At 71.9% G+C, this 115343-nt stretch carries 94 protein-coding genes and 2 pseudogenes (2 of these 96 cut by a window edge); 56 read left to right on the top strand and 40 right to left on the bottom strand.

Translation table 11 applies throughout. The features are described 5' to 3' along the window. The 10 genes from OG897_RS18295 to OG897_RS18250 all read right to left on the bottom strand — a co-directional run. Positions 1-1549 carry the 5' portion of a hypothetical protein gene (locus tag OG897_RS18295; protein WP_266658130.1) on the bottom strand. The gene continues 248 nt to the left of window position 1, outside the view, so only the first 1549 of its 1797 coding nucleotides appear in the window; the start codon lies at positions 1547-1549; the stop codon falls past the left edge of the window. A gap of 118 nt (positions 1550-1667) precedes the next feature. Next, positions 1668-2927: a kynureninase gene (kynU, locus tag OG897_RS18290; protein ID WP_266658128.1), complete on the bottom strand. Its 1260-nt coding sequence runs from the start codon at positions 2925-2927 to the stop codon at positions 1668-1670. Then, the gene (gene dmpG, locus OG897_RS18285) at positions 2927-3955 is read right to left on the bottom strand and encodes a 4-hydroxy-2-oxovalerate aldolase (RefSeq protein ID WP_266658126.1); all 1029 of its coding nucleotides are present in this window, start codon (positions 3953-3955) and stop codon (positions 2927-2929) included. Before dmpG ends, kynU begins: the two co-directional genes overlap by 1 nt. Continuing rightward, positions 3952-4884: an acetaldehyde dehydrogenase (acetylating) gene (locus tag OG897_RS18280; protein ID WP_266658124.1), complete on the bottom strand. Its 933-nt coding sequence runs from the start codon at positions 4882-4884 to the stop codon at positions 3952-3954. Before OG897_RS18280 ends, dmpG begins: the two co-directional genes overlap by 4 nt. Next, positions 4881-5945 (bottom strand): amidohydrolase family protein, encoded by a 1065-nt coding sequence (locus tag OG897_RS18275; protein ID WP_266658123.1) that lies wholly within the window; start codon positions 5943-5945, stop codon positions 4881-4883. The genes OG897_RS18280 and OG897_RS18275 overlap by 4 nt, the downstream gene beginning before the upstream one ends. Further along, positions 5942-6601, bottom strand: coding sequence for a 3-hydroxyanthranilate 3,4-dioxygenase (locus OG897_RS18270; protein ID WP_266658121.1), 660 nt, complete (start codon positions 6599-6601; stop codon positions 5942-5944). Before OG897_RS18270 ends, OG897_RS18275 begins: the two co-directional genes overlap by 4 nt. Beyond that, on the bottom strand, positions 6598-7050 hold the full coding sequence (locus OG897_RS18265; protein ID WP_266658119.1) for a RidA family protein: 453 nt from the start codon (positions 7048-7050) through the stop codon (positions 6598-6600). Before OG897_RS18265 ends, OG897_RS18270 begins: the two co-directional genes overlap by 4 nt. Then, entirely contained in the window at positions 7047-7820 is a 774-nt protein-coding gene (locus OG897_RS18260) for a 2-keto-4-pentenoate hydratase (protein WP_266658117.1), read from the bottom strand. Before OG897_RS18260 ends, OG897_RS18265 begins: the two co-directional genes overlap by 4 nt. Next, positions 7817-8662 carry a 2-keto-4-pentenoate hydratase gene (locus OG897_RS18255; protein WP_266658115.1) on the bottom strand — a complete coding sequence of 282 codons (846 nt, stop codon included), beginning with the start codon at positions 8660-8662 and terminating at the stop codon, positions 7817-7819. Before OG897_RS18255 ends, OG897_RS18260 begins: the two co-directional genes overlap by 4 nt. Beyond that, positions 8659-10128 carry a 2-hydroxymuconic semialdehyde dehydrogenase gene (locus OG897_RS18250; RefSeq protein ID WP_266658113.1) on the bottom strand — a complete coding sequence of 490 codons (1470 nt, stop codon included), beginning with the start codon at positions 10126-10128 and terminating at the stop codon, positions 8659-8661. The genes OG897_RS18255 and OG897_RS18250 overlap by 4 nt, the downstream gene beginning before the upstream one ends. 159 nt (positions 10129-10287) lie before the next feature. On the opposite strand from OG897_RS18250, the gene OG897_RS18245 reads away from it, so the two are divergent. Then, positions 10288-11220 (top strand): LysR substrate-binding domain-containing protein, encoded by a 933-nt coding sequence (locus OG897_RS18245; RefSeq protein ID WP_266658111.1) that lies wholly within the window; start codon positions 10288-10290, stop codon positions 11218-11220. 304 nt (positions 11221-11524) lie between these two features. Here OG897_RS18245 and OG897_RS18240 read toward each other — a convergent pair whose 3' ends face one another. Beyond that, a complete protein-coding gene (locus OG897_RS18240) occupies positions 11525-12514 on the bottom strand; it encodes a helix-turn-helix domain-containing protein (RefSeq protein ID WP_266658109.1) in 990 nt (329 codons plus the stop codon). A gap of 157 nt (positions 12515-12671) precedes the next feature. Between OG897_RS18240 and OG897_RS18235 the strand changes: the two genes are divergently transcribed. From OG897_RS18235 to OG897_RS18220, 4 genes are all read left to right on the top strand, one after another. Then, a complete protein-coding gene (locus OG897_RS18235) occupies positions 12672-16472 on the top strand; it encodes a S8 family serine peptidase (RefSeq protein WP_266658107.1) in 3801 nt (1266 codons plus the stop codon). A 1120-nt stretch (positions 16473-17592) separates the two neighbouring features. Next, entirely contained in the window at positions 17593-19194 is a 1602-nt protein-coding gene (locus tag OG897_RS18230; RefSeq protein WP_266660273.1) for a protein phosphatase 2C domain-containing protein, read from the top strand. Positions 19195-19269: 75 nt separating this feature from the next. Continuing rightward, positions 19270-21012, top strand: coding sequence for a pyruvate dehydrogenase (locus OG897_RS18225; RefSeq protein ID WP_266658105.1), 1743 nt, complete (start codon positions 19270-19272; stop codon positions 21010-21012). Positions 21013-21399: 387 nt separating this feature from the next. Next, entirely contained in the window at positions 21400-21786 is a 387-nt protein-coding gene (locus tag OG897_RS18220) for an ATP-binding protein (protein ID WP_266660271.1), read from the top strand. Positions 21787-21873: 87 nt separating this feature from the next. On the opposite strand, the gene OG897_RS18215 is transcribed toward OG897_RS18220, so the two are convergent. Both OG897_RS18215 and OG897_RS18210 read right to left on the bottom strand, forming a co-directional pair. Beyond that, positions 21874-22938 (bottom strand): DUF2637 domain-containing protein, encoded by a 1065-nt coding sequence (locus OG897_RS18215; protein ID WP_266658103.1) that lies wholly within the window; start codon positions 22936-22938, stop codon positions 21874-21876. A 243-nt stretch (positions 22939-23181) separates the two neighbouring features. Further along, entirely contained in the window at positions 23182-24057 is an 876-nt protein-coding gene (locus tag OG897_RS18210; protein WP_266660269.1) for a (2Fe-2S)-binding protein, read from the bottom strand. Between the two features lie 108 nt (positions 24058-24165). Between OG897_RS18210 and OG897_RS18205 the strand changes: the two genes are divergently transcribed. After that, positions 24166-24843: a GntR family transcriptional regulator gene (locus tag OG897_RS18205; protein WP_266658101.1), complete on the top strand. Its 678-nt coding sequence runs from the start codon at positions 24166-24168 to the stop codon at positions 24841-24843. 36 nt (positions 24844-24879) lie between these two features. Here the strand turns inward: OG897_RS18205 and OG897_RS18200 are convergent, their stop codons facing one another. Beyond that, positions 24880-25698, bottom strand: a complete 819-nt coding sequence (locus tag OG897_RS18200) for a hypothetical protein (protein ID WP_266660267.1) — start codon at positions 25696-25698, stop codon at positions 24880-24882. 207 nt (positions 25699-25905) lie between these two features. Next, a complete protein-coding gene (locus OG897_RS18195; protein WP_266658099.1) occupies positions 25906-27621 on the bottom strand; it encodes a PucR family transcriptional regulator in 1716 nt (571 codons plus the stop codon). Positions 27622-27930: 309 nt separating this feature from the next. On the opposite strand from OG897_RS18195, the gene OG897_RS18190 reads away from it, so the two are divergent. The 7 genes from OG897_RS18190 to OG897_RS18160 all read left to right on the top strand — a co-directional run bounded on the left by OG897_RS18190 (position 27931) and on the right by OG897_RS18160 (position 37605). Continuing rightward, on the top strand, positions 27931-28821 hold the full coding sequence (locus OG897_RS18190) for a xanthine dehydrogenase family protein subunit M (RefSeq protein WP_266658097.1): 891 nt from the start codon (positions 27931-27933) through the stop codon (positions 28819-28821). A gap of 2 nt (positions 28822-28823) precedes the next feature. Continuing rightward, the gene (locus tag OG897_RS18185) at positions 28824-29435 is read left to right on the top strand and encodes a (2Fe-2S)-binding protein (protein WP_266658095.1); all 612 of its coding nucleotides are present in this window, start codon (positions 28824-28826) and stop codon (positions 29433-29435) included. Positions 29436-29439: 4 nt separating this feature from the next. Then, the gene (locus OG897_RS18180; RefSeq protein ID WP_266658093.1) at positions 29440-31830 is read left to right on the top strand and encodes a xanthine dehydrogenase family protein molybdopterin-binding subunit; all 2391 of its coding nucleotides are present in this window, start codon (positions 29440-29442) and stop codon (positions 31828-31830) included. A 283-nt stretch (positions 31831-32113) separates the two neighbouring features. Further along, positions 32114-33571 (top strand): NCS2 family permease, encoded by a 1458-nt coding sequence (locus OG897_RS18175; RefSeq protein WP_266658091.1) that lies wholly within the window; start codon positions 32114-32116, stop codon positions 33569-33571. A gap of 76 nt (positions 33572-33647) precedes the next feature. Beyond that, a complete protein-coding gene (locus OG897_RS18170) occupies positions 33648-34787 on the top strand; it encodes an XdhC family protein (protein WP_266658089.1) in 1140 nt (379 codons plus the stop codon). Between the two features lie 388 nt (positions 34788-35175). Continuing rightward, on the top strand, positions 35176-36564 hold the full coding sequence (locus tag OG897_RS18165) for a glycoside hydrolase family 6 protein (RefSeq protein WP_266658087.1): 1389 nt from the start codon (positions 35176-35178) through the stop codon (positions 36562-36564). A 30-nt stretch (positions 36565-36594) separates the two neighbouring features. Beyond that, positions 36595-37605 (top strand): YihY/virulence factor BrkB family protein, encoded by a 1011-nt coding sequence (locus OG897_RS18160; protein WP_266658085.1) that lies wholly within the window; start codon positions 36595-36597, stop codon positions 37603-37605. 13 nt (positions 37606-37618) lie between these two features. Here the strand turns inward: OG897_RS18160 and OG897_RS18155 are convergent, their stop codons facing one another. Together OG897_RS18155 and OG897_RS18150 are read right to left on the bottom strand one after the other, a co-directional pair. Continuing rightward, a complete protein-coding gene (locus tag OG897_RS18155; protein ID WP_266658083.1) occupies positions 37619-40204 on the bottom strand; it encodes a SpoIIE family protein phosphatase in 2586 nt (861 codons plus the stop codon). Next, entirely contained in the window at positions 40201-44562 is a 4362-nt protein-coding gene (locus OG897_RS18150) for a HAMP domain-containing protein (RefSeq protein WP_266658081.1), read from the bottom strand. Before OG897_RS18150 ends, OG897_RS18155 begins: the two co-directional genes overlap by 4 nt. Positions 44563-44854: 292 nt before the next feature. On the opposite strand from OG897_RS18150, the gene OG897_RS18145 reads away from it, so the two are divergent. From OG897_RS18145 to OG897_RS18025, 25 genes are all read left to right on the top strand, one after another. Then, positions 44855-45409 carry a DUF6328 family protein gene (locus tag OG897_RS18145; protein WP_266658079.1) on the top strand — a complete coding sequence of 185 codons (555 nt, stop codon included), beginning with the start codon at positions 44855-44857 and terminating at the stop codon, positions 45407-45409. A gap of 255 nt (positions 45410-45664) precedes the next feature. Continuing rightward, the gene (locus OG897_RS18140; protein ID WP_266658077.1) at positions 45665-46690 is read left to right on the top strand and encodes a L,D-transpeptidase; all 1026 of its coding nucleotides are present in this window, start codon (positions 45665-45667) and stop codon (positions 46688-46690) included. Between the two features lie 46 nt (positions 46691-46736). Then, positions 46737-47336, top strand: a complete 600-nt coding sequence (locus OG897_RS18135; RefSeq protein ID WP_266658075.1) for an MBL fold metallo-hydrolase — start codon at positions 46737-46739, stop codon at positions 47334-47336. 258 nt (positions 47337-47594) lie between these two features. Beyond that, the gene (locus OG897_RS18130; protein WP_266658073.1) at positions 47595-48257 is read left to right on the top strand and encodes a hydrolase; all 663 of its coding nucleotides are present in this window, start codon (positions 47595-47597) and stop codon (positions 48255-48257) included. A 5-nt stretch (positions 48258-48262) separates the two neighbouring features. Next, on the top strand, positions 48263-48769 hold the full coding sequence (locus tag OG897_RS18125; protein ID WP_266658071.1) for a DoxX family membrane protein: 507 nt from the start codon (positions 48263-48265) through the stop codon (positions 48767-48769). Positions 48770-48862: 93 nt separating this feature from the next. Further along, complete coding sequence (locus OG897_RS18120) at positions 48863-49441, top strand: Dps family protein (RefSeq protein ID WP_266658069.1); 579 nt, start codon at positions 48863-48865, stop codon at positions 49439-49441. A 61-nt stretch (positions 49442-49502) separates the two neighbouring features. Next, a complete protein-coding gene (locus OG897_RS18115) occupies positions 49503-50456 on the top strand; it encodes an alpha/beta hydrolase (RefSeq protein WP_266658067.1) in 954 nt (317 codons plus the stop codon). A 26-nt stretch (positions 50457-50482) separates the two neighbouring features. Further along, positions 50483-52357: an amidohydrolase gene (locus OG897_RS18110; protein ID WP_266660265.1), complete on the top strand. Its 1875-nt coding sequence runs from the start codon at positions 50483-50485 to the stop codon at positions 52355-52357. A 16-nt stretch (positions 52358-52373) separates the two neighbouring features. After that, complete coding sequence (locus tag OG897_RS18105) at positions 52374-53111, top strand: GPR1/FUN34/YaaH family transporter (protein ID WP_266658065.1); 738 nt, start codon at positions 52374-52376, stop codon at positions 53109-53111. A 46-nt stretch (positions 53112-53157) separates the two neighbouring features. Next, positions 53158-53472: a GNAT family N-acetyltransferase gene (locus OG897_RS18100; protein ID WP_266658063.1), complete on the top strand. Its 315-nt coding sequence runs from the start codon at positions 53158-53160 to the stop codon at positions 53470-53472. Between the two features lie 49 nt (positions 53473-53521). Then, entirely contained in the window at positions 53522-54247 is a 726-nt protein-coding gene (locus OG897_RS18095) for an alpha/beta fold hydrolase (protein WP_266658061.1), read from the top strand. Between the two features lie 103 nt (positions 54248-54350). After that, positions 54351-55682, top strand: a complete 1332-nt coding sequence (locus tag OG897_RS18090; RefSeq protein ID WP_266658059.1) for an ABC transporter substrate-binding protein — start codon at positions 54351-54353, stop codon at positions 55680-55682. Then, a complete protein-coding gene (locus tag OG897_RS18085) occupies positions 55682-56647 on the top strand; it encodes a carbohydrate ABC transporter permease (RefSeq protein ID WP_266658057.1) in 966 nt (321 codons plus the stop codon). The genes OG897_RS18090 and OG897_RS18085 overlap by 1 nt, the downstream gene beginning before the upstream one ends. Then, positions 56644-57531 carry a carbohydrate ABC transporter permease gene (locus OG897_RS18080; RefSeq protein ID WP_266658055.1) on the top strand — a complete coding sequence of 296 codons (888 nt, stop codon included), beginning with the start codon at positions 56644-56646 and terminating at the stop codon, positions 57529-57531. The genes OG897_RS18085 and OG897_RS18080 overlap by 4 nt, the downstream gene beginning before the upstream one ends. A 26-nt stretch (positions 57532-57557) precedes the next feature. Further along, positions 57558-60305, top strand: a complete 2748-nt coding sequence (locus OG897_RS18075; protein ID WP_266658053.1) for an AAA family ATPase — start codon at positions 57558-57560, stop codon at positions 60303-60305. 134 nt (positions 60306-60439) lie between these two features. Continuing rightward, positions 60440-61276, top strand: coding sequence for an alpha/beta fold hydrolase (locus tag OG897_RS18070; RefSeq protein WP_266658051.1), 837 nt, complete (start codon positions 60440-60442; stop codon positions 61274-61276). Between the two features lie 141 nt (positions 61277-61417). Next, complete coding sequence (locus tag OG897_RS18065; protein ID WP_266658049.1) at positions 61418-62503, top strand: LLM class flavin-dependent oxidoreductase; 1086 nt, start codon at positions 61418-61420, stop codon at positions 62501-62503. Next, positions 62500-63135, top strand: coding sequence for an FMN reductase (locus tag OG897_RS18060; protein ID WP_266658047.1), 636 nt, complete (start codon positions 62500-62502; stop codon positions 63133-63135). The genes OG897_RS18065 and OG897_RS18060 overlap by 4 nt, the downstream gene beginning before the upstream one ends. A gap of 98 nt (positions 63136-63233) precedes the next feature. Beyond that, positions 63234-66062: a LuxR family transcriptional regulator gene (locus tag OG897_RS18055; protein ID WP_266658045.1), complete on the top strand. Its 2829-nt coding sequence runs from the start codon at positions 63234-63236 to the stop codon at positions 66060-66062. Positions 66063-66199: 137 nt separating this feature from the next. Further along, positions 66200-67447, top strand: coding sequence for a CdaR family transcriptional regulator (locus OG897_RS18050; RefSeq protein WP_266658043.1), 1248 nt, complete (start codon positions 66200-66202; stop codon positions 67445-67447). Between the two features lie 139 nt (positions 67448-67586). Continuing rightward, a complete protein-coding gene (locus OG897_RS18045) occupies positions 67587-68438 on the top strand; it encodes an alpha/beta fold hydrolase (RefSeq protein WP_266658041.1) in 852 nt (283 codons plus the stop codon). A gap of 42 nt (positions 68439-68480) precedes the next feature. Then, positions 68481-69392: a helix-turn-helix domain-containing protein gene (locus OG897_RS18040; RefSeq protein ID WP_266658039.1), complete on the top strand. Its 912-nt coding sequence runs from the start codon at positions 68481-68483 to the stop codon at positions 69390-69392. A gap of 62 nt (positions 69393-69454) precedes the next feature. Beyond that, positions 69455-70189: an alpha/beta fold hydrolase gene (locus OG897_RS18035; protein ID WP_266658037.1), complete on the top strand. Its 735-nt coding sequence runs from the start codon at positions 69455-69457 to the stop codon at positions 70187-70189. Between the two features lie 489 nt (positions 70190-70678). Next, positions 70679-71263, top strand: a complete 585-nt coding sequence (locus OG897_RS18030) for a helix-turn-helix domain-containing protein (protein ID WP_266658035.1) — start codon at positions 70679-70681, stop codon at positions 71261-71263. 127 nt (positions 71264-71390) lie between these two features. After that, a complete protein-coding gene (locus OG897_RS18025) occupies positions 71391-71684 on the top strand; it encodes a hypothetical protein (RefSeq protein WP_266658033.1) in 294 nt (97 codons plus the stop codon). Between the two features lie 129 nt (positions 71685-71813). Here the strand turns inward: OG897_RS18025 and OG897_RS18020 are convergent, their stop codons facing one another. Continuing rightward, the gene (locus tag OG897_RS18020; RefSeq protein ID WP_266658031.1) at positions 71814-72941 is read right to left on the bottom strand and encodes a magnesium and cobalt transport protein CorA; all 1128 of its coding nucleotides are present in this window, start codon (positions 72939-72941) and stop codon (positions 71814-71816) included. A gap of 193 nt (positions 72942-73134) precedes the next feature. Between OG897_RS18020 and OG897_RS18015 the strand changes: the two genes are divergently transcribed. Next, positions 73135-74307, top strand: a complete 1173-nt coding sequence (locus OG897_RS18015; protein ID WP_266658029.1) for a winged helix DNA-binding domain-containing protein — start codon at positions 73135-73137, stop codon at positions 74305-74307. 48 nt (positions 74308-74355) lie between these two features. Here the strand turns inward: OG897_RS18015 and lysA are convergent, their stop codons facing one another. Beyond that, positions 74356-75708, bottom strand: coding sequence for a diaminopimelate decarboxylase (gene lysA, locus OG897_RS18010; RefSeq protein ID WP_266658027.1), 1353 nt, complete (start codon positions 75706-75708; stop codon positions 74356-74358). After that, complete coding sequence (locus OG897_RS18005; RefSeq protein WP_266658025.1) at positions 75698-76084, bottom strand: SAV_915 family protein; 387 nt, start codon at positions 76082-76084, stop codon at positions 75698-75700. The genes lysA and OG897_RS18005 overlap by 11 nt, the downstream gene beginning before the upstream one ends. A gap of 262 nt (positions 76085-76346) precedes the next feature. Between OG897_RS18005 and OG897_RS18000 the strand changes: the two genes are divergently transcribed. Beyond that, positions 76347-76811, top strand: coding sequence for an HIT family protein (locus tag OG897_RS18000; protein ID WP_266658023.1), 465 nt, complete (start codon positions 76347-76349; stop codon positions 76809-76811). Here the strand turns inward: OG897_RS18000 and OG897_RS17995 are convergent. Next, positions 76811-76978, bottom strand: a pseudogene (locus tag OG897_RS17995) (response regulator transcription factor); the annotation flags it as partial. The gene OG897_RS18000 and the pseudogene OG897_RS17995 sit on opposite strands and share 1 nt — an antisense overlap. Positions 76979-76991: 13 nt before the next feature. Next, positions 76992-77210: a hypothetical protein gene (locus tag OG897_RS17990; protein WP_266658021.1), complete on the bottom strand. Its 219-nt coding sequence runs from the start codon at positions 77208-77210 to the stop codon at positions 76992-76994. Positions 77211-77302: 92 nt separating this feature from the next. Between OG897_RS17990 and OG897_RS17985 the strand changes: the two genes are divergently transcribed. The 3 genes and pseudogenes from OG897_RS17985 to OG897_RS17975 form a co-directional block, all read left to right on the top strand. Further along, positions 77303-78844 (top strand): AMP-binding protein, encoded by a 1542-nt coding sequence (locus tag OG897_RS17985; RefSeq protein ID WP_266658019.1) that lies wholly within the window; start codon positions 77303-77305, stop codon positions 78842-78844. 1 nt (position 78845) lies between these two features. After that, on the top strand, positions 78846-80456 hold the full coding sequence (locus tag OG897_RS17980) for an AMP-binding protein (RefSeq protein WP_266658017.1): 1611 nt from the start codon (positions 78846-78848) through the stop codon (positions 80454-80456). Positions 80457-81195: 739 nt separating this feature from the next. Then, a pseudogene (locus OG897_RS17975) lies at positions 81196-81363 on the top strand (alpha/beta hydrolase); the annotation flags it as partial. Positions 81364-81365: 2 nt separating this feature from the next. On the opposite strand, the gene OG897_RS17970 reads toward OG897_RS17975, so the two are convergent. Together OG897_RS17970 and OG897_RS17965 are read right to left on the bottom strand one after the other, a co-directional pair. Next, positions 81366-82007: a GNAT family N-acetyltransferase gene (locus OG897_RS17970; protein WP_266658015.1), complete on the bottom strand. Its 642-nt coding sequence runs from the start codon at positions 82005-82007 to the stop codon at positions 81366-81368. Positions 82008-82079: 72 nt separating this feature from the next. After that, on the bottom strand, positions 82080-82931 hold the full coding sequence (locus OG897_RS17965; protein WP_266658013.1) for a hypothetical protein: 852 nt from the start codon (positions 82929-82931) through the stop codon (positions 82080-82082). A 350-nt stretch (positions 82932-83281) separates the two neighbouring features. Between OG897_RS17965 and gcl the strand changes: the two genes are divergently transcribed. The 3 genes from gcl (at position 83282) to OG897_RS17950 (ending at position 87591) form a co-directional block, all read left to right on the top strand. Then, entirely contained in the window at positions 83282-85066 is a 1785-nt protein-coding gene (gene gcl, locus OG897_RS17960; protein WP_266658011.1) for a glyoxylate carboligase, read from the top strand. A gap of 217 nt (positions 85067-85283) precedes the next feature. Continuing rightward, positions 85284-86312 (top strand): alpha/beta hydrolase, encoded by a 1029-nt coding sequence (locus OG897_RS17955; protein ID WP_266658009.1) that lies wholly within the window; start codon positions 85284-85286, stop codon positions 86310-86312. A 106-nt stretch (positions 86313-86418) separates the two neighbouring features. Further along, a complete protein-coding gene (locus OG897_RS17950) occupies positions 86419-87591 on the top strand; it encodes an acyltransferase (RefSeq protein ID WP_266660263.1) in 1173 nt (390 codons plus the stop codon). A gap of 355 nt (positions 87592-87946) precedes the next feature. Here OG897_RS17950 and OG897_RS17945 read toward each other — a convergent pair whose 3' ends face one another. The 3 genes from OG897_RS17945 to OG897_RS17935 form a co-directional block, all read right to left on the bottom strand. After that, entirely contained in the window at positions 87947-89407 is a 1461-nt protein-coding gene (locus tag OG897_RS17945) for a catalase (RefSeq protein ID WP_266658007.1), read from the bottom strand. A 236-nt stretch (positions 89408-89643) separates the two neighbouring features. Then, positions 89644-90558 carry a 2-hydroxy-3-oxopropionate reductase gene (locus OG897_RS17940; RefSeq protein ID WP_266658005.1) on the bottom strand — a complete coding sequence of 305 codons (915 nt, stop codon included), beginning with the start codon at positions 90556-90558 and terminating at the stop codon, positions 89644-89646. 81 nt (positions 90559-90639) lie between these two features. After that, positions 90640-91497 (bottom strand): TIM barrel protein, encoded by an 858-nt coding sequence (locus OG897_RS17935; protein WP_266658003.1) that lies wholly within the window; start codon positions 91495-91497, stop codon positions 90640-90642. A gap of 125 nt (positions 91498-91622) precedes the next feature. Here OG897_RS17935 and OG897_RS17930 point away from each other — a divergent pair, with 125 nt between their 5' ends. The 8 genes from OG897_RS17930 to OG897_RS17895 all read left to right on the top strand — a co-directional run bounded on the left by OG897_RS17930 (position 91623) and on the right by OG897_RS17895 (position 99159). Beyond that, positions 91623-91874, top strand: coding sequence for a hypothetical protein (locus tag OG897_RS17930; protein ID WP_266658001.1), 252 nt, complete (start codon positions 91623-91625; stop codon positions 91872-91874). After that, the gene (locus tag OG897_RS17925) at positions 91871-92248 is read left to right on the top strand and encodes a helix-turn-helix domain-containing protein (protein ID WP_266657999.1); all 378 of its coding nucleotides are present in this window, start codon (positions 91871-91873) and stop codon (positions 92246-92248) included. The genes OG897_RS17930 and OG897_RS17925 overlap by 4 nt, the downstream gene beginning before the upstream one ends. Before the next feature lie 177 nt (positions 92249-92425). Further along, entirely contained in the window at positions 92426-92953 is a 528-nt protein-coding gene (gene uraD / locus OG897_RS17920) for a 2-oxo-4-hydroxy-4-carboxy-5-ureidoimidazoline decarboxylase (RefSeq protein WP_266657997.1), read from the top strand. A 1-nt stretch (position 92954) separates the two neighbouring features. Further along, positions 92955-93353: a hydroxyisourate hydrolase gene (gene uraH, locus OG897_RS17915; RefSeq protein WP_266657995.1), complete on the top strand. Its 399-nt coding sequence runs from the start codon at positions 92955-92957 to the stop codon at positions 93351-93353. A 5-nt stretch (positions 93354-93358) separates the two neighbouring features. After that, entirely contained in the window at positions 93359-94282 is a 924-nt protein-coding gene (gene pucL, locus OG897_RS17910; protein ID WP_266657993.1) for a factor-independent urate hydroxylase, read from the top strand. A gap of 104 nt (positions 94283-94386) precedes the next feature. Then, positions 94387-95901 (top strand): nucleobase:cation symporter-2 family protein, encoded by a 1515-nt coding sequence (locus tag OG897_RS17905; protein ID WP_266657991.1) that lies wholly within the window; start codon positions 94387-94389, stop codon positions 95899-95901. A 45-nt stretch (positions 95902-95946) separates the two neighbouring features. After that, positions 95947-97374, top strand: a complete 1428-nt coding sequence (locus tag OG897_RS17900) for an 8-oxoguanine deaminase (RefSeq protein ID WP_266657989.1) — start codon at positions 95947-95949, stop codon at positions 97372-97374. A gap of 423 nt (positions 97375-97797) precedes the next feature. Then, positions 97798-99159 (top strand): nucleobase:cation symporter-2 family protein, encoded by a 1362-nt coding sequence (locus tag OG897_RS17895; RefSeq protein ID WP_266660261.1) that lies wholly within the window; start codon positions 97798-97800, stop codon positions 99157-99159. A 105-nt stretch (positions 99160-99264) separates the two neighbouring features. Here OG897_RS17895 and OG897_RS17890 read toward each other — a convergent pair whose 3' ends face one another. Further along, positions 99265-100098, bottom strand: coding sequence for a chitosanase (locus OG897_RS17890; protein ID WP_266657987.1), 834 nt, complete (start codon positions 100096-100098; stop codon positions 99265-99267). A gap of 80 nt (positions 100099-100178) precedes the next feature. Beyond that, on the bottom strand, positions 100179-101132 hold the full coding sequence (locus tag OG897_RS17885; protein ID WP_266657985.1) for a chitosanase: 954 nt from the start codon (positions 101130-101132) through the stop codon (positions 100179-100181). 43 nt (positions 101133-101175) lie between these two features. Here OG897_RS17885 and OG897_RS17880 point away from each other — a divergent pair, with 43 nt between their 5' ends. Further along, the gene (locus tag OG897_RS17880; protein WP_266657983.1) at positions 101176-101856 is read left to right on the top strand and encodes an alpha/beta fold hydrolase; all 681 of its coding nucleotides are present in this window, start codon (positions 101176-101178) and stop codon (positions 101854-101856) included. A gap of 93 nt (positions 101857-101949) precedes the next feature. Here the strand turns inward: OG897_RS17880 and OG897_RS17875 are convergent, their stop codons facing one another. Together OG897_RS17875 and OG897_RS17870 are read right to left on the bottom strand one after the other, a co-directional pair. Then, positions 101950-102150, bottom strand: a complete 201-nt coding sequence (locus tag OG897_RS17875) for a DUF5708 family protein (RefSeq protein ID WP_266657981.1) — start codon at positions 102148-102150, stop codon at positions 101950-101952. A 149-nt stretch (positions 102151-102299) separates the two neighbouring features. Beyond that, complete coding sequence (locus OG897_RS17870) at positions 102300-102638, bottom strand: hypothetical protein (protein ID WP_266657979.1); 339 nt, start codon at positions 102636-102638, stop codon at positions 102300-102302. Positions 102639-102687: 49 nt separating this feature from the next. On the opposite strand from OG897_RS17870, the gene OG897_RS17865 reads away from it, so the two are divergent. After that, a complete protein-coding gene (locus OG897_RS17865) occupies positions 102688-103698 on the top strand; it encodes a fibronectin type III domain-containing protein (RefSeq protein ID WP_266657977.1) in 1011 nt (336 codons plus the stop codon). Between the two features lie 181 nt (positions 103699-103879). Here the strand turns inward: OG897_RS17865 and OG897_RS17860 are convergent, their stop codons facing one another. The 9 genes from OG897_RS17860 to OG897_RS17820 all read right to left on the bottom strand — a co-directional run. After that, positions 103880-104428, bottom strand: coding sequence for a hypothetical protein (locus OG897_RS17860; RefSeq protein WP_266657975.1), 549 nt, complete (start codon positions 104426-104428; stop codon positions 103880-103882). A gap of 63 nt (positions 104429-104491) precedes the next feature. Further along, the gene (locus OG897_RS17855) at positions 104492-105679 is read right to left on the bottom strand and encodes an FAD-dependent monooxygenase (RefSeq protein WP_266657973.1); all 1188 of its coding nucleotides are present in this window, start codon (positions 105677-105679) and stop codon (positions 104492-104494) included. 52 nt (positions 105680-105731) lie between these two features. Continuing rightward, complete coding sequence (locus tag OG897_RS17850; RefSeq protein ID WP_266657971.1) at positions 105732-105932, bottom strand: Trm112 family protein; 201 nt, start codon at positions 105930-105932, stop codon at positions 105732-105734. Further along, positions 105919-106836, bottom strand: a complete 918-nt coding sequence (locus OG897_RS17845; RefSeq protein WP_266660259.1) for a DMT family transporter — start codon at positions 106834-106836, stop codon at positions 105919-105921. The genes OG897_RS17850 and OG897_RS17845 overlap by 14 nt, the downstream gene beginning before the upstream one ends. Before the next feature lie 8 nt (positions 106837-106844). Then, entirely contained in the window at positions 106845-107651 is an 807-nt protein-coding gene (locus tag OG897_RS17840) for a class I SAM-dependent methyltransferase (protein WP_266657969.1), read from the bottom strand. After that, positions 107648-109000 (bottom strand): condensation protein, encoded by a 1353-nt coding sequence (locus OG897_RS17835; RefSeq protein WP_266657968.1) that lies wholly within the window; start codon positions 108998-109000, stop codon positions 107648-107650. Before OG897_RS17835 ends, OG897_RS17840 begins: the two co-directional genes overlap by 4 nt. A gap of 311 nt (positions 109001-109311) precedes the next feature. After that, entirely contained in the window at positions 109312-113517 is a 4206-nt protein-coding gene (locus tag OG897_RS17830; RefSeq protein ID WP_266657966.1) for an alpha-(1->3)-arabinofuranosyltransferase family protein, read from the bottom strand. Beyond that, a complete protein-coding gene (locus OG897_RS17825; protein ID WP_266657964.1) occupies positions 113514-114392 on the bottom strand; it encodes a class I SAM-dependent methyltransferase in 879 nt (292 codons plus the stop codon). Before OG897_RS17825 ends, OG897_RS17830 begins: the two co-directional genes overlap by 4 nt. Next, positions 114389-115343, bottom strand: partial view of a glycosyltransferase family 4 protein gene (locus OG897_RS17820; protein WP_266657962.1) — the 3' portion only. The gene runs 323 nt beyond the window's last position; the window shows 955 of its 1278 coding nt (coding positions 324-1278); its start codon lies beyond the right edge, outside the window; its stop codon occupies positions 114389-114391. Before OG897_RS17820 ends, OG897_RS17825 begins: the two co-directional genes overlap by 4 nt.

Below are 115343 nucleotides of genomic sequence, written 5' to 3'. Positions count from 1 at the left end.
CGCCCGCGTTGTAGAACCCGTAGCTCAGGACGCCCGCGTCGTGGCTGCCCGGGTTGGTGTAGTAGCCGGTCCGCTTGGGGCCGAAGCTGCCGCGCCGCTGGCAGTAGTCGGTGAACCCGGACGCCTTCGGCGGCGTCGGGCGGGGGAGTCGTCCCACGATGCGCGGATTCGCCGGATCCTTGGCATCGACCTGGAAGATCTCCTTGTACGGCTCGTAACAGTCCTCGGTGAGCGGGTAGCCGGAGACGTACACCATCCCGGTCTTCTCGTACTGCGAGACGTCCACGTTGTCGCCCTCGGTGCCCGCCACCGACGGCGGCAGGTCCAGATGTCCGACCGTCCGCATCTTCGCCGGGTTCGAGATGTCGATCACGGTCAGCCCGAGACCGCCCTGCACGGCGAACGCGTAACGACCGCCCTGCTCGGGCGACTTGGGCACGAAGAGCGGCATCCGTGCGCCCATCCAGCTCGTCCGGTTCCCGCACCGGGGATTGTTCCGGTACGCGGCGGACTCGCCGGTGACCTGCCCCGGCAGGTGCCAGGTGTCCAGCAGTCTGGGGTGCGCCGGGTCGGACATGTCCCAGGACTGGTATCCGGCCGAGTGCAGGTTCGTCGGGTACTCGTTGTTCGCGTACGTGTCGTTGGGCGCCACCGCGAGGAACATGTACTTCCCGCCGGTCCAGTACGGCACGTCCAGCGACCCCGAACCCTGCTGCGGCGTGCCGAGGTCGCTCTTCAGCGGGTCGCGCTGCGTTGAGTCCGTCGAGACGGTGGCCAGCAGCTTCCAGTCCTTCTTGCGCGGCCCGTCCAGCCGGTAGACCTTGAAGCCCTTCAGGCCCTTCTTCGCGCGCAGCTTCGCGACGCCTTCCGGATTCCCGTACTTGTCGTGGCCCGGCTCGTCCGACAGCTCGCTGATCTGCCGCTTGTCCTCGAAACTCACCACCATCACATAGGCGCTCAGCTTCTTGTTCCACTGGATGGTGGACCCGCCCCAGTAGTCCCCGGCCTCCCAGTCCCGGCTCGCCCTCGACTCGTCGCCGCCGACGTCGGCGCGGGTCAGCTTCTCGACGACCCTCACCTTCTTCACGTCCGTGACGTCGTAGACGCGGGCCTCGGAGCGGTCGTACTGGAAGAGGTAGCGGCGGCCGTGGAAGTCCACGACGTTCTGCCAGGTGTGGAAGTAGTCCGGGGTGAAGTCCGCGCCCTCGTAAGCCGCTTCGACCTTCATGTTCTTGCTGTACGACGTCGTGTCGTACGCGGCGTTCCGACCGGGGAAGGGGTGCGGGTGCTCCTCGTCGAGCGGGGTGAGCGAGGGGTGCAGGAAGCTCCTGTCGAGCTGCATGCCGTACGACTTGGGGTCGACCGGCGCGGGGCGGCGGTCCTCGCAGGCGGTGGGGATGTTCGGGTCGGCGGGTGCGGCGGCGACCGCGTCCCCGGAGGTGGGGACGAGGAGCGTCGCGGTGACGGCAGCGGCGGCGGTCGCGGCCAGGGCGACCCTGACAGGGGTGGGGCGGGTACTGATGAGACGGGTGGGGCGGAGGAGACGCATCCGACGGTCCTTCCGGAAAGGCCAAGTGGTTACATATACGGAGGAAAGGGATGGTGCGAGCGTGCGGAGAGCCGGGGGAGAGGCACACGGGCCGCCTCCCCTGACGGTGCGGCGTGGATCAGGTCACGGTGGAGCGCTTCTGGAAGCGCGGCTCGCGGTGTTCGCCCGTGCTGACGATCTCGTGCAACTGCCGTACGCAGTCGAGGATGTCGGCGTACGACACGTAGAGCGCGTTCACCCCGAACCGCAGCAGGTCCGGTGCCCGCATGTCGCCGATGACGCCGCGCGCCACCAGGGCCGCCACCAGCGGGTACGCCTCCGGGTGCCTGAGCGCGACCTGACTGCCCCGGCGTTCGGGCTCGCGCGGGGTCGCCGCCGTGAAGCCGAAGCCGTCGAGGAGGGTGTCCGCGCACTCCTGGAAGAACCCGGTGAGCGCGAGGCTCTTCTCGCGCACCGCCGCCATGCCCACCCCGTCGTACGCGGTCAGTGCCGCCTCCAGGGCCAGCAGCGACAGCAGCGGCGGCGTGCTGATCCGGGCGCGGGCGATGCCCGGCGCGGGAGTGTACGAGCCGTGCATGCCGAACGGGTCGGCGTGCCCGTGCCAGCCCGTGAGCGGCTGGTCGAAGGAGGACTGGTGGCGGGCGGCCACGTACAGGAAGGCAGGAGCACCCGGCCCTCCCGACAGGTACTTGTAACCGCAGCCGACCGCGAAGTCCGCTTCGATCACGTCCAGTTGGACCGGCAGCGCACCGGCCGCGTGACACAGGTCCCACAGCATCAGCGCACCCGCCTCGTGGGCGGCGGAGGTCAGCGCCGCCATGTCGTACGCCTCGCCCGTCCGGTAGTCGACCGGCGCGTACGCGCACACCGCCACGTCGAAGCCCTCGGCGGCCAGCACCGACCTGGCCTCCCTGGCGGGTACCCTGCGCACCTCGACGCCCAGCAGGCGGGCCACCGAGTCGGCGATGTACTGGTCGGTGGGGAAGTGGTCCGGGTCGGTGAGCAGCAGGCTCCGCCCGGGGCGCAGCCGCACCGCCGCCACCAGCGCGTTGTACAGCTGCACGCTCGTCGAGTCCCCGGCGACGACCTGTCCCGGTGCCGCCCCGATCAGCGCGCCGACCGCGTCACCGACCCGCAGAGGCGCACCCCACCAGTCGTTGTCGTTCCACGACCGGATCAGATCGGTGCCCCACTGCCGGTGCACCGCGTCCGTCAGCGCGTCGGGCACGGCGGTGGGCAGCGCGCCCAGCGAGTTCCCGTCGAGATAGACGACGCCCTCGGGAAGCAGGAACCGCTCCCGTACGTGCGCCAGCGGATCGGCCGCGTCCAGAGCCTCGGCCCGCGTCTCGAAGTCCTTCAACTGCTCTGCCAGACGCATCAGTTGTGCTCCTTGGGGTCGGCCTGTGCTGCCACCAGGTCAAGTGCGATGTCCGTGAGGAGGTCCTCCTGGCCGCCGACCATCCGGCGCGCCCCCGCCTCCACGAGCAGGGACCGGGTGTCGAGCCCGTACCGTGCGGCCGTGGTCTCCGCGTGCCGCAGGAAGCTGGAGTACACCCCGGCGTAGCCGAGCGTCAGCGTCTCCCGGTCGACCCGCACGGGCCGGCCCTGCGTCGGCCGTACGAGCTCCTCCGCCACGTCCATCAGCGGGAACAGGTCGCAGCCGTGCTCCCACCCCATCAGGTCCAGGGCCGCCACGAACGGCTCCAGCGGCGCGTTGCCCGCCCCCGCGCCCTGCCCGGCGAGCGAGGCGTCCACCCGGTACGCGCCCGCCTCGACGGCGACGACGCTGTTGGCGACGCCGAGCGCCAGGTTGTGGTGCGCGTGGATGCCGATCTGCGTCCCGGGCTCCAGCGCGTCGCGATAGGCGCGCACCCGTTCCCGTACGCCGTCCATGGTCAGCCGCCCGCCGGAGTCCGTGACGTACACGCAGTGAGCGCCGTACGACTCCATCAGCTTCGCCTGCCGGGCCAGCTCGTCCGGCTCGGCCATGTGGGACATCATCAGGAAGCCGGAGACATCCATCCCCAACTCACGTGCCAGCGCTATGTGTTGTGCCGCCACATCCGCCTCGGTGCAGTGCGTGGCGATACGGATCGAGGTCACGCCGAGCCCGTGCGCCCGGCGCAGGTCCTCGGCGGTCCCGATGCCCGGCAGCAGCAGCGTCGTCAGCTTCGCCCGGGTGAGGACGGAGGCGGCGGCCTCCAGCCACTCCCAGTCGGTGTGCGCCCCGGGCCCGTACGTCACGGAGGCGCCGGAGAGCCCGTCGCCGTGCGCCACCTCCACCGCGTCGACCCCGGCCGCGTCCAGCGCGGCGGCGATCCGACGCACCTGCCCGACGGTGTACCGGTGCGACACGGCGTGCATGCCGTCCCGCAGGGTGACGTCCTGGACGTACACGCGCGTCATGCCGGGCTCCCCGCTGTGATGGCCAGACGCTCGGCGGTGCGCAGCGCGGCGGACGTCATGATGTCGAGGTTCCCGGCGTACGCGGGCAGGTAGTGGGCGGCGCCCTCCACCTCCAGGAACACGGAGACCAGCACCCCGCCCCCGCTCAGCCCGGCCAGCCCGGCGAGCGGATCGTCCGGCGCGAGCCTCCGGAACTGCGGCTCCTGCTTCAGCCGGTACCCGGGCACGTACGCGGCCACCTCGGCCGCCTTCGCCCGCACCGCGTCCGCCACCGCGTCCGTGTCGCAGTCGCCGGTCACGCAGTGCACGGTGTCGCGCATCAGCAGCGGCGGCTCCGCCGGGTTCAGCACGATGATCGCCTTGCCGCGTGCCGCCCCGCCGACCTGCTCCAGGGCCCGCGCGGTCGTCTCCGTGAACTCGTCGATGTTCGCCCGCGTCCCCGGTCCCGCCGACCGCGAGGCGATCGAGGCGACGATCTCCGCGTACGCGACCGGTGTCACCGCCGAGACGGCCGCGACGACCGGCACGGTGGCCTGCCCGCCGCACGTCACCATGTTCAGGTTCGGCGCGCCGAGATGGACGTCGAGGTTCACCGACGGCACGACGTACGGCCCGATCGCCGCCGGAGTCAGGTCGATCAGCCGCTTCCCGTACGGGGCGAGCGCGGCGGTGTTGCGGTGGTGCGCGGCGGCGGACGTCGCGTCGAAGACGACGTCGATCTCCCCGAAGCCGTCGAGCCCGATGAGGCCGTCGACACCGTCCGCGCTGGTCTCCACGCCCAGCCGGGCGGCGCGCGCGAGCCCGTCCGACGCCGGGTCGATGCCGATCATCGCGGCGGCGGTGACGAGCCCCGAGCCCCGGACCATCTTGATGAGGAGGTCGGTGCCGATGTTGCCTGAGCCGATGACGGCTGCTCGAAGCGGGCTCACCGTACGGCCTCCTGCCGGACTCGATCTTGTACGGACTTCTCGTGTGCGAGGTCGAAGAAGCGCACCGCGTTCCCGCCCAGCACGGCCGCCTTCTCCGCGTCCGTCAGCGTGCTCTCGCGCACCAGACGGCCTATCTCCGCCTCGCCCAGCGGGAACGGGTGGTCGGAGCCGAGCAGCACCTGCTCCGCGCCCATCACCTGCACCAGGTGCTCCAGCGCCCGCTGGTCGAAGACCGCCGAGTCGACACTGAAGCGGTCCGTGTACGCGGACGGCGGGCGGGGACTGTCGGCCCGCACCAGGTCCCTGCGCTGCCAGGCGTTGTCCGCCCGGCCGAGGAGGTAGGGGAAGCTGCCCCCGCCGTGCGCGAACAACAGCCGCAGGGAGGCGGGGAGTTGCTCGAAGGTGCCCGCGAGCATCATCGAGAGGATGGTGAGGTGGGTCTCGGCTGCCATGCCGACCAGCCACTGGAGCATGTACCGCTCGACGCGCGGACCGCCCGGCATGTCCCAGGGGTGCACGAGCACGGCGGCGTTCTCGTGCGCGCAGTGGGTCAGGAACTCCACGACCGCGCCGTCGTCCAGGTCGCGTTCCCCGATGTGGTTGCCGATGTGCACACCGTGGAACCCCTGCCGCATCGCCTCGCTGACGAGCGCGCAGGCCGCCTCGGTGTCCTGGAGCGGTACTTGGCAGAGTGCGGGCAGCCGGTCCGGTGCGTACGAACTGAACTCCAGCAGACGCGAGTTGACCATGCGGCACCAGTCGGCGGCCCGGCCCGCGTCCGCGTCGTACCCGAAGAGCAGCGGCGTGCTGGACAGCACCTGGACGTCGACGCCGAGCCGGTCGAGGTCGGCGACGCGGGTCGCCGGGTCCCACAGGGTGCGCCCGACGGGACGGTACTCCCGCGCGCCGCGCATCATCATGCCCCGGCCCTCGCCGTCCGCGCCGTCGGACCGCAGCCAGGGGCCGTCCGCGTCCTGGAGCAGGCGGGACTCCGCGCGGGACAGCCGGGGGAAGACGTGCGCGTGGACGTCGACGACGGGCCCGCCGTTCGCGGGCGTCATGCGCGCGGTTCCGAACCGGGCAGGGCGTCCGAACCGGGCAGCGCGGTCGAACCGGGCAGCGTGTCCGAACCGGTCAGGGCGGTCGTCGGCCGGAGTGCGTCCGGCCAGTCCTTGCCGGGATGGACGGCGGCGCAGTGCGGGCAGGTGCGGGCCGCGTCGTCGCCGTAGAAGGCGCTGAAGACCGGCGGCAGGTCGTCGACGATCGACTTCAGCTGCACCTCGCTGCGGTGCACGAGCCGGTGGCAGTTCATGCAGTACCACTCGAAGGCGTCCAACGCCCCCTCGGGGCGAGCGAATTCGACGACCAGCCCGATCGACCCCTCCTCGGGCCGCTGCGGGGAGTGCCGCAGGTGCGAGGGTGCCAGGAAGACGTCGCCCTCGCGGATGTGGATGTCGCGCGGCGGCGCACCCTCCTCCTCCATCACACGGAGCACCATGTTGCCCTTGAGCTGGTAGAAGAACTCCTCGATCGGGTCGTCGTGGAAGTCGGTGCGGCGGTTGGGCCCGCCGACGACGGTGACCATCAGGTCGGCGTCCTGCCACACCTGGACGTTGCCGACCGGCGGCTTCAGCAGGTGCTGGTGCTCGTCGATCCACGACCGGAAGTTGAACGGCGCGGGGAAGGACTTCTTGTACGTGTACGGCACGGTGCTCATGCGGGGGCCTCCTCGTGCTGGGACTCGTGCTGGGACTCGTGCAGGGGGGAGAGGGGGAGGTGGGCCACGGCGCTGATCTCGATCAGCAGCTGCGGGTGCGGGAGTTGGTGGACCGCGACGGTGGTGCGGGCCGGTCCCGACGCGTCGAAGTACTCGGCGTAGACGTCGTTGTAGCCGCCGAAGTCGTTCATGTTCACGAGGTACGTGGTGACGGAGACGAGGTCGCCCAGCGTCCCGCCGACGGCGGCGAGCAACCGCCCGATGTTGTCCAGCACGGCACGCGTCTGCTCGCGGACGTCGAGGTCCGTGACGCCCATCGGGTCGACCCGGGCCCCGGCGAAGGTGCCGTCGGGCCGACGGGAACTCGTACCCGACACGAAGACCAGGTCACCGGCGCGGCGCAGGTGCGGGAAGCGGCCACGCGGGACGGGAGCGCCGTCGACGATCACAGTGCCTCCCGCCGTGTCCGTACGGTGCTGAAGCCGACCGTGCCGAGACCCGAGACCGTCGCGCGGACGTGCACGCCGGACGCGAGCGGCACGGCAGCGGTCGCGGCTCCCGCGAGGATCACCGTCCCCGCCGCCAGGAACCCACGGGGTGCGAGGCGGGCGGCGGCGGCCAGGGCGCGCAGCGGATGGCCCAGGATCGCCGCCGTCGAACCGGCCTCGACGAGCCGCCCTTCGATCTCCAACAGGACACCACGGTCGGCGAGTTCGACCGGTGCGCGCCACGGTCCGATGACGTACCCGGCGGCGGAGGTGTTGTCCGCGATCACCTCGGGCAGCGAGAACGTGAACCCGTCGTACCGCGAGTCGATGACCTCCAGCGCCGGGGCGACGGCCGCGACCGCGTCCAGCGGGTCGACGGTGTCGGGCCCCAGCGGCCCGCCCAGCAGGAACGCCACCTCGGGCTCGACGCGGGGGTGGATCAGCGTCCCCGCGTCGAAGGTCCCGCCGTCGGCGATCCGCATCCCGTCGGTGATGCGGCCGTGAATGAGGTCGTGCACGCCCATCTGCCGCATCTTCGCGACACTGGTGAAGCCGAGCTTGAACCCGGTGAACCGCTCGCCGCGCTCCAACCGCCGTGCGACCAGTGCCTTTTGGACGGCGTACGCCTCGCCGACGTCGCTCACCCCGCTGCTGCCGCTGGCGAGCGTGCTGCGGGTGAGCGCCGCCTCGTCCAGTGCCGCCGCGATCTCCTTCCGCCGGGTCTCGTTCATGCCCGCTCCCCTTCCTGCCGCGCCGCGAACGCGGCCCGTACCGAACCGAGCCCCTCGACCCGCGCCTCGACCACATCGCCCGGCTCCACGTCGACCACAGGACCGAGCGCCCCGGTCAGCACCGTGTCCCCGGCCCGCAGTGGACGCCCCAGACCGGCCAGGGTGTCGGCCAGCCAGAGCGCGGCGTTCAGCGGACCGCCCATGCACGCGGCCCCCGCCCCGACCGACACGGGCTCGCCCCGCCGCTCCAGGACCGCCCCTGCGGTCCGCAGGTCCAGCGCGTCGAGCCCGACGGGCCGGGTGCCCAGCACGTACATCCCACTGGACGCGTTGTCCGCGACGGTGTCGACGAGACGGATGTCCCAGTCGCGGATGCGGCTGCCGACGACCTCGATGGCGGGCAGCGCGAACGCGGTCGCCCGCAGGAGGTCCGCGACGGTGTTCCGCTCGTGCGGAAGGTCCGCGCCCAGGACGAGCGCGACCTCCACCTCGGCGCGCGGCTGGAGCACGGCGCCGACGGGGATCTCCGCGCCGTCGGGCAGCGCGGTGTCGTCGAAGAGAGCCCCGAAGTCCGGTGACCCGACACCCAGTTGACGCTGCACGGCGGCGGACGTCAGCCCGATCTTCCACCCGGTGATCCGACGCCCGGCGGCGATGCGCCGCTCGGTCGTGAGGTTCTGCACGGCGTACGCGGCCGCGACGTCGCCGTCCGGCAGGAGGTCGCGTACGGGGGCGACGGGCACCCCCGTACGGCGGGCCTCGTCGATCCGGTCGGCGGCGGCCGTCACGGCCTTGCCGAGGCCGACGGCGCTCAGGTCCCCGGCGCGCAGGTCCTCACTCATATCTTCACGCACACATTCATCGGCTCGGAGAAGAAGTCGAGGGAGTGGTGGCCGCCCTCGCGGCCGATCCCGGAGGCTTTCACCCCGCCGAAGGGGGTGCGCAGGTCCCGCAGGTTCCAGGTGTTGACCCAGGCGATCCCGACGTCCAGGCGCGGGGCGACCCGGTGGGCGCGGCTCAGGTCGCCGGTCCACACGGTGGCGGCGAGCCCGTAGGGTCCGGCGTTCGCCAGGGCGACGGCCTCCTCCTCGGTGTCGAAGGGGGCGACGTGCACGACGGGGCCGAAGATCTCCTCCCGTACCGCCGGGTGGTCCTCCGGCAGCCCGGTGAGCACGGTCGGCCGCACCCAGAACCCGCCGTCCCTGGCGTCCCCGAAGACGGGGGAGTCGCCACCGGCCCGGACGGTCCCGTCGGCGGCGGCCTTCGCGAGGTACCCCGCCACCTTGTCGCGGTGCTCGGCCGACGCCAGGGGCCCGTACGGGACGGACTCGGCGCCCTTCGCGAGAGCAGCGGTGAACTCCTCGAAGACGGGCCGCTCGACGTACACCCGCTCCGTGCAGAGACACACCTGCCCGCTGTTGGTGAAGGAGGACCGCAGCGTCCCCGCCACGGCCTTCTCCAGGTCGGCGTCGGCGAAGACGATTCCGGCGTTCTTGCCTCCCAACTCGAAGGAGACCGGGGTGAGTTGATCGGCGGCGGCGTGCATGATCGCACGTCCCGTCCGGGACTCGCCCGTGAACGCGATGGCGTCGACACCGGGGTGGCCGGTCAGCCGCGCCCCGGCGGCGTCGGCCCCGTGCCCGTGCACCAGGTTGAACACCCCGGCGGGCAGCCCGACCTCGTCCATCACCTCGGCGAGCAACTCGGCGGTGGACGGGGTGAGTTCGGAAGGTTTGGCGACGACGGTGTTCCCCATCGCCAGCGCCGGGGCGACCTTCCAGGTCAGCAGCAGGAGCGGCAGGTTCCACGGAGCGACGACCGCCACCACGCCGAGCGGCTTGTGCACGGTGTAGTTGAGCGCGCCGCGCCCGTCGGGGGTCTCGGTGTGCCAGGACTGCTCGCTGCGGGAGGCCGAAAGGTCTGCGTACGCACGGAAGTTGGCGATGCCGCGCGGAATGTCGACGGAGGCCGCCAGCTCGCGCGGCTTGCCGGTGTCGGAACACTCCGCCGCGACGAACTCCTCGAAGCGGGCCTCGATGCCGTCCGCGACGCGGTGCAGGACGCGGGAGCGGTCGGCGGGGCCGTACGACGCCCACGGCCCGGAGAGGGCCTCGCGGGCGGCCCGTACGGCGGCGTCCACGGTCGCGGCACCGGCCTCCGGGACCTGTCCGACCGTGCGGCCGTCGACGGGGTCGACGAGTGGGAACGGCTCGCCGTCGGTGTGGAACCGTCCGGCGGTGTAGTGCCTGATCCGTACCGCCTTCCGTGCCCCGCGCGCCTCCGGCAACTGCCCTGCGGGCGAACTCACCTTCGTGACCTCCCTGTTCAGTGCATTCCTGCCACTGGTGTCCGGTTCCTTGCGTGTGCATCATGAGCCAGGTCACATATGTCGAGCCAATGCCGGAACGGGCAACTGCCATACCCGATCGGGTATGACGGCTGGTGGACCGGTGAAGGGGACCCACGGATGGATCTGCTCGACGGACGGCTGAAGTTCCGCCACCTGACCCTGCTGGCCGCCATCGCGGAACACGGGACGGTCGTACGGGCCGCCGCATCCCTGCACCTCACCCAGCCCGCCGCCACCCGCACCCTGCGCGAGCTGGAGAAACTCGCCGACGTCGAGCTCTTCCACCGCGAGCCGCGCGGAATGCGGCCGACGGTGTACGGCGAGGCGCTGGTGGGCCACGCCCGCGCGGTCATCGCGGAGGTGCGGCGGGCGGGCGACCACCTGGCGGACCTGCGCGAGGGGCAGGCGGGCACGGTGACCGTCGGCACGCTGCTCGCGGGCGCGAACCTGCTGCTGCCGCGCGCGGTCGCGCGGCTGAAGGCGGAGCGCCCGCACCTGACGGTGGTCGTACGCGAAGGAACCTTCGACGTGCTGCATCCGGCGCTGCTGACGGGGGACCTGGACGTGATCGTGGGCCGGGTCGGCCCGGCTCCCGAGCCGGGCCGCCTGCGCCAACGGGCCCTCTACCGTGAGCCGATCCGGCTGGCGGTGCGGGTCGGCCATCCGCTGCTGCGCGGCCCGGCGAGTGCCTTGGCCGACACGGTCGGGCACCCGTGGATCCTGCCGCTGGAGCAGACCGCTCTCCGGCAGGAGCTGGCGGCGGTCTTCGAGACGCAGGGCCTTGAGCTGCCGCCCAACCGGGTCGAATGCACGTCGATCCTGACGATGCGGACGCTGCTGGTGTCGACGGACATGGTGGCGGCGCTGCCGGAGCTGGTGCTGCGGGAGGACGACCGGCTCGTCGCCCTGCCGGTCGAGCTGCCCTCGGTGGGGCGGACGGTGGGGACGACGGAGGCGTCGGCCCGGATCCGCACACCCGGGTTGGTGGCGTTGCTCCAGGCACTGGACCTGGAGGCGGGCGTCCTGCGGACGGCCCTCGCGGGCCGGTAAGGGGCTCCCCTGCGGGTGGCGTGGTGGCTGGTTTTCCTGCCGCTGCGCGGGGCGATTTCTCCCCTCCCAGCCCCTTCCCACGAGCGCTGGCCGCGCGGCTGTCCCGGTGACGTGCGGCTCTCGTCGTGGCTGGTCGCGCAGTTCCCCGCGCCCCTCAATGCCCCTCCGGGGCATTGCCCTCCGGGGACAAAATCAGCCCGAGCGGGGAAAATCAGCCCGTCCGGCGATTGAGGACGCGCGGCGGAGCCGTGCAGAGGGCGAGGGGCGCAGCCCCATCAGTACGGGCCCGCCCCAGGGCAAGCCCTCACCTCTCCACCCATCCCCTCTCATACGCATGCCACCCCAACTGCAACCTCGTCGTCACCCCCGCCGCCTCCATCAGCCCCTTCACCCTCCGCTGCACCGTCCGCAGCCCCAACTCCAGCTGCTTCGCCACACTCGCATCCGTCATTCCCGCCAGCAGCAACGACAGAATCTGCAAGTCCGTTCCGTCAGGCCCGGCGGCCGACACCTCGATTCCCGACGCGCCCCCCAACCGCACCGGCCGTGCCTCCCGCCACACCGCCTCGAACAGACCCATCAGCGACTCCAGCAGCCCACTCGCATGCACCACCAGCGCCGCAGGCTCCGCGTCCCGGCCCGTCAGGGGCACCATCGCCAGCGACCGGTCCGCGACGACCAGCTTCGTCGGGACCCGGTCCACCACCCGCACCTGTTCGTCCCGCGCCAGTGCCGCCGTCAGTTCCACGACGCCCCGGGGCAGCGTCAGCACCTCCCGCTCGATGACCACCCGGTACGTCACCCCGCGCGCCGTGGCCCGTTCCTCCGCCGCGTTCTCGTGCCCGGTCACCGCCACCGGCCGCCCCGTGACCAGCGCGCACACCTCCTCCACCGCCCCCAGCTGCAACTGCGCGAACCGGTGTGTCACCGCGCTCGCCCCCGTCACGACCTCCACCAGGTCGTGCACCGCGGGCTCGGCCGCCTCCGCCCGGTACTCCTCCGCGAGGAGCACCGCCGCCAGCTCCGCCTGCTCCAAATCGTGCCGCTGCTGAGTGAGCAGAGCCCCCAGCGCCACCCCCGGCGGAGCCGCCACCCACCGCCGCGCACCCAACCCGGACGACGAAGACGACTGCGCCGCCAGCCCCTGCCGCTCCAGATGCCGCAGGCTCCGCTCCGTCGCCTCCTCACCGACCCCCAGCCGGTGCGCCAGGTCCCCGACCTCCGCCGCACCCACCGCGACCAGCGTCCGGTACGCCGCCTCCTGGGCCTCGTCCAGCCCTATCGCACCCAACACCTCAGCAGTCCCCCCTCACACATCCGGCACTCCCATGGCGGGAAAGAGCCACGGCACAAACCCGCCTCACTACATCATCCCTGCACCACCTGCCCCTCTGCCAACCTGTCGCCACCGGCCATCACCCCCCGTGGGCCGGACCGACTTGGGGAGCACAATGCGTCCGATATCGCGTACGGCGCTGGGCGTGGCAACCGCCGCCGTCCTCGCCGTCACCGCGGTCGCCCCGTCCGTGGCCGCCCCCGCGCCCACGGACCCGGCGTCCGGCAAGAGACCGATCACCGGCAGTGCGAAGGCGGGCGACGGCCGGGCCGACGGGCAGGGCAGGTCCGTCGTCGTCACCCTCGTCACCGGCGACAAGATCCAGGTGTGGCAGGGTAGTTCGGGCCCGGACGCGGCGACCGCGCTGCCCCGCGCCGACGGCACGATCCCCCTCGTCCAGACCCGTACGACAGGCAGCTCCAAGGACCTGTACGTGTTCCCCGAGTCCGCCTCCGACGCCCTCGCCTCCGGCCGCGTCGACCGGGAACTCTTCAACGTCTCCGGCCTGATCCGCCAGGGCTACGACGACGCGCACACCACGGCCCTCCCCCTGATCGCCGTCTACGACGATTCCGTGAACGTCGCCCGCACCCTCCCCGCCGCCCCCCGCGCCGCCACCCGTGGCCCCGTCCTGAAGGCCGTCGGCGGTGTCGCCCTGAAGGCCGACAAGGCGAAGGCCGCCGACTTCTGGGCGGACGTCACCGACACCCGCTCCCGCGCCGCTTCCGACCTCGCCAAGCTCTGGCTCGACCGCAAGGTCAAGGCGAACCTGGACAGGTCGACCCAGCAGGTCAACGCGCCCGCCGCCTGGGCCGCCGGGTTCGACGGCAAGGGCACCAAGGTCGCCGTCCTCGACACCGGGGCCGACGCCGAACACCCCGACCTCAAGGGCCGCATCGCCGCCGCCCAGAACTTCACCGACTCCGCCGGCACCGGCGACGTCCAGGGCCACGGCACCCACACCGGCTCCACCGTCGGCGGCTCCGGCGCGGCCAGCGGCGGCACCAAGAAGGGCGTCGCCCCCGGCACCCAGCTCCTCAACGGCAAGGTCCTCAACGACGGCGGCTCCGGAGCCGAGTCGTGGATCATCGCGGGCATGCAGTGGGCCGTCGACCAGAAGGCCGACGTCGTCTCCATGAGCCTCGGCAGCCCGGTGCCCACCGACTGCACCGACCCGCTCAGCACCGCCGCCGAAGAACTCGCGAAGAGCAAGCACACCCTCTTCGTGGTTGCCGCGGGCAACCTCGGCCCCCGCCTCAACTCCGTCTCGTCCCCCGGCTGCGCCCCCGGCGTCCTCACCGTCGGCGCCGTCGACCGCGACGACTCCACCGCCCCGTTCTCCAGCCGAGGCCCCTCCACCGTCGGCCACACCCTGAAGCCGGAGATCGCCGCCCCCGGCGTCGCCATCTCCGCCGCCGCGGCGGGCGGCCGGGGCGTGTACGCGTACCAGTCCATGTCCGGTACGTCGATGGCCGCGCCGCACGTCGCGGGCGCGGCGGCCCTCCTCCGCCAGGCCCACCCCGACTGGAGTGCCCAGCAGCTCAAGGCGGCCCTCGTCTCCTCCGCGAAGGTCGTCCCCGGCGACGTGCGCGAGACCGGCGGCGGCCGCCTCGACATCAAGGCCGCACTCGACCCGGGCGTTACCGGAACGCCCGCCCTCCAGGGCGGCACCTTCGACTGGCCGCAGCACAGCAGCGACCGCACCACCGTCGACGTGCCGTACACCAACGTCACCGACAAGCCGGTCACCCTGGACCTCACCGTCCAGCAGCCCACCGGCAACGACGGCTCGAAGATCCGCTCCCGCATCGCCCGCCTCGGGAAGGACCGGATCACCGTCCCCGCCGGAGCCAGCGTCACGGTGCCGCTGACCCTCGACCCGGCAGCCCGCCTGGACCGCGCCCAGTACGGCGACGTGACCGGCCGCATCCTGGCCACCGCACGCGGCGGCGTCCGCGTCTCCACCCCCTTCTCCCTGTACGTGCAGCCGGAGACGGTCACCCTGCGCGTCAAGGTCGTCGACCGCAGCGGCAAGCCCGCCGACGGGCCCAGCACCCTCGACGTCGTCGGCACCGACGACGAGAAGGGCGAGTCCCGCTACAACGACGGTGCGGCGGAGCAGCGGTACGAGGTCCGCCCCGGCGCCTACTTCCTCTCCTCCTACGTCACCACCCCCGACGTGTCCGACGCCACGGGCCGGGGCATCGGCTCGCTGAGCTACCTCGCCCACCCGCAGCTGGAGATCAAGAAGGACACCACCGTCGTCCTCGACGCCCGCACGGCGCACCGTCTGGACGTCAGGACGGACCGCCCCGGCGAGCGCCGCAGCACCACCCTGTCCTTCGACCGCTCCTGGAAGAACACCTGGCGGCACGCGGGCACCCTCAGCGCGGGCCGCAACGTTCCCGCCTTCTACGCCGACATCAAGGGCCGCGCCACCCAGGGCGACTTCGAGTTCGGCAGCTACTGGCGCCTGTACGCCCCCCTGCTGAGCAGCCTCAAGGTCAAGGGCGGCCCCGCCCTGCACGCCGTCACCGGCGGCGTCGGCTCCGTCAACCTCGACGGCAGGGGCAGTGCCGGACTCGCCGACGCGGGCAAGGGCACTCCCGAAGAGCTGAAGGCGGCCGACGTCAAGGGCCGCATCGCCCTCGTCGAGGTCGCCGACGACGAAGCCAACCTGAGCGGCATCGCATCGAACGCCCGGGCCGAGGGAGCGGTCGCCGTCCTCGCGCACCGGCCCTCCGCGGGCACCTGGTACCCGGGCGTCAACCTCGGCGGCGGCTCGGCCGTCCCCGTCCTCGCGGTTCCCGCCGCCGAGGGCAAAGACCTCAAGGCCCGGCTCGGCGCGGGCGCGGTCGCCCTCGACTGGCAGGGCACCGCCCGCAGCCCGTACGTCTACAACCTCGCCCACCACGAGCAGGGCCCGCTCAACGCGGCGCGCACCTACCGCAGTTCGGACCGCAGGCTCGCCTCGGTGCGGACCACGCACGGCGCCATGGGCGTCGCGGGCGACTACATCGACTCCGTCGACGCGGTCCGCCCCAACGGCACCCGCGTCTTCACCTCCTCGCTCGCCGATCCGGTGCCCGCCCCCGGCACCCGCACCGACTTCTACAGCGCCGACGGCTCCGGCTGGGGGCGCACGGTCAGCAGCAGCTTCCCGTTCGGCGAACTGATGGTCTCCCCGCACCGGGTGCCGCGCTCCGGCCAGCAGCGCACCGAGTCCTGGTACGGCTCCGTCGTCGCCCCGACCGCTCCGCGCGACGACCAGGACAAGCCGGTGCTGGTCGCCGAACGGCAGGGCAACCTCATCGGCTTCGCCGACGCGATGTGGGGCGACCGCGAACACTGGGCGATCCAGGGCGGGTTCGGCGACATCGGCAACCTCCGGCTCAAGCGCGACGGCAAGGTCGTCGGCGAAACCGGCTGGCCGAGCGGCGTCTTCGACGTCCCGGCGGACAAGGGCACGTACGAACTCACCCAGCAGGGAATGAAGTTCGGCTCGCCCGCCGAGCTGTGGAAGCGGTCGACCTCGATCGAGACCACCTGGAAGTTCACCTCCCAGCTCGACGAGAGCGCGTACTCCACCCCGCTCCCGATCATCTTCCCCGGATACGAGATCCCCGAGGACGGCCTGAAGACGCTCCCCGCCGCGAACGGCCAGAAGATCACGCTGACCGCCTCCGGCCACGCGGGCTACACCCCCGGCTCCCTCACCGCCGCCGCACTCTCCTACTCGTACGACGAGGGCAAGACCTGGAACCGGGCCAAGACGACCCGCTCCGGCGGGAGTTGGACGGCCCTGGTCGACCACGCCGGAGCCACCGGCAAGCAGGTCACCCTCAAGACCGAACTGACGGACGCACGCGGCAACTCCGTCACCCAGCTCGTGACCCGCGCCTACGACGTCCGCTAGACGTACGTCCCGGAGGTGCGGCCGAGCAGGACGTCTCGGCCGTACCTCCGGGCGCAGGCACCGCACGTCCGGGCCACGCATGGCCCGCCGGGCGACCTTCCCGTGGGGGGTGGGGCGCCCGGCGGGCCCTTTTTTCGTCCTGCCCCGTTTCCGAATCGCCTCAGCGGTGGACAATAGGGGCATGAGTCAGCAGGGGGACCGGCGCACGAACGCCGAGGACGACTGGTGGGACCGGCTGTACGACGAGGCAGCTCCGGACGCGGGCCCGGCACACACGGGCCACACCGTGGACGACCACTTCGACTCGACGCCGGGGGCCCCGACGCCTCGGCCCGCCGGGGAGGGCCTGGCGTCGGCCCCGGAACCCGATCCGCCGCCGAACCCGCCCAAGGAGCCACGCGCCAGGGCCCCTTGGGAACCCCCGGAGCCCCCGGAGTCCGCGCCGAAACGGGGCTGGGACGCCTGGCTGCCAACTCCGCGCAGGGGCAGGCGTGGTGAGGGAGAGGCCGAAGCGGACACAGACCGGGAACCCGGCGTCCGCTCCCCGGAGACGGGCCGGGAGTCCGGCGTCCGCTCCCCGGACACGGGTCGGGAGTCCGGAGGCCGCTCCCCGGACGCGGAGCGCGAGGCCCGCCCCGGCGCCCCGGCGTCCGGCTCGTGGGCCGACGGGCTGAAACCCGGCGCACGCCGCTCGGGCGGCCCGGTCCCCGGTTCGTCCCGGGAGCCCACCGACGCACCACCCGCGCACTCGGCCGATCCGCCGTCCGCCGGGGCCCCCGCCGACCGGAGCCCCGCGCCGGACACCACCCACGAACCGCCCGCCGGGACTTCGGCTCACGACGCCCCCTCGGACGACGCCGGGGGCCCGTCCGCCCGGCGCGGCGCCGGCCAGTACCGGCACCCGTTCCAGCCGCGCCGCACCCCCCAACCACCGGCGCCCTTCCCCGAGTCCGGCACCGAGACGTCCACCTGGGGCCCGCCGCCCCCGCTGCCGGGACCGCCCGGAGCCCCCGGCCCCCGGCACGACCTCCGCAGGACCCGCCGCCTCTGGGACGAGCCCTCGCAGGACGCCTACGGCCCGCCCCCGCCGGAACCCGCCCCGGACCAGGTCCCCGGGCCGCTGCCCGAAGGCCCGGGACCCGAGGCCGACCTCGACCGCGCCTACGGCCCACCGTCGGACGTCCCCGGCCCCGACGACCCCCACGGCCCTCCTGCGGACACTCCCGCCCCCGATCCCCGGGACGGCCCCGCCACGGCCGCCGGTTCCGGCGACGCCCGGGGGCCCGCCGCCCGGCGGACCGAGACGCGTGAGGAGGGGCACCTGCGGGACGTACCGCCCCTGCCGACCTCGTTCCCGCCCTGGCAGGAGCCGCCCCAGGATCCCCTGGGCCCCGGCCCCGCCGCACCTCCGCCGCCCGGCCGTGCTCCCGCCGACCCGGGTGTCTTCGGCCCGCCGCCCGCCGCCGGGCGGCACGCGAAGGAGGGCCCGGGCCCGCGGCGGGCTCCTGACCCTTCCCGGGACACCGAGCCGCACCCGGACACCCGCCCCGACCTGCCCGCCGGGTACCGCACGGACACCCGCCCCGACACCCCCGCCCCGGAAGCCCCGGCGGCCCCCGCCCCGGAAGCCCCGGCGGCCCCCGACCCGGCTCCCGACCCGGTCCCCGATCCCACCGCCGAGTGGCACGCACCCCCCGTTCCCGCCCTCCCGCCCCACGGCCCCCGCCCCTCCGTCACCCACCTGGGCGACGGTCCGCCCACCTACGAGCCCGAGCCCACCGCCCTCGCCGCCGCCGACCCCCGGGACCTGACCGGCCTCGTCGCGGACACCGTGCTCGACGGGGCCCAGTACGGCTCGTACACCCTGCGGGCGGCCTCCGTGCGCGGGGACTCGGCCCGGTTCCGGGGCGAACCCCGGCGCGATGCCCTCCTCACCGCCCGCTTCGGCAGCGGCCCGGGCGGACTCGTCCTGGTCGCCGTGGCCAGTGGGGCGCGTGCGGCGGAAGGGGCGCACCTCGCGGCCTCCGACGCCTGCCACTGGATCGCCGGAGCCGTCGGCCGCAGCCATGCCCGGCTGGCCGAGGACATAAGGGCCGCCCGGCGCGGAGACCTCAAGTCCGGGCTGCACCGGCTCACCGACCGCAGCTACGGCAAGCTCCGCGCCCGCGCCGCCGAACTCGGTCTCGAACCGGGGGAGTACACCGCCGACCTGCGCTGCCTGCTGCTCTCCGCCGACCCCGACTGCCGCACCCGCATCTACTTCGGCGTCGGCGACGGCGGCCTGTTCCGGCTGCGCGACGGGGTGTGGCAGGACATCGAGCCCGCCGAGCCCGCCCCCGGCGCGCTCAGCGGCGAAGCGGTCGTCGGCTTCGGCTCCGTACCGACGGGCGAGGACGGGAGCGCGGACGAGGAGGGCCCCGACGGCGACCGGCTCACCATGGACCTCGGCATCACCACACCGCCCTCGCCGTACGTGGACACGGTGCCGCCGACCTCCCCCTTCCGGTTCCGGGCGTCCGTGGCCAGGACCGCCGACGTGCTGCTGCTGTGCAGCGCGGGCCTGGCCGAGCCCCTGCGCGGCGAGGCGGCCCTCGGCCGCGCGCTGGCGGACCGCTGGGAGGGCGGGCAGCCGCCCGGGCTGGCCGCCTACCTCGCGGACGTACAACTGCGCGTGAAGGGGTACGCGGACGACCGCACGGCCGTCACCGTCTGGGAGGCATAACGGAATATTTCGTGGGTTGATGGACAGACGAGAGGCGATCGTCCGTTTGTCCTACCGAGAGGGTGTGCCCACGTCATGGCGAAGCAGAAGGTGGCCGAGCAGTTCGTCGACATCCTCGTACAGGCGGGAGTGGAGCGTCTGTACGGGGTCGTCGGCGACAGCCTCAACCCGATCGTGGACGCCATTCGCCGTAACGACGCCATCGAGTGGGTGCACGTACGGCACGAGGAGACCGCGGCCTTCGCGGCCGGTGCCGAGGCCCAGATCACCGGCAGGCTCGCCGCCTGCGCCGGCTCCTGCGGCCCCGGCAACCTGCACCTCATCAACGGCCTCTTCGACGCCCACCGCTCGATGGCCCCGGTCCTCGCGCTCGCCTCGCACATCCCCTCCGCCGAGATCGGCCTCAACTACTTCCAGGCCACCCACCCGGACAAGCTCTTCGACGAGTGCAGCCACTACAACGAGCTGATCTCCACCCCGAAGCAGATGCCCCGGGTCCTCCAGTCCGCGATCCAGCACGCCGTCGGCCGGGGCGGCGTCGGCGTCGTCTCGCTGCCCGGCGACGTGGCGGGCGAGACCGTCGCAGAGGAGTCCCTGGAACAGTCGCTGATCACCTCCCGCCCGGTGGTGCGCCCCGGCGAGGCGGACCTCGCGAAGCTGACCGACCTGATCGACGGAGCCGAGAAGATCACCCTCTTCTGCGGCTCCGGCACGGCGGGCGCGCACGCCGAGGTGATGGAGTTCGCCGAACGGATCAAGGCCCCGGTCGGGCACGCACTGCGCGGCAAGGAGTTCATCCAGTACGACAATCCGTACGACGTCGGGATGAGCGGTTTGCTCGGCTACGGCGCCGCCTACGAGGCGATGCACGAGTGCGACCTGCTGATCCTGCTCGGCACGGACTTCCCGTACAACGACTTCCTCCCCAAGGACGTCAAGATCACCCAGGTCGACGTCCGTCCCGAACACCTCGGGCGGCGCTGCAAGCTCGACCTCGGGGTGTGCGGCGACGTCCGCGAGACACTGCGCTGTCTGACCCCCCGGGTGCGGGCCAAGTCGAGCCGCAGGTTCCTCGACAAGATGCTGAAGAAGCACGCCGACGCCCTGGAGGGCGTGATCAAGGCGTACACCCGCAAAGTCGACAAGCACGTCCCGATCCACCCCGAGTACGTGGCCTCGGTCCTCGACGAGATGGCCGACGACGACGCCGTGTTCACCGTCGACACCGGCATGTGCAACGTCTGGGCGGCCCGCTACCTCACCCCCAACGGCCGCCGCCGCGTCATCGGCTCCTTCTCGCACGGCTCGATGGCCAACGCCCTCCCGCAGGCCATCGGCGCGCAGTTCGTGGACCGCGACCGCCAGGTCGTCTCGATGTCCGGCGACGGCGGCTTCTCGATGCTGATGGGCGACTTCCTCACCCTGGTCCAGCACGACCTGCCGGTGAAGGTCGTCCTGTTCAACAACTCCTCGCTCGGCATGGTCGAACTGGAGATGCTGGTCGACGGCATGCCCTCGTACGGCACCGAGAACCGCAACCCCGACTTCTCGGCGGTCGCCCGTGCCTGCGGTGCCTTCGGCGTACGGGTCGAGAAGCCCAAGGAACTGGCGGGCGCGCTCAAGGACGCGTTCCGGCACAAGGGCCCGGCCCTCGTCGAGGTCGTCACCGACCCGAACGCCCTGTCCATCCCGCCGCACATCAAGGCCGCCCAGGTGAAGGGCTTCGCGCTGTCCGCCGGAAAGGTGGTACTCGACGGCGGAGTGGGCAGGATGGTCCAGATGGCGCGCTCCAACCTGCGGAACGTCCCGCGCCCCTGACCGCCTCGGGGCAAGGGAGCGCGGGCTTCCGAGGCCGTACGGCGTACGAGGGAACACCGGCGGCTTTCCGCGCACCGGTGCGCTGTGGCCCCTTCCCACGTCGTTCTCCGCGCATGACATACGTCCAGAACGGCAGTCGCCCCTAGCGCGTTGGGGCGAATCGGTGCGCTCCGACCGCATCCCGACCGGGCCGCGCATGAGTGCGGCCGGTGAGCGCGGGCATCCATTGCGTGAGGGTGTTCGAGCAGGAGGGGCTTGATCGGGGTGTGGGTGGGGGTTATGACGAGGCAACAGCCGGGCCGGTCCGGACCGGTGGCGAAGGGCCGTACCGCGCCGGGGGACGCACGGGCGGACGGGACGAACGAGGGCGGACGGGCGTCGCCCCAGATGCGGTGCCGACTGGGCCGGGCGGATCTGACCGCCGTGGCCGAGGCGCGCCGGGCACTGCGCGAACTACTGCGGCACTGGGGGCAGCCGGACTGCACCGACGTCGCGGAACTGCTCACCAGCGAACTGGTGACCAACGCGCTGATACACACCGAGAGCGACGCGGAACTGACGGCCACCCTGGCCGCCTCCACGCTCCGCGTCGAAGTGCGGGACCAGCTGTCCCGCATGCCCGAACCACGCCTGGCGAGCTGCGACGAGAACACGCACGGGCGCGGACTGCTCCTGGTCCAGGCCCTCGCCGACGCCTGGGGCGTGCGCATGCAGGGGCACGGCCCCGGCAAGGTGGTGTGGTTCGAACTGGACGGCGGCCGGGCGGGCACCTGAGCCCACGTCGTCCCGTACGCGTACGGGGGCCCGGCCGGTCAGTGAACCGGCCGAACCCCCGCACCCCCAGGGCGATGTGACGTGCCATCACCCGAACTGCTGCTCAAGGTCCTTGAGCTTCTGCTCCAGCGAGTCCAGCCGGGGCAGTGCCTGAGTGTCGTCCTCGGCGGTCAGGTCCACCGTCCGGTTCTCAACTCCCTTGGTCCCAGCGCCTTTCACGGCCTGGAGGGAGGGCCGGTTTCGAAGCGGCAGCTGTCCCGCTTCTGCTATGGCGGGCTCCGCGACGGCGTGCGGCGCGGAGCCCGATCCCGCTGACGTCAGCTGTACGTCGACCTGGCGGCCCCGGCTGCGCCCCCAGGCGCGGTGCTGGCGGTTGATGGCCTTCAACTGGGCCCGCTCCAGCTTCTCGTGCTCCCGCCTGCGGAGACGGTTCTGCGCCTTCTGCCGCTGGTCCTCGCGGACCTCGTCGACCGCCTCGTCCAGCGTCCGGACGTTCTCCAGGAGCATCAGCGACCAGGCCCCGAAGGTCTCCCTGGGGGCCCGCAGCCACCGGACGATCCGGATCTGCGGGAGGGGGCGCGGGACGAGGCCCTGCTCGCGGAGCGCCGCCCGACGGGTCTGCTTGAGCGCCCGGTCGAAGAGCACCGCCGCCGAGAGCGACATCCCGGCGAAGAAGTGCGGGGCACCGGCGTGCCCCAACCCCCTCGGCGCGTGCACCCAGTTGAACCAGGCCGCAGCCCCGGCGAACGTCCACACCAGAAGCCGTGAACCGAGCGCCGCGTCACCGTGGCTGGCCTCCCGCACCGCGAGCACCGAGCAGAACATCGCCGCCCCGTCGAGCCCGAACGGCACCAGGTACTCCCAGCCGCCTGACAGGTTCAGGTTCTGCTGCCCGAAGCCGACCAGACCGTGGAAGGACAGCGCGGCGGCGACCGCCGCACAGCAGAACAGCAGGACGTAGGAGGCGCTCCCGTAGAAGGCTTCCTTCCTTCTGCGCCGCTCCTCGCTGCGCTCCCACGAGTCCTCGACCGTGGCGGCGGCCTTCTGGCCCGCACGCTTGCCGCGCGCGATCACCGCTACGGCCGCCAGGACTCCCGCGATCATCACGACGCCGGAAAGCAGCCAGTTCAGCGATATGTCGGTCATTCTCATGCGGAGTCCCTTTGCGTCAGCGCGGCGGCGGACGCGCCCGTGGCTACGGAGCGCCGACCGCGGATCGCGCTCAGTGCGTTTCGGCGACATATTGGCTCACGTCGCGAGACACACAAGGGGTTTCGGGGCAAGAGAACGCCAATGGGAGTCCGCACTACGCGGATAGGTGGCAATATCTCGAACTGTCGATCCCACGAACCGAGTTGGGTTCGAATCGCGCCACCCGCACGGGTGGCGTGATGATCAGGCGGAGGTTACGGCCTCTGCGGTGAGCTTCTTGATCCGCTCGGCGTCGCAGGTCCGGGGGCACGTGGTGCAGGTGTCCTCGGGGCGCAGCGTGTAGAAGAGGCAGCAGGTGGCGCGGTCCCGGGTGGGCAGCGTCTCGCCGTGGGGGCCGGTCAGCTCGCGGAAGCCCGCCGAGGCGCGGTAGGGGGCCGTCGCGCCGGGCAGCAGCAGTTCGAGCTCGGCCATCGCGCGCCGTTCGTCGCCCAGCAGGTGCGCCAGGTACCAGAGGCCCTCGACGATCTCGTCGGTCGCCATGCCCCACAGGGCGTGCCCCCGGCGGCGCATCCGGGGCCCGAAGCCCGCGAGCACCGGCTCCAGGTGCTCGGCCAGCGCGTCCCTGGCCTCGGCGCGCAGCGCCTCCTCGTCCGCGACGACCCGGGCACCGGGCAGCGCCGCCGCCGGATCGCCCGGCAGGCACGCGAACTCCTTCACCCGTACGGTCATCCGCCCCAGTACCCGCTGGAAGGCCACGTCCGCCACGGGCACCCGGGGCACCCTGCGGTGCAGGAACCACGGCACGGTGACCAGCAGGCAGGCGGGCCAGGCGTACCGGTGCAGGGCGAAGCTGGCGATCACGTCGGGGCGGGCCCGCTGTCCGTAGTCGCGCAGCACCTGTGCGTCGTCCCAGGCCAGGAACGCGTCCAGGCCCGGGCCGCCGGCCGCGAGCTCGTCCGCGCCGACCCAGCCGCCGCCGCGCGGCGCGCTCTCGTCACCCGTGAGCTCCTTGACGACCAGCGAGGGGAAGACCTCGGTGAGGCGTGCGTAGGAGTCCGCCACGGGGGAGGCGGCGGCGGGGCGCGCGGCGCCGGAGGGCAGCAGGGCGGGGACGGTCATGCAGGGGACCACCGAATCGCTCACGGGGCTAGTGCAGGTAAGGCTAACCTTAGCTGATTCCGGCGAGCTGTGAACTGGCGGGTTACTCCATCTAGGCTGCACGCACTTATGTACGAGCACCTGCGCAGTGAACCCGCCGTGCCGCGCCAGGCCCGGCAGTCCGTACCCGTCCGGCATTCCGTACGCGGCCAGATCCTCGACGCGCTGCGATCCGCCCTGGTCAGTGGCGAGCTGGCACCCGGAGAGGTCTACTCGGGGCCCGCGCTGGGGGCCCGCTTCGGGGTCTCCGCGACACCGGTCCGCGAGGCGATGCATCAGCTCGTCCAGGAAGGGGCCGTGGAGGTCGTCCCCAACCGGGGGTTCCGGGTCGCCTCGCGCGGCACGTCCGACCTCGCGGACCTGGCCGCCGTACGGGCCCTCATCGAGGTGCCGACCATGCTGGGCCTGGCCCGGACGGTGGAGCCCGCGCGGTGGTGCGCGCTGCGCCCGCTCGCGGACGCCGCCACCGCCGCTGCCGCCCGGGGGGACCGGGCGGCCTACGCGGTCGCCGACCGCGCCTTCCACGCGGCGGTGCTCGGCCTGTCGGGCAACGCCCAACTCGTCGACGTGGCGGGGGACTTGCACCGCCGCGCCCAGTGGCCCGCCGCCGACGCCCCGGCCGCACGGCAGGCGGACCTCGTCGCCGACGCGGCGGAACACCTGGCCCTCCTGGAGGCCCTGATCGCCCAGGACCTCCCGGTCGTGCGGGAGCTGGTACGGGAACACTTCGCGGGAGCGGACCGGTAGGGTCCGCCCGCCGGAGAGGCCCCGGGCCGGTCGGCCCTACGCCACCGCGGGCGGTGGCGGCGGCAGCTGCGCCGCCAGCCACGTCGGGACGCCGTCCAGCAGGTGGAAGAGGCGGGACGCCTCGGCCCGCAGCCGACTGGCCTCCGGCTCCGGTTCCGCGTCCGCCAGGGCGGCCAGCGCCGGGGCCGTGCCGACCAGGTAGCCCAGCTCCTCCCTTATCCGCAGCGACTCCGCGAAACCGTGCCGCGCCTCCGCCAACTCCCCCTCGCGCAGGGCGAGTCCGGCGAGGTGCCGCCAGGTGAAGGAGAGCAGCAGCGCCTTCTGGTGGGTCGTCGCGCCCGCGTGGGCCCGCCGGTAGGCCGCCTTCGCCGACTGCGGCGACTCGGAGAGGTGTTCGGCGATCAGCCCCCTGCGGAAGTCCAGGAGCGGCCGGTTGGAGGAGTTGGGGTGCAGCAGGGCCGCCGCCCGGCCGAGCGCGGAACGGGCCTCGTCCGCCCGGTCACGTACCCCCAACACCGTTGAGGCGTAAGCGAGATGGCCGCGCTCGCAGGCCGCGCTGCCCCGCTCGTCGTCGTCCTTGGCGAGAGCTTCGGCGCTGCGCAGTGCCTCCTCGGCCTCCGGCCAGCCGTTCTCCGTGAACAGGCAGCGCTCCACGAGGAGGGACGCCCGCTGGAGTGCGGGAGCGGCGCCCGGGCGGGACTCCAGGAGCGCCGCCGCATCGGCCCAGCAGCCGCGCGAACGCAGCCGCCACACCGCCGTCTGGAGCGGACCGCCGGGAAATCCCGGACCTCCCGCCCCTCCACTATCGGACCCCTCCTTCTCCGCTCCCTCTGTTTCGGAAGTGGAACCCGACATGGCGGTGTCCGCCACATTGCCCTCCCCGAGCGCGCCATTGAGCTGTGAAGTCCGACCGCTTCCCCGTCTGTGCTGCTGTTCGACGTACGGTCGTGCGCGCATCACAGCATGAAATGACACGTGGGGCCAAGGGGCCGGGTGATTTTTTTCACAAAGGCCGGTCCCGAGTGGGTCATGAACAGCCCGTGGAGCTGCGGCGACTTTCCGTCAGCTCATGCGCAGGGCCAGGAAGAAGTCCAGTTTGTCTTCCAGTCGGGAGAGGTCACGGCCCGTCAACTGTTCGATGCGGCCCACTCGGTAGCGCAAGGTGTTGACGTGGAGGTGCAGCCGGGTCGCGCAGCGCGTCCAGGAGCCGTCGCTGTCGAGGAACGCCTCCAGGGTCGGGATCAGCTCCGCCCGGTGCCGCCGGTCGTAGTCCCGCAGCGGGTCGAGCAGCCGCGCGGTGAACGCGCGGCGCACGTCGTCCGGCACGAAGGGCAGCAGCAGTACGTGCGACGCCAGCTCGTGGTGTCCGGCCGCCGCCACCCGGCCCGGCCTGGCCGCCGCCACCCGGCGGGCGTGCCGGGCCTCCTCCAGCGCCCCGCGCAGCCCCTCCGCCGAATGCACCGGCGCGCTCACGCCGAGCGTGAGGCGCCCGTCGTCGGCGAGACCGCCCGACAGCGGAGCCTGTACGGCCGCCAGGAGGCTCTCCGCGTGCAGCCCGGGGCTCCCGTCGGCTCCGTCCTCCAGGGGATGGTCGGCCGCGACCGCGGGCAGCGGCACGAGCGCGATGGCCTCCTCGCCGCTGTACGCGACGGCGATCCGGTCGGCGGGCTCGGCGGCCGAGGCCATCGAATCCGCCGGAACGGTCGGATCGACCAGGATCTCCTCCAGCAGCGCCTGCGCCGCCGGACCGTTGTCCACCGCGCCGCCGTCCCACTCGACCCGCGCCACGACCACCTGCCAGTGCGGAGCCGCCCCGAGCCCCGGCAACAGCACCGGGGCCGCCACCCGCAGCCTGGCCGCGATCTCGGACGGAGCCGCGCCCGCCTGGACCAGCTCCAGCACCTCCTGGGCGAGCCTGCGCCGCACCGTGCGGGCCGAGTCGCGGCGGTCGCGCTCCACGGCGATCAGCTGCGTGACGCCCTGGAGCAGGTCCAGGCGCGCCGCGGGCCAGTCCCCTGCGTCCGCCTCCACGGCCAGCAGCCAGTCCGACAGCACGCTCTCCCGTACGTCCCGGGACGCCGCCGTCCCGGCGATCCGCTCGGGACCCTTGCCGGACGTACGGATGGGGAAGAGCGAGTACGCGGTGCCGCCCAGCATCACCCGGTGCGGGCTGCGCCTGCCCGTACGGCTGGCGGCCAGGTGCTCGGCGGCGAGCGCCGGGCCGACCCCGGCGGGCAGCGGGGTGTCGGAGCCCGCGACCTGGCGGCCGATGGGGGAGAGCACCCAGGCGTGCAGGTCCAGGTCCGAGGTGAGCAGGTCGAGGACGACCTCGGGGCCGCCGCCCGCCGGGCCCGACGTCATCAGCCGCCGGTGCCGGTCCACGACCGCCGCCAGGTCCCCGGCGCGCTCGCCGGACACCTGACGTACCACGTGCTCGGTGATCGTGGCGAAGGCCACGGACTCGGTGACCGAAAACAGCGGCAGCCGGTGCCGCTCGCACGCCTCCACCAGGTCCACGGGGACGCTGCCGAGCTCCGCCTCGCCCGCCGCGAGCCCGACGACCCCGGCCGAGGCCAGAATCCGGACGAAGGGTTCGGAATCTTCCGGCGTGTGCCGCCAGGCCAGGCCGGTGAGGACCAGCTCGCCGCCGGAGAGGTAGCGGCTCGGGTCGCGCAGATCGGTGGTCATGACACCGCGGACGGTGCGGTCGAGCTCGTCCGCACCGCCCAGGAGGCGCAGGCCGAGCGCATCGGTTTCCAGCAGGGCGCGCAGCCGCATCGTCGTGTCGCCGCCGTTTCTGTGTCGTGGGGTCGGGGAGGGTGGGTGCCGTGACCGGTGTTCGGTCAAGATAAAGGTGAATTACGGAGAGGTCACTGATCCCCGTCTTTCGTTCGAATCTACAAGACGAGACGGTGGACCAGCCAACTCCTTCATGGTTTCAGTGACTGCACCGGGCTTCCCCCGGCTTGTGTACTTGGGCCACCCCCGCATGAACAGGACATGAACCGAATGGCCTGAATCTTGCGGACGGTGTGCAACTGAACACGCAACTGAACAGTCGCCCCCGAAACGAAGAGAGAGCCACTCATGGACTTCCTTCGCCCCGCCAGCTGGGAGGACGCGCTCGCCGCCAAGGCCGCGCACCCCACGGCTGTCCCCATCGCGGGTGGCACCGATGTCATGGTCGAGATCAACTTCGACCACCGTCGTCCCGAGTACCTTCTGGACCTCAACCGCATCGGTGAGCTGCGGGAGTGGGAGGTGGGCCAGGACAGCGTGAACCTCGGCGCCTCCGTTCCGTACACCCAGATCATGGACCACCTGCGGACCGAGCTTCCCGGTCTCGCACTGGCCTCCCACACCGTGGGTTCCCCGCAGATCCGCAACCGGGGGTCCGTCGGCGGAAACCTCGGCGCCGCCTCCCCGGCAGGCGACTCGCACCCCGCCTTGCTGTCCGCGGGCGCCGAGGTCGAGGCGCAGTCCGTGCGCGGCACCCGCATGATCCCCGTCGAGGAGTTCTACACGGGAGTCAAGCGGAACGCTCTGGAACCGGACGAGCTGATCCGTGCCGTACACATCAAGAAGGCGGAGGGGCCGCAGCAGTTCTCCAAGGTCGGCACCCGCAACGCCATGGTCATCGCCGTCTGCGCCTTCGGGATCGCCCTGCACCCCGGCACCCGGACGGTGAGGACCGGCATCGGCTCCGCCGCCCCCACCCCGGTGCGGGCGCGCGCCGCCGAGGACTTCCTGAACGCCGCGCTCGACGAGGGCGGCTTCTGGGAGAGCGGAAGGATCATCACGCCGTCCATCGCCGCACAGTTCGCGGAGCTGGCCTCCGGCGCCTGCAACCCCATCGACGACGTGCGCGGCACCGCGAAGTACCGCCGCCACGCGGTCGGCATCATGGCCCGGCGCACGCTCGGCTGGACCTGGGAGCAGTACCGGGGCACGTCCGCCGCACTGGAAGGAGCTGCCTGATCATGCGCGTCAACTTCACGGTCAACGGTCGTCCGCAGGAAGCCGACGACGTCTGGGAGGGCGAGAGCCTCCTGTACGTACTGCGTGAGCGCATGGGCCTTCCCGGCTCGAAGAACGCCTGCGAGCAGGGCGAATGCGGCTCCTGTACGGTCCGGCTCGACGGCGTCCCGGTGTGTGCCTGCCTCGTCGCGGCAGGGCAGGCCGAGGGCCGCGAGGTCGTCACGGTCGAGGGGCTCGCGGACTACGCGCAGCACCGGTCCAGCGAACACCCCGGCGGGGCGTGCGGGTCCGGTTCCTGCGGTACGTCACTGGACTCGGCCAAGCGCTGGCAGGCACGGCCCGCCGAGAGCCGGACCGGCGAACAGGGCCAACTCGCCCCCATCCAGCAGGCGTTCATCGACGCCGGAGCAGTCCAGTGCGGCTTCTGCACCCCCGGCCTGCTGGTCGCCGCCGACGAGATGCTGGAGCGCAACCCGTCCCCGTCGGACGCGGACATCCGGGAGGCCCTCTCGGGCAACCTCTGCCGCTGCACCGGCTACGAGAAGATCCTCGACGCGGTCCGCCTCGCGGCCGCCCGCCAGGAACAACAGGACCACCAGGAAGAAACGGTCTAGCACCATGGGCGTCACCGGCTCTCCCACCGACATCCACCAGGGCACCAGCAGCAGGACGAAGGGCGGCATCGGCGAATCGACGCTGCGCCCCGACGGCACCCTGAAGGTCACCGGCGAGTTCGCCTACTCGTCGGACATGTGGCACGAGGACATGCTCTGGGGTCACACCCTGCGCTCCACGGTCGCGCACGCCGAGATCGTCTCCATCGACGTCTCGGAGGCGCTCGCCCAGGCGGGTGTGCACGCCGTCCTCACGTACGACGACCTGCCCACGGGCACCAGGCACTACGGCCTGGAGATCCGGGACACCCCCGTCCTGGCCTGCGGAAAGGTCCGTCACCACGGGGAGCCGGTGGCGCTCGTCGCCGCCGACCATCCGGAGACGGCCCGCCGGGCCGCCGCCAGGATCAAGGTCGAGTACCGCGAACTGCCCGTCGTCACCGACGAGGCGTCCGCGACCGCGCCCGGCGCGCCCGTACTCCACGAGAACCGCACCGACGAGCACGTCCGGTACGTCCAGCACCCCAACGTCCTGCACCGCCAGCCCATCGTGCGCGGCGACGCCGGCGCCGCCGCCGAACGGGCCGACGTGATCGTCTCGGGGGAGTACCACTTCGGCATGCAAGACCAGGCGTTCCTCGGCCCGGAGTCAGGACTCGCCGTACCCGCCGAGGACGGCGGCGTCGACCTGTACGTCGCCACCCAGTGGCTGCACTCCGACCTCGGCCAGATCGCCCCCGTCCTCGGGCTGCCCGAATCCCAGGTCCGCATGACGCTCTCCGGCGTCGGCGGGGCCTTCGGCGGCCGCGAGGACATCTCCATGCAGATCCACGCCTGCCTGCTCGCCCTGCGCACGGGCAAGCCGGTCAAGATGGTCTACAACCGCTTCGAGTCCTTCTTCGGACACGTCCACCGCCACCCGGCGAAGCTCTGGTACGAGCACGGGGCGACCCGCGACGGCAAGCTCACCCACCTCAAGTGCCGCATCGTCCTCGACGGCGGCGCGTACGCCTCCGCCTCCCCGGCGGTCGTCGGCAACGCCTCCTCGCTGAGCGTCGGCCCGTACGTCGTCGACGACGTCGACATCGAGGCCGTCGCCCTCTACACCAACAACCCGCCCTGCGGCGCGATGCGCGGCTTCGGCGCCGTCCAGGCGTGCTTCGCGTACGAGGCGCAGATGGACAAGCTGGCGACGGCGCTCTCGATGGACCCGGTGGAGTTCCGGCGGCTCAACGCCATGTCGCAGGGCACGCTCCTGCCGACCGGACAGGCCGTCGACTCGCCCGCCCCGGTGGCCGAACTGCTGCGCCGGGTGAAGGCGCGGCCGATGCCGCCGGAGCAGCAGTGGCTGTCGGCCGGGGAGGCGGCAGACGTACGTGACCTCCCCGGCGGCCTCTCCAACACCACGCACGGGGAGGGCGTCGTGCGGGGCGTCGGCTACGCGGTCGGCATCAAGAACGTCGGCTTCTCCGAGGGCTTCGACGACTACTCCACCGCCCGCGTACGGATGGAAGTGGTCGGCGGAGTGCCGGTCGCCACCGTGCACACCGCGATGGCGGAGGTCGGGCAGGGCGGCGTCACCGTCCACGCGCAGATCGCGCGCACCGAACTCGGGGTCAGCCAGGTGACGATCCACCCGGCCGACACCACGGTGGGCTCGGCCGGTTCGTCCTCGGCGTCCCGTCAGACGTACGTCACGGGCGGGGCCGTCAAGAACACCTGCGAGCACGTCCGGGAGAAGGTCCTGGAGCTGGGGCGGGCCAAGCTGGGCTCGTACCACCCCGCCTGGGCGACGGCCGAACTGCTGCTGGAAGGCGGCAAGGTCGTCACCGAGGGCGGGGAGGTGCTGGCCGACCTCGTCGACGTACTCGAAGGGGAGGCCGTCGACATCGAGCTGGAGTGGCGGCACCGGCCCACCGAGCCGTTCGACCGGCACACCGGGCAGGGCGACGGGCACGTCCAGTACTCCTTCGCCGCGCACCGCGCGGTGGTGGAGGTGGACACCGAACTCGGTCTGGTGAAGGTCATCGAACTGGCGTGCGCGCAGGACGTCGGCAAGGCGGTCAACCCGCTCTCCGTGCTCGGCCAGATCCAGGGCGGCACCACCCAGGGCCTCGGCATCGCCGTCATGGAGGAGATCCTCGTCGACCCGAAGACCGCGAAGGTGCGCAATCCGTCCTTCACGGACTACCTGATCCCCACCATCCTCGACACGCCGACCATCCCCGTCGACGTACTGGAGCTGGCCGACGAGCACGCTCCGTACGGCTTGCGCGGGGTGGGCGAAGCGCCGACCCTGTCGTCGACTCCCGCTGTGCTGGCGGCGATTCGCGCCGCCACGGGGCTGGAGCTGAACCGGGTGCCGGTCCGTCCCGAGCACCTGACCGGGACGTGATCCGGGATCCTCACCGGCCTGACGCATCGTCAGGTACCTCGAACTCCCCGGGCGGTGATGCCTCCAGGAGCGCCACGCTTCCTACGGCCCGTCGCCCGGGGTCCAACGACCGTCCTTCCGACGGCTGTTACACCGCATGTCCCTTCCGTACCACCAGCACATCTCACCCGTAGTGCTCACCTCGGACCGTCCTCCGGGTCGTGCAGCCCTCTTTCCGTCCCCGAATTCCCTTGCCGTGCGCGGCATTTGGGATGCCCCTTTGAACCTTGGGAGACAAGGCACCATGACCCAGCAGTCCACTGAGCCGAAGACGACGGCGGAGGACGCCGGCGCAGGTACGCGCCAGCCCGCCGGACGCTCTTGGCTCGACCGGTACTTCCACATAACGAAGCGCCAGTCCACCGTCGCCCGGGAGGTGCGCGGCGGCATCACCACCTTCATGGCGATGGCGTACATCCTCCTGCTCAACCCGGTGATCCTCAGCGGCCCGGACGCGAAGGGCGGCGTCCTCGGCAATGCCGCGCTGATCACCGCGACCGCGTTCGCCGCGGCCGTCACCACCCTCCTGATGGGCTTCGTCGGCAAGGTCCCCCTCGCCCTCGCGGCCGGTCTCAGCGTCTCCGGCGTGCTCGCCTCGCAGGTCGCACCCAACATGACCTGGGGACAGGCCATGGCGATGTGCGTCATGTACGGCGTCGTGATCATGCTCCTGGTCGTCACCGGGCTGCGCGAGATGATCATGAACGCCATCCCGCTGGCGCTCAAGCACGGCATCACCATGGGCATCGGCCTCTTCATCGCCCTGATCGGGCTGGTCAAGGCCGGTTTCGTGCACCCGGGCAAGGCGACCCCGCTCTCCCTCGGCCCGGCCGGTGAACTCGCGGGCTGGCCCGTCCTGATCTTCGCGGTCACCCTGCTCCTGATCTTCGCGCTCCAGGCCCGCAACGTCCCCGGCGCCATCCTCATCGGCATCGTCGTGGGCACGGTCATCGCCGTCATCGTCAACGCGGTCGCCCCGACCCCGGCGAAGGAGTGGAGCAACGGACGGCCGCCCGCGCTCGACGGCGTGGTCTCGATGCCGGACTTCTCGCTCTTCGGCAAGGTCGAGTTCACCGGCTGGGGCGACATCGGCGTCCTGACCGTCGGCATGATCGTCTTCACCCTGGTGCTCGCCGGGTTCTTCGACGCGATGGCCACCATCATCGGCGTCGGTACGGAAGCCAAGCTCGCCGACGACAAGGGCCGCATGCCGGGCCTGTCCAAGGCCCTGTTCGTCGACGGTGCCGGCGGTGCCATCGGCGGTGTCACGGGTGCCTCCGGCCAGACCGTGTTCGTCGAGTCCGCGACGGGCGTCGGGGAGGGTGCCCGTACGGGTCTCTCCGCGGTCGTCACCGGCCTCTTCTTCGCCGCGTGCGTCTTCTTCACCCCGCTCACCGCGATCGTCCCGGCCGAGGTGGCGTCCGCCGCCCTGGTCGTGATCGGCGCGATGATGATGCAGAACGCCCGCCACGTGGACTGGGCCGACCGCGCCACCGTCATCCCGGTGTTCCTCACGGTCGTCCTGATGCCGTTCACCTACACCATCACCACCGGTGTCGCCGCGGGCGTCATCGCCTGGACCGTCATCAAGGTCGCCCAGGGCAAGGCGCGTGAGCTGGGCGCCTTCATGTGGGCGCTGACGGCGATCTTCGTCATCTACTTCGCCCTGCACCCGATCGAGAAGTGGCTCGGCGTGGGCTGAGCGGTAGTAATGGGACCTGCCCTCCGGGCATTCGTACATCCGTGTGCATCCGTTCCCGTCCCTGAAGGAGACCGCCGTGCTGGACATCGCCGAAGAGCTGGAACGGTGGTCCCGGCAGGGACGGGAGTTCGCGGTCGCCACCGTCGTGGCCACGAACGGAAGCTCGCCCAGGGAACCCGGTGCCGCCCTCGCCGTCGACAGTGAGGGCGAGGCCGTCGGGTCGGTCTCCGGCGGATGCGTGGAAGGCGCGGTCTACGCACTGTGCGAGCAGGCCCTGGCCGACGGCGAGAGCGTGGTCGAACGTTTCGGCTACAGCGACGAGGACGCTTTCGCCGTCGGCCTGAGCTGCGGCGGAGTCATCGACATCCTGGTGACTCCGGTGGATGCCCGCTCGCCTCTGCGCGAGGTCTTCTCCGCCGCGTACGCCGCTGCCGTGGAGGGCGGTTCGGCGGCCCTCGTCCGCGTGGCGCGGGGGCCCGCCGGGCTCCTCGGCCGCGCCTTGCTGGTGCGTGCCGACGGTACGCACGAGGGCGGGTTCGGCGGAGCCCCGGAGCTGGACCGTACCGCTGTCGCGGAGGCCCGCGCGATGCTGGACGCGGGGCGGACGGGGGCCGTCGAGATCGGCGCGGACGGCTCGCGCTGCGGAGAACCGGTGACGCTCCTCGTGGAGTCGAGCGTGCCACCGCCCCGGATGATCGTCTTCGGGGCCATAGATTTCGCCTCGGCACTGGTGAGGGCGGGGAAGTTCCTCGGCTACCACGTGACCGTGTGCGACGCGCGCCCCGTCTTCGCGACGCGGGCGCGCTTTCCGGGTGCGGACGAGGTGGTCGTGGACTGGCCGCACCGGTACCTGTCGGCGACGCGGGACGAGGGCCGTCTCGACGGGCGGACCGTGCTGTGCGTGCTCACGCACGACGCGAAGTTCGACATTCCGCTGCTGGAGCTGGCGCTGAGGCTGCCGGTGGCGTACGTCGGGGCGATGGGGTCGCGCCGCACGCACCTCGACCGCAACGAACGCCTGCGCTCCGTGGGGGTCACCGAGGGGGAACTGGCCCGGCTCCGGTCTCCGATCGGGCTCGATCTGGGGGCGCGGACGCCGGAGGAGACGGCGGTGTCGATCGCGGCGGAGATCGTCGCTGCGCGGCGGGGCGGGACGGGGGTGCCCTTGGCGGGCGCGCACGTTCCGATCCATCGGGAGGGGGCGGGGGTGGCGTAGCCGTGCCGCCGCCCGCACCCTGCTGCGCCTGCGGAGGGCCTCCAGCCCCGTCCCTTCACCTCAACCCTGACGGGGCTGGGGTTACGGATGGGGGCTACGCCCCTCGCCCCCTGCACGGGCTGCGCCCGCGCGTCCTCAAACGCCGGACGGGCTGGAATTGGTGCGGCCGCGCGTCCTCAAACGCCGGACGGGCTGATTTACGCCCCTCCCTGACCCCCCGTCACCCGTCCGGCCACGCACGAATCGCCGCCCCCCGCCCCCTGATGCACCGTTGAGGCCCGGCCCGGCGGCACCCCCAGAACCCCCCTCACTCTTGACGCGCACATGGCCCTGGGCAACTCTCGTGCGGGAACCGCTCCCGCACGCCCTTGCGACCCCGGAGAGCCCCATGCGACCCGAACAGCACGACCGCCCCGTGCCGCACGATCGCACCACCCGGTACGGCGGCCACCCCGTGCCCACCCTGAGCCCCCCCACCCGCCACCGGCGACGCCCCGGGCCCCGCCCCCGCGTCATCGCCCTCGCCGCCCTCCCCCCACTCGCCGCGGGCGTCATCTGGGCCCTCACCTCAGCACCGGCATCCGGCGCGCCGGAACCCGCCGCCGGGCCGCCCGCCCCCGCGCTCGCCGGGAGCCCCCGGCTCTACACCCCACTGGCCAACCCGGACGCGTACAAGCAGGCCCTGAAGCTCACCGGCAGCGCCGCCGGTCTCCGCGACGCCGCCGGGATCATCCGCATGGTCCGTACCCCGCACGCCGTCTGGTACGGGGACCAGGCGCCCGACGTCGTCGAGAAGGACGCCCGCGCGGTCGCCCGCGACGCCGACATCGACGGCTCCATGCCCGTCTTCGCGCTCTACAACATTCCCGGCCGCGACTGCTCCCACTACTCCGCGGGCGGTGCGAGCAACACCGCCGAGTACAAGGCGTGGATCGACGGCGTCGCCAAGGGCATCGGCAAGCGCGACGCGATCGTCGTCCTCGAACCCGACGCGCTCGCACTGCTGCCGTCCGAGTGCGGCAAGGGGGAGGAGGCGGAGAAGACCGCAGCCCGCTACGAAGAGGTCAACTACGCCGTCAGCACCCTCGCCGCCCTCCGCAACACCCGCGTCTACCTCGACACCGGACACGCCGGGTGGCACGACGTCGCCAGCATCGTCCCGCGCCTCGTCAAGGGCGGCATCAAGAACGCCACCGGCTTCTACACCAACGCCTCGAACTACCAGACCGACGAGGTCAACTCCTGGTACGGGAAGCTGATTTCGTCCTGCATCGCGTACGTCGAAGCAGGCGGGAAGGCCGAAGCCTGCCCCTCGCAGAAGGGGTCCAAGGCCGAGGCGCAGGCATGGCTCGACAAGAACGTCACCACGCCCCCCTCCCAGATGAAGCACTTCGTCACCGACACGAGCAGGAACGGGAAGGGCGCCTGGACGCCGCCCGCAGGCAAGTACACCGATCCGCAGGACTGGTGCAACCCGCCGGGACGCGGCCTCGGCGTCCGCCCCACCACCCGCACCGGCGACCCCCTCCACGACGCGAAGCTGTGGATCAAGACGCCGGGCGAGTCCGACGGACTGTGCCTGCGCGGCACGCCGGGACCCAAGGACCCCGAGCGCGACACCGTCGACCCCAAGGCCGGTGACTGGTTCGCGGACCAGGCGCTGGAACTCGTACGGCTGGCCAGCCCGCCGCTGCTGCCGGGCGGACGGGCGGGGGAGGAGACCGAGGGGGACCCCTCGGCCGGAGTCGCGGCGGGCGAGCCCAACCCCGCCGACTAGGAGGCCCCGTACCGCTGTAGCGTGGGCCGGATGGGAACTGCTGTTCATGTCCCGCAGACCCGGGACATGATCGGGGACGAACTCTCCGGCGACGAAGCGCTGATGGCCCTGCGTCACTACGGCGGCCGTCAGTTGCTGCTCGACGCCTTCGCGCGGTTCCGGTACGCGGACGGCTTCAGCAACGCCCGCTCGCTGGGGTACCAGATCGTGCTCGGCATCGTGCCGTTCCTCGTCGCGGTGGTGGGGGCTGCGGCCACCGTCCACAACGAGGCGGTGGGACGGGTCGTCGAGCGGACGCTCGTCGGCATCGTGCCGGGGAACAGCGCCGGCCTCGTCGCCGACGCCTTCGACGAGACGCGGCGCAGCGCGGGCGGCGGCGTGTGGACCGCCGTCGCCATGTGGACCGGGCTCGTCTTCGCCCTGGTCAACCTGACGTCCGCGATGGCCCAGATAGAGCGCGGGGCGAACCGGATCTACGGGATCGAGCGGGACCGGCCCTTCACCCACAAGTACGGGCGGAGTCTGGTGCTGGCCATGGCCGCCGGGATGCCCCTGGTGCTCGGGTTCCTGGCGCTCGTCGCGGGGGACGCGGTCGGCGACGCGCTGGTGGACGCCCTCGGGTGGTCGAAGGCGTCGCTCGGCTGGTGGCACGCCATGGACATCCCTGCCGGGGTGCTGCTGGCGTGGGTGGCCTCGGCGGTGATCCTGCGCTGGTCGCCGCGCAGGCGCCAACCCGGGTACACCTGGCTGGCGTTCGGGTCCGCCGTGCACCTCGTGCTGTGGGTCGGCGCGACCTGGCTGCTCACCTTCTACGTCGCCAAGAGCGGATCGTTCGGCGCCCTGTACGGGCCGCTGACGGCCTTCGTGGCGCTCCTCCTGTGGGCCAACCTCACCGGCGTCGCCCTCTTCCTCGGCGTCGCCTTCGCCGCCCAACTGGAGGCCGCCCGCGCCGGGATCACCGATCCCGTGCGCCCGGACCCCGGGAGGGGCGGCGAGGGGGACTCGCCGCACCCCACGGCGGAGGGGCCCGCGGGCGGCTGACTTGGCTCCCGGGTCAGCGGACCTCGATGCCGATCAGGCACGTGTCGTCGTCCGTGTCCGAGCGGCTGTGCGTGAGCAGCCGGTCGAGGTGCTTCTCCAGCTCCGGCGGCGCGGTGCCCGCCAGCGAGAGGAGCTGCTCCAGGGACTCCTGCACCGTGCGGTCGCGCCGCTCGATGAGGCCGTCCGTGTACATCAGGAGCCGGTCGCCCGGTTCGAGCACGACTTCGTGCTCGGTGTACGGAGCCTCGCCTACCGCACCCAGCAGGATGCCCGGCGGCATCGGCAGCGCCGCCGCCGCCCCGTCCCGTACCAGGACCGGCGGCGGGTGGCCCGCCCGCGCCCAGCGCAGCAGACGCGTCTGCGGGTCGTACACCCCGCAGATCGCGGTGGCGGTGACCTGTTCGGTGAGGTGGTGGGCCACCGAGTTGAGCCAGCCCAGGAGCTGGGCCGGGCCCGCGCCCGTCGCGGCGAGGCCGCGCAGCGCGTTGCGCAGGACGACCATGCCGGTCGCGGCGTCGATGCCGTGGCCCGCGATGTCGCCCACGGCGAGGAGGACCTTGCCGTTGGGCAGCGCCACGGCGTCGTACCAGTCGCCGCCGACCAGGTGTTCTTCCTCGGCGGGCCGGTAGCGCACCGCGACCAGCAGGCCCATGGTGTCCACCGCGTCGCGGGTCGGCGGCATGATCGCCTGCTGGAGCTGGAGGGCCAGCTTGTTGCGGGCCGCCGACTGCTCCTCGGAGTCCGCGAGCCGGTCCCGGGTCGCGGCGAGCGCCACCTCGGTCCAGTGCTGGGAGGAGACGTCCTGGTAGGCGCCCCGGATGGAGAGGATGTTCCCGGCCGGGTCGGTGACCGGCTCCGCGACGATGCGGATGTGCCGCATCACCCCGTCGGCGCGCCGCAGCCTGAAGGCCGTGGACGCCGAGTGGCGGTGGTGCAGGAGCGTGCGCAGGAAGCGGCCGATGGCGACCGAGTCGTCGTCGTGCGCGTGGTGGTGCAGGCGCTCCAGCGGTACCGGCGAGGAGCTGGGCGGCAGCCCGAAGAGGGTGAAGAGCTGGCCGTTCCAGAGGATCTCGCCGGTGACGGTGTTCTCCTCGAACCCGCCGATGCGGCCCAGGCGCTGGGCGTGCTGGAGGAGCGAAGCGAGCCGGGACGCCTCGTCCTCCAGGCGCCAGCTCAGCAGCACGCTGTCGCCGTACCGGCCGAGGCCGACCGAGGCGACCGACACCAACGGCACCTCGTCCACCTGGGAGTTGAGTGTCATCCGCCCCGCCCGGAACGGCTCGCCCGTCGCGTGCACCCTCAACAGGTGCTCGTACAGGCCGCCCTGATGGGCACTCAGCGGGTACGCCTCCAGCCAGCGCATCCCCGTCAGCACGGCCCGGGAGCGGCCCGCGAGGTCGGCGAAGCGCTCGTTGGCGTACGCGATGTGGAAGTCGACGACCTCGTTGCGGTCGTCGAGCAGCGGCAGCAGGACGAGCGCCGGGTCGAGGAGGCCGTCGGCGAGGTCGGCGAGCGGGCCCGCCTGTTCGTCCGGCGGGGAACCCGCCGAAGCGGCGGACACGTCCGTACCCGGCAGGGTGTGCGCGCACAGGTCGGCGAGCGCGTCGAGCTGGCGGGTCGCGGCGGGCGTCAGCGGCGGCTGGGGCTGCGGCCAGCACACCTCCAGTACGCCCAGGATGCGCCCGCCGACCTCGGCGGGCAGGATGCTGCGTGCCCCGTCGGTGCCGTGCCGCAGGCCGATGCCAGGGGCGCCCGGAGGCAGCGTCCCGTACCAGCGCGGACGGCGCTCGGTCAGCACCTGCTGCGCCCAGGTCCCCACGGCGGGCGGAACGTATCTCCACCGCTCGGCCTCGCCGCGCGAGAAGCCCGCGTGACCGGCGAGTATCAGCGCGCCGTCGCGCCCGGCCGCCCACAGCGCGAGCGCGCTCGCGCCCAGCGGTGCGAGCGCCTGCTCGAACAGGGACTGGGCGGCGGTCTGCGCGTCCCCGGTCATCGACCCGGTCTCGGCGGCCCTCAGCCGCAGTACGGTGCCGGGCTTGCTGCCCGTGTCCTGCGCGGACGGCGGGGGATAGGCGGAGGCCGGGAGCGCGTCCGCGACGTGGTCCCCCGCGGCCCCGTTCACGATGTCGGCGGCGAGTTCCAGGAGCGGCACCCGGGCGGACTCGGCGAGCCGCTCCAGGTGCAACGCTGCCTCGGCGGGCCCGCCCTGGCCGCGTTCGACCAGGATTCCGGTGGCGATCCCGATCAACGCACGCGCGTCCGCCGACTCCTGAGCGAGCGTCAGATCGCGCCGCAGCTGCTCGATGGTGGACGCCAGGGCGTCCAGCGGGCGGGGCGTGGGGTGGGCGCCGCGCGCGGAGGGGAAGGGGGAGTGCTGTGCGGTGGAGAGGACTCCCGAAGCGTGGCCGCCGGGTCCGGCCGGGGCGGCGGACACCCCGCCGGAGGGCGCCCCGGAGGTGTCGGCCCCGTCACCGCCGGGGGACCCGGAACCGGCCCGCCCTCCGCCGGAGCCCGGCGGCAGCGGACCGCCCCCGCCCGTCGGCGGCCCGTCGGACGCGGTCGCGGCTTCGGTCCCCGGAGGGACCGTCTCCCCGGTCATCGGGTGAGCCACGTGCGCATGCGGGAGACCAGGTCGCCCGCGTCCACCGGCTTCGTGATGTAGTCGCTCGCGCCCGCCGCCAGGCACTTGTCGCGGTCGCCCTCCATCGCCTTCGCGGTCACCGCGATGATCGGCAGGTCCGCGTACTCCGGCATGGCGCGGATCGCCGCCGTCGCCGCGTACCCGTCCATCTCCGGCATCATCACGTCCATCAGGATGAGCTCGACCCCGCCGTGCAGGGCGAGCACTTCGAGTCCCTTGCGGCCGTTGTCGGCGTGCAGGACGCGCATGCCGTGCAGTTCGAGGATGCCGGTGAGGGCGTACACGTTGCGCGCGTCGTCGTCGACGACCAGGACGACGCGGCCGGTCAGGTCGAGTCCGCCGTCAGGGGCGGGCTCGGAGTGGCGCGGCACGTCCAGGGGGAGCGCGGCGGGGCGGACCAGGGGCAGGACGTCCGCAGGGCGCTCAGCCGTCAGGTGCAGGGCGATGCGTTCCCTCAACTCGTCCAGGCTGGGCAGGAGTTCGAGGGGCTTGGAGCGCGACCATTCGACGATCTGGCGCTCGTGCGAGGCGTCCAGCGGCCGGGTGTGGTGGGCGAGGACGGGCACCTGGCGCAGGGCCGGGTCGCCGTCCAGGGCGGCCAGCAGGCGCATGGCGGAGCCGTCGGGCATGTCGAGGCCGATGACGACGCAGTGACAGGGGTCGGAGGCGAGGGCCGCCGCCGCTTCCTCCGGGCCGACCGCGGTCCGCACGTGGACCGGGCCACGGGTGTCGGGCAGCGAGCCGTCCGCCAGTTCGGCGACCGCGCTCTCCGCGACGAGGGAGAGCAGTCCGCGCGGCCGGTCCTCTATCACCAGGAGCCTGCGCTGCTGGGCGGGCACGACCGCGGAGGGCAGCCCGAGCGCCGTCGCGTCCCGGGCCTTGTCCGCCGGGTCGGCGTACGCGGCCGGGGACTCGAAGCGGGCCACCGGGATGTACAGCGTGAAGGTCGAGCCCTCGCCGGGGGCGCTGGTGACCTGGATCGCGCCGCCGAGCAGGTGCGCCATCTCGCGACTGATGGACAGGCCCAGGCCCGTACCCCCGTACTTGCGGCTCGTCGTGCCGTCCGCCTGCTGGAACGCCCCGAAGATCGCTTCGAGTTGCTGCTCGGCGATGCCGATCCCGGTGTCCATCACGCGGAAGGCCACCGCCGGGCCGTGCGGGCGTACGAGCGGCGGCAGGTCCGCGCCGATCGCCGGGTCGATGCGCAGCTCCACCGCGCCCGCCTCGGTGAACTTCACCGCGTTGGAGAGGAGGTTGCGCAGCACCTGGCGCAGACGGGAGTCGTCCGTGACGAGTTCCGCGGGGGCGCCGGGGGCGACGCTGATCCGGAAGTCGAGACCCTTCTGCGCGGTCATCGGGCGGAACGTCGCCTCGATGTAGTCGAGCAGGGCGCGCAGGCCGACCGGCTCCGGGTTGACGTCCATCTTGCCCGCCTCGACCTTCGACAGGTCCAGGATGTCGTTGATCAGCTGGAGCAGGTCGGAGCCCGCCGAGTGGATGACGCCCGCGTACTCGACCTGCTTGGCGGAGAGGTTGCGGGTCGGGTTCTGGGCGAGCAACTGGGCCAGGATGAGGAGGGAGTTGAGCGGGGTGCGCAGCTCGTGGCTCATGTTCGCCAGGAACTCCGACTTGTACTTCGAGGCGATGGACAGCTGCTGCGCGCGGTCCTCCAGCTCCTGCCGGGCCTGCTCGATCTCCAGGTTCTTCGCCTCGATGTCCCGGTTCTGGGACGCCAGCAGGGCCGCCTTCTCCTCCAGTTCGGCGTTGGAGTGCTGCAACTCCTCCTGCTGCGACTGGAGTTCTTCGGAACGCGACTGCAACTCGGTGGCCAGGCGCTGCGACTCGCCGAGCAGTTCGTCCGTGCGGGCGTTGGCGACGATGGTGTTGACGTTGACGCCGACGGTCTCCATCAGCTGTTCCAGGAAGTCCCGGTGCACCGGGGTGAACCCGCCCACCGAGGCCAGCTCGATCACGCCGAGCACCTGCCCCTCGACGGCGATCGGCAGCACCAGCAGGCTCCGCGCGTCCGTCGACCCGAGACCGGAGGACACGGTGACGTACCCCGAAGGCAGCTCGTCGACGGCGATCGTACGGCGGCTGCGCGCCACCTGCCCGACCAGCGACTGGCCCAGCTCGAAGCGGACCGGGCGGTCCTGGGAGCCCATGAAGTGCCCGTACCAGCCGATGAGTTCGAGCTCGGGCTGACGGCCGGTGTCGTGCGCCAGGTAGAAGGCGCCGTACTGCGCGCCGACCAGCGGCGTCAGCTCGTCCATGATGAGTTCGGCGACGACGGTCAGGTCGCGCTGACCCTGCATCAGGCCCGAGATGCGGGCCAGGTTGGTCTTGAGCCAGTCCTGCTCCTGGTTGGCCCGGGTGGTCTCGCGCAGGGACTCCACCATCGAGTTGATGTTGTCCTTGAGCTCGGAGACCTCACCGGACGCGTCCACGGTGATGGAGCGGGTCAGGTCGCCCTCGGCGACGGCACTGGTCACCTCGGCGATGGCGCGCACCTGCCGGGTGAGGTTCCCGGCCAGCTCGTTCACGTTCTCCGTGAGGCGCTTCCAGGTGCCCGACACGCCCTCGACCTCGGCCTGTCCACCGAGACGGCCCTCGGAGCCGACCTCGCGGGCCACGCGGGTGACCTCGGCGGCGAACGACGACAGCTGGTCGACCATCGTGTTGATGGTGGTCTTCAGCTCCAGGATCTCGCCGCGCGCGTCGACGTCGATCTTGCGGGTCAGATCGCCCTGCGCGACGGCGGTGGTCACCTGGGCGATGTTGCGGACCTGCCCGGTGAGGTTGTTCGCCATCGAGTTGACGTTGTCGGTGAGGTCCTTCCAGGTCCCGGCCACGTGCGGCACGTGCGCCTGCCCGCCGAGGATGCCCTCGGTGCCGACCTCGCGGGCCACCCGGGTCACCTCGTCGGCGAACGCGGAGAGGGTCGTCACCATCGTGTTGATGACCCCGGCGAGTGCGGCGACCTCGCCCTTCGCCTCGACGTTGATCTTCTGCGACAGATCGCCCTTGGCGACGGCCGTGGCGACCTGGGCGATCGACCGCACCTGCCCGGTGAGGTTGGACGCCATCACGTTGACGTTGTCCGTGAGGTCCTTCCAGGTGCCGGAGACGCCGCGCACGGTCGCCTGCCCGCCGAGGTTGCCCTCGGTGCCCACCTCACGGGCGACGCGGGTGACCTCGTCCGCGAAGGCGGAGAGCTGGTCGACCATCGTGTTGATGGTCTCCTTCAGCTCCAGGATCTCGCCGCGCGCGTCGACCCGGATCTTCTGCGAGAGGTCGCCCTTGGCGACGGCGGTGGTCACCTGGGCGATGTTCCGCACCTGCGAGGTGAGGTTGTTCGCCATGACGTTGACGGACTCGGTGAGGTCCTTCCACGTACCGGAGACGCCCTGTACGTCGGCCTGCCCGCCGAGCCTGCCCTCGGTGCCCACCTCGCGGGCCACGCGGGTGACCTCGTCCGCGAACGACGACAGCTGGTCGACCATCGTGTTGATGGTGTTCTTCAGCTCGTGGATCTCGCCCTGCGCGTCGACGTCGATCTTGCGCGTCAGATCGCCCTTGGCGACGGCGGTGGCGACCTGCGCGATGTCCCGCACCTGGGTGGTCAGGTTCCCCGCCATCGCGTTGACGGAGTCGGTGAGGTCCTTCCAGGTGCCGTCCACGCCGGGCACCTCGGCCTGGCCGCCGAGCCGTCCGTCGGTGCCGACCTCGCGGGCGACGCGGGTCACCTCGGAGGTGAAGAGCGAGAGCTGGTCGACCATGCCGTTGAAGACCTGGGCGATCTCGCCGAGGAGGCCGTCGCGGTCGTCCGGCAGCCGGGTGCCGAAGTCCCCGTCGCGTACGGCGGTGAGCCCGGCCAGCAGCTGGCGCAGCTCGGGCTCGCCGACCGAGCCGCCGGGCTGCGGGGGGTGCTGAGCATGCGGGGCTGGGGCCGGGGGGCCCGCCACTCCGGCGGCTCCGGTGCCCTGGGCGGCGGGGCGGCGTGCGGCACGGGGCTTGGCGGAGGCCGTGCCCGTACCCGTACGGCTGCGGGGAGTCTTGGCGCGGCCCTTGCCCGCGGGGGTGGCGGAGGCGGCGTCCGGGCTGGGCTCCGTAGGGGACTCCGTACGGGAAGAGTCGCCTGAGGGGGAGCCTGGCCTTGGTGGCGACTCCGGCGGGGCGGCCGTGGCCACTGCCGCGTCCGTGCCCGCACTCGGTGACGCGGTACGCGCCGTACTCGCGGTACGCGCGGTACTCGCCGTACGCGCCGCTTCGACGGCGCCGGACCGTCCGCCGTTCTCGGAACCCGTAGTCCCCATGGTTCTGTCCCACCCCTTTGTGACGTGCTCGACACCGGCCCGCGCAGGGGGCGGCTCCGGTACGACCAGCTCACTTCCGAACGGGCGTTCCGTGGGTCATGGTGCCACAGTTGCCGTACGACAATTTTTGTCGTTCCCGCGCTCGGTCGCCCCGCGCCCACGGGGGCCGGACGGTGAGCGGGGGCGCTCGTGGAGCTCATAGCTCTCACTCGAAAGGGTATGCGCTCGATTGCATGGCCGATACGGGCGGGCGGGGTGCTCGACGGAGAGTCGGCGCGAGGAGGGCCGGGACATGACGGAGCCGGTGACCAGGAAGAGAGAAGGCCGTCCGCACGGGCGCACGGAGAGCCATGGGCGTACCGAGAGCAACGGGCGCGCCGAGAAGCGCGGACGCGCCGAGAGCGAGGAAGAGCGGGCCGACCGGCAGTGGGCCGAACTGGTGCAGGAGATCCGGGTGGCCCAGACCGGCGTGCAGATCCTCTTCGGATTCCTGCTCACCGTGGTCTTCACCCCGGCGTTCCAGGGCCTGGAACAGACGGACAAGACCATCTACATCATCACGGTGGTGCTCGGCTCGACGGCCACCGGCGCACTCATCGGCCCCGTCTCCTTCCACCGGATCGTCTCGGGCCGCCGGATCAAGAACAAGGCCGTCAGCTGGGCCTCGCGGCTGACCTTCCTCGGTCTCGTGCTGCTGCTGGCCACGCTGTGCTCGGCGCTGCTGCTGGTGATGCGGGTGGCCACGCACAACGCGTTCGCGCCGTGGCTCGTCGCGGGGGTGTTCGCCTGGTACCTGCTGTGCTGGTTCGTGCTGCCGTTCTGGGCACGCTGGAAGCACACCGACTGACCGTACGGGCGGGCGCACCGGCACCCACGACGGCTGCCCCACCCACTCCGACAGCCTCTCCGCTCCAGCGAAGTTCACTCGTGTGGGCGACGCTGAAGGCGCGTCCCGCCGGGCTCCGGGGGGACAGGCCCCAGGGACCATCGGCACCCGATGCGGGACTTTCGGCCCCCGCGCGCGGTGCGGCGCGCCTCCTACCTTGAAGGATCGACTGGCCGAGCCCCGGCCACGCCGGGACCCGAAGAGGTACGAGGAAGAATGCGCCGCACCACCACGTCCGCCGTCCGCATCCCCGTCGCGGTGGCGGCGCTCACCCTCGCCGCCACGGCCTGCGGCAGCGAGGGCACCCGAGCGCTCGCCCCCGCGGACCACGCGCAGGCCGTCGACGTCGAACTCAAGGCCCCCTCCGCCACCCCCGTCCCGCCCGCGCAGCCCGTCCCGCCCGCCGAGAAGCTGGCCGCGCCCCGCCGTACGGTCGCCCCGCAGGTGGCCCCGCTGAACGGATCGACGGTCGGCGTCGGCCAGCCCCTCGCCCTGGTCTTCAAGGCCCAGAAGGTCGACGCGTCCCTCCGCGCCGGGATCGAGGGCGCCCTCAAGGTCACCACCTCCACCCCCCTCACCGGCGCCTGGCACTGGGCGGAGTCCCAGGGCGACACCCTCCTCCACTTCCGCCCCGAGCACTACTGGCCCGCCCACACGAAGATCACCCTCGACGCCCGCCTCTCCCATGTGAAGCTCACCGACGGCACGGCCGTCGACCGCGACCGCAAGCTCTCCTTCACCACCGGCGACTCCATGGTCAACAAGGTCGACCTGGCCGCCCACACCATGACGGTCGTCCGCAACGGCGACGTCGCCCGGGTCATCCCCGTCAGCGGCGGCGAGGAGCGCTTCAAGACGCGTGAGGGCGTCAAGACCGTCCTCGCCAAGGACGGCCGCGTGATCATGGACTCCCGCACCATCGGCATCCCGCGCGACAGCCCGGACGGCTACTACGACCCGTACGACTGGAGCATGCGGGAGACGATCAGCGGCGAGTACCTCCACGCCGCCCCCGACAACGCGGCCTCCTTCGGCAAGGAGAACGTCAGCCACGGCTGCATCGGCATGTCCGACGCGAACGCCAAGTGGCTCTACGGCCTGAGCCGCGTCGGCGACGTCATCGAGGTCACCGGCACGACGGGCAAGCCGATGGACCACTTCGGCAACGGCTACGGCGACTGGAACCTGACCTGGGCCGACTGGCTCGCGGGCAGTGAACTGGGCGAACGCCCCACACGCTGACCCGAGTTGATTGCCGCGCAGGCGTGCCCCCCGTACCGTCAGCCGCATGCGCCTCACCAAATACACTCACTCCTGCGTCCGCCTGGAGCGGTCGGACCTCGGCGTCCTGGTCGTCGACCCGGGGGCCTGGAGCGAGCCCGAAGCCCTCCGGGGCGCGGACGCCGTGCTCGTCACCCACGAACACGCCGACCACATCGACGTGTCGCACCTGCGCGGCCTCGGCATCCCCGTCTACGCGCCCGAGGGGGCGGCCGTCCCCGGCCTCGACGCCATCGAGGTCCGCGCGGGAGACGCCTTCAACGCCGCGGGCTTCCGCGTCACGGCCCACGGCGGCAGCCACGCCCGCATCTACGGCGACGTCCCGGACTGCGCGAACCTGGGCTACCTGATCGAGGAGACCGTCTACCACCCCGGCGACTCCCTGCACGCCCCCGACGTCCCGGTCCCCACCCTCCTGGTCCCCCTGCACGCCCCCTGGATGCGGATCAGCGAGGCCATCGACTTCACCCGCACGGTCCGCCCGGAGCGCGCCGTCGGCATCCACGACGCCCAGCTGAACACCCGCGGCCTGGACAGCGCCAACGGCTGGCTGGAAGAGGTGGGCGGGACCGACTACCGCTATCTGGAGCCCGGTTCACAGCTCTGAGGGCCGGTGCGACCGGCACGGGCGAGCGCCTCCACGAGGCGACTTCGCCCTCCCCGGATTCGTTCTCCCCGGATTCCTCCTCCCCGACTTCGTCCTCCCCGGATTCTCGTCGGCCACGGCCCGTTCCCGGCTGTGCGCTGTCGTGCCAACTCCTGGGCGCAGGAGGTCAACTCGGCCGATCGGGTCGCTCGTAGCGTGAAGGAGTGCCGAGCCGCAGACGCGGCGGGTGCGCTACCGATTGCTCCGAGAGGACCCCTCATGTTCGACATCAACAAGGTGCAGGCAGCCCCGAGCGCGGACCTGCTCACGCCCGACAACGCGGTCATGCTCTTCGTGGACCACCAGCCGCAGATGTTCTTCGGCACCGGGAGCGGCGACCGCACCGCGATCATCAACAGCACCGTGGGTCTCGCCAAGGCGGCCCGGGCGTTCGACGTCCCGGCCGTCCTGACCACGGTCGCCGCCGAGTCGTTCTCCGGGCCCCTGCTGCCCCAGCTCGCCGAGGTGTTCCCCGGGCAGGAGGCCATCGACCGTACGTCCATGAACGCCTGGGAGGACGAGGCACTCGTGGCGGCGGTCAAGGCGACCGGACGCAAGAAGATCATCCTGTCCGGCCTGTGGACCGAGGTCTGCCTGGTGCTGCCCGCACTGTCCGCGCTGGAGCAGGGATACGAGGTGTACGTGGTCTCCGACGCCTCCGGCGGCGTCAGCCCGGCCGCCCACGAGCACGCGATCCAGCGGATGATCGCCGCCGGAGCGGTACCGGTCACCTGGGTGCAGGTGCTCCTGGAACTCCAGCGCGACTGGGCGCGCCAGGAGTCGTACGGCGCGGTCATGGAGATCGTCAAGGCCCACGCGGGCGCGTACGGCCTGGGCGTCGTGTACGCGCAGAGCGTCATCGGCGCGCACGCGGCCGGCTGACCCCCGTGGACACCGGCATTCTGATCCTGCGTCTGCTGGTGGGACTGCTCGTCGCCGGTCACGGTGTGCAGAAGATCAGCTCACACCTGGGCGGCAAGGGCCTCGCGGGCGGTACCGAGGAGTTCCGCGCCGACGGTTTCCGCGGCGGAGCCCTCACCGCCCTGGCGGCGGGCGGTGGCCAGATCGGATCGGGCCTGCTGCTCGCCGCAGGTCTCCTGACCCCGCTCGCCGCGACCGGCGTCATCGGGGTCATGACGGTCGCGCTCACCGTGAAACGGCGCCACGGGCTCTGGGTGCAGAACGACGGATACGAGTACCCGCTCGTCCTCATCGGCACCGCCGCGGCCCTCGCCGCCACCGGACCCGGCGGCTGGTCCCTCGACGCGGCTCTCGGCCTCACGCCGTACCCGCTGTGGTGGGCCGCCCTCGCGCTCGTGGCCGGTCTCGGCAGCGGGCTCCTCACCCGGCTCGTCCTGCACCGGCCCGCCGCCCCGGCGATCGCCGAGCGCTGAGCGCGAGCCCCTCAGACCGGGGCCGGCCGCCCGTGTACCCCCGACCGGGCGGCCGGGCCCTCCCCACCCTCATCCTCCGAACGGGAACAACCCATGGACACCCTCACGACCCCGTCCGGCGGCGGCCAGCCGCTGCTGCACCAGAAGGGCGCCGAGACCCAGGCGTTCGGCACGCTCAAGCAGCTGCCGATCGGGCTCGGCCACGACACCCGCAGGTACGCGTGCCAGCGGCTGAACCGCGTACTCGCCGACACGCAGATCCTGTACTCCCTCTACAAGAAGCACCACTGGCTCATGCGCGGGGCGACCTTCTACGCGCTCCACCTGATGCTGGACAAGCACGCGGAAGCCCAACTGGCCATCGTGGACGCGCTGGCCGAGCGGATCCAGAGCCTCGGCGGCGTCGCCGTCGGAGACCCGCGCCACGTCGCGGAGCTGACCGCCGTACCCCGGCCGCCGAACGGCGTCGAGCCGGTGCCCGTCATGCTGTCGCGGCTCCTCGACGCGCACGAGCGGATCCTGATCGACGCGCGGGACGCCGCCGCCCGGATCTCGGCGGAGGGCGACGAGGGCAGCACCGACCTCCTCGTCTCCGACGTCGTCCGCACCGGCGAGGCACAGGTGTGGTTCCTGGCCGAGCACTTGGTGGACACCCCCCTGGTGCACGCCTGACGGACCCGTACGACGTCGTCCCGGTCCTCCCGGACCGCCAACCATTCTTAGGGAACCCCTCATGACCGACCGTCCGACCCTCGAACCCGCCGCCCGGGCATTCGCCGACGCCACCGCCCAGCCGCCCTACCTCCACCAGCTCCCCGTCGCCGAAGGCCGCACGGCCGTGGACGGAGTCCAGAGCGGGGAGGGCGTCCCCCTGCCCGAGGTCGACGAGGAGTGGATCACCGTCCAGGGCGGCCCGACCGGCGACGTCCGCGCCCGGATCGTCCGCCCGCGCGGTGCCACGGGAGCGCTTCCCGTCGTCCTCTACGTGCACGGTGCGGGCTGGGTCTTCGGCAACGCCCACACCCACGACCGGCTCGTCCGCGAACTCGCCGTCGGCAGCGGGGCGGCCGTGGTCTTCCCCGAGTACGACCTCTCGCCCGAGGCCCGGTACCCCGTCGCCATCGAGCAGAACTACCGCGTCGCCCAGTGGATCGCCCGGGAGGGACACCACAAGGACCTCGACGGCACGCGGATCGCCGTCGCGGGCGACTCGGTCGGCGGCAACATGAGCGCCGCCCTCACCCTCCTGGCCAAGCAGCGCGGCGACGTCGCGTTCGTCCAGCAGGTCCTCTTCTACCCGGTCACGGACGCGGGCTCCGACACCGACTCCTACCACCGGTTCGGCGAGGGTTACTTCCTGCGCCGCGACGCCATGCAGTGGTTCTGGGACCAGTACACGACCGCGGAGGCCGAGCGGGCCCAGATCACCGCCTCCCCGTTGCGCGCCTCCACCGAGCAGCTCAGCGGCCTGCCGCCGGCCCTGGTCATCACGGCCGAGGCCGACGTCCTGCGCGACGAGGGCGAGGCGTACGCGGCGAAGCTCCGTGCCGCCGGGGTCCCCGTCACCGCCCTGCGCGTCCAGGGCGTCATCCACGACTTCGTGATGCTGAACGCACTGCGCGAGACGCGGGGCGCCGAACTCGCCATCGGTCTCGCCGCCGACACCCTGCGCAAGGCCCTCGCATGACCGAGCCTTCGACGAGCATGCCGAGCATGCCGAGCATGCCGGTGGCGGGCCTCGTCCCCGCCCCGCGCCGGGAGCACGAGCACGCCGACCTCCTCGTCCGCAACGCCAAGGTCTTCACCGGCGACCCCGACCGGCCCGAGGCCCGTGCCGTCGCGATCCGCGGCGGCCGGGTCGCGGCCCTCGGCGACGACCACGACCTCGCCCACCTCGTCGGGCCGGGAACGAAGGTCGTCGACGCCCTCGGCCGCCGGGTGGTCCCCGGCCTCAACGACTCGCACCTGCACGTCATCCGGGGCGGCCTGAACTACGTCCTGGAACTGCGCTGGGACGGGGTGCGCAGTCTGCGCCACGCCCTGGCCATGCTGCGCGAGCAGGCCGGTCGCACCCCCAAGGGGCAGTGGATCCGCGTCGTGGGCGGCTGGACGGCCGAGCAGTTCGCCGAGCGCAGGATGCCGACCGTCGCGGAGCTGAACGCCGCCGCCCCCGACACCCCGGTCTTCGTCCTGCACCTGTACCAGTCGGCGCTGATGAACCGAGCCGCCGTCAGGGCCGCCGGATTCACCCGGGAGACCCCCGACCCGCGCGGCGGGCAGATCGTACGGGGCCGGGACGGCGAACCCACCGGCGTCCTCCTGGCCGCCCCGAGCGCCCTCATCCTGTACTCGACCCTGGCCAAGGCGCCTGCCCTCGACGAGGCCGACAAGCGGACGTCGACACGCCACTTCCTGCGCGAGCTGAACCGCTTCGGGCTCACGTCCGCGGTCGACGCCGCCGGCGGGTTCCAGAACTTCCCCGACAACTACGCCACCGTCGCCGACCTCGCCAGGTCCGGGGAGCTGACCCTCCGGATCGCCTACCACCTCTTCCCGCAGACGGCCGGTCAGGAGCTCGCCGACCTGAAGCGGTGGACCGAGACGGTCAAGCCCGGCGACGGGGACGAGTGGCTCCGGCTCAACGGCGCCGGAGAGAACCTCACCTGGGCCGCCGCCGACTTCGAGAATTTTTCAGAGCCCCGGCCCGAGCTCGCCACGGGGTACGAGGCCGAATTCGAGAGCGCCGTCCGGCTCCTCCTGGAGAACGGCTGGGGCTTCCGGCTCCACGCGACGTACGACGAGACGATCCGCCGCGACCTGGCCGTCTTCGAGAAGCTCGCGGCCGAAGGGCTCTTCCCCGGCGGCAACCGCTGGCTCTTCGACCACGCCGAGACGGTCTCGGCCGACAGCCTCGACCGGATCGCCGCCCTCGGCGGCGCCCTCTCCGTACAGAACCGGATGTCCTTCCAGGGCACCGCGTTCCTCGACCGGTACGGCACCGAGGCCGCCGCCCACACCCCGCCCGTCCGGGCCATGCTCGACCGGGGCCTGACCGTCGCCGCCGGAACCGACGCCACCCGCGTCTCCTCGTACAACCCGTGGGTCGCGCTCCACTGGCTGGTCACCGGGCGCACCGTCGGCGGCACGGCCCTCTACCCGGCCGGGAACCTGATCGACCGGGAGACCGCCCTCGGCCTCTACACCCGGGGCGGAGCACAGCTCACCGGCGAGCAGGACGTCAAGGGCGTTCTGCGCGAGGGCTGGTACGGGGACCTCGCGATCCTCTCGGACGACTACCTCACCGTGCCCGAGGCCGTCATCCCCGACATCGAGTCCGTCCTCACCGTCGTCGGAGGCCGCATCGTCTACGCGACCGCCGAGTACGAGGGCCTCGACGAGGCCGTCCCGCCGGTGCGCCCCGAGTGGAGCCCGGTGGCCCGCTTCGGCGGCTACCAGAGCGGTGCCCGTCAGGCAGCGGCGGTGGCCGAGGCCGTCGCCGAGTCCGAGCAGCACCGCAAGTGGCGCGTCGCCCGAGGCGCGGTCCCCGACACGACGCCGTCCTTCGTCGACCCCTGCTTCGAGCACTGAAAGAGAGACCGACCCCATGTCCGCAGCCTCCCCCGCAGCCGACAGCGGCGGCACCCCGGCGACCTCGCCTGACGCGCCCCCGGAACGCCGCTTCGAACCGGACCTCCGGTCGATGACACGGATCAACCTGCGCCCCATCGCCTCACCCATGCCGCTTGGCTTCTTCACGATCGCCATCGCCTCGGTGATGACGGGCTGTCTCCAGCTCGGGCTCTTCGACGCGTCGGCCCGCGCCGCCGTCGCCCTCACCGTGCTGCCCGCCTTCTTCCTCCAACTCCTGGTGAGCGTCCTGGCCTTCGGCGCCCGTGACGTGATCGCGGCGACGCTGATGGCGGTGTTCGCGGGGAGCTGGCTGCCGTACGCGCTCATCATGCTCAGCGGCGCGGCCGACGGCCTTCAGGTCCTCGGCGTGTTCAACCTGGCGCTCCTCTGCTTCGGGGCCCTGATGACCGCCGTGACCCGGCCCAAGCGCGCCCTGTGGCTCGTCCTCGCGGTCTCCCTCCCCCGCTGGGCGGCCACCGGCCTCGGGGGCGTCACCGGCGCCGAATGGCTGACGCGCACGTCCGGTGCGCTCGGCCTCGTGGTGGCGCTGGTCGCGATGTACACGGCGTTCGCCCTGATGCTGGAGGACATGCGCAGCGAGCAGGTGCTGCCCATCGGCCGCAGCGGCCCCGCCCACCTCGCCGTGGAGGGCGACCTGGCCGTCCAGCTCCGCAACCTGGAACGCCAGGCGGGCGTACGCCGCACGCTCTGACCGCGCCCACCCCCATCCGTGACACCACGACCGCACAGGAGCCCCCATGGAACCGCAGGTGACGGACCGGCCCGAGAAGTCCCGGTACGAGGTCCTCGCCGGTGAAGACCCCGCCGAGACCGCCGGTTTCGCCGAGTACCACCTCTCGGAGGGCGAGATCGCCTTCATCCACACCGAGATCGACAGCCGGTTCGCCGGGCAGGGCCTGGCCGGGCTGATGGCCCGCAGGGCTCTCGACGACGCCCGTGCCCGTGGGCTGAGCGTCCTGCCGTACTGCCCCTTCATCCGGGGCTGGATCGGCAAGCACCCCGAGTACACCGACCTGGTGCCCGAGGCAAGGCGCGCCCGCTTCGGCCTGTGAAGCACCGCACTAGCATCCCCATCTCCCGTCACACATCAAGGAGTTACCCATGTCCCGACACGCCCGCCCCACCGTCGTCCTGGTCCACGGCGCCTTCGCCGACGCCTCCAGCTTCGCCCGCGTCATCCCCGAACTGACCGCCGCGGGCCTGGAAGTGGTGGCCCCGGCCGTGCCCAACCGCGGCCTCGTCGACGACGCCGCGTACATCGCCTCGGTGGTCCGCGCCGTCGAAGGCCCCGTGATCCTCGTCGGGCACTCCTACGGCGGTGCCGTCATCACCCTCGCCGGTACGCAGGACAACGTCCGCGCGCTGGTGTACCTCGCGGGATACGCGCTGGAGGAGGGCGAAAGCCTGGGCGAGCTCCAGGGCCGCTTCCCCGACTCCGGACTCGCCGACGCACTCGTCTACACCCCGTTCCCGGTAGCCGGTTCCGCCGAGACCGGCACCGACGTCTCGGTGCAGACCGGGAAGTTCCCCGCCCTCTTCGCGGCGGACGTCGACCCCGGCCTCGCCGAGGTGCTCGCCGTCTCCCAGCGCCCCCTGGCCGCCCGTGCCTTCTCGGAGGCGGCACCCGTCGCGGCGTGGAAGACCAAGCCCTCGTGGGGTCTGGTCGCCACCTCCGACCGTACGATCAACCCCGATGTGGAGCGCTACGGGTACGAGCGCGCCGGTATGACCACCGTCGAGGTCGACTCCTCCCACCTGGTCATGCTCGCCCGGCCCGAGGCCGTGGTGGAGCTGATCCAGGAGGCGGTCCGGTCCACCGCGATCTGACCTGGCCGTTCGGAATCGAACGATTAGTCGATAATGTTCGAGCGCTGGTAGCTTCTGATCGCCCCCGAGGCCCTCTCGGCGGGCGATCGGAGGAGATACACCCATGAGGTTCGGCGCGAGGCCAGCGCTCGCCGTCATCGCCCTCGCCGCCCTCGTCACCGCCTGCGGTGTTCCGCAGGACAGCGGTGCGCCGTCGCCCACCGCAGCGGACTGCGGACCGTACGCCAGGTACGGCAAGCACCCCGGCACCCAGGTCACCGTCTACGCGGAGAACCGGGACCGGGAAGCCGACCTGTTCGAAGAGACCTGGGCGGACTTCGCGCACTGCACGGGAATCGACGTCCAGTACGAGGGGGACGGCGAGTTCGAGGCCCGGATCCAGCTCCGGGTCGACGGCGGAAGCGCACCGGACGTGGCGTTCTTCCCGCAGCCCGGACTCCTCGAACGCTTCGCGCGGGCGGGCAAACTCAAGCCCGCGAGCCCCGGGGTGGCAGCCCTCGCGCAACAGGGCTGGTCGGCGGACTGGAACAGCTACGCGACCGTCGACGGCACCCTCTACGGCACGCCCCTGGTCGCGAACGTGAAGTCGTTCGTCTGGTACTCGCCGAAGGTCTTCCGCACCAGAGGACTGAGCGTCCCCCGCACGTGGTCCGAGCTGATGGCCGTGACGGAGAAGGCCGCCGCGTCGGGCGTCACGCCGTGGTGCGCGGGCATCGAGTCCGCCGAGGCGACCGGCTGGCCCGTGACGGACTGGATCGAGGACGTCCTGCTGCGCCAGCAGGGCACGGACGTCTACGACCAGTGGGTCGCCCACACCATCCCGTTCAACGACCCTCGGGTGCTCAGGGCCATGGACACCGTGGGGTCCCTCCTCAAGAACGACCGGTACGCCAACGGCGGTTTCGGCCCGGCCCGTTCGATGGCGTCGATCTCCTTCCAGGAGGCCGGCGTCCCGGTTCTCTCCGGCGACTGCGCGATGCACCGCCAGGCGTCCTTCTACGCCGACATGTGGCCGAAGGGCACCGGAATCGGACCGGACAAGGACGTCTACGCCTTCCTCCTGCCGGGGGCCGACCCGGCCACCCGCCCCGTACTGGGCGGTGGAGTGTTCACCGCGGCGTTCGCCGACCGTCCCGAGGTACGGGCGTTCCAGGAGTATCTGGCCACCGCCGACTTCGCGAACGCGCGGATGAGGAAGGGCCCGTTCGTCTCGGCGAACAAGGGCGTGGATCCGGCGAACGCGGCCACCCCGGTCGACAGGCTCTCGATCCGGCTGCTCCAGGACCCCGGGACACAGTTCAGGTTCGACGGATCGGACCTGATGCCCGCCTCGGTCGGTGCCGGGACGTTCTGGAAGGGAGCCGTCGACTGGATCGGCGGCGCGAGCACCCGGCAGGTCGCCGACTCCGTCGAACGGTCCTGGCCGAGCCCTTGATGCCGTTCGACGTCGTCGCCCAGCAGCCCAAGCTGCTGTACCTGCTCCAGGGCGTCGCCGCCTTCGCGGCGGTAGTCTCCCTGATCCTGCTGGCACTGCACCGGGGACCGGTGCGCAGGAGGGCCGCGGCCCTGATCCTGCTGGCCCCCGCGCTGCTGCTGCTCACGGTCGGTCTCCTCCTGCCAGGACTGCGCACCCTCGTCCTGTCGTTCACCGACAGCGGCGCAGACGCGTGGGCCGGCTTCGACAACTACGCGTGGCTGGTCACCGACCCCCGGGCGCTGGTCGCGCTGCGCAACACCCTGGCGTGGGTGGTGCTCGTGCCGTTGCTGGCGACTTCGGTCGGTCTGCTCTACGCGGCGGCCGTCGCGCGGTCACGGTGCAGAGCGTTCGCGCTGTCCCTCGTCCTGCTGCCGACGGCGATCTCCTTCGTCGGCGCGGGAGTCGTCTGGAAGTTCGTCTACGCCTACCGTCCCGCAGGGGCAGGGCAGATCGGGCTGCTGAACCAGCTCGTCGTCGCGTTCGGCGGCGAACCGAGGCAGTGGCTCGTGGACTCCCCCTGGAACGTCCTGTTCCTCATCGCGGTGATGGTGTGGACCCAGGCGGGCCTCGCGGCCGTCCTGCTGGCCGGGGCGATCAGCGCCGTACCCGGGGAGCTGACCGAGGCGGCCCGGCTCGACGGCGCGTCCCGGCGGCAGGTCTTCTGGCGGATCACCCTGCCGTCGATCAGGCCCACGCTGCTCGTCGTGGTCCTCGCCCTGGCGATCGGCACCTTCAAGGCATTCGACGTCGTCAAGACCATGACCGGCGGACAGTTCGGCACGGGCGTCATCGCCCACGAGATGTACGACCAGTCCTTCCGCTACGGCGAGACGGGCCGAGGCGCGGCGCTCGCCGTGCTCCTCTTCCTCCTCGTCACCCCCCTCGTCGCCCACCAGGTCCGGGCCCGGCGGAGGGCAGCGTGAACGGCGTCCGGGAGCGGCTGGCCTCCCGCGCCTTCACGCTGACCGCCGTGGTGATCGGGGTCCTCTGGACGACGCCGACCCTCGGTCTGCTGATCTCCTCCTTCCGTCCCGAGGAGGAGATCAAGACGACGGGCTGGTGGACCGTGTTCGCTGCGCCGCACCTCACGCTCGACAACTACGGCGAGGTGCTGTCCGGCGGCGGGAACGGGGCGGGGCGGCTCGCGGAGCACTTCGTCAACTCCCTCGTCATCACCCTCCCCTCGGTGCTGTTCCCGCTCGTGCTGGCGTTCTTCGCGGCGTACGCCCTGGCGTGGATCGACTTCAGAGGGCGGGACGCGCTCGTCGTCGGCATCTTCGCGCTCCAGGTCGTACCCCTCCAGATGGCGCTCGTCCCCCTCCTGAAGCTGTTCTCCCAGGGCTGGCTGTTCCTGCCCGCGTGGCAGCTCACAGGGCCCGCGCGCTTCGGCCAGGTCTGGTTCGCCCACACGGTCTTCGCGCTGCCGTTCGCCGTGTTCCTCCTGCACAACTTCCTGGCGGGGCTGCCCAGGGAGCTGATCGAGGCCGCCCGCGTCGACGGCGCGTCGCACGGGACGCTGCTCTTGCGGATCGTGCTGCCGCTGGCCCGCCCCGCCCTGGTCTCCTTCGCCGTCATCCAGTTCCTCTGGGTGTGGAACGACCTCCTCGTGGCCCTGACGCTGTCGGGCGGGACGGCCGAGACCGCGCCGATGACGGTCAGACTGGCGAGCCTGGCCGGGACGTACGGCAACGAGTGGCAGCGGCTCACCGCAGGAGCCTTCGTGGCGGCGGCCGTCCCGCTGCTCGTCTTCTTCGCCCTCCGGCGGCACTTCGCACGGGGACTGCTCGCCGGATCGGTCAAGGGATGAGCGCCCACAGGACCGGGGGAGAAGCCATGGCGTCCCGCAGGAGTACGAGCCTCAGCCGCCCCGGGCTGAGAGGCCGCGAAGCCGAGCTGGAGCGGCTGCGCGCGCTGGTCGAGGCGGTGCGCGACGGCGAGGGAGGAGCGGTCGCGCTGCTCCTGGGCGAGCCCGGGATCGGGAAGACCGCACTGCTCCAGGAGACCGTCTCGATCGCACGGGCCCACGGGTTCCTCGTCAGCCACGGACGCGCCGAGGAACTGCACGAGCTGGCACCGCTCGCCTCGCTGGCCTCCGGTCTCCTGCACGGTGACCCGCCGCTGCTGTCCAGCACGGACTTCGCGGACCTCGCGGGCCATCACGACCAGCGCATCTGGCTCGTCGAACGCCTGGCCCAGCTGATCGAGGAACGCTCGGCGGGCACGCCCGTACTGATCGCGGTCGACGACGTCCCGTGGGCCGACCCGCTGAGCCGGTTCGCCCTGAGCGTCCTGCCCGCCCGGCTGCTCAGCTCCCCGGTGCTCTGGCTGCTCACGGGCAGGAACGACCCGGAGCTGCACGGGCAGGGACCACGGCCGACGACCCTGCCCCTCGGGCCGCTGTCCGGCACGGCCCTGACCGAGCTGGCACGGGACACCCTCGGCGGGGAGGCGCCGGCGCGGGTCGCGGCACTCCTCGACGGGGCGGGAGGCAACCCCTTCCTCGCGGCCGAGCTGCTCACCGGCATCGCGGCGTCGGGCACGGACGCGTCGGAGCCGCCCGAGCCGCCCGAGCGGCTGGTCCTCGGCGTACGCGACCGGCTGGCCGACCTCCGGCCCCCCACCCTCCACTTCCTGCGGATCGGCGCGGTCCTCGGCCGCGCGTTCTCGCTCGCGGACGCCGCCGCCCTGTGCGGCCGGCCCGCCTCCGGACTCGGCGCCGAAGTGGACGAGGCGATCGCCGCCGCCCTCCTCCACGACGACGGCGAACGCCTCCTGTTCCGCCACGACCTGCTCCGCCAGGCGGTGTACGCAGACCTCGCCCCCTCCGTACGCCGGGCGCTCCACCGCGAGGCCGCGAGCCGGCTCGTCGCGGCGGGCCGCAGCTCCACCGACGCGGTCCCGCACCTGCTGAAGAGCGCCGAAACCGGCGACCTGGAGGCCATCGGGCTGCTCGGCGCGGCCGCCACCGACGTACTCGCCGTGCTGCCGGACCTCGCCGCCGACCTGGCCGTGCGCGCCCTGGAACTCGTACCGCCCCATACGCCCCTGGTGTTCGACGTGGGAGAACGGGCCGTCGTCGCGCTGACCCGCGCGGGCCGGTACACCCAGGCCCGGGACACCGGCGACCGGCTGCTCGCCCGGCAGCCGCCCCTGGACGTCTTCGCCCGGCTGCAGTCCGTACTCGGCGACACGCTGTGGCACCTCGACGACGTCCACGAGCTGACCCGCCGTTCCACGGCGGCACTGGCAGCCGTCACCGACCCGGTGATCCGCGCCCGGCTCACCGCCCGGCAGGCCCTCGCCCGGTCCCGTGGAAGCGACCTCGGGGCCGCCCGCGAGACCGGCGAACGGGCACTCGCCGAGGCGGAGCGGTCCGGCGACCGGGAGGCCCGCGTCCTCGCACTGTGGGGCCTCGGCGAGATCGCCCTCAACGCGGGCGACTGCGCCGCCGCCGTCGAACACCACACGGCGCTGAGCGTGTTCGACACGGCCTTCCTGCCCGAGGAGGCCGTCGCCCGCATCCACAGCGACGACTTCGACACCGTACGGCGACTGCTCCGGACGGCGGGCGACGCTCCGCTGCGCCCCGCCATGCTGCTCTGGGCCCAGGGCACCCTGAACATGGGGCTCGCCCGGCTCGACGACGCGGACGCCGACTTCGTCACCGCCGAACGGCTCGAAGCGGACCTCCACCTGCCCGGCAACCTGGTCAACATCCGCGTCAACCGCGGCCTCCTCGCGCTGCTGCGCGGCGACCGCGAAGCCGCGCGGGAACACCTGGACGTCGTACGGGCGACCGTGGCCGGGCGGCCGAACACCGGCAACCACGCCGCGCACCAGTACTTCGAGGCCGTCGTCGCCGACGTCGACGGCGACCACGCGGCGGCCGCCGAACGGGTCCGGTCCGTGCAGCGCGACCACCCCTTCCTGCGCTGGCGGCTGCTGCGCCCCCACGTCGTCCAGGCCGTACGGATCGCGCTGCGCGGCGGAGACCGGCCCCTGGCCCAGGACCTCGCGACCCAGGCGGCGCAGCACGCCACCCGCAACCCCGCCGTGCCGACCGCACAGGGGACGGCCGCCCACGCGGCCGGTCTGGTGAACGCCGACCCCGGACTCCTGGAGCGGTCGGTCCGCATCCTGCTCACCGGACCCCGGCCGCTGCCCCTCGCCGCCGCGTCCGCCGACCTCGGGCGGGCCCTCCGCGCGGCCAAAGACCCCGCTGCGACACCCGCCCTGACCAGTGCACACGACCTCTACGCCCAGGCGGGGGCCGACGCCGAGGCCGACCGGGTCCTGGCCGATCCGGCACGGCCCGCCCACCGCTCCGGGCGACGCACCGGAGAGCTCCGGCCGCGCCCCGGCCAGGGCTGGGACGCGCTCACCGCCTCGGAACGCAGAGTGGCCCGGCTGATCGCCGCGGGCCACACCAACCGGTCGGCCGCCCAGGCCCTCGTCGTCTCCCCGCACACGGTCAACACCCATCTGGCGTCGATCTTCCGCAAGCTCTCGGTGCGCTCCAGGGTCCACCTGGCCCGGATCGTGCTCGCCGAAGGCGACGCCGCAGACGCCACCGGCGGCTGAACGACCTCTGCGCCCCCGTGCCAGGTGCGGTGCGCGGTACGGCAACCGGAGGCGCGGGTCCGCTCCTAGCGTGACGGACATACCGCGCCGCTCCGCCGCGCGGACCAGCCGTACCGAACCGAGGAGTCACCCCCATGCCGTACATCACCGTGGGCCAGGAGAACACCAACCCCGTCGAGCTGTACTTCGAGGACCAGGGAGCAGGACAGCCCGTCGTCCTCATCCACGGCTTCCCGCTGGACGGCCGCTCCTGGGAGCGCCAGAGCGCCGCGCTGCTCGACGCCGGACACCGCGTGATCACGTACGACCGCCGCGGATTCGGGCAGTCCTCCCAGCCGACCACCGGCTACGACTACGACACCTTCGCCGCCGACCTGAACACCGTGCTGCAGACCCTCGACCTGACGGACGCCGTCCTGGTCGGCTTCTCCATGGGCACCGGCGAGGTCGCCCGCTACGTGTCCACGTACGGCACCGCCCGCGTCGCCAAGGTCGCCTTCCTGGCCTCGCTGGAGCCCTGCCTGCTCAAGAGCGACGACAACCCCGACGGCGTCGCCCCGAAGGAGTTCTTCGACGGGATCGTCGCCGACGTCAAGCACGACCGCTACGCCTACTACACCGCCTTCTTCCACGACTTCTACAACCTCGACGAGAACCTTGGCACCCGGATCAGCGAGGAGGCCGTCCGCAACAGCTGGAACACCGCGGCCCGAGGCGGCTCCTTCGCCGCGTCCGCCGCCCCGGCGACCTGGTACACCGACTTCCGCGCCGACATCCCCGCCGTCGACGTGCCCGCCCTGATCCTGCACGGCACCGCCGACCGCATCCTGCCTGCCGAGGGCACCGCGCGCCCCTTCCACAAGGCGCTCCCCACCGCCGAGTACGTCGAGATCGAGGGCGCCCCGCACGGTCTGCTGTGGACCCACGCCGAGGAGGTCAACACCGCCCTCCTCGCCTTCCTGGCCAAGTGAGCGGCGATGTGAACGGCGAAGTGAACGGCGAAGTGACGCCGCACCGTTGACCCGCGGGGGTGACGCCGGAGACCCCGGCGTCACCCCGGCCCCCGGTTCCCCGGCGCGGGAACCGGACGAACCCAGGAGAGCAGACACCCCATGCAGTTCGGCATCTTCACCGTCGGCGACGTCACGCCCGACCCGACGACCGGCCGCACCCCGACCGAGCACGAGCGCATCAAGGCGATGGTCGCCATCGCGCAGAAGGCCGAAGAAGTCGGCCTCGACGTCTTCGCGACCGGCGAGCACCACAACCCGCCGTTCGTCCCGTCCTCCCCCACCACGATGCTCGGCTACATCGCCGCCCGCACCGAGAAGCTGATCCTGTCCACGTCCACGACGCTGATCACCACCAACGACCCGGTGAAGATCGCCGAGGACTACGCGATGCTCCAGCACCTGGCCGACGGCCGGGTCGACCTCATGCTGGGGCGCGGCAACACCGGTCCGGTCTATCCGTGGTTCGGACAGGACATCCGCCGGGGCGTCGACCTCGCCAAGGAGAACTACGCGCTGCTGCGCAGGCTGTGGCGCGAGGACGTCGTGGACTGGGAGGGCACGTTCCGTACGCCGCTCCAGGCGTTCACCTCGACGCCCCGGCCCCTGGACGGCGTGCCGCCCTTCGTCTGGCACGGCTCCATCCGCTCCCCCGAGATCGCCGAGCAGGCCGCGTACTACGGCGACGGCTTCTTCCACAACAACATCTTCTGGCCCGCCGAGCACACCCGGCGCATGGTGCAGCTCTACCGGCGCCGGTTCGCGCACCACGGCCACGGCCGCCCCCAGGACGCCGTCGTCGGCCTGGGCGGACAGGTCTTCCTGCGGAAGAGCTCCCAGGAGGCCGTACGGGAGTTCCGCCCGTACTTCGACAACGCTCCCGTCTACGGCCACGGCCCTTCGCTGGAGGACTTCACCGAGCAGACCCCGCTGACGGTGGGCTCTCCCCAGCAGGCCATCGAGCGGACCCTGGCGTTCCGGGAGAGCGTCGGCGACTACCAGCGCCAGCTGTTCCTGATGGACCACGCGGGCCTGCCCCTGAAGACCGTCCTGGAACAGCTGGACATCCTCGGCGAAGAGGTCGTGCCCGTCCTGCGCAGGGAATTCGCCAAGGGGCGTCCGGCCGACGTGCCCGAGGCCCCCACACACGCGTCCCTGCGCGCCGTCCGGAAGGTGTCCGCCGCATGAAGCTGACCGTCGTCTCAGCCGGGCTGAGCACCCCTTCCTCCACCCGCCTGCTCGCGGACCGGCTGACCGAGGCGGCCCGCGACGAACTCGCCGCCCGGGGGCAGGCGCCGTCGACCGAGGTCGTGGAGCTGCGGGAACTGGCCGGTGACATCGCCAACCACCTCGTGACCGGGTTTCCGCCGCCCCGGCTGAGCACCGCGATCGACGCGGTGACGGCGACCGACGGCCTGATCGTCGTGACGCCCGTGTTCGCGGCCTCCTACAGCGGTCTCTTCAAGTCCTTCTTCGACGTGATCGATCCGGACGCCCTCTCCGGCAAGCCGGTCCTGATCGCGGCGACGGGCGGTACCGCCCGCCACTCGCTGGTCCTCGACCACGCCGTGCGCCCGCTCTTCGCGTACCTCCGCGCCGTCGTCGTCCCCACCGCCGTGTTCGCCGCCTCCGAGGACTGGGGCTCTGGCGCGGACACGTACACCGACGGCCTGCCGGGCCGCGTCCGCCGGGCGGGCGTCGAGCTCGCCGCGCTGATGGCGGCCCGCCCGGCCGGTACGGAGCCGCAGGACGACGTCACCGTCCGGCAGGACGACGTCACCGTCCTCGAACGGCAACTCGCCGACCTGCGCTTCGACTGAGAGGGGCCCCTGGGCCAGGCCCCTGGGCCGGGCGACGAGACAGGCACCTGGGCCGGGCGACGGCGGGACGGCTCCCGTGCTTCATACTGTTCCGCCGTATGAGCGTGAACCGAGTGATCACAAGGACCGCGTCCGGGGAACCCGACGGCGTGCGGACACCCTTCCGGGGCAGGGACGCCGAACTGGCGTTCATCGAGGGGCGGCTCGACGCGCTCGACCGGGGCGAAGGCGGGATCGTCCGCGTCGAAGGCCCCGTCGGCATCGGCAGGTCCAGGCTCCTCGCGGAGGCCGCGGCCTCCGCGCGGCGGCGCGGGGTGAGGGTGTTCGAGGGAGCGGCGGACCCCGACGAACAGTTCGTACCCCTCGGCCCGCTCCTCGACGGGCTGCTCTCCGGCGCGGAACCGCTGTCGGGCGCCGTCCGTCTCCGGGACCTCGCCACGACGCCCGGCCAGCGCTTCTGGCTGCTCCAGGAACTGGGGGACCGCCTGCGGGAGACGGCCCGCAACGGCCCCCTGCTCGTCGTCCTCGACGACCTCCAGTGGTGCGACGACCTGACCCTCCTCACCTTCAACACCCTCGCGGCCGGGCTCTCGTCGCACGCCATTCTGTGGCTGGTCGCCGTGCGCGGCGGCAGCGTGCCGTCGGGAGTGCGCACGACCCTGGACCGCATCCGCCGGGCGGGCGCACACGAGCTGGCGCTGGGCGCGCTGGACGACCGGGCTACCGCACGGATCACCGAGGACGCCCTCGGCGGCGCTCCCGACCCGGACGTCCTGCGCGTCGCCCGCCGCGCCGAAGGAGTGCCGCAGTTGCTGATCGAGCTGCTCGGCCCGCTGGGGGAGGCCGTGACGACGGAGAACGGCACGGCCGGGCTGCCGAGCGGGCCACCCGCCCCACGGGAACTCCCCTCCGTCACACGCCGTCTCGGCCAGCTCTCCGACGAGGCGAGGGAGCTGGTGCAGACGGCGGCCGTCGTGGGCGGCCCGGTCACCGTCGCGCTGCTGGCCGACCTCCTCGGCAGGTCATCGGCGGCGCTCATCACCGCGGTACGGGAATCCCTCGACGCCGATCTGCTCACCGAGAGCGGCGAACGCCTCGCCTTCCGCCACGACCTGATCCGCGAGGCGGTGGAAGCCGGTCTTCCGCTGCCCCTGCGTCAGGCTCTGAGCGCTCAGGCCCTGCGCGCTCAGACCGGGGGAGCGGGACCCGCAGACGCGGCGCAGGCCGGGAGAGCGAGAGACGCGGCGGAGGCCGACCGGCTGCGCACCGCCTCGGCGGACCTCGCGGCCACCGCTCCCGGACCCGCCGCGGAACACAGCCTCAAGGCCCTGGAACTCACCACGGCGGTCGCTCCGGAGCGACCGAGGATCATCGCCGAGACGATCCCGCTGCTCTGGCAGACGGGCCGGGCAGCCCAGGCGCGCGAGCTGGGCACCTCCGCCCTGGCGACCGGCGTTCTCGGCCCCGGGGACGAGGCGCGCGTACGCCTCGCCCTGGCCCGCGCCGCCGTACCGTTCGACTTCTCCGAGGCGGTCCGCCAGGCCCGCGCCGGGGCGGCACTGCCGGGCGCACCCGTGGACGTGCGGGGGCGGCTGCTCGCCATGCTCGCCGTCGGCCTGTCGATGGCGGGCGAGCACGCGGCGGCCGAGCAGGTCGCCGAGGAGGCGTGGGAGACGGCGGCGGCAGCGGGGGACCGCTCCGCCGAGGCCACGCTGACGACGGTCCGGTCGGCCGCGAGTTTCCACCGCATGGACCTGGAAGAGGCGTTCCGGCAGGCCGAGCGGGCCGCCGCGCTGGCCGACGCCCTGGGCGTCAGCACCTCGCTGTGGGTTCCGGAGGCCCTGTGGCACGCCCTCCTGTCGAACACCACCGGACGCCCGGCACAGGCGCTCGCCGCCACGGAGGAAGGCATCCGGATCACCGGGGAGCAGGGCCGTACGGCGGCCACCCGGATGTGGCTCATGACCCGCTCCCGCATCCTCCTGGAGGCCGGACGGCTGGCGGACGCCAGGGCCGACGCCGAAGCCGCGTCCGCGACGGACGGCGATCTCGCCCCGGGCAATTTCGCCGACGTCACCCTCCGGTACGTGATGATGCGCGTGGCCCTCCATACCGGCGACCGGCCGACCGCACGGGTGTACGCGGCTGAGGCGAGGCGGATGCGGAGCGACGGCGCACCCGTCGTCCGGCAGTTCGGTGCCTGGATGCTGGCGCTGCTGGCCGACTCCGAAGGCCGGCCCGACCGTGCCATGGCCGAACTCGACGAGGTGATGACCTCGCCCGCCGAGGACCGGCCGGCCTACGCGGGACTGGTCGACCCCGCCGACGCCCCGGTCCTCGTCCGCCTGGCGCTGCGCGCGGGCGCGCACGAACGGGCCGCGCAGGCAGTGGCCCTGGCCGAGCGGCTGGCCGTGCTCAACCCCGGCCTCACGTTCCTCGCCGCGACCGCCGCGCACGCCCGGGGGCTCCTCGACAACGACCTCGCCGCTCTCGTACGTGCCGTCCGGCTGTACGAGGACTGCCCCAGGCCGCTGGCCAGGGCGTCGGCGCTGGAGGACGCCGGACGCAAGCTGGCGGCCACCCGTACGTCCGAAGCGGTGCCGTACTACGACAGGGCCCGCGCGCTCTACGCGCGGGCGGGCGCCGAGCGGGACGTCGCTCGCGTCAGCCGTCGCCTGCGGGCCGCCGGTGTCCGCCGCAGGCCCTCGACGCCCGGACTGTCCGCCGCATGGCCCGAGCTGACGGCCGCGGAGATCCGGGTGGTACGGCTGGTGGCCCGGGGGCTGACCAACCGGCAGGTGGCCGAGCACCTCTCCCTCTCGCCGCACACGGTGGGCTCGCACCTGCGCCGGGCCTTCACCAAGCTGGACCTCACCTCGCGCGGGGAGCTGACCCGGCTGGTGAAGCACCGTGACAGCGGAGAGTAGTCGCTTCGTATCCCCCGTGGGGGGCCGGGCAATGGACGATTCGTGCGATGTGCCGACGCCGTCGCTTCCTCAGAATGATCAAGAGCCGCGGAAGGGAGAAGTCCGCGGGGAACCGTTGATCGAAAGAGGAACAGCGCATGACCGCAAGGCTCCAGCGAGCCCGTCCCGGCAGCCCCGAGCTCCAGGCGCTCGTCGACGAGCTCGCGGAGCGGCTCGGCCGGTCGGTCGCCGTGGACGACCCGCTGGTGCGCATGGTCTGCACGAGCCGCCACTTCGGCGACGAGGACCCGGTCCGCATCGGCACCCTGTTGCAGGGCCGCGCCGACAACGCGACCATCCGCTACGTCCTCGCCCAGGGCGTGACCCAGTGGCCCCGGGCGGGATTCATCGAAGGACGTGACGATCTCGGACTGCTGCCCCGTTACGTCGTGCCCCTGCGCGAGCGCGGGCACCTCCTCGGTCTGCTCGTGGTGGTCGTGCCCGAGAAGACGCTCGCCGAGCACGAGACCCGTGCCATCGCCCGGGCCGCGGATGCCATGGCCGCCCAGATGCACGGAGAGCGCATCGCCACCGACACCCGCAAGGCCGACGAGCAGGACCTCGTCCTGGAACTCGTCGCCGCCGACGTCGCCGCCCGCACCACCGCACGGCGGCGGGGCAAGGAACTCGGACTGCTCGGAGCGGCCGAGCACGTCCTGGTCACCGTCGTCCGGCTGAGCTGCGCGACCGAGCTCGTACGGCAGTCCGAGGCGGCTCTGTGGGGGGCGCTGGAGGGGTTGCGGCAGACGCGTTCGGCCCAGGGCCTCCTGGCGATCGGCAAGGAGCGGGCGACCTTGCTCCAGCTGCGCGACCGCCCGCCGGGCCAGGACGAAGTCACCGCGCAGTCCGCCCGCATCCTGGACGAACTCCGCACCTTCCTGGGCCCGTCGGCGGACCCCGTGATCGGCGTCGGCGGTCGCCACCCCAGCCCGGACGACGCCTGGACGTCGTACGAGCAGGCACTCGTGGCGGCACGTGCGGCACGCCGACTGCCCAGCCTGAAGGGCGCCGGGGACTGGGAGCTGCTCGGGGAGCTCGCGGTGCTGTTCCAGCTCCCCGAGCACGCCCTGAACGCGTCGTTGGTCCCGAAGCCGCTGCGCACCCTGAGCGGCACGCACGGCGGCGACCGGCTGCGGGACACCCTGCGCTCGTTCCTCGAACACGCGGGATCGATTCCCCGGACCGCGGACGCGCTGGGAATCCACCGCACCTCGCTCTACTACCGCCTGCGCCAGATCCAGGAGATCACCGGACTCGACCTCGACGACGGCGCCCACCGGCTCACGCTGCACCTCGGCCTCAGGATCGAGGAACTCCTCGCCCCGAGCACCGAAGGGGCTCTCTGAGCAGGGACTCCCTTCGACAAAGCGAGAAGGATTCACGGCCCGATTCCTACAGCTCGCGGTGGTGCGGGCGGCGGGCCCCATTCGATGATGTTCGGGACGGGCGGAGATCGACATACCGCCTCTGACCAGGGGAGAGGTCATGAAAGAACTGATCACGACGGACGGCGCACGGCTCGCGTACCAGGACACCGGCGGCGAGGGCGTTCCGCTGGTGATGCTGCACGGCTGGGGGCAGACGCAGGCGATGTTCCGCCACCAGGCCGAGGGGCTGGCGCCCGGCAGGCGCGTCGTCACCGTCGACCTCCGCGGCCACGGCAAGTCCGGCAAGCCGCGTCACGGCTACCGCATCGCCCGGCTCTCCCGCGACGTGCTCGAACTCGTCGACCATCTCGGTCTCGGCCGTTTCGACGCACTGGGCTGGTCCATGGGCGTCTCGGTGTGGTGGAGCTTCATCGACCAGTACGGGACCGGACGGATCCGGCGGTTCGTCGCCGTCGACCAGCCCGCGGCGGTCGCCGCCGTGCCCTGGATGACCGAGCGCGAACAGCGGGACTGCGGTGCCATCTTCGACGTGTCGGGGCTGCTGTACCTGGGTGCGGCACTCGCGGGGCCGGAGGGCGACACGGTCCGCGCCGACTTCGTGCGCGGCATGTTCTCCGGCGAGCCCGACCCCGAGGTGCTGGCCTTCGTCGACGAGGAGATCCGGTCGACCCCCGCCCACGCGGGCGTACCGCTCCTGTTCGACCACTGCGCGCAGGACTGGCGCGACGTGCTTCCCCGGATCGACGTACCGACCCTGGTGATCGGCTGTGAGGGAAGCCATGTGCACCCCGATTCGCAAGCCTTCGTCGCCGAGCGGATTCCCGGCGCACGCCTGCACGTCTTCGCCTCCGACGTGGCGAGCTCGCACTTCCCCTTCCTGGAGAACCCGCCCGCCTTCAACGCCGTGGTGGAGAAGTTCCTGGCCGAGGAGCCGGCGAACGGGGCGTGAATCCGCCCTCCACCCGCACGTACCTACGGCCAGGAACCCCCCATGCCCCTCACACTGATGTCCCGTGCCCCCGAACGGGCGCCCCGGCAGGCGACCGATCCGACCCCGCCCCCCTCCCCGCGCTCGGGGTGGCTGGTCCAGATGCTCTCCGAGATGCCGGACACGAACGACCGGAACCACGTCTACCTCGGCGTCCACGTCCGTGGGCGCGTCACCGTCGTCCACGAGCGGGCCACGACCCTGTTGGAGCCGAACGACCTGGTCTTCTGCGACCCGGCCCGACAGCACCTGCTGCGGTTCGGCGAGGACTGCCGGATGATCTTCTTCCGCGTCCCCCGGTGCTATCTGGGCGTCACGGAGCCGGAACTGAACCAGGTGCTCGGCGTCCCCGTACGCGGCGGGGAGGGGATCGGGGCGCTGGCGTCCGGCTTCCTGACCGCGCTCGCCGCCGAGGCGGAGTTCCGCCGGTCCACGATCGGGGACCGGCGCGCCAGGACGGCCGTACACCTCCTCTCCGTCCTGGTCATGGAACTCCTCGAAGCGGACACCACGGACGAGGCCGACGACGCGTCCGGTGCCGTCAACGAGATGCTGTCCCGCATCCACGGCTACATCGAAGAGCACCTGATGGACCAGGACCTCTCACCGGAGTCGATCGCACGCGCCCACCACATCTCCGTCCGGTACCTGCAGAAGCTCTTCCAGAACGACGGCAGCACGGTGAGCCAGTGGGTGCGGCAGCGCAGGCTCGCCTTCTGCCGACTCGAACTGGGCCGCTCCCACCGGCGGGTCACCATGGCCGCGGTCGCCCACCGCTGGGGCTTCAGCAGCCCCTTGCACTTCAGCCGCACGTTCCGCGGGGCCTACGGCATGAGCCCCAGCGAGTGGCAGGCGCTGGCGACCTCGGCCTTCGCGACGACGCCTGCCGGTGCCCCGGACGAGCGAAGGCGCTGAGAGGCGTGCGCGCCGTCGTGACGCCGTCCCCCACGTGGCCCGACACCGAGAAGAGAACTCGCATGACCAACCCCACCGTCGTCCTCGTGCACGGTGCCTTCGCCGACGCGACAGGCTGGATAGGCGTCATATCGGAACTGCGGAGCAGCGGCATCCCGGTCATCGCTCCGGCGAACCCGCTGCGGGGCTTGACGTCGGACGCCGCCTACCTCGCCTCCGTGCTGGCCCAGGTCGACGGCCCGGCCGTACTCGTCGGCCATGCGTACGGCGGTGCGCTGACCACCGTGGCAGGCGTCGTGGAGAACGTCGTGGGGCTCGTCTACGTGGCCGCCTACGTGCCCCAGAAGGGCGAGAGCCTCGACCAGCTCCAGGGGAGCTTCCCGAAGTCCGCGCTGCCGGGCCACCTGAAGGAGCGGACGTATCCGCTCCTCGACGGCGACTCGGCGGTCGAGGTCACCATCGAGGAGACGGCCTTTCCCGCCGTCTTCGCGGCAGACGTGCCCGAGGACGTCGCCGGTGTCCTGGCGGCGACCCAACGCCCGCTCGCCACGGCCGCCTTCACCGAGACCGCGTCCGAGGCGGCGTGGCGGACGAAACCGTCCTGGGCCCTGGTGGCCGGTGCGGACCGCACGATCAGCCCCGATGTCCAGCGCTTCGGCGCCGCCCGCGCCGGATCCGTCGTCGTCGAAGTTCCGGACGCCTCCCACGCCGTCCTCCTGTCCGAGCCCACCCGGGTCGCCGACCTGATCAGGGACGCGGTACGGGCGACGAGCCACGACATCGGGTCCGCAGGGTGAGATCCTCGCGGCGCGCCGCAGCCGCGTACGGGGAGATGCCCAGCCCCGCGACGGCACCGCCGAGGCAGGACACCCAGCCGTATCGGTTGCTCGGCCCGGGCGGAATGTCCGGGATCCGTACAGACAGTCGCGTTGGCCATCTGCACCGTAACTGACATGGACGAAGCGCACGGACAGCAGTGTCAGGTGAGCAGGGGCGAGGGGTGGGAACTGGCGTGGAGGCTACCGGCCCCCCGGTTGAGGCCCGGAGTGCTGAGCTATCGGGGGTACCACCTGCGGCTGGCTCGGCAGCGAAGCCGTCTGGAACTTCCGACCGGTACGGTGACGCTCCTCTTCGGCTTGGAGGGAAGGCTGCTCCTCACCGATGTCTCTCCGCCGACCCGTGCTGCGCGTCCGGCCGCGACCGCTGAGCCCACCACGTACTCCTCCCTGATATCACCGGTCCGGACACGGGCGACGTTGGGCCGTCACAATGGCCGTCTCAGCGGTGTGGAAGTCGTGCTCGCTCCTTGGGCGGCCTACAACCTGCTCGGTGTGGCCATGCACGAATGGGCCGGGCGAAACGTTGATCTGTCGCTCCTCGACGGACACCGCGCGTCCGCGGTGAGTGACTCGCTCGCCGCGATGCCGACATGGGAGCGGCGCTTCGCCTTCCTGGATGACGCCTTGCTCCGGTGGGGGGCCGTCGGCCCGGTGTGTTCTGCTCGGGTGGTGTGGGCGTGGCAGGAGATCTGCCGTACGTCCGGTGCGGTTCCGATCGGTCACCTCGCCGCGCGCACGGGATGGAGCTGGCGTCAGTTCGAGCACCGGTTTCGGGAGCAGATCGGTGTGACCGCGAAGACCGCGGCGCGCATCATGCGTCTGCGAACAGCACTGACGATGCTGGAGGTCGGTCGGAGCCTGCCGGGAACCGCTGAGGCATGCGGGTTCTCGGACCAATCCCATCTCACGCGGGAGATCAGGGCGATGACGGGCCACACCGGCCCGCAACTCGCGGCGGCACGGGGAAGGAGCTGGGTCGGAGCGCCCGCTCCGGACCGGGTCAGCGGGCAGGTGAGCAGCCTGCTGGTCTGAGCGGCAGGAGTGATCGGCTCCGCATCCCCCGGCAGCGGCTGTCCGCGCATTTCTTCAAGACGGCGCGAGCACAGGTCGGCAAGGATGGCCTCGCTCTGCACACCTACAGGCACAGAAGGGGACTGACATGCGCATTGCTTCGGCACTCAGCGTCGTCGTTCTGTCCGGAGCCCTCGCCGGAGCCGGTTTCGTAGGCACGGCACAGGCATCGGAGAGCGGCAGCACCGGCGCTCTCGCGTGTTCGACAACGAAGATCAACAGCAAGACGGCGCGCGGCTGGTGCTCGGCCGGTTCAGCCTGGCGCGTCGGAGTGAAGTGCACCGACGGCAAGCACTACTACAGCGGGTGGGAGACCGACGCACGCAACCAGTACGCCACGTGCGGCGCGGGCACGATCACCCACTACTGGATCGACCGCTGACCCGATCCCGGCCCGCACGGCCGAACCACTGGCAGGCCCGCCCTCTAGCGGGCCTGCCAGTACGTCGCCACGATGTTATTGGGCAGTTGCCCCGCGTTCTCGTGCGTACGGGCTGACGCTGTCGATTACTCAGAGCCAGTCCTTACGTTTGAAGACAAGGTACAGAACGGCGCATACCGCAGCCATGAGGGCGACCGCGAAGGGGTAGCCGAGCGTCCAGTGCAGCTCGGGCATCGTGTCGAAGTTCATGCCGTAGATGGTGCCGACCAAGGTCGGCGCGAAGAGGATGGCGGCCCAGGCCGAGATCTTCTTGATCTCCTCGTTCTGCTCGAAGCCCGCGACCGCCAACGCCCGCATCTCCGCGTTCTGTTGCTGGGTGACCAGCGTGGTGTTGACCGCGAGGATGTCGGTCAGGGCCTGGCGGAAGCCGTCGACGCGTTCGCTGGTGTGGGTGACGTGGTCGGCGACGTCGCGGAGGTAGCGCTGGAGTTCCTCGTCCGTGCGGTACTTGGTGAAGCCCGCCATCAGACCGTTCAGCATGCCGATCAGGGGGCGGGTGGCGCGCTGGAACTCCACCACCTCGCGGGAGAGTTCGTAGATGCGGCGGGAGACCTCGGGGTCGCCTCGGAAGACCTCGGTCTCGATCTCGTCGATGTCGTTCTGGACGCCCGAGACGACGGGGGCGTAGCCGTCGACCACCGCGTCGAGGATGGCGTACAGCACGGCTTCCGGGCCGAGGGAGAGGAGTTCGGGACTCTCCTCCATGCGGCGGCGGACCGAGGAGAGGTCGGGGGCCGCGCCGTGGCGGACCGTGATGACGAAGTCGTGGCCCAGGAAGACGTGCAGCTCGCCGAAGTCGACCTCCTCGGCCGCGTCCAGGTAGCGGGCGGCGCGCAGGACGACGAAGAGGGTTTCGCCGTAGCGCTCCAGCTTCGGGCGCTGGTGGGCTTCGAGGGCGTCCTCGATGGCGAGCGGGTGCAGGTCGAACTCCTCGGCCAGGGAATGGAGTTCGGACTCGGTGGGGCGGTGCAGGCCGATCCAGGCCATGCCGTCGGGGTGCTCGCGCAGTTGCCGGAAGGTCGCCGCGAGGGAGTCCGGGGTGGCGACGCGGATGCCGTCCCGGTAGAGGGCGGCGTTGACCACGCTGCCGTGGTCGTGCGGATCGGGTTGTGGGCGGCCGGTGGGCGGGGCGGCGGGCGCGGGAGGGGTGGGGGTCAGGGCGGGCTGCCGACGCCAGGTGCGCTTCTTGGCTGCCATGGGGGTGGGTCGCCTCCCTCGTCCGCTTGCAGTTCCGGTACCCGCACCTGGACCGGCGCGATCCGTGTTCGGGCATGGTGCGCATCCGCGGGGCAAGCGGACCACGAAGCAGGATATACGGGGCGAAGTGGACCGGCGCGACGGATTCTCATTGAGGACAGAAGTTGTCCGCGAAGGGGGGCACAGTAGGGGCATGACGACGACCGACGGCCCCCGCCGCACCTCCGCTCCCGCCACCGCCCCGGTTCTCGGCCCGCGTGCCCTCGGCCGGGCCACGCTCGCCCGCCAGCTCCTGTTGAGCCGTGCGGCGCTGCCGGTCGAGGACGCCGTACGCCGTCTGGTCGGCCTCCAGGCGCAGAACACCAAGCCGCCGTACTACTCCCTCGCGGCCCGCCTCGAAGGGTTCGAGCCCGAGCAGCTGTCCGCACTGATGCGCTCCCGCGCGGTCGCCCGCATCGTCAGCATGCGCTCCACGATCCACACGCTCACCGCCGACGACGCCCTCGCGCTGCGCCCCCTCGTGCAGCCGGTCGTCGACCGCGAGCTGCGGATGTTCCTGAAGCGGCTGCCGGGGGTCGACGGGGACCGGCTCGTCGCACTGGCCCGGCCCTTCCTGGACGAGCGGCCCCGCCCGCTGGGGGACCTGCGCGAGCTGCTGCTCGCCGAGTGGCCGGACGCCGACCCGCAGGCCCTGGCGACCGTCGCCCGCTGTGCGCTGCCAGTCCTCCAGGCGACGCCGCGCGGGCTGTGGGGCGAGAGCGGGCAGGTCGAGCTGACCGGGGCGGCGGCCTGGTTCGGCAGGCCGGAGCCCGTACTGACGGCCAAGGGCACGCAGGAACTGCTCGACGAGACCGTGCTGCGCTACCTGGGCGCCTTCGGCCCCGCCTCCGTCAAGGACATGCAGACCTGGTGCGGGCTGACCCGGCTCCGTACCGCCTTCGAACGGCTCCGCCCCCGCCTTCTCGTCTTCCGCGACGAGCAAGGCACGGAGCTGTTCGACCTGCCCGACGCGCCCCGCCCCGACGCCGACACGCCCGCGCCGCCCCGCTTCCTCCCCGAGTTCGACAACCTCCTCCTCTCGCACGCCGACCGCAGTCGGGTCGTGCCGCCCGAGTACAAGCTGCGGACCTGGTGCGGCAATTACGCGTACTGCACCCTCCTCGTCGACGGCCTCGTCGCCGGGATCTGGCGGCTGGAGGAGGCGAAGCCCGGCGCACCCGCTTCCCTCCTCGTCGAGCCCTTCGCACCGATGGGCCGGGCGTGGCGGGCGGAGGTCGAGGAGGAGGGGGCGCGGATGCTCGGGGTGCTGAGTGGCGCGGGCGCGGGAGAGGTGAGGTTCGGGGAGTTCTACGGGACGAAGGGGTAGGCGGCCGGGGGCAGAGGCCGGGAGTGGAGGCCGGGGTGCGGGGCCCGGCTACAGGCCCACGTCCCTCCTCCGGGTGTCGTCGAAGGTCTCGCGCCGTACCAGCAGCCGCGCTTGCCCCTCCCGCACCGCCACCACCGGCGGTCGGCCGACCAGGTTGTAGCCCGACGCCATCGACAGGTGGTACGCGCCGGACGCGGGCACCGCGAGCACGTCGCCGGGGCGGAGGTCGGACGGCAGCTCCACGTCCTCCGCCAGGATGTCCCCCGCCTCGCAGTGCCTGCCGACCACCGTCGTCGTACGCATCGGAGCGGCCTGGGGGCGGCCGACGAGACGGACCGTGTAGCGGGCGCCGTACAGGGCGGGGCGCGGGTTGTCGCCCATGCCGCCGTCGACGGCGACGAAGACGTGGCCAGCGGACCGCTTCACGGACAGCACGCGGTACAGGGCGACACCGGCAGGGGCCAGCAGCGAGCGGCCGGGCTCGACGGTCAGCCGGGGCGTCGGGTAGTCGAACTCGGCGCAGGAAGAGGCGAGTTGGCGCGTGATGCTCCGTGCGTACGAGGCGGGTGCGGGGGCCTGGTCGCCCGGCCGGTACGCGACCGCGAACCCGCCGCCGAGGTCCAGTTCGGGCAGGGTGACGCCGAAGCGCTCGCGCAGCCGCGCCAGGAAGGCGATCAGGCGGCGGACTGCCGCTCCGTACGGCTCGGGGTCGGTGATCTGCGAGCCCAAGTGGCAGTGCAGTCCCGTGAGTTGAAGGCGCGGCTGGCCGAGGATGCGGGCCACGGCCGCCTCGGCGTCGCCCGACGCGATCGACAGGCCGAACTTCTGACCCTCGGCCCCGGTACGGATCTTCTTGTGCGCCCCGGCCTCGATGCCCGGCAGCACCCGCACCATGACCTGCTGCGGGCTCGGCCCCTCCACCTGGGCGGCCAGCCGGGCGATCTCGCAGTCCGAGTCGATGACGATCCGGCCCACGCCGAAACGGAGCGCGGTCCGCAGGTCCTGCGGGGACTTGGCGTTGCCGTGCAGCACGATGCGGTCGGGGTCGAAGCCGCGGGTCACCGCGAGTTCCAGCTCCCCGGCCGAGCAGACGTCGAGCCCGAGCCCCTCCTCGCGGACCCAGTCCACGACGGCACGGCACAGGAACGCCTTCGCCGCGTACACGACGTCGGCGTCCGGCAGGGCCCGCCGCCAGGCCCGCGCGCGGTCCCGTACCTCTTGCTCGTCCAGTACGTAGACGGGCGTGCCGAAGCGGTCGGCGAGCTCGGTGAGGGACACGCCCGCGACGGTGAGGTGCCCGCCGGGCGCGGCGGTGGCGGATGCGGGCCAGACGGGGGCTCCGGCGAGGAGGGCGGGGGTGGCCGCCGTACCGGGCGCGGTGGTCTCGGTCTCAGTCGACATGGCTGTGGATTCCTGTCACGGCGAACCAGGGGGCGGGGAGCGGCGGGCGCGGGGCCGACTGCGCTGCCGGGGCGCTGAGTTGGGGATCGACGGTGAGGACCGTCACGCCGAGGGGTGCGGCGAGCGCGCGCAGGGCGGGCTCACCGAGGCGGACCCAGGGCTGGTGCGGGCCGAGGACGCTGCCGAGGCGGGCGGGAGAGGTGAAGCCGACGGCGGTGCGGTGGCCGAGCGGGGTCCGCAGGAAGCGGAGGTGGCGTCCGCCGGCGGATCCGAGACGGACCGGGACGTAGAGGGCGGTGGTGTCGTGCTGTGGCTGCGGCCGCCGCCGGTCGGGTTCGTCGGGGTCCGCGTCGGTGGGGGAGTGGAGGTCGTCCACGGGGGCTCCTCGGGGGGTGGTGTGTGCGGGTTCGCCATGGCGACGTTAGGCGGGGTGGGGCGGGGAGAGGGGCGTCCTGACGTGGTGTTGATTGGGCGGGGGCGGAACTTGATGCGGTGCTGACGGGGCCGGGTGGGGTGGCCGGCTGGGGTTCAGGCCGCCTTCGGCGGGGTCGGGGTGGCCCGCCGCAGGCGAACCCGCACCACCGGGCGGCACCCGGGGCATACGGGGGCCTTACCCCGTGATCCCTAGGGTCGCGCCCATGCCGACTGCGGACAGCGACTGTTACCCCTGCACCCAAGAGGCCCGGTTCCCCGGGCTTCCGCCGCGCGAATGCGTCGCGCACGACGACCACTGGCGCGTCGTGCACGCCTTCAACTCCGCGCTGCCCGGCTGGCTCGTTCTCCTCCCCCGGCGGCACGTCACCGCCGTCCACGACCTCACCGACGCCGAAGCCGCCACCCTCGGACTGTGGCAGGTACGGCTGTCGCGGGCGTTGCGCGCCGTCACCGGGTGTGCGAAGTCGTACGTCGTCCAGTTCGCGGAGGCGGAGGGCTTCGGGCACGTCCACTTCCACGTGGTGGCGCGCATGCCGGATCAGCCCGAGGACCGGCGCGGTCCGGCCGTGTTCGGCTATCTGGGGCACCCCGAGGAGGAGTGGGTCAGCCCGGAGGAGGCCGATGACCTGGCCCGGCGGATCGCCGGGGTGCTCCGGGGCGATGGGTAGGGGAGGAGCCCCGCGCGTCGTGCCGCCACCACCGCCTCCAGCCTCGCCTGTACCCCCAACTTCCGCATGGCCGACCGCAGATACCCCTTCGCCGTCTCCGGCCGCAGGCCCAGCCGCTCGCCCGCCCCCGCGTTCGTCGCCCCCGACGCCACGCACGCCAGCACGTCTTTCCCCAAGCTCTCAACTTCGTTCGAGCAGGGGAGACCCCATCCACGCGGTCTCGGTGGGTCCGGTGAGCAGCCCGCCGAACGCGACCGGGACGCCGGTGACCCGGCGCAGCCGCACCAGCGCCGCCCGCAGTTCGACGGCGTGCGCTCCCGAGGCCGGAGCGAGCCCTCCCGGGCCGGGGGCCGCCGCCTGCGGCAGACCCGCCCCGGACCTGCCGGAAACGTTCCACACGTGCGCTCCCTTTCCACCCCCGTCCGGGGGTAGTGAGATCCAGGCCACTGCCACAGGATGTTAGCGACCATGGTCGACACAGGGAGAGCACGATGCGGACGCCGATGACCATCTCCGACTTCCTCGACCGCGCCGAGCTGGGGTTCGCCTCCAGCCCCGGCGTGATCGACGAGCCCCTACAGCCCGCACCGCCCGTTCCCGCCACCACGTACGGCCGACTCGGCGAGCGGGTGCGCGCCTGGCAGGCCGGGTTCGACGCGCTCGGCGTCGGCGAGGGCGAGCGGATCGCCGTCGTCAGCCACAACTCGGCCCGGCTGCTGGAGCTGTTGTTCGCCGTCCCCATGAGCGGCCGGATCTGCGTGCCGATCAACTTCCGGCTGAAGCCCGAGGAGATCGCCTACATGGTCCGCCAGAGCGGCGCGCGGGTGCTGCTCGTCGACCCCGAACTCGACGAGGCCCTGGCCGGGGTGCGGGCCCGGCACCGTTTCGTACTCGGTGAGCAGACCGACAAGGAACTCATGCGGTACGGAGTCGAGCCGAGGCCCTGGTCGAAGCCCGACGAGAACGCCACCGCGACCATCAACTACACCTCGGGAACCACCGCGCGCCCCAAGGGAGTTCAGCTCACCCACCGCAACATCTGGGTGAACGGACTCACCTTCGGCCTGCACACCCGGGCCTGGGAGCGCGACGTCTACCTGCACACCCTGCCGATGTTCCACTGCAACGGATGGGGGATGCCCTTCGTCATGGCGGGTCTCGGGGCCAAGCAGGTCGTCCTGCGCAAGGTCGACGGCGCGGAGATCCTGCGCCGGGTCGACGAGCACGGCGTCACCCTGATGTGCGGTGCGCCCGCCGTGTGGAACGCGGTCCTGGACGCCGCCGCCACCTGGGACGGCGAGATCCCCGGCCGTGACCGGGTGCGCGTCGTGTGCGCGGGGGCCCCGCCGCCCACCCGCACCATTCAGCGCATGGGTGACGAACTGGGCTGGGAGTTCACTCAGATCTACGGTCTGACCGAGACCTCCCCGCTCCTCACCTTCAACCGCACCCAGCCCGCCGACGACGCACTCCCCGCCGAGGAGCGTGCCCGCAAGCTGTCCAGGGCCGGTGTCCCCGCCCTCGGCGTGAAGATCCAAGTGGCGGACTCCGGTGAGGTGTTGGCCCGCTCCAACGTCGTGCTCGACGCGTACTGGGAGAAGCCCGAGGAGACTGCGGAGGCCCTGGAGGACGGCTGGTTCCACACCGGGGACGGCGGATTCCTCGACAAGAGCGACGGCCACCTCACGATCTCGGACCGCAAGAAGGACGTCATCATCACCGGCGGCGAGAACGTCTCCTCCATCGAGGTCGAGGACACCATCTTCAGCCACCCGGCGGTCGCCGAGGTCGCCGTCATCGGCGTCCCGCACGAGAAGTGGGGCGAGACCATCAAGGCCCTCGTCGTCCTCGCGGAGGGCGTGAGCGCCGACGAGACCGACATCATCGCCCACTGCAAGGAGCGGATCGGCGGCTACAAGGCCCCCACCTCGGTCGAGTTCCGGGCGGAGATCCCGCGCACCGCGACCGGGAAGATCCAGAAGTTCAAGCTGCGCGAGCCCTACTGGTCGGGCCTCGAACGTGAGGTCAACTGACATGCCCCAGCAGCGACTTCTCTCGTACGTGCACGGCACCGGCACGACGCCCCTCCTCGGCGACACCATCGGCGACAACCTCCTGCGCGCGGTGGCGGACTTCCCGGAGCGCGAGGCGCTCGTCGACGTGCCGTCGGGCAGACGCTGGACGTACGCACAACTAGGCTCGGGCGTGGACGAGTTGGCGCGCGGGCTACTCGCGCGGGGCGTTGCCAAGGGTGACCGCGTCGGCATTTGGGCGGTCAACTGCCCGGAGTGGACCCTCCTCCAGTACGCCACCGCGCGCATCGGGGCGATCCTGGTCAACATCAACCCTGCCTACCGCTCACACGAGTTGGCGTACGTCCTCAACCAGGCCGGGGTGTCCGTCCTCGTCGCCTCCCTCACCCACAAGGCCAGCGACTACCGCGCCCTCGCCGAGGAGGCCGCCGACCGCTGCCCCACCCTGCGCTCGGTCCACCACATCGGCGACCCCAGCTGGGACGCCCTCACCGCCGAACTCGCCACACCCAAGCAACTTGACTACCGCGCAGCCGAGTTGACCTGCGACGACCCCATCAACATCCAGTACACGTCGGGCACGACCGGCTTCGCGAAGGGCGCCACCCTCTCCCACCACAACATCCTCAACAACGGCTACTTCGTCGGCGAGAGCCTCGGCTACGACGAACATGACCGCATCTGCCTGCCCGTGCCCTTCTATCACTGCTTCGGCATGGTGATGGGCAACCTCGCCGCCACCTCGCACGGCGCGTGCACGGTCATTCCGGCCCCCTCCTTCGACCCCGCCGCGACCCTGCGCGCGGTCCAGGACGAACGCTGCACCTCCCTCTACGGCGTCCCCACCATGTTCATCGCGGAGCTCAACCTCCCCGACTTCGCCTCGTACGACCTCTCCACCCTCCGCACCGGGATCATGGCCGGATCTCCCTGCCCGGTGGAGGTCATGAAGCGGGTCGTCGCCGAGATGCACATGGCGGAGGTGTCCATCTGTTACGGGATGACCGAGACCTCGCCGGTCTCCACCCAGACCCGCCGCGACGACGACCTGGAACGCCGCACCGGCACCGTCGGCCGGGTCCTGCCGCACCTGGAGGTCAAGGTCGTCGACCCGGCCACGGGTACGACCGTGGAGCGCGGCGCCTCCGGCGAACTCTGCACGCGCGGCTACAGCGTGATGCTCGGCTACTGGGACGAGCCCGACCGCACCGCCGAAGTCGTCGACTCCGGCCGATGGATGCACACGGGCGACCTCGCCACGATGCGCGAGGACGGCTACCTCCAGATCGTCGGCCGGATCAAGGACATGATCATCCGGGGTGGCGAGAACGTGTACCCCCGCGAGATCGAGGAGTTCCTCTACTCCCACCCGAAGATCGCCGACGTCCAGGTGGTCGGCGTCCCCGACGAACGCTACGGCGAGGAGATCCTGGCCTGCGTCGTCCCGCGCGACCCCGCCGACCCGCCGACGCGGGACGAACTCGCCGCGTACTGCGAGGGCAGGCTCGCGCACTACAAGGTGCCGAGGAGGGTGGAGGTGCTGGAGTCCTTCCCGATGACGGTGAGCGGAAAGGTCCGGAAGGTGGAGCTGAGGGAGCGGTACGGGGCTTGACCGGACCCCTTCGGAGGGGGCGGTCGGGGCGCGCCCTGTTAGGGGCGCGGGGAACTGCGCGCCCAGCCACGACGTACTCGCACGGTTGCGGGACTGCCGCGCGGCGAGCGCTTTAGGTGAAGGGGTGGGTCTGGGGCGGCCCGCCGCAGGCGCACCGGGGTGCGGCGCACCCGTGGGGCGAGGTAACGGCGGGCGGCTCCGGGGTGGGCCCGGAGCGAGGGGTGCCGCCCCCTTGCCCGCCCGTTCCGCCCCCGGGGGGCGGCCCCGCCGCCCAAGGAGGCGAGGCGGAAGCCCCGCCGCCCAAGGAGGCGAGGCGAGCCCCGCCGCCCAAGGGGACGAGGCGAGCCCCGCCGCCCAAGGGGACGAGGGAAGGCGGCACCCAAGGGGGCTCGGCGGAAGTGCCGCTCAAGGGCTACTAGGCCCAACGCCCTTGCAGCACGCGGAAGTTGAGTAGATCCCTTACGGGCGCGGTCCGGGGTCTGCCGGATTCCGGTGGGCCGGTTCCGCGGGTCACGATCCAGGTCCCACCGACCTGAGGAGACGTCACCGTGCACACGAACCCCACGCATACCGGCCGAGTCGGACCCCCGCCGCCCCCATGGCGGACCCACCTCGTCGGTGCCACCGCACTCGCGAGCACCTGGGCGTGGAGGCGTCGGCAGCAGTCACCCTACGGACCGCCACCGCCGCCACCACGCCCCCGTACCCGGTGCAGCGCATCGACTGGGAGCCCTGCGGCAAGGACGGTACCGCCGAGTGCGGAAGCCTCCGGGTTCCGGTGGACTGGGCCCGGCCGGACGGCGGGACCTTCGGCCTCGCGGTCGCCCGCCGCAGAGGGACCGGCCCCGGCGCCCGGGTCGGGTCCCTCGTGTTCGGCCCCGGCGGGCCGGGCGACAGCGGGGTGGACGACTACCTGATCTCGCGCACCGTGCCGCCCCGGGGCAGTTCCTGCCCCGCCGTGGAACCGGCCGTGCCGAAGCCCTGACCGACGGTACGGACGGACGCCTCGCGGCGCATGCACACCCTCGGCCAGCGGTCGAGGCCCATCGACGCCTCCTCGGCGACGATCTCCCGCAGGCCGAGGGTGAGTTCGCCGCCATCGAGGGTACGGAAACCCAGGCGGGCGTAGTACGGCGCGTTCCACGGGACCTGCGCGAAGGTGGTCAGGGTCAGCGCCCCGTAGCCGGACTCCCGGTCCAGGCGCTCGATGAGGGCCCGGCCCGCTCCCCGGCGGGCGAGGCGCGGGTGCACCGACACCTGGTCGATGTGCGCCGCCCCGTCCACCTCCTGCCAGATGAGGTACGCGGCCGGAAGGTCCGCCGGGTCCGTGAACACCCAGGCGTGTCCTTGGAGTTGGTACGCGGCGAGCAGGTCGAGCGGCGGCGGTTCGTCGTCCGCGACCTCCGTCATGCCGAGCTCCCGGAACGGCTCACCGGCCGCCCGTTCGATGTCCTGGAGGAGGGGCAGCTCGTCGGCCAGGGCGAGCCGGATGGCGGGGTGCGCCCCGACGGGCACGGGCCGGGTCTGCGGCCGGGGGCGAATTGCTGACATGAGTCGAGTATCGCGCGGGTGGGGGCAAGTGGGCCGGGTCGCGCGTTTTCGCGCCCCGGCCCGCGCCCGTCCCTAGCCGCCCGTTCCCGTACTGCTGCCTACCAGCGCGTCGGCGGCGCGGGTGGCGGGTTTCGGGGTGCCGGTGAGGTCCAGGACGAACAGCGGAACGCCCAGTTCCTCGGCACGGGCGCGGGCCTCGGGCTCGTAACCCGTGAGGGAGAAGAAGACCGGGACCGCCGACGCGTTCAGCCCGTGCAGCCACAGGCACTCCACGTCGCGCAGCGTGGACGGCTGCGTGCGCGGGTCGACCTGGGCGACCAGGCCGGGGGCGCGCAGGTCGATGCCCGAAGCGGGGTGTTCGGGGGACTGGAGGATGCCCCGGAAGCCGAGCCACTTGAGGTAGAGCGCGGCGGCGGTGACGGCGTCCCGGGCGGTGCGGATGGTGAGGGGGCGGAAGGGCGGGCGGGGCGTGCGGGAGCGCTCCCGTACGAGGTCGAGGCCGCCGGAGTCCTCCGCGCGGGACGGGGCTTCGTCCGTACGGGACGAGCCGTCGTCTGTACGGGGCGAGCCGTCGTCCGTATGGGACGAGCCGTCGTCCGCACGGGACAGGGCTTCGCTGGAACGCGACGGTGCGTCCGCACGGGAAGGGGTCTCCTCCGGGCGGACCGGGTGGACCGGTATCCGCAGCACCGCGCCGCAGCCGCAGCCCAGCTCCGGTTGCGGCCACTGGTCGTTGCGCCCGCAGGACGGGCAGCGGACCGTCACCCAGGAGTCCGTCCAGGTGCGGTGCGTGATGGGCTGCGCCGGCGCGCCGCGCTGGAGCGGCGGGGCCAGCGGCGCGCCGCACGCACAGGGGAAGACGGGCGGTTCGTACGCGTGGTCACGGCGGCAGGCGGGGCACCGCACCGGCACGCTGCTTCCCATGGGGCGACCTCCGGGACGTCTCGTCCGGCGGACACGTCCGGCAGCGCGCGACCGGGTGTGAACGCGGGAACACATGAACGACTGATGCGCTGTGTCATTCCATGGTCACACCAACTGTGAAGCCTTGGCAGGCACTTCACGTCTTTTCTGTCGGCGTTTCGATCCGTGGACCTCTCCGCGCCGCCCTCCCGGCCCCCTGTGCACCTCTTTGTGCGGACCTCCACGCGCCGGGCTCCCGATCCGTGGACTCCTCCCTTGACGACGACACCTCGGCATCCTATGTTGCTTCCACATAGCAGAACAGTTATTCCGCATTACGGAAACCCGGCCTGAAGCACAGGAGTGACCCGATGCCCCGTATGACCGCCGCCCTCGCGGCTGTTGAGATCCTCAAGCGCGAAGGTGTCAGCCACGCGTTCGGCGTGCCCGGCGCGGCGATCAACCCCTTCTACAAGGCCCTCCAGGTCGGCGGCGGGATCAAGCACACGCTGGCTCGCCACGTCGAGGGCGCGTCCCACATGGCGGAGGGCTACACCCGCAGCGGCGCCGGGAACATCGGCGTCTGCATCGGTACGTCGGGACCCGCGGGCACCGACATGATCACCGGGCTCTACTCGGCCATCGCGGACTCGATCCCGATCCTGTGCATCACCGGTCAGGCCCCGGTCGCGAAGCTCCACAAGGAGGACTTCCAGGCCGTCGACATCGCGTCGATCGCCAAGCCGGTCACCAAGAAGGCCACCACGGTCCTGGAGGCCGCACAGGTCCCGGGCGTCTTCCAGGAAGCCTTCCACCTGATGCGCTCGGGCCGTCCCGGTCCGGTCCTCATCGACCTGCCGATCGACGTGCAGCTCACCGAGATCGAGTTCGACCCCGAGACGTACCAGCCGCTGCCGGTCTACAAGCCGACCGCGTCCCGCGCCCAGGTCGAGAAGGCGATCGGCCTGTTCCTCGAATCGGCGCGCCCGCTGATCGTCGCCGGTGGCGGCATCATCAATGCCGACGCTTCCGAACTCCTCGTGGAATTCGCCGAGTTGACGGGTACCCCCGTCATCCCGACCCTCATGGGCTGGGGCATCCTGCCCGACGACCACGAGCTGAACGCGGGCATGGTCGGCCTCCAGACCTCGCACCGCTACGGCAACGCGAACTTCCTGGAGTCCGACTTCGTCCTGGGCATCGGCAACCGCTGGGCCAACCGCCACACCGGCGACCTGGCCGTCTACACCGAGGGCCGCACGTTCGTCCACGTCGACATCGAGCCGACCCAGCTCGGCAAGATCTTCGCCCCGGACTACGGGATCGCCTCGGACGCCAAGGCCGCCCTGGAGCTCTTCGTCGAGGTGGCGAAGGAGCTCAAGGCCGCGGGCAAGCTGCCCGACCGCAGCGCGTGGGCCGCGTCCACCCAGGACCGCAAGGCCAAGCTCCAGCGCCGTACGCACTTCGACAACGTGCCGCTGAAGCCGCAGCGCGTGTACGAGGAGATGAACCGCGCCTTCGGCCCCGAGACCCGGTACGTCACCACCATCGGCCTCTCCCAGATCGCGGGCGCGCAGATGCTGCACGTCTACAAGCCGCGCCACTGGATCAACTGCGGCCAGGCGGGCCCGCTCGGCTGGACCATCCCGGCCGCGCTCGGCGTCGCCACCGCCGACCCCGAGGGCCAGGTCGTCGCCCTCTCCGGCGACTACGACTTCCAGTTCATGCTGGAGGAGCTGGCGGTCGGCGCGCAGCACAACATCCCGTACGTCCACGTCCTCGTGAACAACTCCTACCTGGGCCTGATCCGCCAGGCCCAGCGGAACCTGGACATCAACTTCCAGGTCAACCTGGAGTTCGAGAACATCAACTCGCCGGAGCTGGGCGTCTACGGCGTCGACCACGTGAAGGTCGTCGAGGGCCTCGGCTGCAAGGCCATCCGCGTCACCGAGCCCGACCAGCTCCTCCCCGCCTTCGAGGAGGCCAAGAAGCTGGCCGCCGAGTTCCGTGTCCCGGTCGTCGTCGAGGCGATCCTGGAGCGGATCACCAACATCTCGATGAGCGGTGCGGGCATCGACGCCGTCAACGAGTGGGAGGACATCGTGACCGAGCCCGGCCACGCGCCGACCGCCGTGCGGCCGTTCGTGGGTCAGTAGCACCTGGATTGACGTGTACGAGGGGGGCGGACGCCGTGCTGCGGCGACCGGCCCCCTCGGGCGTGCACCCGTCGGGTGCCCGGTGCCGCGTACACCTCGTCCTACCTGAGAGGTACGCGGCAGGTGCCACCTCCTGGGGGACGCAGACGACGGGCGGTGATCCATAAATTCGCTACCGGTGGCAGCAGTTGCCACCGGTACGGAAGGACCACCCGCCATGACGTCGCGTCGCCGCACCATCCGAACCCCGCGCCGGGACCGTGCGCACCGCGACCGTCTGCACCGCGACCGTCTGCGCCGTGGTCTCCTCGCCGCACTCGTCGCCGCCTCCGTCGCCCTTCCGGTGTCCGGCGCGGCCGGGGCCACGGAGATCCCCGCACCCGCCCCGGCGCGGCTGGGCCCGCTGAGTGCCGCCACCTCGGCCGACCTCGCGCAGCGGTACGCCGCCCGGCGCGACGGCATCCGCGCCGCGGCGGACGCCGCCGAGGCCCACGGCTCCCTCAAGCGGGCCGCCGCTCTGCGTCAACTGGCCGACCCTGCGAGGCAGTTCTACTCCTTCGACGGGCGTGACGGAGGGCGCAGCGTCGAGGTGTTCGGCGACCTCGCACGGGCCGACCGGATCGCCGTCCTGGTGCCTGGCGCGGACACCTCCGTCGACCACTACGACCGGCTGCGGAACTCCGCCGAAGCACTGCTGCGGGAGGCCGGGCCCCGTACCGCGGTCGTCGCCTGGGTCGGCTACCGCACTCCCGCCACGGTCAGCACCGACGCCCTCACCGCGGGCCTTGCCCACGGTGCGGCGCGCGAACTCGCGGCGTTCTCGGCCGAGTTGACCGCCTTGCGGCCCGGAGTCCCGGCCTCCTACCTCTGCCACTCCTACGGGGCCGTCGTCTGCACATGGGCCGCCCCTGACCTGGGTGCCACGAACCTCGTCCTCTTCGGCAGCCCGGGCGTCGGCACCGGTGCCGAACGAGCCTCCGACCTCGGCGGCCGCGCCACCGTCTGGGCGGGCCGGGGAAGCGCCGACTGGATCGGCGGCGTTCCGCACGTCTCGCTCGACCTCGGCGTCGCCACCGTCGGCTTCGGTGCGGACCCGGCCGCTCCGGAGTTCGGCGCGCACCCCTTCGACGCGGGCGACAGCGACCACAGCGGCTATCTGAGCCCCGGCTCCGCGTCCCTGGCCCACCTCGCGGACATCGTCACCGGTGCCGTCGTTCCGGGGGGCGCGGTGACCGGCCGTGCGTGAGCGTCGGCCCCTTCCGCGTGCTGAGGCTTCGGCCCACGGGGTCGCCCCGCGCTCTGCGGCTTCGGCCCCCGGAGTCGTTCCGCGCCCCGCAGCCTCCACCCGCGGAATCCTCCCGCGCGCGGCCGCCCTCGCCCACCGCGTCGACGCCGCCACCCCGCCCGGCCGCGACCGCACCGTCGACGCGCTGCGCGCGCTGGCCGTACTCGGCGTCGTCATCGGCCACTGGCTGGTCACCGCGCTCGTCGCCGACACCGGCACCGTCCACGGCACGAGCCCGCTGGTCACTATGCCCCAACTGGCCGCCATCTCCTGGGTGTTCCAGACCCTGTCCGTCTTCTTCCTGGTCGGCGGGTACGTCGCCGCCAAGGGGTACGCCGTCGCCTGTGCCAAGGGCGTCCGCTACCGGGACTGGGCCGCCGCCCGCATGCTCCGGCTCTTCCGCCCGGTCGCCGCCCTGCTCGCCACCTGGGCCTGCGTCTGTGTTGCGATGCTCGCCGCCGGGGTCCGCGTCGACACCGTGACCACCCTCCTGAAGCTGGTGCTCTCGCCGCTCTGGTTCCTGCTGGTCTTCGCCGCGCTCACCGCCGCCACCCCGCTCGTCGCGAAGCTGCACCCGCTGTGGCCGCTCGCCGTCGTCCTGCACGTCGACCTGATCCGGTTCGGCCTCGGCGGGCCCGAAGCGCTCGGCCTGCTCACCATCGGCGCGGGCTGGCTGGTCCCGTACTGTCTGGGCGCACTGTGGGCGCGTGGCGGGCTCCGCCCCCGTACGACCGGACTCGTCCTGCTGCCCTGCGGCGTGCTCGCCACCGCCGCACTGGTCCTCTTCGCGGGCTACCCGGCCTCCATGGTCGGCGTCCCGGGTGCCGCCGTCTCCAACCTCAACCCGCCCACCCTCGCCGCCGTCTGCTTCGGCCTCGCCCAGTGCGGTGCGGCGCTCCTGCTCCTCGAACCGCTCCGCAGGCTCCTGCGCAGGCCCCTGGCCTGGGCGGGTGTCGCCCTGCTGAACCTCTCCGTGATGACCGTCTTCCTCTGGCACCAGACCGCGATGATCGCCGTCACCGCACTCGGCCTGCTCGCGGGCCGCCCGCTCGCCGGGCTGCACACCGCGCCGGAGGGGCCGGGCTGGGTGCTCGCCCGGATCGGCTGGCTGCCGGTGTTCGCGTGCGCGCTGCTGGTGTGCTGGGCGGCGTACCGGACGTACGAGCAGCGGCGCATCGGAGGCGGCCGCGTCGTACAGCAGGGCGCACCTGGGCGGACATCGGTGGAGCACCGTGCGTAGAGCGGCCCCCCGCAGCGACGTGGCCCTCGGCCCAGGGGAACCCGAACCACCCCGGAGCACGCCGAAGGGCGCGGAGTACGGGACCGTCCGTACTCCGCGCCCTGGTTCAGCAAGCGCGGAAGCGTCATGCGCGGAAGCGTCATGCGAAGGAGGCCGCGGTGGGGGCGATGAGCCGACGCGCGCTCCCTCTCTCAGGTCAAGAGGGAGAGACCGTCGGCCTTCACCACCGCACTGGCTCACCCTCCACCGCGGGCCTCGTTCGTGTCCGTACCGCCGGCCACCCCTCATTCGGGCCGACGGCACGGACGGCGGGCGGGGCCTGACCTCCCGTCAGGCCCGTTCCGCTGTCTGTGAGTTACTTGTCGTCGCGCAGGCTGCGCACAGCCTCTTCGACGCGCTTGCCGTACTCCGGGTCGGCCGCGTGGAAGTGCGCGAGGTTCTTCTCGATCACGTCGTCGCGGGAGACCTGCGAGAGGCCACCGGCGATGTTGGCGATCAGGCGGGCCTGCTCGTCGGACGACATCAGGCGGTACAGCTCACCGGCCTGGAAGAAGTGGTCGTCCTTGACGTGCTGGGCGGCGGTGTAGGTGCCGGTCCAGCCGGAGAGCTCGGCCGGGGCGCCCAGCGGGGCGTCCGTCTGGGCGGGACCGTCGTACGAGTTGGGCTCGTAGTTCTTGTCGTGGCGCGTGCCGTAGCGGGTGGCGTAGGAGCCGTCGCGGCCGTAGTTGTCGGCGGGCGCGTTCTTCGGCGCGTTCACCGGCAGCTGGGTGTGATTGACGCCCAGACGGTAGCGGTGCGCGTCCGCGTAGGCGAACATGCGGCCCTGGAGCATCTTGTCCGGGGAGGCCGTGATGCCGGGGACGAAGTTGTTCGGCGAGAACGCGGCCTGCTCGACCTCGGCGAAGACGTTGTCCGGGTTGCGGTCGAGGACCAGCCGTCCCACGCGCTGGAGCGGGTAGTCCGCGTGCGGCCACACCTTCGTGACGTCGAAGGGGTTGAAGCGGTAGTCCGCGGCCTCGGCGGCGGGCATGATCTGGACGTAGAGGGTCCAGGACGGGTTGACGCCGCGCTCGATGGCCTGGAGCAGGTCCGTCTGGTGCGAGTTGGCGTCCTTGCCCGCGATCTCCGCGGCCTGGTCCGACGACAGCGAGCGGATGCCCTGGTTCGTCTTGAAGTGGTACTTGACGAAGAACGCCTCGCCCTCGGCGTTCGTCCACTGGTAGGTGTGCGAGCCGTAGCCGTTCATGTGACGGTACGAGGCGGGGATGCCCCGGTCGCCCATCAGCCAGGTGATCTGGTGCGTGGCCTCGGGGGCGTACGCCCAGAAGTCCCAGACGTTGTCCGGCTCCTGCTTGCCCGTGAAGGGGTCGCGCTTCTGCGAGTGGATGAAGTCGGGGAACTTGATCGGGTCCTTGATGAAGAACACCGGGGTGTTGTTGCCGACGAGGTCGTAGTTGCCCTCTTCGGTGTAGAACTTCAGCGCGAAACCGCGCGGGTCGCGGACCGCGTCCGCGCCACCGAGGTTGTCCGCGACGGTGGAGAAGCGGATGAACGTCTCGGTCCGCTTGCCGACCTCGGAGAGGAAGTCCGCGCGGGTGAAGCCGGTGACGTCGTCGGTGACCTCGAAGTAGCCGTACGCACCGGAACCTCGGGCGTGCACGACACGCTCCGGGATGCGCTCACGGTTGAATCGGGCGAGCTTCTCCAGCAGGTGCTGGTCCTGGAGGAGGAGAGGGCCACCGACACCGGCGGAGGCGGAATTCTGGTTGTCGGCGACCGGGGCGCCTGACTCGGTCGTGAGCACACGCTTCGACATGGTGACCTTGGGACCTTCCTGCGGGATCTGCTGGCGGCGTGAGGAGCGTAAGTACGCGGAGAACGCGGCGTCAACAGTTTGTTGAATTTAAGAGTGGAGCACGTGTGAGACCCGGGCCGCGGCAGCGCCTGGGCGCGACAGGACAGGTGTCAGCGCTGCCGCAGCCCGGAGTTTGGGGGCGGCTTCAAGGAAGGAACAATCAAGAAGCCGCAGGTCAGGCCGTTAGGCCCGAGGGATCAGACCTGCTGGCCGGACAGGCGCTCGACGGCGCGCAGCAGGGCAGAGTGGTCCAGACCGCCGTCGCCCTGGGCGCGCAGCGAGGCGACCAGCTGGGCGACGACCGCGCCGACGGGGAGCGCCGCACCGACATTGCGGGCGGCGTCGGTGACGATGCCCATGTCCTTGTGGTGCAGGTCGATCCGGAAACCGGGCGCGAAGTCGCGGTTGAGGAAGTTGTCCTTCTTGCGGGTCAGCACGGTCGAACCGGCCAGGCCGCCGTTGAGGACGTCCAGGGCGGCGGCCAGGTCCACGCCGGACTTCTCCAGGAAGACCACGGCCTCGGCGCACGCCTGGATGTTGACCGCCACGATGAGCTGGTTGGCGGCCTTCACCGTCTGGCCCGAACCGTGCGGACCGCACAGCACGATGGTCTTGCCGAGGGCCTCAAGGATCGGCTTGGCTGAGTCGAAGTCCGCCTGCTCGCCGCCGACCATAATGGACAGCACGGCCTCGATCGCACCGGCCTCGCCGCCGGACACCGGGGCGTCCAGGACGCGCAGGCCCTTCTCGGCGGCGGCCTTCGCCAGGTCGACCGACGTCTGCGGGGTGATCGAGGACATGTCGATCAGCAGCGCGCCGGACTTGGCGTTCTCCAGGATGCCGTCCTCGCCATAGGCGATGGCCTCGACCTGGGGGGAGGCGGGCACCATCGTGATGATGACGTCGGCGTCCTTGACGGCCTCGGCGATCGAGGACGCGCCCTTGCCGCCCGAGGCGACCAGGCGGTCGATCTTCGCCTGCTCCAGGGTGAACCCGGTGACGTCGTAACCGGCCTTCAGCAGGTTCTCGGACATGGGGGAGCCCATGATGCCGAGGCCGATGAAACCGATCGCGGGGCGGGTCGGGCGGGAGCTGTCAGCAAGGGTGCTCATGAGGGTACTGCCTCTCTGAAAAACCGTGTCAAGAAGTTCAGTTGACGCATCGTCGGGGCTTACGTCCGACGCGTCGGGGCGCTACGTGGCGGCGCGGGCCGACCGGTCGAGCCAGTCGAAGGACTCCGCGCTCGGCCGGTCGCCCGGCTTGTACTCCAGGCCGACCCAGCCCTCGTAGCCGGCCTTCTTCAGGCGGTCCAGGAGGGCGCCGAGGTCGAGGTCGCCGGTGCCCGGCGCGCCTCGGCCCGGGTTGTCGGCGATCTGCACGTGGCCGGTCTTGTCGGCGTACGCGTCGATCACCTCGTCGAGGTTCTCGCCGTTCATCGACAGGTGGTAGAGGTCGAGGAGGAACTTGGCGTTGCCGAGCCCCGTCGCCCTGTTCACCTTGTCGACGACCTCGATCGCGGAGGGCGCGCTCACCAGCGGGTAGAGCGGCGACTCCGGCTTGTTGAGGGCCTCGATCAGGAGGATCGCGCCGACGCGGTCGGCGGCGCGGGCGGCCAGGACGAGGTTCTCCAGCGCCAGGGTGTCCTGGATCTGGGCGTCCACGCCCTCGACGCGATTGCCGTAGAGCGCGTTGAGCGCCGTGCAGCCGACCGAGGCGGCGAAGTCCGCGGCCACCTCGATGTTGGCGCGGAAGCGGTCCGACTCCTCGCCGGGTACGGAGAGCGCACCCCGGTCCGGGCCGGGCAGCTGCCCGGCGTAGAAGTTCAGGCCCACGAGCTGGGTGCCGGCGTCGTCGAGCGCCTTCTTGAGGGCGTCGAGCTCCGACTGGTCGGGGGTCGGGGTCTCGATCCAGGGCCACCACAGCTCGACCGCCGTGAAGCCTGCCTCGGCGGCGGCCGCCGGGCGCTCCAGGAGCGGGAGTTCCGTGAAGAGGATCGAGAGGTTCACATCGAAGCGGTGGTCCGAGGCGGCGACTTCTGAAGAGCGGGCCATGAGGTTTCCGGCGCTCCTTCCGTATTGCGGAAGTTGTTTTCTGCTTGATGGAAGGTTGCAGCCGGTCCCGAGCACTTGTCAAGAGGGGCTCCCGGATTTCGCGCTCGTCGCAGTAGGTTGTGCGCGTGCGATTGAGAGTGGAGTTCACGACCGAGCCCTTCGATCTCGACGAGGCGCCGCCGCATGCGGTGGCGGCCCGTGAGGTGATCCAGGTGGCCGAGCTGGACGCCGTCGACGTGGGCCCCTTCGGCAATACGGCGGAGGGCGGTGCCGACGCCGTGCTCACCGCCGTGGACGCGCTGCTGCGCACGTCCCTCGCCGCCGGGGCCACCCGCGTCTCGTTGCAGGTCAATGTGATCGGGGAGGGCGAGCAGTGACGGAACCCGGGGACCACCCACTGGTCACGGCGGTCAAACCGCTCGTCGACGCGATGGGGGCCGAGTTGCTGGAGCCGGGCCTCGCGGGCCAGGACGACGTACTGCTCGCCTGGGAGGGCGAGGACGTCATCGCCGTACGGCTGCCCCAGCTCTCGGACTCCCTCGACCGCATCCTCGCGGCGCTGGAACGGAGGCACGGCATGCCGCTGGCCGAGCTGGACCGCAAGGCCAAGCAGGCGGTCGTACGGACCCTGGAGGCGCGCGGTGCGTTTTCCGTGCGGCACGGTGTGGAGACGGTGGCGGGGGCGCTCGGTGTCTCGCGCTTCACCATTTACAACTACCTCAACAGGGAAAACACCCCCAAGGGGGACTAGTTGACCCTCCCGTGGCCCCATCCCGGGCCTCGTTTGATCGATCATTTTTAGTCGCCGCCGTCCCCGCCGGGGGGCGGCGGCTTTTGTCTTCGCGAACTTTCAACAAACTGTTGACGTCCAGTTGTTGAGGGCGTTAGCTATGCGCAGCCCGTCCAGCACAAGGCCACGGAGGCTCCCGTGACTTCGGTCCAGACACCGGGCCTCACCCGGTTCAACACCCTCTCCGAGAGCGCGGCCCAGGCCGAACTCCACGAGGTGTGTGCCAGCTCGGCGTGGGGGAGCAAGCTCACCGCTCAGCGCCCGTACGCCTCCGCCGAAGAACTGTTTCTCGCCAGTGACGCCGCGCTCGCGGAACTCACCGCCGAGGACCTGTCCGAGGCAATGGCGGGACACCCGCCGATCGGTCGCCCGAAGCCCGGAGACCCGACCTCCTCCCGCGAGCAGCGGGGCATGGCCGGAGCCTCCGAGGAACTCAAGGCGGAGATGCTCGAACTGAACCTGGCGTACCAGGAGAAGTTCGGACATGTCTTCCTGATCTGTGCGACCGGCGCCACCGGAGAGCAGATGCGCGACGCGGTGCGTGAGCGGAGCGGCAACTCGCCCGAGACGGAGCGGGAAATCGTCCGCACCGAACTGGGCAAGATCAACCGCATCCGGCTGACCCGCCTCGTGGAATCCCCCGCGGATTCAGGAGAAGAGAACTGAGATGAGTACCGCAACCACCGCCTCGGTGTCCACGCACATCCTGGACACCAGCATCGGCCGCCCCGCCGAGGGCGTCGCCATCACGCTCACCGCCCGCAGCGGCGCTGACGCCGACTGGGTGACGCTCGGCGGTTCGAAGACCGACGCGGACGGGCGCTGCAAGGACCTCCCGGCCCTGCCGGAGGGAACGACCCACGTCCGGCTCGACTTCGAGACCGAGACCTACTTCGTAAGCAAGAGCAAGACCGAAGCCGAGGCTCAGCAGGACGCCCCCCGCGTAAGGGACAGCGGCGCGTTCTTCCCGGAAGTGGCGATCACCTTCGCCGTCGTACCGGGCGAACACTTCCACGTACCGCTGCTGCTCAACCCGTTCGGCTACTCCGTATACCGAGGGAGCTAGCACTGATGCCCACCATTCTCGGCCAGAACCAGTACGGCAAAGCAGAGAACCGCGTCGTCAAGATCACGCGGGACGGCGACACCCACCACATCAAGGACCTGAACGTCTCGGTCGCCCTCTCCGGCGACATGGACGACGTCCACTACTCCGGCTCGAACGCCAACGTCCTGCCGACCGACACCACCAAGAACACGGTGTACGCGTTCGCCAAGGAATTCGGCATCGAGTCCGCCGAGCAGTTCGGCATCCACCTCGCCCGTCACTTCGTGACGACGCAGGAGCCGATCAAGAAGGCGCGCATCCGGATCGAGGAGTACTCCTGGGAGCGCATCGCGACCTCGGACAACAACTCGAAGTTCATCGGGTCCGACGAGGTCAACCACTCCTTCGCCCGCAAGGGCCAGGAGCTGCGCACCACCCAGATCACCTTCGACGGAACGAACTGGGAGGTCATATCCGGCCTCAAGGACCTCACCGTCATGAACTCCACCAACTCGGAGTTCTGGGGTTACGTCAAGGACAAGTACACGACGCTGAAGGAGGCGTACGACCGCATCCTGTGCACCGACGTCTCCGCCGCCTGGCGCTACAACTGGACCAGCGACGACGACCGGATGCCCAACTGGGAGAAGTCGTACGAGCAGGCCAAGAAGCACATCCTCCAGGCGTTCGCCGAGACGTACTCGCTCTCCCTCCAGCAGACGCTGTACCAAATGGGTTCGCGGGTCATCAACAGCCGGAGCGAGATCGACGAGATCCGCTTCTCGCTGCCCAACAACCACCACTTCCTGGTCGACCTCGAACCGTTCGGTCTGAAGAACGACAACGAGGTCTATTTCGCCGCCGACCGCCCGTACGGCCTCATTGAGGCGACCATCCTGCGGGACGGAGTCGAGCCGCAGATCCCGGTCGACATGACCAACCTCTGACGCGGTCGGTCCTCACCGGCCACCTCTGACGCGGTCACGGCCGCGCCGTCCCCCAGCCCCGCCAGGCGGGGGACGGCGCCTCGGACCGGAGGGAACGAACATTCATGGCACAGCCAGCAAAGGGGCCGGCAGCAGAAGGCCCGTGTTCTGCCCAGACGCCCGAGCCTGCCCGGACGCCCGAGCCTGCCCAGACGCCCGAGCCTGCCCAGCAGGACGAGTCCGCCGCTGACGCCGACTCGACGTCCCTCGGAAAGCCGGTCGATCTCCTCGATCCCGTGCACCCGGTGGACGAGAAGCTCCCCGCCAAGCGGCTCGTCCCCGCCGCGCTCCAGCACATCGCCGCCATGTACGCGGGCGTCGTCACCCCTCCGCTCATCATCGGCCAGGCCGTCGGCCTGGACGCCGCCGGGATGACCCGGCTGATCGCCGCCAGCCTGCTGATCGCGGGCCTCGCCACGATCCTCCAGACGATCGGCGTGGCCAGGTTCGCCGGAAACCGGCTCCCCTTCGTCAACGCCGCCTCCTCCGCCGGTATCGCCCCGATGCTCGCCATCGCGGAGACCAGCGCCCCCGGCCACCAACTCCCGGCCATCTACGGCGCGGTGATGGTCGCCGGTGTCTTCTGTCTCGCCGTCGGACCCTTCTTCGGCAAGCTCCTGCGCTTCTTCCCGCCGCTCGTCACCGGCGTCGTGATCACGCTCATCGGCGTGACGCTGATGCCCGTGCCCGTCGCCTGGGCGCAGGGCGGCAACAAGGACGCCGCCGACTTCGGCGACATGAAGTACCTGGCGCTCGCCGCCTTCACGCTCGTCGTGATCCTGATGATCCAGCGCTTCGGCACCGGCTTCGTCAAGCAAGTCGCCCTGCTGCTCGGCATGTTGATCGGCACGCTCGCGGCCGTCCCCTTCGGGCTCGCCGACTTCAGCGGCCTCAAAGACGCCCCGATCGCCGCCCTGCCCACTCCCTTCGCCTTCGGCGCCCCCGAGTTCCAGCCCGCCGCGATCCTCTCGCTGTGCATCGTGATGCTGGTCCTGATGACCGAGTCCTCGGCCGGGATGCTCGCCCTCGGCAAGATCTGCGAACGCGACTGCGACGGCAGGACCATCACCCGCGGCCTGCGCACCGACGGCATCGCCACGCTCGTCGGCCCCGTCTTCGGCGGTTTCCCGACCAGCGCCTTCGCGCAGAACGTCGGCGTCGTCACCCTGACCCGCGTACGCAGCCGGTACGTCGTCGCCGTCGCCGGTGGTGCGCTGCTCTTCCTCGGCGCGTTCCCGGTACTCGGCGCGGTCGTCTCCATGGTGCCGATGCCCGTACTCGGCGGCGCCGGGATCGTCCTCTTCGGCTCGATCGCCGTCAGCGGCATCCGTACCCTCTCCGAAGCCGGACTCGACGACAGCTCGAACATCATCCTCGTGGCGGTGGCACTCGGCGCGGGCATCATCCCGCTCGCGGCACCCACCTTCTACGCGGACTTCCCCGCCTGGGCACAGACCGTCCTGGGCTCCGGCATCAGCGCCGGGGCACTCGTCGCGGTCCTGCTCAATCTCTTCTTCCACCACCTCGGCACCCAGGGCCGTCGCACTCCAGCGGCGACCGTGGCACTCAAATCCTCCTAGGGTCCTGCCGTGCCCGATCGTCACAGAGGTAAAGGAAGCAGCCCCATGGCAGCACCGGCAGCAAAAGCTTCGCGCACGGACAGCTCACGGAACGACGTCTCCCGCATCGTCATCGAGAACTGCGCGATCGCGACCGTCGACGCCAACGACACGGAATACGCGTCGGGACACGTCGTCGTCGCGGGCAACCGGATCGAGTCCATCGGATCGGGCACGGCGCCCGCAGACCTCACGGGCGTGGTCCGCCGCATCGACGGCACCGGCCACCTCGTCACTCCCGGCCTGATCAACACGCACCACCACTTCTACCAGTGGATCACCCGGGGCCTGGCCACCGACCACAACCTCTTCGACTGGCTCACCGCGCTCTACCCCACCTGGGCGCGGATCGACGAGCAGATGGTGACGGCGGCGGCCCGGGGCTCCCTGGCGATGATGGTCCGCGGCGGCGTCACCACCGCCATGGACCACCACTACGTCTTCCCCCGCGGCTCCGGCGACCTCTCCTCGGCGATCATCGGTGCGGCGAAGAACATGGGCGTACGTTTCACCCTCGCGCGGGGCTCCATGGACCGGGGCGAATCCGACGGGGGTCTGCCGCCGGACTTCGCGATCGAGACGACAGAGGGCGCGCTCGCCGCCACCGAGGCCACGGTCGACCAGCACCACGACGCGTCCTTCGACTCCATGACCCAGGTCGCCGTCGCACCCTGCTCGCCCTTCTCCGTTTCCACCGAACTCATGCGCCAGGGCGCGGAGTTGGCCCGCCGCAAGGGCGTCCGACTGCACACCCACGGCAGCGAGACGGTGGAGGAGGAGAAGTTCTGCCACGAGCTGTTCGGCATGGGCCCCACCGACTACTTCGAGTCGACGGGCTGGCTCGGCAGCGACGTGTGGATGGCCCACTGCGTCCACATGAACGACTCCGACATCGCCGCCTTCGCCCGTACGGGAACCGGCGTCGCGCACTGCCCCTCCTCCAACGCCCGCCTCGCCGCAGGCATCGCCCGGGTCCCCGACCTGCTCCGGGCGGGCGTACCCGTCGGCCTCGGCGTCGACGGCACGGCCTCCAACGAGTCCGGCGAACTCCACACCGAGCTGCGCAACGCGCTCCTCATCAACCGCCTCAGTGCCGAGCACCGCGAGCGGGCCCTCAATGCCCGCCAGGCCCTGCGCCTCGGCACCTACGGAGGCGCCCAAGTCCTGGGCCGCGCGGCGGAGATCGGCTCGCTCGAAGCCGGGAAGCTCGCGGACCTGGTGATGTGGAGGATCGACGGCCTCGGCCACTCCACCATCGCCGACCCGGTCACCGCCATCGTCTTCGGCGCGGCGGCGCCGGTCACCCTGTCCCTGATCAACGGCGAACCCGTCGTCGAGGACAACCACCTGACCACGGTGGACGAGGAAGCCATCGCCCGCAGTGCGCGGGACGAGGCGCAGCGCCTGGCGCGGGTCGCCGCGCAGCCGCGCTGACGCCGATCACCTCGTACCACCGACCCCCCCCCGCACAGGGGAGCGAAACCCCTTGAACACAAGGGGACTTGAGAATTCCGGCCGGGAGGGACGGCTCCCGGCCGGAACTGAGCAGCCGAGCGGGCTGCTCAGGAGCCGTTCCCGGAGGCGTGACCCCACAGGGGACACGCCCCCGGGGCGGTCCGGCGCAACCGGGCGAACGGCACGCAACAGCAGCACCTTCCGCACCCCCCTGAGCACCACCAGCACCTTGCACATACGCACCACCTCCCTGAAGCACGTGCCAACAACGGCACTGGAAAACGACAGGAGGACGCTGTGGCCAAGACGCCCAGGTTCACCGCGCAAGGCTCCACGACGGACGGCACCGCCGAGGAGAGCACCACCCCTTCCACGCCGGAGAAGCACCCGGTCGACCAGGGAATGCCTCCCCTGAAGCTCGCCACGACCGGCCTCCAGCACGTCGCCGCCATGTACGCGGGAGTCGTCGCACCCCCGCTGATCGTCGGCGCGGCCGTCGGCCTCTCCGGCAAGGAACTCACCTTCCTCACCGGCGCCAGCCTCTTCATGGCCGGTCTCGCCACCCTCCTCCAGACGCTCGGCGTCTGGAACATCGGCGCCCGGCTCCCCTTCGTCAACGGCGTCACCTTCGCCGGTGTCGCCCCGATGCTCGCCATCGCGGGCGGTCAGTCGAAGGAGGACGCGCTCCCGGTCATCTTCGGCGCGATCATCGTCGCCGGAGCGATCGGCTTCATCGCCGCCCCCTTCTTCTCCAAGCTCGTCCGGTTCTTCCCCCCGGTCGTCACCGGCACGGTCATCACCCTGATAGGCGTCTCCCTCCTCCCGGTCGCGTTCGGCTGGGCGCAGGGCCCCAACCCCAAGGCCGCGGACTACGGTTCGACGACCTTCCTGGGTCTCGCCGGGATCACCCTCGTCATCGTCCTGCTCCTGCGCCGCTTCACCCGGGGCTTCGTGAAGCAGATCGCCGTACTCCTCGGCCTGGTCCTCGGCACGCTGATAGCCATCCCCTTCGGTGCCACCGACTTCACACCCATCACCGAGGCGTCCGTCGTCGGCTTCCCGACGCCGTTCCACTTCGGCGCACCGCAGTTCGTGGCCGCCGCGATCATCTCGATGTGTGTGGTCATGCTGGTCTCGATGACCGAGTCGACGGCCGACATGCTGGCACTCGGTGAGATCGTCGAGCGCCCCGCCGACGAGAAGACCATCGCTGCCGGTCTGCGCGCCGACGCCCTCGGCTCGGCCGTCAGCCCGCTGTTCAACGGCTTCATGTGCAGTGCCTTCGCCCAGAACATCGGCCTGGTCGCCATGACCAGGATCCGCAGCCGGTTCGTGGTCGCGGCGGGCGGCGGCTTCCTGATCCTGATGGGCCTGTGCCCGATCGCCGCCTCGCTGATCGCGGTCGTCCCGCGCCCGGTGCTCGGCGGAGCGGGCATCGTGCTCTTCGGCTCGGTCGCGGCCAGCGGCATCCAGACCCTCGTCAAGGCGAGCCTGGAGAAGGACAACAACGTCCTGATCGTCGCCGTCTCCCTCGCGGTCGGCATCATCCCGATCGCCGCCCCGACCTTCTACCACCACTTCCCGGAGACCGCGAAGATCATCCTGGACTCCGGCATCTCCACCGGCTGCCTCGCGGCCGTCGTCCTCAACCTGGTCTTCAACCACATCGGCAAGCGCGCCGACGACGACGAGGTGACGGCTCCGATGGAGCCGGGCGGAGAGATCTCCCACAAGGGCGAGAAGGCGGTGGCGCACGCCCACTGACCCTCTTCACCGCTCGCCTTCACGCACCGGTGGCCGTACGGAACTCCCGTACCGCCACCGGTGCGTGACGGTGCGTCAGTCCTCGCCGTCGTGGCCCGCCCGGCATCAGTCCACCCGGTACGCGTCCCCGTACACCTTCCACACCAGCGGCGTCCGCAGCTCGAAGTTCCCCGCCGCCACGAACACCCGCTGCGCCGTGTCGATACGACTCGTGTCCTCGTGCGCGGCCTCGCGCTTCATCGTCTTCTTCCGTACGTCGAGGAAGGCGTTCAGGTACGCCCCCTGGTCCCCGCCCCGCGCGGGCGCCGCCGCCCTGTCCAGCGCGCCCCGCCGGATCGCGTCGAAGCCGTCAGGACCGCCCGCCCCGTGCATCACCATCGCGTCGTAGTAGACGAACTGACCCAGCGTGCCGAGCCCGTCCTCCTGCGCGCGGCGCACCGCCGGATCGAAGTACACCCGGTCCCGCTCGCGGTTCTGCGCCTTCTCGAAGCCCCGGTCGTCCGCCGCCTTCTTCCAGTCCCGGACGAAACCGGACCCGAGCCCCCGATGAGAGTCCGACCCGTTCACCTTCCGCAGCGCGGGCAGGTACTTCTCCAGCACGTTCCCCGGTTCGGCGGCGCTGTAGCGCTCGACCAGCTCCAGCATGTCCCCGGTCCCGGAGCAGAAGCCGATGATCCCGGCGGTGTAGCCGCGCCCGTCCCCGATGTCCTCGATGTAGCGGTACTGCTCCTTCCACTCCAGCGAGGAGTTCTCCGCACTCGACACGAGCCGCATCGCGAGGTCCTTCTTCGCGGGATCCCGCAGCCCCGACGAGGCACTCGTACGGGCATCGCCCGCCCGCTCCCCGGACGCGGCGGCGACGGCCGTGCCCGGCACGGCGGCGAGGGTCAGGCCCAGCAGGGCGCGGACGGTGTTCTGAACACGACGGGTGAGTTGCACAAGACCTCCAGTGCAGGTCAGGGTACTGAGTCCGAGCGGCAGGACCCCACTGGGACGGGGGTCCTGCCGGAGCGGTTCCTTCACTTCACCCGGTACGTGTCGCCGTAGACCTTCCAGGTCAGCGGCGTCCGGAGGGTGAGATTCCCCTCCCGTACGAACACCCGCTGGGCCGTCTCGATCCGGCTGGTGTCCCGGTGGGCGGGCTCCTCCTTCATGGCCTTCACCCGGGCGTCCAGGAAGGCGTTCAGGTACGCCTTCTCGTCTCCGCCGTCGACGGGCAGTCCGGCCTTCTTCCTGGCCTTCTCGCGCAGGGCCAGGAAGCCCGTCGAGCCGGGGCTGTCGTCGTGCCCGTGCATCACGTACGCGTCGTAGTAGACGAACTGACCGAGCGCCCCCAGCCCGTCCGCCTTCCCCTGCCGGACCGCCGGGTCGAAGTAGTCCCCGTCCCGCTGGGCGTCCTGCGCCGCGCGGAAGGCGGGATCGGTGTCGGCGGCGTGCCGCCACGCCTCGGTGAAGGGATCCTCCAGGCCCTCGTGCGAGTCGCTGCCCCTGACCTTGCGCAGCGCGGGCAGGAACTTCTCCAGCGCGTTACCCGGCCGGGCGGCGCTGTACCGCTCGACGACCTCCGTCAGGTCCCCGGTCCCGGAGCAGAACCCGACGATCCCGGCGGTGTAGCCGCGCCCGTCGTCGATGTCCTGGATGTACCGGTACTGCTTCCGCCAGTCCAGCGAGGAGTTCTCGGCGCTCGACACCAGCCGCATCGCCACGTCCTTCTTCGCCGGATCGGCCAGCCCCGGATCGGCCGCCCCCGAGCCGCTCCGCCTCTTCTCGGCCGGTTTCGGATTCCCGGACCGCGTCGGCCGCACCGGGCCGGGCGTCCGGTCCGTCACCGGCCTCTCGTACGCCGTGTCCGAAGGAGCCCCCCTGCGGCGCCCCTCGTCTCCCCCTTCGTCCCGCATCACGCTCACGCTTCCCACTACTGCCATCGTCAGGCCCAGTACGAGCAGCCCCACCCCACGCACAACGGACTTCACCCGATGACTCTGCCATCCCGGATGCCCCTGTAACGTCGGGTTCATGGAAGATCACTCCGTCGTCGATGTGGGCGACGTACGCATGGCGTACCGCTCCTGGGGCGACCAGCACGGCGCCCCCGTCATCCTGCTGCACGGAATCGGCGGTTCCGCCCTGACCTGGGAAAAGACCGGGCAGGCGCTCGGCGAGGAATGGCGGGTGTACGCACTCGATCTGCGCGGCCACGGCGAGAGCGACTGGCCCGACGAGTACGACCTCGACCTCATGAAGGAGGACGTCCTCGGCTTCATCGAGGAGTCCAAGATCGACCGGGCGGGCGTGGTCGGCCACGGCATGGGGGGCGTCGTCGCGTACCTCCTCGCGCAGGACTACCCGGACCGGGTGGAGCGTCTGGTCCTGGAGGAGACGCCGGCCCCCTTCGACGGCGCGTCGGACGTCCTCCCGTCCTCGGGCCCCGTCGACTACGACGAGAACGCGGTCCCGCAGATCCAGGCCCAGCTGGCGTCCCCGCCGGAGGAGTGGCTGGAGCGCCTCGGCGAGATCGTCGCCCCGACCCTCATCGTCACCAGCGGCCCGGAGAGTGAGATGGACGCCACCGACGTCCCCGAGATGGCCGACCGCATCCCGGACTGCGCACAGGTGACCCTGCCGGGCGGGCACTGGATCCACCGGCGGAACGCGCAGCAGTTCGCGGACAAGGTGAGCGACTTCTTCAGCAGCTGAGCGGGCCTCTCGGCCGGAGTGCGGCCGGGGGCTCCCGGATGGCGATGCCCGTCGGGTGGGGCCGGGGGCGGGCGGTCGCCAGGTGCAGGTCCCTCATTTCCGGGTGACCTCGGTGCGGCGCACGCTCTGGAACAGGCCGGAGGCCAGCAGGAGGCCGCCGATGACCATGAGGACGACACCGGCCTTGGTCGGCGTCACCCACCAGATCTGCGTGTCGAGGCCCCACAGCTTCAGGGCAAGCCCGACCGCGAACGTCACGGCTCCTTCGATCAGGGTCTTCGTGGCTCGGCTCATGGCGGGACTCCTTCTACGGGGTGGGCGGGGAGGTCTCCAGCGTAGGAAGAGGGGAAGCAGTGGGGCGTCGTCCGGCCGGACGACGCCCCACTGCATCGTTCGGTGGACCGGGAGGCGGTGAGCGGGGCGGTGAGGGAGGAGGCCCTGGGTCAGACGTGTGCGGGGTCGCCCGTAGGGGTCGGCTCGGTCCGTGCCTCGCGGGACGTCGTCGACGTACGGGCGCGGACGAGAGGTCCGGGGGTGCGCGCCCGGCGGGCGGTTGGGCCGAGCGGCACCGGGTGACCGTAGCCGAGGCGCGGGCGGCGTGCGACGAGGGGTACGGGGTGGCCGCGTAACCCGGCCCCGATCCGCAGGGTCGTCGCCGCCGGGCAGCCGGTCGCTTCGTGCGGCCGCCGCTCGCCGTCCTGTTCGTCCTTGTCTGCGGCTTTGTGGTGGTGGGCGCGGTGATGACGTAACGCCGGGCCTCTTGTCCCGGGGCTTCCCTGCATGGCATACAGGTCTGGACCATTGTTTCCGTCCTCCCCCCTGCCCCCACGGATGAGAGGTCCAGCTGTGCAACGCCCCACCGTTCGCACCGTGTTGACCTGTACGGCGCTGCTCGCGGCCACCCTGACCACCGTCACCGGGTGCGGCGGCGCGAAGGCCCAGCCGGCCCGTGACACCAGCAGACCGACCACTCCCGGGGGCGTCACCGCCCAGGCGGGCAGCGCCCACTCCGTGCACGTCATGTGGAGCGCGGCCACCGACGACCGGGGCGTGGCGGGCTACGACGTCTTCGAGAAGGGCAAGAAGGTCAAGGCGGTCCCGGCGCGGACCACCATGGTCGACGTCGAGAGCCTGCGCCCTGCCACTTCGTACTCCTTCACGGTGCGGGCGCGGGACGCGGCCGGGAACCTCTCCGCGCCGAGTGCGGCCGTCACCGCGAAGACCAGGGCCCCCGCTCCGGACGACCGCAAGCCCCCGACCGCCCCGACTCGGCTCACAGGCAAGGTGATTGACGGTACGTCAGTCAGTCTGACCTGGGGACGGGCCACCGACGCGGGCGGTGCGATCACCGCCTACGACATCTACCAGGAGGACTCGCGCATCCACAGTGCGCGCGGCACCGAGACCAGTACCCGCGTCACGGGACTGCGTCCCGGGACCGTCTACACGTTCACCGTGCGCGCCCGGGACGCCGCCGAGAACTCCTCCGGCGACAGCAAGGCGATCGACCTGACCACGGCCCGCTCCTCGGGTGCCCGTGCCTCCACCGCGCCGACCGGGCTGACGGCCACCGCCCACGCGGACGGGGTCCAGCGCACCATCAGGCTCCGCTGGACCCAGCCCCGTACCGGAGGCGACGTCACCGAGTACCAGCTGTACCTGAACGGCAAGATGGCCACCACCATCGCCTGGGGCGCACCCCCGCCGCCCGGCCCGGTGACGTACAGCTTCACCGTCTCGGAACCCCCGGGCACCCGCTACAGCGTGAAGCTGCGGGCGAAGCTGCCGGACGGGAAGTGGGGGGACTTCTCGGCGCAGCGGACGGTGGTGGGGGCGGGGTAGCTCCGCCGGGCCCGTCGGCGGGGCGGGGACGGTTCGGCGGGCACGGTCTGGGTGGTGGGCGTGCTCAGGGGGGACCCTGTACTGGGAAAGGGGAGGGCGACCTCGCAGAGTTGCGGTCGGGCGGCTTCCCGCAGGGAGTGGCCTGGGGTCCGGCCGATGCGGGCGAAGGTCCCGGCCGGTCTCAGTTGCGGCTGAATCTGCCCCCTTCGACCCCCTCCAGGGCAGCCCGCGCCACCTCGGTCAGATCGCCGCCCGCCCGGCCCGCGCGCGACGTCAGCAGGCCGTCCCTTCGGGCCTTCTTCAGGTGGTCCTTGATCGAGTCCGGCTTCCGTCCGACCTGCTCCGCCAGCCACGGCACCGGCGCCTGAACGCCCTTGTCCACCAGGTCCCGGTAGGTCAGGCACAGCACCGACAGGTACCGCTGCGACACCCCCTCCTCGCCCAGCAGCCGCCCCGCCAGCGCGGCCAGTTCGACGAGTCGGCCCTCTTGCGCCTGCCACGGCGGAGACGTCGGCGCGGTCTCCTGCGCCTTCCGCACCGCCTCCGCCAGGTCCATCCTCCGCAGCACCGTGGTCGAGATTCCCCGCGCCACGTCCCCCGGCGGAGCATCGGGGGCCGCCTCGATCACGATCTTCTGGGGGCCGCCGGAGACGGCCCCCTCCGGCCACCACATCGTGATCCACCAGGAGTCCCGGAACTGGACGACTTCGAGTCCTTCACTGAATGACATGCCGGTCACCCTAGCCTCGACCACCCAGGGTGGTCAATGGCGGGTGGGTGCGCTTCGGGGGTGTCAGGCCCGCTTCAGCTCCCGCCCTCCGAAAGCCCCGCTCCCGTCGGCCCGCCGCCAGAACGCGTCCAGTTCCCCGTCTCCCATCCCGCTCCAGTCCGGCGTTTCCTGTACGAGCGCGCGGCCCAGGGACCGGCCCAATTCGACCATGGTCCGGCCGACCGGCGCCCGCAGTGCGTCGTACGCGGCGAAAGCCTCGGCGGGGGAGTCCGCGTTCCGCAGTGCCGACTGGAGCGCGGTGGCGTCCTGGAGTGCCTTCACCGCCCCCGCGCCGGTGTGCGGCCTGGCGACGGTGGCCGCGTCGCCGACCAGGGCGAGCCGGTCGGTGGCGTACTGCGGTGCGGTCACGTCGTACAGCGGCTGTACGAAGCGGTCGCCGGCCGGTGTCGCCTCGATCAGCGCGGCGAAGAAGGGCGGGAGGCGGTGCGAGGTGATCTCCGCGAGGCGGTCGGCGAGCGCGGTGGTGAGGGTGCGCCCGCCGTCGGCCGGCGGGACGTGGCCGGTCGGCGGGGCGGTGTAGAAGACCCAGTTGACGTGGTGGCCGCCCGCGTCGTCGGGGATGCGGTAGATGACGATGTGCCCGCCGTCGAAGACGACGTACGCGCACTCGTCGGCGGGCCACAGGTGGGCGTCGGGCAGGTCCGACTCGGGGTAGGCGCCGCGCCAGGCGAGATAGCCGGAGTACTCGGGCGCGGTGTCCGGACAGGCGATCGTACGGACGAGTGAGCGGTAGCCGTCCGCGCCGACCACCAGGTCGTACCGCTCCCCGTCCAACTCGACGCCCCGGGAGGTCAGTCGGAGGCCCTTCACGGCCGAGCCGGTGCGGAACTCCACCGACTCCGGTACCCGGGCGCGCAGTTCACGCCAGAGCGATCCCCAGCTGTACGTGAGGAACGGGAACGGCATCACGCCCAGCGACCGGCCCAGCGGGGACGCGGCCGTGTCGTCCCGGACGTACCAGGTGCGGTGGGTCATCCGCACCGACGGCATCGCCGCGTCCATGAACCCGGCCGCCGCCAGCTCCTCGTAACGGCCCCCGTGCATCGCCAACCCGACGCCCCGTTCGGCGAGTTGCCCGGCGGTCCGCTCGTAGACGGTGACCTCTTCCGCGCCGCCCCGGTGGGCGGCGGCAGCCGCCGCACAGCCCGCGATGCTGCCGCCGACGACGGCGACCCTGCTTCCTCTGATCATGCGGACATTGTGGCAGTGGCTGCGCGGCGGAGCCGCTGGAACGGACGCGTGGTCAGGGGGCGGTGAGGCGCCGGTGCTCCGCGTCGTCCACCTGCTCCCCGGACGACGGCAGGAGCTGGGGGATGTCGTCGACGATCGGATACCGGCGGTGCAGCCGGGGGTTGTAGAGGAAGGGACCCTCCGGAAGGAGGGTGAGCGGGCCCTTGTCGATCGGGCAGACGAGGATCTTCAGCAGTGGGTCAGCGGGATTCACTGGCCAGTTCCTTTGCGGTAGAAGGGGCTTCGTTCGAGGGGAGAGTGAGGAGTACGGCCACCGCCAGCACCGCTCCGGCCACCCGCAGGGTCAGCCGCAGCGGATCATCCGGGAAGGACTCGCCGAACGCGATGCTGCCCAGGGTGGCGGTGTACAGGCAGGACGTCGTCGTGCAGACCGGCACCACGAGCGAGGCGCGGCAGCGCTGAAGGGCGGTCTGGGAGAGGATCAGCCCGGTGCCGAAGGTGACCAGGAGGAGATAGGGGTACGGGGAGGAGAGCACCGCGACGACCGTGCCCGTCAGGTCCGCCGCGTCGAACAGGGCCGAAACCCCCTTGATGGCCAGGGAACTGACTCCGTACACGAGGCCGACGGCGACACCGTACGCAACGCCGCTCGTGGGGGTCCTCCGGCGTGCGCTGCGGCGGTCGGCGACGACGTACAGCCGGATGCCCGCCCCGATGGAGACGGCGCTGAGCAGCAGGACCAGTGCCGGGGGCGAGTACGCGCCGATGGATTCGCCGCTGGAGTCCCGCGAGTCCAGCGACAGCACCACCATCAGCAGCGCCACCACGACCGCCGCCATCGCGAACCGCTCGCGCCCCGACGTGCGTTCGCCGAGCGCCCGGGAGGACAGCAGCAGGAGCAGCACCAGACCCGAGACGAAGAGGGCCTGCGCGGCGGCCATCGGCAGGGTGCGGTACACCACGAGCTGTGCGGCGAACCCGCCCGCGAGGGCCAGCGAACCGCCGAGCCACGGCAGACTGCCGAGCAGCAGCCGCACCGCCCGCAGAGGACGGTGCACATCCAGTCCCGGCAGGCTGCCCAGGGCGCGCTTCTGGAGTACGAAGCCCCCGCTGTAGAGGACGTTCGCGAACAGTGCGGCCACCACGCCCCACCACATCACGTGCCTCAACTCCCTTGTTGCTGACTCGTCTTGCCGACCTGTCGGCGGCTGCTCCGCCTGGCGTGCACGAGGAGGATGGACGCGGCGGAGGGGGCGGAACAGGCCAGCCGGTCCAGGGGGCGCAGGGGGCGCGGCACCCCGTGGAAGGGGGCTCCCGCGATCCGCACGACGTCGAAGCCGGACGCGGTCAGCAGGCTGCGCAGGGCGCGTGCCGTGTACAGCCGCAGATGGCCGACGACCTCGCGACCGGGGCGGCCGTGGATGCCGCGCAGGCTCACCTCAGAGAACACCGGCTGTACGCCCGCCAGCAGCAGGGCGCGGTTGTACCAGGCGGCGAGGTTCGGGGTGGACAGCATGAGATGGCCGCCGGGCGCCAGGACCCGGCGGATCTCGTCGAGCGCGGAGTCCGGGTCGACGAGGTGCTCGATGACCTCGCTGAACAGCACCGCGTCGGCCGACGCGTCCCCGAACGGCAGCCCCCCGTCGGTGAGTTCACCCCGTACGGCACGCAGGTCACCGGGCGTGCGGGCGAACCGGGCGGTGGCGCGTCGCAGGGCGTCCTGCGACCAGTCGACGCCGACGATGCGGTGGCCGGGGAGCAGTGGGGCGGCCGTCGCGGCGGCTCGTCCGTCGCCGCAGCCGACGTCCAGGACGGTGGCGCCGGGGCTGCGGGCCAGGGCGTCCGCCAGCATCCGGGCCTGCCGGAGGCTGCGTGGGTCGCCGGAGGCCACGGGCACGGCGGGGTCCTCGTAGAAGTCCCGCAGGCCGTCGCGGGGGCGGGGGAGCGGTGGGTTCGTGACCGGGGCCGTCATGGGGGGCTTGCCTCCTCGTCGCTGGGGTTGTCGAGGTCGTTCTGGGGGTTGTCGCCTGTGGTGTCGACTGGGTCGTCGTCGAGTGCGGCTGTCGTGTGGAGGTGCTTTTCGAACAGCTCGCGCAGGTGCTCTCCGTCGCGCGGGCCGAGCAGCGTGCCCGACCAGCGCAGCGCGAGATGGAGGCGTCCTGCGGTACTGGCCGTGGTCACCGTCAGGCCGCGCGGCATGCGCGCCGGGGCGGAGAACCACACGGCCCGCGCCCGGCCGGCCCCGTCGCCGAAGTCCAGCGGGTAGGGCACCCGGCCGATGTTGCTCAGCAGGGTCGTGGACGTCCACGGTCCGACCGTGCGCCTCAACTGCCGGATGAGGGCGGCGCGTACGGTCACCGGGACGACCGGCGCGGTGAGCAGGGCCGCACCGTGCCCGAGCTGCGGGCGGGACAGGGCCTTCAGGGCGCGGGTGCGGTCGGCGGTCCGCAGGAGGAGTTCCGCCGTGTCGGAGTCCGTCAACTCCTCATGGGTGAAGGGGACTTCCACCAGTCGGGTGCCGTTCCCGATCGGCATGTCCATTCCCCGGGGGCGGTCGTCCACCGGCATCGTGACGCGCATCGGGCGGGGCGCGGACCGGCGCTCGGTGTTCCACTCGGCGATCATGCGGGCGGTGGCCACCATCAGCTGGTCGTTCACGGTGTACGGGGCGCCGCGCGGTCGGCGGGGAACGGGCAGGTCGGCGACGAGCAGGCCGTTGCCGGGCGCGCCCGGGGCGGTTCCGGCCGCGACCCGGGCCACCGGGGCGAACCCGGTGCCGGGGATCGGGTACCGGGGGTTGTGGCCGGGGCGGGCCGGGCCGGTCGCGGAGACGGGGGAGTTGTCCCGGCCGCCGTAGAGCTCGGCGGTGGTGGCGAGGACGCGCAGGCAGGCGGGGCCGTCCAGGGCGGTGTGGTTGAGGACCACGAGCAGGACCCGGCCGATGATCTCCAGGCGCACGGGGGGCGAGAGGGAGAGGGGCGGGGCGTGGGTGAGGGCGCGGGCGCGGGCCTCGGCGAGGGCGCGGTCGGACGTGTCGTGGTGCTGGACGACGGTGCCCTCGGTGTCTGGATGGGGGGTGAGCTGCCACTCGTAGCGACGCCGGTACCAGGGGCCGGGGGCCTCGCGCATGAGGATGCGGGGGTGGCGGCGGAGGGCTTCGAGGAAGGCGGTGCGCAGGCGGGCGGGGTCGGGGGCGGAGGGGAGGTGGACTTCGATGTGGACGGTTTCGGGTTCGGCGGGGTCGAGGCAGTGGCGGGTGATCTCGTCCACGACGGTGAAGGGGGTGGTGGGGTGGTGGGGTGGGGCTGAGGACGGGGGCACGGTGCCTCCTGCCGGTGCGGATGGGTGGATGCGGGTGGGCCTACCAGCTTGTCCGGCGTTTGGGGACGCGCGGGCGAAGCCCGTGCAGGGGGCAAGGGGTGTAGCCCCGGTCAGTAACAGCAACCACCCCAAGCCCCGCTTGGTCCAGGTGAAGGGGCGGGGAGGGGCAGCCCGCCGCAGGCGCACCCGGGTGCGGGCCGCGAGGGCCGGTGAGCAGACCACGCGGCGGCAGCCGCACCGGGGTGCTGCGGTGGCGGGGCGGGGCTGGGGCGGCCCGCCACCGCAGCACCCCAGTACCGCCCCACCCCTCCTCACTCCTCACTGCGCCGCCCCGCCGGGCCCAGTCGTCCCCATGCCGACCAGGACGCCGCCGAGCCGAGCGTGACGGCCGCCGCCACCACCCCCACCACAGCCAGCGCCTGCGCCAGCGGGCCGAACGCTCCCGTCTGGACCGCCACCGGCGACCCCGCACCCCAGGCCGCCGCCACCCCGGCCCCACCCATCGCCACGAGCGAGATGAGCGGGAGCAGGGCCGGCCGCAGCCGGGCCGCCACCGCGAGCACCGGCACCGCCAGGGCGAGCGGCCCCGCCACCAGCACCAGTACCACGGTCAGCACGCCGAGCCCGAGCGCGGCCCCGGGAGCGGGAGGTGCGGGAGAACCACCGGTCGGCACGGGCAGCCGCGCGTCCCGCCGGAACCACAGCACCAGCCCGGCGAGCGCCAGCAGCGCCACCCCGCCCGCGACGAGTCCGCCCACGTACCAGCGCGCGGGCGCGAACTCCAGCTCGATCGTGCCGCCTTCGCCCTCCGGCACCAGCCATCCCTGCTGCCAGCCGTCCAGCCGTACGGGGGCGAGTTCCTTGCCGTTGAGAGTGGCCTGCCAGCCGGGGTTGGCGTTCTCGTAGGTCTGGAGGTACGAGGCCCCGCCCGACCCCACGGTGACCGTACGGGAGTCCCCGGACCAGTCCTTGAAGCCCAACTCCCGCTGCTCGCGGGATGGTTCGGCGACGGAACCCCGCGTCAGCGTCAGGTCGGTGATGGCGAGCGGCCCCGTGTCGCCCGCTTCCACCCGGTGCGTCCCGGGCGCCAGCTGGGCGACACCGTCGCGCTGTTCCCCCGCGCACAGCGACACCGCGATCGGGCGCCGCTCCGTCAGGTCGCGCAGCGTTCCCTGCGCGCTCGTCGCGTGCAGCGTGCCGTCGATGGAGAGGACCGGGCCCTGCCCGCACGGCAGCGAGAAGGTGCGGGCCGGGTCGGGCTGCGGCACCCGGTAGTCGTCCAGCGCGGGCACGTACACCTCGCTCAGCCCGATGGGCAGCTGCAACTCACCCTCCGCCACCGGGTTGTGAATGGTGAGCGGAGCCGCCTTCGTCAGGGTGATGTCGAGCCGGTCGGTGGTGATCGGCGCGAACTTGGCCAGGCCGTTCGGATCGACGGACGCCGTCGCCGCCCCGTCCGGGGAGCTGATCTCCACCTGCTCGGGCCGCGTCGACAGACCGCCCGCCGCCGCGAACACGATCTCGTCGATCGGCCGCTTCTGCGGCCACCTCAGATGGAGCACCGACTTGTTGCCGGAGACCCATGCGGTGCTCAGATCCCCGTCGACCAGGTTGCGCGGGGTCAGGGACGTGCCCAGCTTCGCCGTGGAATCGGCGGACACCGTCAACTGCCTTCGCTGGTCCGGCGCCTGACGGTAGAGCAGTTCGTCCAGAGCGGTCCCGGGCACGGGCAGCGCCGTCGCCCGCAGCGAGTACGCCCCGTCCTGCCGGGTGGTGAACTGCCGGTGCAGCCCGACCTCGGCCGACACGGGCGACAGCCCGCCCGGGTCGCTCCCCCGGTGCAGCGAGATCACGTTCGGGTCGGTCCCGGCGTCGGAACCCGCCCCGCCCGTGTCCTTCGGCAGCGCCAGTAGCCGCGTCACCTGCACACCCGGCACGTCCACGGCGCTGAACCCGGCGCCCATCAGTCCGGGCCGCCCCTGCTGCGCCTCCTCGATCGTGATCCTCAGCCATTTCGCCTGCCCCGGCGGGGCGTCCACGCTCTGCGGCTGCCCGTTCGGCTGGAGCGGGCTGGTGGCGCCGCCCCGGTCGGTCTCCACCCGTACGACCGTGGGAGCGGCCCGCATCCCGTCGGACGGCAGCGGCGTCAGCCGGATCGAGGAGGGCACCTCCACCGGAGCGGTGAAGTCCACCCGCAGCCACTGCCCCACGGGCTTCGCGGCGCTGCCCTCGGCCCACGCGGTCTCCGGGTTCCCGTCGAACGCGTTCACCGGGTCGTACTGCGGCAGGTGGAAGAGCCAGTTGCCGCTGCTCGACGCCGTCACCGACTTCGCACCCCGCAGCACGGCCGTCGTCTGGTGCCCGGTCCCCGCGACGGGCAGGATCTGCCGGGGCTCACGACCGGCGTCCTGCATGCTGCCCGACGCGTTGCGCTCCTTCGCGGTGTACGTGTACGAGGTGTTGGTGTTGACCAGCCCGAACCGGGTGTCGGCCCGGCGCATCCCGTCACCGGCCGCCTGCACCGATGGCGAGGCGAGGCCAGGTGCGTTGTCCCCGGTCAGCACGGCGGGACGGTCGCGCGTAGCCGGGTTCGCCGACAGCCGCAGCAGCGACTCGGGGCCGCCGCTCACCGTCATCGTGTCGGCCACCGGCTTGAGCGCCGCGCGCCCGGGGTCGGGCGCGGAGCCGCCGCGCTCGCCCTGCGGCTCGTACACCTCGACGGCCTGCTGCCTCGGATAGAGGCCCTCCACCTGGACGGGGGTGTCGTCGGGGATGCGCCCGCCGGTGAGGACCGGGCCGAAGCCGGTCACCCGGCGGTAGCCCGAGAACTCCAGGGTGCGCTTCACGGTCTGCGGCGGTACGTAACCGATCTGGTCGGGATCGAGGTCGTTGCGCACGACGACGTAGTGCAGCCCGGCCCGCGCCAAGTAGGCCGAAAGCCCGGGGACTTCGGAACCCGACATCAACGCCTGCTCGACCGCGTCCAGGGCCCGCCGGTTGCCCGGTGTCCCGAACGGCACGAAGTCCCTCTGCGCCCAAGGGGATTCAGCGAGCACGTCCAACGGCTGATCGATGGTGGAGCCCCAGGTGTAGATGCCGTGCGCGCTCGCCGGGGCGACGAGGGCGCGCGTGTTGGGGGAGTGCTCCTTGAGCCAACCCGCCGTCTGCTGCCAGTGGTTGGGCAGCTTCTTGAACGCGCCGGGTTGCAGGATGCCGCCGTTGACGTACGGCAGGATCAGCCCCGGCAGCACCAGCAGTGCCGCCAGCGCGGGCACGTACGACCGGCCCCGCACGCGTCGCGCACCGCGCGGCTCGGCCGCGACGGCGACAGCGTGCATCAGGCCGAGCACCAGCACCAGGGCCAGCCCCGACTGGAACTTGTAGATGTTGCGGAACGGCACCAGCCAGCCGTCCAGCCAGTCCTGCACGGTGCCCGGGAACAGCGCGCCCAGTGAACCCCCGTACCCAGCAAGGGTGATGAGGACCACGGACAGCAGTACGAGCAGCAGCCAGCGCCGCTCGGGGACGTCCCGCCTGGCGAGACCCGCCAGGCCGATCGCCGCGGCGAACGCCGAACCGAGGACCGCGAGCGCGGACGCGGCGACCGTCCACCCGGCCGGGAGCCACGGCTCGCCGAGGTTCAGGTATCCGGTCCAGTTGCCCGCGCCGCGCAGCAGTTCCGTGGCGGACATGGTGTCGGTGGTGGTCTTCGCCTGCTCGACGTACGGCATGAAGTTCTCGCCGTGGATGCCCAGCATCAGCAGCGGCACCACCCACCACAGGGTGGCCAGCAGCACCCCGGGCACCCACCACCGGAGCTGCGCCAGGCGGCGCGGCCCGGCCGGACGGCTCAGCAGGTACAGGCCCACGGGCAGCAGCGCGGCGAGCGTCGACGCCGCGTTGACCCCGCCCATGAAGGGAATGAGCAGCGCCGAGCGCACGGCGGAACTGCGGGCGCTCAGTGTGGGGTTGACGAGCGGGAGCAGCACCCAGGGCAGCATGGCCCCCGGCAGCGCCGCCGCCGACGTCGAGCCGATGACGATCGTGTACGTCGGCCACAGCGCGTACGCCAGCGCTCCTAAGAGCCGGGTCCGCGAGGAGCCGAAGCCGAGCCGCTCCGCCAGCCGCAGCGCACCCCAGAACGCGACCGACACCACCAGCGACAGCCACAGCCGTTCCGCCAGCCACACCGGGATCGCGACCAGGTCGGTCAGGGCGTAGTACGGCAGCATCGGGAAGGCGTAGCCCACGTACTGGTCGAAGATCCCGCCGAAACCGGCCCGGGAGTGCCACAGCTCGCCCAGGTCCGCGATGAACCGGAACGGGTCGGCGGCCACCCCGAGCTTCGTCTCGAACGTCATCCGCCCCGGCGACACCGCCAGGAACGCGACGAGTACGGCCGCCCAGAAACCCAGCAGCCATCTGCGGGAACGCGGCCCGTCGTCGGGGCCGCGCCCGCCCGGCACCGGCGCGGCGTGCGACGGAGGACCGGGCGGCGCCTGGAGTGTGCTGGTCATGGACACCGCCGGAGGATGAGGAGGAGGTTCCAGGTGACGAGCTCGCGCAGTACGGGAATCCGGGGCGCGAGGGTCGGCAGCAGCGGCCAGTAGCGGGCCCGCGCGGACACCACCGCGACGTCCTCGCGGGCCCTGACCTGCCGCAGCGTCGTACCGACGTGGACGGGAAACAGGTTCTCGCCGACGGTGTGCTTGGCGGGGCGGCCGGTGCGCCGCTCGTAGCGGCGGCGGGCCCGGTCGGCGCCCAGGTAGTGCCAGGGCGCCCATTCGTGGCCGCCCCAGGGCGAGTACCAGTTGGTGAACGACACGTAGATCAGTCCGCCGGGCCGCGTCACGCGGACCATCTCGCTGAGGAAGGTCTGCGGGTCGGCGACGTGCTCCAGCACGTTGGAGGAGAAGCACACGTCGGCCATGCCGTCCGCGAGCGGCAGCAGGTAGCCGTCCGCGACCACCGAGTCCGGCGGCGGCCGCTTCCCGGGGGGCGTCAGCTCACGGGTGTCCGGCTCGAACAGGTAGCTCTGCGCACCGCGCCGCCGGAACTCGGCCGTGAAGTGTCCGCTGCCGCCGCCGACGTCCACGACGACGCGGCCCTCCAGGGGCACGTACCGCTGCACCTGGTTGGCGGCGTCGACGGCGAGGAGCGAGTAGCAGTGGTCGGGGTCGTGCTGCTCGCGGAGGAAGGCCCGCAGGAGAGCGGCGGAACGCCGGAAGGAGGGGTCCTTGAGGCGGGCCGGGCGGGGAGGGGCGGCAGGGGACGCTGCGGAACCAGGGGAAACTGCTGCACCAGGGGAAACTGCTGCACCAGGGGAATCGGGCGAAGCCGAGGATCCAGGAGAAGCGCGGCGAGCCGGGGGAGTGCGGTCTGTGCTGGTCATCGCAGGGCGACCGCCTCGGCGCCGGACTGGCCGCCTGCTCCGTTGCCGCCCGGCGGGTCGGACGGAGCGGCCGCACCCGGCCGCAGGGCCCGGTTCGCGCCGGGACGCCGGGGCCCGTTCCCGGAGGTGTGCCGGTCGACGGCCTCGGCGGCCACCACGCGGAACCCGTCCACCGTGCTCGACCACCGGTAGCGCTCCGCCCGGAGGGCCGCCGCCTGCCCCATGGCCTGACGGCGCTCCGTACTCAGGGCGAGCGCGCACCACGCGGCGGCGAACGAACTCTCGCCGCGCGCCAGCGCACCCGTCACTCCGTCCACGATCGAGTCCCTGAGCCCGGGTACGTCGAACCCGATCGACGGGGTCGCGCGCCCCGCCGCCTCGGTGACCACGAGCCCCCACCCCTCGACGGCCGAGGGGTGCAGCAACAGCCAGGACTCGCACAGCAGCCGGTGTTTCTCGGCCTCGGAGACGTACCCCTTGAAGACGACGCCGGGGCCTGCCATCGCCTCCAGCCGCCGCCGCTCCGGGCCGTCCCCGACGATGACGAGGCGGCCGCCGGTGACCGGCCGCACCCGCTCCCAGAGCCGCAGCAGCAGATCGATGCGCTTGTACTCCACCAAGCGGCCCACCGCGAGGAACATCGGCTCCTCGGAGCGTGCGAACCGTGCCCCGGGGGCGTCGACGCCGTTGTGCACGACGCGGATGCGGTCCCGGTCGACGCCCAGCGTGCCGAGCGCGGACGCGGTCGACGCCGACACCGCGAGGAGGAGGTTGTCGCGTTGCGCCGCGGACAGCGCCCAGTGCTCCAGGCGTCTGCCGATCCCGGCGGCGGGGCCGGGGAAGCGCATGCCCCACAGCTCGGTGTGGACGTGGTTGACCAGGCAGAGGGTGGGGCCGCGGTGCCAGAGCGGGGTCAGGTACGGCAGCCCGTTGCAGACCTCGACCATCAGG

It is taken from the genome of Streptomyces sp. NBC_00237 (assembly GCF_026342435.1).
Lineage (GTDB): Bacteria > Actinomycetota > Actinomycetes > Streptomycetales > Streptomycetaceae > Streptomyces.
This window is presented reverse-complemented; position numbering and strand designations above follow the sequence as displayed.

Excerpts from the sequence above, each read along its gene's own strand:
- OG897_RS17830 (WP_266657966.1), bottom strand. The coding sequence starts at position 113,517 with ATGACCAGCACACTCCAGGCGCCGCCCGGTCCTCCGTCGCACGCCGCG.
- OG897_RS17900 (WP_266657989.1), top strand. The coding sequence starts at position 95,947 with ATGGCAGCACCGGCAGCAAAAGCTTCGCGCACGGACAGCTCACGGAAC.
- OG897_RS17955 (WP_266658009.1), top strand. The coding sequence starts at position 85,284 with ATGACGTCGCGTCGCCGCACCATCCGAACCCCGCGCCGGGACCGTGCG.
- OG897_RS18035 (WP_266658037.1), top strand. The coding sequence starts at position 69,455 with ATGACCAACCCCACCGTCGTCCTCGTGCACGGTGCCTTCGCCGACGCG.
- OG897_RS18180 (WP_266658093.1), top strand. The coding sequence starts at position 29,440 with ATGGGCGTCACCGGCTCTCCCACCGACATCCACCAGGGCACCAGCAGC.
- OG897_RS18195 (WP_266658099.1), bottom strand. The coding sequence starts at position 27,621 with ATGCGGCTGCGCGCCCTGCTGGAAACCGATGCGCTCGGCCTGCGCCTC.
- OG897_RS18065 (WP_266658049.1), top strand. The coding sequence starts at position 61,418 with ATGCAGTTCGGCATCTTCACCGTCGGCGACGTCACGCCCGACCCGACG.
- OG897_RS18020 (WP_266658031.1), bottom strand. The coding sequence starts at position 72,941 with ATGGCAGCCAAGAAGCGCACCTGGCGTCGGCAGCCCGCCCTGACCCCC.
- OG897_RS18140 (WP_266658077.1), top strand. The coding sequence starts at position 45,665 with ATGCGCCGCACCACCACGTCCGCCGTCCGCATCCCCGTCGCGGTGGCG.
- OG897_RS18145 (WP_266658079.1), top strand. The coding sequence starts at position 44,855 with ATGACGGAGCCGGTGACCAGGAAGAGAGAAGGCCGTCCGCACGGGCGC.
- OG897_RS18210 (WP_266660269.1), bottom strand. The coding sequence starts at position 24,057 with ATGACCGTCCCCGCCCTGCTGCCCTCCGGCGCCGCGCGCCCCGCCGCC.
- OG897_RS18115 (WP_266658067.1), top strand. The coding sequence starts at position 49,503 with ATGACCGACCGTCCGACCCTCGAACCCGCCGCCCGGGCATTCGCCGAC.
- OG897_RS18130 (WP_266658073.1), top strand. The coding sequence starts at position 47,595 with ATGTTCGACATCAACAAGGTGCAGGCAGCCCCGAGCGCGGACCTGCTC.
- OG897_RS18075 (WP_266658053.1), top strand. The coding sequence starts at position 57,558 with ATGGCGTCCCGCAGGAGTACGAGCCTCAGCCGCCCCGGGCTGAGAGGC.
- OG897_RS17940 (WP_266658005.1), bottom strand. The coding sequence starts at position 90,558 with ATGAGCACCCTTGCTGACAGCTCCCGCCCGACCCGCCCCGCGATCGGT.
- OG897_RS17985 (WP_266658019.1), top strand. The coding sequence starts at position 77,303 with ATGCGGACGCCGATGACCATCTCCGACTTCCTCGACCGCGCCGAGCTG.
- OG897_RS17865 (WP_266657977.1), top strand. The coding sequence starts at position 102,688 with ATGAGAGGTCCAGCTGTGCAACGCCCCACCGTTCGCACCGTGTTGACC.
- OG897_RS18225 (WP_266658105.1), top strand. The coding sequence starts at position 19,270 with ATGGCGAAGCAGAAGGTGGCCGAGCAGTTCGTCGACATCCTCGTACAG.
- OG897_RS18200 (WP_266660267.1), bottom strand. The coding sequence starts at position 25,698 with ATGTCGGGTTCCACTTCCGAAACAGAGGGAGCGGAGAAGGAGGGGTCC.
- pucL (WP_266657993.1), top strand. The coding sequence starts at position 93,359 with ATGCCCACCATTCTCGGCCAGAACCAGTACGGCAAAGCAGAGAACCGC.
- OG897_RS18185 (WP_266658095.1), top strand. The coding sequence starts at position 28,824 with ATGCGCGTCAACTTCACGGTCAACGGTCGTCCGCAGGAAGCCGACGAC.
- OG897_RS17970 (WP_266658015.1), bottom strand. The coding sequence starts at position 82,007 with ATGTCAGCAATTCGCCCCCGGCCGCAGACCCGGCCCGTGCCCGTCGGG.
- OG897_RS17905 (WP_266657991.1), top strand. The coding sequence starts at position 94,387 with ATGGCACAGCCAGCAAAGGGGCCGGCAGCAGAAGGCCCGTGTTCTGCC.
- OG897_RS18245 (WP_266658111.1), top strand. The coding sequence starts at position 10,288 with ATGGATCTGCTCGACGGACGGCTGAAGTTCCGCCACCTGACCCTGCTG.
- OG897_RS18275 (WP_266658123.1), bottom strand. The coding sequence starts at position 5,945 with ATGACGCCCGCGAACGGCGGGCCCGTCGTCGACGTCCACGCGCACGTC.
- OG897_RS17825 (WP_266657964.1), bottom strand. The coding sequence starts at position 114,392 with ATGACCAGCACAGACCGCACTCCCCCGGCTCGCCGCGCTTCTCCTGGA.
- OG897_RS18165 (WP_266658087.1), top strand. The coding sequence starts at position 35,176 with ATGCGACCCGAACAGCACGACCGCCCCGTGCCGCACGATCGCACCACC.
- OG897_RS18045 (WP_266658041.1), top strand. The coding sequence starts at position 67,587 with ATGAAAGAACTGATCACGACGGACGGCGCACGGCTCGCGTACCAGGAC.
- OG897_RS17845 (WP_266660259.1), bottom strand. The coding sequence starts at position 106,836 with ATGTGGTGGGGCGTGGTGGCCGCACTGTTCGCGAACGTCCTCTACAGC.
- OG897_RS18270 (WP_266658121.1), bottom strand. The coding sequence starts at position 6,601 with ATGAGCACCGTGCCGTACACGTACAAGAAGTCCTTCCCCGCGCCGTTC.
- OG897_RS18220 (WP_266660271.1), top strand. The coding sequence starts at position 21,400 with ATGCGGTGCCGACTGGGCCGGGCGGATCTGACCGCCGTGGCCGAGGCG.
- OG897_RS17860 (WP_266657975.1), bottom strand. The coding sequence starts at position 104,428 with ATGTCATTCAGTGAAGGACTCGAAGTCGTCCAGTTCCGGGACTCCTGG.
- OG897_RS17895 (WP_266660261.1), top strand. The coding sequence starts at position 97,798 with ATGCCTCCCCTGAAGCTCGCCACGACCGGCCTCCAGCACGTCGCCGCC.
- lysA (WP_266658027.1), bottom strand. The coding sequence starts at position 75,708 with ATGTCGACTGAGACCGAGACCACCGCGCCCGGTACGGCGGCCACCCCC.
- OG897_RS18095 (WP_266658061.1), top strand. The coding sequence starts at position 53,522 with ATGTCCCGACACGCCCGCCCCACCGTCGTCCTGGTCCACGGCGCCTTC.
- OG897_RS18085 (WP_266658057.1), top strand. The coding sequence starts at position 55,682 with ATGCCGTTCGACGTCGTCGCCCAGCAGCCCAAGCTGCTGTACCTGCTC.
- OG897_RS17880 (WP_266657983.1), top strand. The coding sequence starts at position 101,176 with ATGGAAGATCACTCCGTCGTCGATGTGGGCGACGTACGCATGGCGTAC.
- kynU (WP_266658128.1), bottom strand. The coding sequence starts at position 2,927 with ATGCGTCTGGCAGAGCAGTTGAAGGACTTCGAGACGCGGGCCGAGGCT.
- OG897_RS18205 (WP_266658101.1), top strand. The coding sequence starts at position 24,166 with ATGTACGAGCACCTGCGCAGTGAACCCGCCGTGCCGCGCCAGGCCCGG.
- dmpG (WP_266658126.1), bottom strand. The coding sequence starts at position 3,955 with ATGACGCGCGTGTACGTCCAGGACGTCACCCTGCGGGACGGCATGCAC.
- OG897_RS18100 (WP_266658063.1), top strand. The coding sequence starts at position 53,158 with ATGGAACCGCAGGTGACGGACCGGCCCGAGAAGTCCCGGTACGAGGTC.
- OG897_RS18040 (WP_266658039.1), top strand. The coding sequence starts at position 68,481 with ATGCCCCTCACACTGATGTCCCGTGCCCCCGAACGGGCGCCCCGGCAG.
- OG897_RS18050 (WP_266658043.1), top strand. The coding sequence starts at position 66,200 with ATGACCGCAAGGCTCCAGCGAGCCCGTCCCGGCAGCCCCGAGCTCCAG.
- OG897_RS18055 (WP_266658045.1), top strand. The coding sequence starts at position 63,234 with ATGAGCGTGAACCGAGTGATCACAAGGACCGCGTCCGGGGAACCCGAC.
- OG897_RS18155 (WP_266658083.1), bottom strand. The coding sequence starts at position 40,204 with ATGACCGGGGAGACGGTCCCTCCGGGGACCGAAGCCGCGACCGCGTCC.
- OG897_RS18090 (WP_266658059.1), top strand. The coding sequence starts at position 54,351 with ATGAGGTTCGGCGCGAGGCCAGCGCTCGCCGTCATCGCCCTCGCCGCC.
- OG897_RS17855 (WP_266657973.1), bottom strand. The coding sequence starts at position 105,679 with ATGATCAGAGGAAGCAGGGTCGCCGTCGTCGGCGGCAGCATCGCGGGC.
- OG897_RS18160 (WP_266658085.1), top strand. The coding sequence starts at position 36,595 with ATGGGAACTGCTGTTCATGTCCCGCAGACCCGGGACATGATCGGGGAC.
- OG897_RS18120 (WP_266658069.1), top strand. The coding sequence starts at position 48,863 with ATGGACACCCTCACGACCCCGTCCGGCGGCGGCCAGCCGCTGCTGCAC.
- uraH (WP_266657995.1), top strand. The coding sequence starts at position 92,955 with ATGAGTACCGCAACCACCGCCTCGGTGTCCACGCACATCCTGGACACC.
- OG897_RS18150 (WP_266658081.1), bottom strand. The coding sequence starts at position 44,562 with ATGGGGACTACGGGTTCCGAGAACGGCGGACGGTCCGGCGCCGTCGAA.
- OG897_RS18105 (WP_266658065.1), top strand. The coding sequence starts at position 52,374 with ATGTCCGCAGCCTCCCCCGCAGCCGACAGCGGCGGCACCCCGGCGACC.
- OG897_RS18260 (WP_266658117.1), bottom strand. The coding sequence starts at position 7,820 with ATGAACGAGACCCGGCGGAAGGAGATCGCGGCGGCACTGGACGAGGCG.
- OG897_RS18000 (WP_266658023.1), top strand. The coding sequence starts at position 76,347 with ATGCCGACTGCGGACAGCGACTGTTACCCCTGCACCCAAGAGGCCCGG.
- OG897_RS17945 (WP_266658007.1), bottom strand. The coding sequence starts at position 89,407 with ATGTCGAAGCGTGTGCTCACGACCGAGTCAGGCGCCCCGGTCGCCGAC.
- OG897_RS17935 (WP_266658003.1), bottom strand. The coding sequence starts at position 91,497 with ATGGCCCGCTCTTCAGAAGTCGCCGCCTCGGACCACCGCTTCGATGTG.
- OG897_RS17980 (WP_266658017.1), top strand. The coding sequence starts at position 78,846 with ATGCCCCAGCAGCGACTTCTCTCGTACGTGCACGGCACCGGCACGACG.
- OG897_RS18235 (WP_266658107.1), top strand. The coding sequence starts at position 12,672 with ATGCGTCCGATATCGCGTACGGCGCTGGGCGTGGCAACCGCCGCCGTC.
- OG897_RS17875 (WP_266657981.1), bottom strand. The coding sequence starts at position 102,150 with ATGAGCCGAGCCACGAAGACCCTGATCGAAGGAGCCGTGACGTTCGCG.
- OG897_RS18060 (WP_266658047.1), top strand. The coding sequence starts at position 62,500 with ATGAAGCTGACCGTCGTCTCAGCCGGGCTGAGCACCCCTTCCTCCACC.
- OG897_RS17870 (WP_266657979.1), bottom strand. The coding sequence starts at position 102,638 with ATGCAGGGAAGCCCCGGGACAAGAGGCCCGGCGTTACGTCATCACCGC.
- OG897_RS18070 (WP_266658051.1), top strand. The coding sequence starts at position 60,440 with ATGCCGTACATCACCGTGGGCCAGGAGAACACCAACCCCGTCGAGCTG.
- OG897_RS18255 (WP_266658115.1), bottom strand. The coding sequence starts at position 8,662 with ATGAGTGAGGACCTGCGCGCCGGGGACCTGAGCGCCGTCGGCCTCGGC.
- gcl (WP_266658011.1), top strand. The coding sequence starts at position 83,282 with ATGCCCCGTATGACCGCCGCCCTCGCGGCTGTTGAGATCCTCAAGCGC.
- OG897_RS18135 (WP_266658075.1), top strand. The coding sequence starts at position 46,737 with ATGCGCCTCACCAAATACACTCACTCCTGCGTCCGCCTGGAGCGGTCG.
- OG897_RS18215 (WP_266658103.1), bottom strand. The coding sequence starts at position 22,938 with ATGAGAATGACCGACATATCGCTGAACTGGCTGCTTTCCGGCGTCGTG.
- OG897_RS18190 (WP_266658097.1), top strand. The coding sequence starts at position 27,931 with ATGGACTTCCTTCGCCCCGCCAGCTGGGAGGACGCGCTCGCCGCCAAG.
- OG897_RS18110 (WP_266660265.1), top strand. The coding sequence starts at position 50,483 with ATGCCGAGCATGCCGGTGGCGGGCCTCGTCCCCGCCCCGCGCCGGGAG.
- OG897_RS17840 (WP_266657969.1), bottom strand. The coding sequence starts at position 107,651 with ATGACGGCCCCGGTCACGAACCCACCGCTCCCCCGCCCCCGCGACGGC.
- OG897_RS17965 (WP_266658013.1), bottom strand. The coding sequence starts at position 82,931 with ATGGGAAGCAGCGTGCCGGTGCGGTGCCCCGCCTGCCGCCGTGACCAC.
- OG897_RS18015 (WP_266658029.1), top strand. The coding sequence starts at position 73,135 with ATGACGACGACCGACGGCCCCCGCCGCACCTCCGCTCCCGCCACCGCC.
- OG897_RS18025 (WP_266658033.1), top strand. The coding sequence starts at position 71,391 with ATGCGCATTGCTTCGGCACTCAGCGTCGTCGTTCTGTCCGGAGCCCTC.
- OG897_RS18175 (WP_266658091.1), top strand. The coding sequence starts at position 32,114 with ATGACCCAGCAGTCCACTGAGCCGAAGACGACGGCGGAGGACGCCGGC.